A 115,343-nucleotide genomic window follows, 5' to 3' on the forward strand; every position below is an offset into this window, starting at 1 on the left:
AATGCTCCCAAGATAAACGATATCGGAAGATTGTGAAATAAGATTCCCAAAAGATACGGGGAAAGCTCATGTTCTTCATTAGCCAAAGGAATTCCTTCAATAAAAGCATGAACGAAAAGCCCGACCATTAAAGCAACAGGAAGAATATTATGATCACTGTGATGATGAACGTGGCCGTGCTCGAAACCTTTGGTTAAAGCTTCCAGGATCATTTGTAAAAGCACACCGGCAATGACGAATATTCCCAAATTGCTACTTCCTTCAACAGCATAAACTTGAGGAAATACTTCATTTAAACAAATCGTGATCAGGAAACCGGCGCTTAAAATCAATAGATTTTTCGCTAATTTTTCCTTTTTCCCGAAGTGCTTTCCAAGAAATACGCCTACAATTACACTTAAAATCAGTAAAAAAACGGTTATCATGCTTTTTTCTTAAATAAATTGATACAACGCGTTGAAACGTCTTTATTAAAATCATTCAATTGATAATCTCCCCAGATTTTCACTCTTTCAAAACCGCATTCTGTTGCGTAAGAATTGATGGCGTCCAGCGTATGAAGTTTTACTTTTTCAAAGAAGTGGAAAGGTTTTCCGTCTGCTTCAAACTGAATATCTTTAACGATATGTCTTCCTTCAATTTTCTTACAGATTTTAAAATCAATGTCACCACGAGTGATTATTGACTCAGGAACGATGTTTTTTCTTACATATTCTTCATTCAGATAATCCAAAACAAAATATCCTCCGGGTTTTAGAACATTATATACTGATTGGAATACATTTTTATCATCTTTTTCGTTATCAAAGTATCCAAAACTTGTAAATAAATTGAAAACCGCGTTCATAGGATCCGCATCGATAGGATTTCTCATATCGTGAACATCAAAAAGTAAGGTTTGATTTTCAAATTGTTTATCAAATTCTATACTCTGTCTGGAAAGATCTAATCCTAAGACATCATAGCCTAATTTATTAAGGAAAACCGAGTGTCTTCCCTTACCACAAGCCAGATCAATAATCTTCGAAGAAGGCGGTAACTGAAGCTCCGAAGTAAGCTTTGTAATGAAGTTTTCTGCCTCAGTATAATCTCTGTTACTGTAAAGCAAATGATAATAAGGTGTATCAAACCAAGATTCAAACCATTCCATAATGCAAAAATAACTAAATTTGTGGTCTTAAAAGAAATGTATTTAAACATTGAGGGATTGAAAATTTCAATAAACAGTAAAATTGAAGCCTTAATCTTTTAGTTTTTAAATCATTAAATCTTTTAATGATAAAATTATGGATATAGAAAATCTAAAGATTCAGATCAAGACATTCTTCGGTCTGGAGCCGATCTTGGCGGAAGAGATCAAAAAATTAGGTGGGCGTAATGTCGAAATTAAAAATCGTGCGGTAAATTGTGAAGGAGATTTGGGTTTCCTTTATAAAATTAATTATTCTTCGAGAACTGCTTTAAAAATTTTAGTTCCTATTTTGGAATTTAAGGCTTTTAATCAGCATCAGTTTTACGATAAATTGTTTAAAGTGGATTGGGAGCAGTTCATGGATGTTGATCAGTCTTTTGCGATCGATTCAACGGTGAATTCTGATACTTTTAAGCATTCACAGTTTGTAACCTTGAAAATGAAAGACGCAATTGTTGATTATTTTCAGGAAAAAGTTAAAAAACGTCCGAATGTGGATTCTAAAAGTCCACAAATCAAGTTTCACCTTCATATCGACAGAGAATTGGTGACAATTTCTTTGGATTCTTCTGGTGATGCTTTATTTAAAAGAGGATACAGAAAAGAGCAGGGTGAAGCACCAATTAATGAAGTTTTAGCAAGCGGAATGCTTCAATTAGCAGGTTGGGACGGAAAAGGGAACTTCCTAGACCCAATGTGTGGTTCGGGAACACTTTTGATAGAAGCGGCAATGATCGCGTTAGATCTTCCTGCGCAGATTTTCAGAAAAAGATTTGCATTCCAAAACTGGCAAAATTATGATTCTGAATTATTTGCAAGAATTAAAGAAGTAAGAATCGGTAGAATTAAAGAATTTACAGGTAAAATTGTAGGTTACGATATTGATGGAAGAATGCTTAGCGCTGCAATAACCAATATTGAAGCTGCTGAAATGGAAGATATTATTGAAGTGAAAAGACAGGATTTCTTTGAAACCAAAAAAGAACTTTTCCCTTTATTAATGGTGTTTAATCCACCTTATGACGAGAGAATTTCTATTAATGATGATGATTTTTACAAGAAAATAGGAGATACTTTCAAAACGCATTATCCGAATACATTAGCTTGGCTAATTTCTTCTGACTTAGAAGCTGTGAAGAAAGTTGGACTTCGACCTTCAAGAAAGATCAAACTTTTCAACGGAAAATTGGAAACAAGATTTTTACAGTACGAAATGTACGAGGGAACGAAAAAAGTTCATAAACTTGAAAATCAATAAAAATATTTACACAAAAACCTTCCGATTTGGAAGGTTTTTTATTTTTGAAAATTCTATTTTTGCTTACAATGTAAAACGAATGTATGTCTTGGAATATTTTTGATATTATAGGTGTTGTGCTTGATGCTTTAGATCTTTTGGGTAGCTCATCAGCTCCGAGTTGGGAGACGAAAAAAACAGCAAAACGCAAAAAATCCAAATATTTTGTAGAATGGTTCAGTACTTTTTTTACAGTGACAAGTTTAGTTTTATTATTTATAGTTTTTAAAGATCCTTTATTGGTTCAGAGCCCATTTCAGACTATATGTATTGCTATTCTAATTGGGATTGTTTTCACATTTAGTTGCTGTTTTGCATTGTATCTTTTAGAATCTTTCTACTTCAAAAGTTTCCTTTCCATGATGTTTTTCTGTACTTCGTTAATTCTATTGTCAACTGCTTCGGTATTGTATTTATATATAAGATCAGGTTTATTTTAATTGAATAATTTTCTTCGCTGTATTCTCTCCGGTGATTAAAGCTGCTTCTACAGTTCCGGTTGCATCTCCTGTATACAGGGCTTCTCCTGCAAAATATAAAGTTTGCTCAATCGGGGTATTTAAAACTGCTCTAGCTTCCTCTGAATTTATTTTATCATAAGAATATGCACACTTTGCAAAAGGATCGGCAGAAGGAACACTGATCTCCCAGTTTTCTAAATTTTCAAAAATAATATTTTCAGGAAGATCAAAAAAATGATGTAAAGTTTTCAAAGACCTATTTAAAAGTTCTTCCTTTGATGAGTTTCTCAGTTCAAAAGCTTTTGGACCTCCCAACCAACCCGTTAATAATGTGGGTTTTGTTTTATGCATCCACCAAGTCGGTATTTCTTCATCACTCAAGAGCAAATGCAGATCTTCAAGTTTAGACATTTTTGAAGTTTTAAAAAACTCAGAATTAAATTGAAAAATAAATTTTATAGCGTGACCAGAACCAATCTCATTCGCTGCTGAAATATACTCCGGAATCTGGGGCTTAAATTCAATCGATTCCTGCTGTAAAAGAGCGATTGGTAAAGTGAAAATTACTTTTTCTGCTTTGTATTCTTTATTGGATTTACTTGTAAGAAAAACTTCATTTTTTTTCCAGTTAGCGCGTGTAATTATTTCTGAAAAGTGGAAATTAACACCATTTTCCCTGCATTTTAAATATAAATATTCAGTTAAAGAAGAATAACCGCCTTCAATTGTGTACTCATCTTCTTCTTCGTTGTCAGGATTTTCTTCACGAAGAGAAAAAACGCTCATCTCATTTGGATCTGCACCATCGTAACCCTGAACAAAATTGAGAATACTTTTTCTTAACTGAGAATGTTTTTCGCCTTTAAAGTTATTTTCTAAAAATTCATAAACGCTGCAGTCTTCCGTAAGTTGGCTTAATTTTTCATGAAAAACTTCAAAATATTCTGAAAAATTGTCATCCTGATTAAAAACGCCTTCTTCATAATTCCAAATCTCACCTTCAGTTTTATAATATGGAACTTTTGCTTCATCAAGCAATTGAAGTGTTGTAGGAAGATTTCCGTGTACAAATTCGGCACCCAATTCTAAGAAATAGGGAAAAGAGTTTGTGTTTTTTGATTTAATTCGTCCTCCTATACGATCCTGAGCTTCAATTATTTCTATATTAAAACCTTGTTTGCTCAATTTGTATCCAGCCATAAGACCTGAAGCTCCTGCTCCGACGATAATAATTTTTTTCATATATCCGCAACAGCAAATTTTAAACCATCAAATAATTATTATGTAAAGAAAAGGGAACGCTTCTTTTCAAAACCGACTTCCTACGGCATAAACATCTGTTACGAAGGCTGTCTTTCTAGAAAGATCAATTCCTTTAATAACTTCATGCGCTGTTGATTATGCATTAAAACCTGAATTGATATGTTTTGTACTTGTTTCCTGAAAATTTGTCTTTCCATTTTTACATGTCTTAATTTATTGAGACAAAATTAGGAGCTAAAATAATGGTTTAGTTTCTTTAAAATGTGAATATTTTAATCCTGATGTAAAGATATTTTTATAATTAAATCATAATGTCTGGTCAAGAGTTTGCAAGTTCTTTCATGAATAATTAATTTTGAAAAATTTTCAATTTGAAACCTACAATTTCCATCGTCGTTGCTATTTTTAACCGAAAAGATGAACTTTTTGAGTTATTAAATTCTCTTACCCAACAAACAGATAAAGATTTTGAGATCATTATCGTTGATGATGGTTCTTTTGTTGATCTTAAGCCTACCATAAAGAATTTTGACGAAATATTAGAGGTTAAATATTTCCGGAAAGAGAATTCAGGCCCGGGTTTAACAAGAAATTACGGTGCAAAAAGAGCAGAAAACGAATGGCTGGTTTTTGTCGACAGTGATGTGATCGTAGAACATGATTATATTGAAAATATTAAAAAAAGTATTATTGAAATCCCATGTGACGCCTTTGGTGGTGCAGATAAAGCGCATAAAGGTTTTAATCTGATGCAGAAAGCAATTTCATATTCTATGACCTCTGTTTTTACAACCGGCGGAATCAGAGGAAGTAAAAAGGCTGTTTCAAAATTTCAGCCACGAAGCTTTAATATGGGCGTGAAGAAAGATGTTTTCGAGAAAGTGGGCGGTTTTTCTGAAATGAGAATCGGAGAAGATCCGGATTTGTCGATGACGCTTTGGGAAAAAGGTTTTACAACGGCTTTTTTCGATACTATTGCGGTGTATCATAAGCGTAGAGTAGACCTTGGAAAATTTTCAAAACAAGTTTATCAGTTTGGCTGTGCAAGACCGATTCTTAATCAAAGGCATCCGAATTATGTAAAAATTTCTTTTGCTTTTCCAACCTTATTTATGTTGGGTTATATTTTGGGCTTTATTGAATATTTTTTTCTGGGAAGAGGGATTATTCTTGGTTTTTATGGATTATACACTTTTATGGTGCTCTTCCATGCTTTAATAGTCACTAAAAATATAAGTATTGCGGGAATGGCAGTTATTTCAACGTACATTCAGATGTTTTCTTACGGATATGGCTTCTTAAAGTCTTGGGTTTTATTAAATATTTTCAGAATGAAACCGGAAGACGCTTTTCCTAAACATTTTCATAAGAAATAATCTTTAAACCAAAGAAAAAAATAAAAGCTGTCGAAAAATTTCAACAGCTTTTGTAAACATAATTAGTATATAGAGATGGTTTCATGGCTGAGAATACCTACTTTATGCATGCATTCCTTCATCTTTTCGTATGTTCGTTCGATGTCGTGATCCAATCCTATTGAGAATCTGATCAGTCCATCGGAAATTCCCATTTCAGCGCGTTCCTCTTCCGGAATTTCAGAAGAAGTTGAACTTCCTGAGCATGAGAATAATGTTTTATAGAATCCTAAACTTACGGCTAAGTAACCTAAGTTTTCCTGCTGCATCAGTTCCATTAATTCGTTGGCTTTATCTGTTGTTCCTGCGTCTAAAGTCAGTAATCCGCCGAATCCGTATTCCTCATGCATCATACTTTTCATTAATTCATGATTTCTGTGAGATTTCAGACCGGGATAAACGACTCTTAATCCGTCTTTTTCAAATCTTTCAGCCAAATACATTGCATTGTAGCTGTGCTGTTTCATTCTGATATGTAGCGTTCTTAAGTTCTTTAAAATACTTGCAGATCTGAAGCTGTCCATTGTCGGCCCAAGTAGCATACAAGCTCCGTTATTTACATTTTTTGTGTCGTTGATGAACTCCTGAGTTCCGCAATAAACACCACCCACGGTATCACTGCTTCCGTTGATGAATTTTGTTAAACTGTGAATAACAATATCAGCGCCCAATAAAGTAGGTGAAATTGAAAGAGGGGAGAACGTATTATCAACGATCAGTTTTAAATTGTGTTTTTTACAGATCTCGGAAAGTCTTCTCAGATCAGCCACTTCAAGAAGCGGATTGCTCACACTTTCACAATAAATAACTTTTGTGTTGGGTTGAATGGAAGCTTCAAGGGCTTCAAAATTATTAATATCTAAAAATGTAGTTTCAATGTGAAAAGGAGGAAGAAAATTTTTCAGGAAAGCGTAAGTTCCACCGTAAATTGTTCTGCTCGAAATAATATGATCACCACTTTTACAAACCTGCATTAAAACAGAAGTAATAGCGCCCATTCCGGAAGCGGTAACGTTGGCAGCTTCGGTATTTTCAAGTTTTGCTAATGCCTGGGCAAGATAAAGATTCATCGGTGATGAATGTCTTGAATACAAATAGCAACCTTCTGCATTTCCTTCAAATGTATCGAACATCGTTTTTGCAGAAAGAAAAGTATACGTTGAACTGTCTGAAATTGATGGATTTACTCCACCAAATTCACCAAAATATTGTAAATCCTGTATTTCATTTGCCGCGTTAAAGTCTCTCATGATGGTTTTCGATTTTGTTGGGCTAAAAATGAATTAATTACAGAATTATTACAACTAAATTTTGAAATATTAGAATATAAAACTATTAAATATGAATTAAACCGAAAAAATGTTTATTATATTTGATTAATGTAAACTTTTACCAAAAATATATCTATGACATTTGATGAAATTGATAAAAAACTGCTTCTTTTTTTACAGGAAGACTCTAAACAAACCACCAAAGAGCTTTCTTACAAGCTTGGTTTGTCGGTAACAGCTGTTTATGAACGAATTAAAAAGCTTGAAAATACAGGAGTAATTTCAAAATATGTGGCGATTCTTGACAGACATAAAATCAATAGGGATTTTATAATTTTGTGTCATGTAAAATTAAGTCAGCACAAAAAAGAATACGTCCTTCAGTTTGAACGTGAGGTGATGAATTTACAGGAAGTCACAGAATGTTTTCATGTGAGCGGAGATTATGATTACATCCTTAAAATTGGTGTTAAAGACATGGAAGATTACCGTAATTTTATGTTGACTAAATTAACCACTTTACAGCATATTGCGAGTACTCACAGTTCATTTATGATCTCTGAGGTGAAAAATACGACGGCAATTGTTCTTTAAATTTTAAACTAAAACTCCGTTTTTAGATGAAATTGGTTCAGGAAGATCTGTTTCTCCCGTCATTTGTAAAAGGTCTATCTCAATAGTTCTGCAAATAGAAAGCATTGGAACGTCAAACATCAATCCTGCAAACGGATTTTCAGAATAATCTCCCACCAATTCCATGATAATATAGATCCAGCCGATGGTGATACAGAAAGGAATTGAAGTCCAGATTCCCCAATCTCCCAATTTTGCGAATTCATTCACCAAACCCAACGGAAGCAAAAGGATAAAAAGGATATTGAAGACGAATGCCGTACTTGCAAACTGCCTTGGTGACGGAAATTTTTTAATTCTTTCAGCCTGTCCCTGAAAGTTGTAAAACTCGTTTAAAGAATTCTGTAATTGAACTTGGTTAAATTCAGAAATAACTTTATCATTTTTTAAATCATTAATCTCTTTTGCCTGTTTTGAAACTAAGAAAGTTGCGAAATTCTTATAATCAGACTGTAGTTCAAATTCTTCTTCAGAAAGGTATTTATGCAGGAAAATCGGAGTTCTTCCGTAATCGGGAAAACCTGCTTTGATCAATCTGTTACGTTTGTGATCAATATTTTTGAAACTTTCATCTTCATGGCTGATGTGTTCCCATTCTGTAGGAACCAAAAGCTGCTCACGAAAAGTGTAAAGCCATGCGATATGACGGTATACGATTCTTTTTCTTCTTTCTTCCAGATCAAAACTTCCTATTTCTTCATTTTTGATATCAAAAGCGTAGACCATTGAGGCAAATGATCTGCTAGAGTTTACAATGCCACCCCAGATTTTTCGGGCTTCCCAAAGTCTGTCGTAGGCCTGATTATTTTTAAAACCTACCAAAAAAGCTTCCGCAGTACCAATCAACGCCACCGGAACCCAGGGAATGGTCATCCATTGCCAGTTGAAAAAATAGAAAAGAACAGCGATCAATGTACACCAGACCGAGATCCAGATCAAATGATGACCGGATAAATTTAAAACCTGTTTATAATTGACGTATTTTGTAGTAATCATCTGTGCGAATTTTTAATGTGAAAGAAATAAGGTTAACAAAATAAATACCAATTTAAATGTAAGACAAGTTTTTTAATTAAAATAAATTACAGCATAAAAAAACCTCTAAAAATTTAGAGGTTCTGTTGTTATGTTTAGTTTTTTAACATTTCTTCAATTTTTGCGGTTAATTTTTCCGCGTTTGGAAGCATTTCTTTTTCCAATATTAAATTGATTGGAACTGCCGGAGTATTCAGAGATCCCATCGTTTCTACAGGAGCATCCAAATATTTGAAGCAATTTTTAGAAATACGGTGTGCAAAGGCTTCTGCGAATGAATTATTCAACTGTTCTTCCGTTAAAACGATACATTTTCCATGAGCTTTTACTCTTTCGAAAACCAATTCTTCATCTAACGGAATTAATGTTCTCAAGTCGATCACTTCAACTTTTCCATTGAAGTTTTTCGCGGCTTCTTTAGCCCAATAAACGCCCATTCCATAGGTTACAACCAATAAACTTCTGCCTTTTTCAACTTCATTTTTATCAGCTTCGATAATGATTTTTCCTTTTCCGAAAGGTAGGATATAATCTTCTGCCGGTTCGATTGTTTTTGCGTCTTCAGTTCCCGGAACTTTACTCCAATATAATCCTTTATGTTCAAGCATTACAACCGGATTCGGGTCGTAATAAGCTGCTTTTAATAAACCTTTAAAATCTGCAGCATTACTTGGATAAGCGATTTTTATTCCTTTAATATTAGCTAAAATACTTTCAACGCTTCCACTGTGGTAAGGCCCACCGCCACCATAAGCGCCGATTGGAACTCTGATAATATTGCTTACCGGAAATTTTCCGTTGCTTAAATAGTTTGATTTTGAAATTTCAGTAATTAACTGGTTGATTCCCGGATAAATATAATCTGCAAACTGAACTTCAACAATAGGTTTTAAACCAACTGCACTCATTCCCGTTGTAGAACCAATAATATAAGCTTCCTGAATAGCTGTATTGAAAACTCTTTTGCTTCCGAATTTCTTACCTAAAGTCACCGTTTCACGGAAAACTCCACCGATTCTTTCACCAACATCCTGTCCGTACAGTAAAGCTTCAGGATGCTTCCACATGATCTCTTGGATCGCATGAATAGCAGCGTCAACCATTACAATTTTTTCGCCACCTGCTGGTTCACGAGTTCCAACTTCTTCCGTAATTGGAGTCGGTGCGAAAATATGCTGCATTACCGTTTCTGGCTTCGGATCTTCGGCATTTTGAGCTCTTTGGAAAGCTTCTTCTGCTTCTAATCTTGCCTTTTTTGTAATTTGTTTTAATAATTCTTCATCAGCACCAGATTCTAGCAATTGATTTCTAAGAATCTCTCCCGGATCTTTTGCTCTGTGCTTTGTTAAATCTTCTTCGTCTCTATAGAATTCTCTTCTTACTCCTGAAGTATGGTGACCAATCAAAACTGTTTTTGCGCAAACAACTAAAGGTTTTCTTTCTGTTCTTACAAAATCAACGGCTTTTTTCATCACTTCGAAACTTTCGGTGAAATCTGTTCCGTCAACTCTCATTCTGCTTAAACCAGTAAATCCTGCTACAAAATCGTAAGCATCACAAGTTCTTGCTTCATCTTTAGTTACAGAAATTCCCCATTCATTATCCTGAACCAGAAAAATGATAGGAAGTTGGTGTAAAGCTGCAAATTGTAGAGCTTCACTTACTTCGCCTTCAGTCACAGAATTATCTCCAAGGCTACAAACAACAACAGGATTGTTTTCGAATTGCTGTAATTCAAAATCCTGAATATATTTGATTCCTTGGGCTACTCCGGTTGTCGGAATAGTTTGCATTCCTGTAGCAGAGCTTTGATGAATGATCTTTGGCATATTTTCATCCCTGCTTGAAGGGTGAGAGTAATATGATCTACCTCCAGAAAATGGATCATCAGCTTTTGCCAATAACTGCAACATCAATTGATAAGGTTCAAAGCCAATCCCAAGAAGGATACTTTCGTCTCTGTAATAAGGAGAAACCCAGTCTTCTTTTTTTAAATGATAAGCTGTTGCCAGCTGAATAGCTTCATGACCTCTTGAAGTACTGTGAACGTATTTACAGATGTTTCGGTTTTCTTCATAAATGTCGGCCATTGCCTTTGCAAGCATCATATGGTTGTAAGCCTTTAGCAAAATATCCTGAGAAACTTTTTCGTGAAGTGTATTTTCCATAGGAAGCAAATATACATAAAAAAACAAAACACTAACAAGTGTTAGTGTTTTGTAATAATCTATTTATTGTATTGATTATTCTTTGATAACTTTTTTAGAAATTACACCTTTTTCAGTCTTCACTTCAATAATGTAAATTCCTTTTGTATAAGAAGAAATATCGATAGCTTCTTTGTCGCTGTTAATTACCCCATTTTGTAATCTTTTACCAGATAAGTCATAAATAGTGAAAGTAGATTTTTTAGGAGCTTTCAATACGTTAACAATATCTTTAGTAATTGTTGGAGCTACTGCAATACCACTGTCTTTGATCGTTTCACCAGTTGCTAAAACTTGTTGAGAATATCCTGTAACGATGATAGAGTAGTTTTGAGGAGCGGCTACACCTGCGTTATTTACCAAAGTTCCTTTATTACCAATTTCAATTCTGTAGTCTCTGCCTAGAACCGGAGCGTCAATTACCACCTGTTCTACGTTATCAACGGTATTATCACCTTTTATAGCCGGAGTCATTGGGCTTAAGGCGTTTAGCTTCCAAGGTTGATAAATTGTACCTGTTACGGTATCAACAATTCTTAGATCCAAATCATTTACCAATCTTGAAGATCTGTTATTGTATGCATCCTGATAAGTTAAAGTAGCAGGAACTACATATTCAGGATCGATCCATGAGATTGTAACTTTTAATGGTTCAGTACCTGATGCAGTAACTTTTTTCAAGTTAGGCGTACCACTTGTTAATGTTTCGTTGTTAAAAATAACAGTGTTGTTAGATTTTGCAACTAATATTTCAGCACCTTTTTTAGCATCAATGAATCCCCATCCAAAATGTGGATCCGGTCCAATATTTCCAGCCTCTGCAGCTGAATGTATCATTAACGTTTTGGCTGAAGCAGCATTAAGTTCAGCATTACTGAATAATTGTTTGTTGATTTGTGTCCAAAGTCCAATTACTCCAGTTACAACTGGCGCAGAGTAAGAAGTTCCGCTACCAACAGTTAAGCTTTGACTTCCTGTTGTATTTTCAGCAGTAGAACCACTTCCTACATTTGTTCCAACAGCCGAAATATCTGGTTTGATACCTCCGTCATCTCTTGGTCCTGCACTACTGTAATCAGAATGCACAACGTCTGCTGAAGTTACATATCTACCACTATTTGCTGTAATAATGTCTGTAGCACCAACAACGATGATGTTTTTAGCCAAAGAACCAGGGCCAATACAATCATATCCTAAAGAACAGTTGTTTACAGGAACTGTATCTGTTGCAGCAAATAAAACTGGTGTTCCGGCTGAATTACGATAATATTTAGGAGCTGTATTTCCAGTTGGTCCCATATTGAAATAGTTACCGGAAGATTTTACAATAATATATGAAGGATTATTATACACGATCTGATCATAGTTTTGATCATTTGTATAATAAGTACCTTGTAGATCATAAGTTTCTCCGGCATTATAATAACCTGTCCATAGCCAAGCTCCGCTTATTGACGCATCAGACCATCCGGCATTTACACCATAAGAGTGGTTGGATATTTTTGGTTGTGCAGCTATAATTTTTTGGAAAACCGTACTGGTAGAAGTGTTACCTGGTAAAGTTGTCGTTGAGAAAGCATAAGAATCCATTGTCGAGTTCTTAGCGATTCCCTGGAAATTTATGGTTCTTGGAGTACCATTGATTGTTAATGTCTGTGTATGAGCTCTTGCACCCATAAATCCGGCTACCGAAGTTGAGTGTGCACTATAATTCATAGTACTGGCTTCCATATTTGTTATCCTGTTAGGAAGATTGTCGAAGAATGCATGTCCTCCAAATACTCTACCACCATCAAAAATAGTTAACTTAATATTTTCCCCGTTAAAAGAACCCGTTAAACCACTTACTGTTCCATTTTGAAGAAAATCAGAATTGGAGTTTTTTATTTGATCCATATCTTCTGCTTTAAGAAAATAAGGTATTCCATCTGGTGTAAATCCAGCTAAGTTACTTCTCTGATCTTCAATTTCCTTTAAAGTTTCCGGAGATTTATCTGCTCCGTAATGCTTTGAAACATAAGAGTCGAACCTTGCAGCATTCTCTTTGTTTTGTTTTTCAAACTCTCTTTTTAATCCTTCATTGTTTTGCGCACTTAATAATGTAATTGCCAAAGTGCCGACCAAAAGTAAATGTTTTTTCATAACTTTTTAGTAAATTTTTAAAAACGGTATATCTAACAAATATATATAAAATTATTTGTTTGTATTGGTTTTGTATGAATTAATTCTAAAATAATGTTGATTAGCTTTAAAAACACCTAAAATAGTATGAAATCATATTGTTTTTATAATTGGAGCTAAAATGATAGATGTTTAAAGTTTATTTATTTAACAGTAATTTGATTAATAAAATGTCATTGCCCAAATGATTTAAATTTTCAAAAAATTGAAGTAACTTTACATTCTCTTTTTTTAATAAAAGCTAGAAAAATTACATGTATTTAGTTTTTGACACAGAAACCACAGGTTTACCAAAGAATTTCAACGCACCACTCTCAGATTCAGACAACTGGCCAAGAATGGTTCAGATCGCATGGCAATTACATGACGATAATGGAGTTTTAATTGAAAACCAGGATTATATAATAAAGCCGGAAGGTTACGATATACCATTTAATGCCGCGAGAATTCACGGTATTACAACCAAAATTGCCAATGAAGAAGGTAGAGATTTACAAGAAATTTTAGAAGAATTTTCTAAGGTTTTAGATCGAGTAAGAGTAGTTTCCGGACATAATGTTGAGTTTGATTATAATATTGTCGGTGCAGAATTATTCAGAAAAAATATAAAAGACAATCTTCAGGAGAAGCCAAAAGCGGATACCATGATTTTAGGGACAAACTTTTGTCAGCTTGGTGGAGGTCGTGGAGGAAGGTTCAAACCTCCGAAATTGGAAGAACTTTACGAAAAACTTTACGGAAACAAATTCGATGAAGCTCACAATGCAGCCGCCGACGTAAATGCAACGGCTCAGGTTTTCTTTGAAATGATGAGAATCGGGATCATTCCTGCTGAGGTTCTTAAAACTTCTGAGGATCAGTTGGCGTATTTTAAAACGTTGTATCCGGATCCGATTAAACCTTTCGGAATTGTTATCAGAAGGCAGGTTGCTGATTTCAACAACAAGAAAAAGCAAAGCGATGTCGGAAGTATTGATGATATCGATCTTGGAAGATATTTCAATTTTGATAATCACAGTGTTTTCTCAACATTGATGGCAACTTCAAGCATTTCAGATTTAATTAAAAAGGCTTCTGATGATAATTTTCCTGCCGTAGGAATGGTAGATATCGGAAATATGATGGGTGCTTTCAAATTTGTCTCTGCGGTTGAAGGAGCGAATAGTGACCGGGCGAAAAAACATAAAGAATATTTAGCAAAAAAACAGGAAGCGGAAGAAAACGGAACAGAATTTAATGAAGAAGAACCTGTTTCTGAGCCTTTAATTCCTGTTGTTGGCTGCGAATTCTATATTTCAGACCGTTACGAACAGAAACAGTTTACCAAAGATGATCCCGACAGAAGAACGCAGGTTGTTCTTTTGGCAAAGGATTTTGATGGATATAAAAATTTAGCAAAACTTTCAAGTATAGGATTCTTAAAAGGATTTTATTTTGGAGTTCCGAGGATAAGCCGAGAATTGATTGCTGAGTATAAAGAAGGTTTAATTGCCCTGACTTCAGGAATTAACGGAGATATTCCCGATGCGATTTTAAATACAGGGGAACAAAAAGGGGAGGAGCTTTTCAAATGGTGGAAAGATACTTTTGAGGATGATTTTTATGTTCAGATTCAAAATCATAATCTTCCCGAGGAAGAACATTTAAATGATGTTTTACTGCATTTTGCAGATAAATATAACGTTAAAATTTTAGCTCAAAACGAGACCTATTACACCAATAAAGACGATTCTAATATTCAGGATATTGTAAGCTGTATCAAAGATGGGGAAAAGCTTACAACACCTGTAGGTAAAGGTTTTGGTAAAAGAAGAGGTCTTGCTTCCGGAGAGTATTTTATTAAAAATGCTCATGAAATAAAAGAAGCTTTCTTAAATTATCCTGATGCTTTTGATGCCTATGAAGAATTTACGGCAAAATTTAAACCTTATACCTTAAAAAGAGACGTTTTACTTCCGAAATTTGATATTCCTGAAGAATTTATTCATACAGAAGATGAGATTGATGGTGGAAAACGTGGTGAAATGGCCTATTTAACGCATCTAACTTACGAAGGAGCGCGAAAAAGATATGCCGATACGGGAATCACAGATGAAATTAAGGAACGTCTTGATTTTGAGCTTGAAGTTGTTGCCAATACAGGTTATCCCGGTTACTTTTTGATTGTACAGGATTTCTGTAACGAAGCCCGTAAAATGGGCGTTTGGGTTGGTCCGGGACGTGGTTCGGCAGCAGGATCTGCCGTTGCATATTGTACAGGAATTACCAATGTTGACCCGATTAAATACGATTTGCTATTTGAGAGATTCCTGAATCCGGAAAGGATTTCGATGCCCGATATTGATATCGATTTTGATGATGAAGGTCGAGACAAGATCATTAAATGGGTTGTTGAAAAATACGGTAAAAATCAGGTAGCACAGATTATTACTTATTCTGTTTTAGGAGGAAAATCTGCGATTAAAGATGCCGGAAGGGTTTTAGACCTTTCAATTCCTGATACGATTAATATTGCTAAACTTATCCCTTCCACACCGGGGATGAATATTGCGAAAGCGTTATCAAAATATGATAAATTAAAACCTGAAGATCAGATGCTTGTCGATGAGATGAGATATGTTCTGGATAGTCCTGAAGACCCACGTTTTGATGTGCTTGCGAGTGCTAAAAAAATGGAAGGATGTATTAGAAATACAGGTATTCACGCTTGTGGGGTGATCATTACACCTGAAGATGTGAGTAATCTGGTTCCTGTGACAATTGCGGCTAAGGATGCCGATATTTTGGTATCTCAGTTCGACAACTCGGTGGCGGAAAGTGCAGGACTGCTGAAAATGGACTTTCTGGGTCTTCGTACTTTGACGATCATCAGAGATGCTTTAAGATTGATTAAAGAAAGACATAATGTTGATATCGATCCGGATACAATTCCGCTTGATGATACAAAAACATATCAGTTATTTAAGGAAGGAAGAACGGTCGGGATTTTCCAATATGAAAGTCCCGGGATGCAAAAATACATGAGAGAGCTTAAACCAACGGTTTTTGCCGATCTTATTGCCATGAATGCCCTTTATCGTCCGGGTCCGATTAAATATATCCCAAACTTTATCAACAGAAAGCACGGTATTGAAGAAATTGTTTACGATTTACCCGAAACCGAAGAATATTTAAAGGAAACCTACGGAATTACTGTTTATCAGGAGCAGGTAATGCTTCTTTCTCAAAAACTGGCCAACTTCACAAAAGGTGAAGCCGATACGTTGAGAAAAGCGATGGGTAAGAAGCAGATTGACGTTCTTAATAAAATGTACCCGAAATTCATCGAAGGTGGTAAGAAAAACAACCTCGCAGAAGATCCCTTAAATAAAATTTGGAATGACTGGAAAGCCTTTGCAGAATACGCTTTTAACAAATCTCACTCTACCTGTTATGCCTTAATTGCGTATCATACAGCATATTTGAAAGCAAATTATCCCGCAGAATACATGGCGAGTGTAATGAGTAATAACATCAACAATACAGAATCGATTACCATGTTCATGGAAGATTGTAAAAGTATTGGTGTAGACGTTTTAGGTCCGGATGTGAATGAATCTCAATATAAATTCTCTGTAAACGAAAAAGGGCAGATCCGTTTCGGATTGGGAGCCATAAAAGGTATCGGGGAAGGTCCGAGTGAGGCGATTACAAGGGAAAAAGCAAACGGAAGATTTAAAAATATATACGATTTCTTTGAAAGAATTTTACCTTCTCAAATGAATAAAAGAGTCGCGGAAAGTTTAGTATTGGCGGGCGCTTTTGATGAATTGGATTCTTTCCACCGTGGTCAGTATTTCGATATTGATATGGCCGGGAAAACAAATTTGGAGAGATTAATAAGATACGGACAAAGCTTCCAGGAAGGTAAAAATGAGATGGAACATTCTCTTTTTGCTGATTTTGCTGATGAAGTTCAGATCGAACAGCCAAAATTAGCACCTTGTCCGGAATGGCCGAACATGCATAAGCTTAACAAAGAAAAAGAAATCATCGGTTTCTATCTTTCTGCACACCCGTTGGATGAATTTAAATATCATTATCAATTCATGCAAGGACAACTTTCTAAAAAAGCGGTTTTAGAAAAAGATGAAGAGGAAAAAGTAGTCGCAGAAGTAGTTCCGATCCTTGAAAAAGATACTGTTGATGAGGTGGCAGATCTCATAGAAATTGTTTCTGATGAATTGTCTGTCGGCGAAGAGGAAATTATAGAAGAAGTGACCAAAAAAGCAGAACCAAAAGGCAATTTTTCATTCTTAAATCTTGATGAGGTTGATGCTTACAAAGAGCAAGCCTTCGCCAATAAAGGAGAAGAATTGTTTGAGGAAAAGAAAAAAGACTGGAAAACGCTACAGAAAGAAAGAGAAAACGGCGGTGGAGGAAAAGAGTACACTGTTGCCGGTTTGATCACAGAATATGTGGTAAAAGATGGTTTCAAAAGCGGTGAAAAAGTGGCTTTTGTTACACTGGAAGATTATTCGGGATCGTATTCTTTCAGGCTAGGAGACAGAGATTATATGCGTCTGAAAGAAAAACTTGAGGTGCAGAGATTTGTGATTTTTAAAATTAAATTTGCCCAAGTGAAAGACGGACGTGTTTTCGTGAATGTAAATGATGTGATCGAGCTTCAGGAAGCCTTCGAAAGATTTGCAAAAAGTATTTCGCTGGTGATGGATGTGATGGATTTCAGACCGGAAGATCTTGATTTTTTCAGAACGGTGCTTGATAGAAATAAAGGGGATCAAAAACTGAAATTTTTCATTAAAAACCTTGAGGATGATTCTCATTTAGAATTACAATCTATGAAACATTCGGTAGATCTGAATGGTGATTTGATAAAAGAAATACAATTACTCAATAAATATGAGTTTTATCTCAATTAATTTGAATGAAATAAAGTTAAAAAAAGTGACGAAAGTCACTTTTTTTGGTTAATAATATCAACTGATTTTGTTAGTTTGAAAAACTTTAATAACCAGTAATTTTCATTTTATCTACTATTACTTGATTTAAAAATTTCACTATATTTTAAGTTAACTATTTGGTAATTAATTGTTAATAAATAATTCATTTATTGATGAAAATTTTAATTAGTTCAAATGTTTGTTTAATTATTGATAATGAATTAGTTGAATTGTTTTTATTGTTGTAAAATATTATGATATTTTTTGATATTAATTGAATTAATTTTCTACATTTACCCTCTAATTTTTATTTTACTACGCATGAAAAAACTTTTACTCACGTGCCTATTTTTTTTGATAGCCACAATCGTGAATGCTCAAATTACTTTGGGCGGTGGAACGACAACGGGAGCGTATCCCATAGCTTCCAATTGGGGGTATAACTATACTCAGCAAATTATTTCCAAAACAAGTATTAACGCTGCAGCTGCAGGTAATATTACTGGTTTAAAGTTTTATTTACCAGCCACGGCGGTACTTGATAAGTCAAATCAATGGGAGGTTTTTATAGGGCACACGACTCTTACTGCTTTTGCCGGAACAACGGCTGCTAGTTGGATTACCACATCAGCAATGACTCAGGTATTTACAGGAACTATCACTAATAATGCAGGAGTAGTTGAGATTACTTTTACAACTCCATTTGCTTATAATAATACTGATAACCTTGTTATTGCGGTACACGAGAATAAGCCAGATTTTAATTCTACATCAGACTATTTCTACACATCTGCTTCAGGTACTACCAACAGCAGTTTGTATTATAGAAATGATACTACGGATTTTAACCCGGCAGCACCTGTTGCTGCAGGTGGCCGTGCAGCTACTTTATCTAATGTTACTCTTTTAGGACTTATGCCAGCTTCAGCACCGATTTGTCCTGTAGTTTCTGCTCCTACTGCTGCTGCAACGGGCGTTTCTGTTTTGCCTACAATTACCTGGGCAGTATCAGCTTCTGCATCATCTTATAAGATCAGTATAGGTACTACTCCAGGCGGTACAAATGTTATGAATATGACAGATGTAGGAAATGTAACAACTTATACATTAACGACTGCTCTTAACTTTAATACTCAGTATTATTATACAGTTTATGCAAGTAATGCGGTAGGTAGCTCAACGGGATGTACAGAAAGAAGCTTTACAACAGCTTCATTATCTTGTCCTTCGGTTACTTCTCCAACTGCTGCACAGACTGGATTATCTGTAAAACCTACATTTACTTGGTCTAGTATAGCAGGAGCAACTGGTTATAGATTAAGTATTGGTACTTCTGCAGGTGCTACTGATATATTAAACAGTTTTGATCTTGGGAATGTATTGACATATACATTAACAACTGCTCAACAACTTACTCCAAATACTCAGTATTATTATACAATTACTGCTTATAGTGGTGCTACCGTATCTACAGGATGTACTGAAAGAAATTTTAAAACGACTACTGCAGCAATTCCTGCAAATGACGAATGTGCTAATGCTGTGGCTCTTACTGTAAATCCAGATTTGGCTTGTGGTGCTACAACAGCAGGAAATACCTTAGGGGCTACCAATTCTTTAGCTGCAGCACCATGTTCAGGAAATCCTGATGATGATGTTTGGTTTAAATTTGTAGCTACAAGTTCTTCACATGTTGTTGCGTTATCAAGTGTAGTTTCTACAGGAACAACTACAGCTAGTGATATGTATTTCCAAGTATTAAGCGGAGTATGTGGTTCACAGACAAGCTTATTGTGTTCAGATCCAAATACAGGTACTGTAAGTGGTTTAACGGCTGGTCAGACATATTATGTAAGAGTTTATACTTATTCAGGTGCAGGATATAATGCAAGTTTCAATATTTGTATCGGAACTCCACCACCGCCACCTGCAAACGACGAGTGCGTGAACGCTGTAAGTTTAACAGTTAACCCAGATTTAGCTTGTGGTGTTACAACTGCAGGTACTACGCTTAGTGCTACTAACTCTAACGTAGCGGTTACTCCTTGTACTGGGACTGCTGATGATGATGTTTGGTATTCTTTTGTGGCAACTTCAACTGCACATACTATTACTTTATCAAATGTTGTTTCTACAGGTAGCTCATCATCTACGAGTTTATATACTCAGGTGCTTAGCGGAACTTGCGGAACATTAACAAGTGTTGCTTGTGGTACTACAAATTCTACAACTGTTGCAGGATTAACACCTGGACAAAAGTATTATGTAAGAGCATATAGCAGTAATGGTTCAGGATATAGCAATAGCTTTAATATCTGTATCGGAACTCCACCACCGCCACCTGTAAATGATACTTGCTCAGGAGCAGTAGCTTTAACAGTAGGAAATAACTTTGCAGCGAGTCCTTTAACAACTTCAAATGCAGGAGCTACAACAGATGGTACAACATCATGTCAGACTAGTAGAGGAGATAATGTTTGGTTCTCAGTGGTTGTGCCTGCAAGTGGAAGCATCACAGTGGAAACTAAAGGCGTTACAGGATCAGGATTATTAGATACAGTTCTTTCTGCTCATAGCGGAACGTGTGGATCATTAACTTCAGTAGGTTGTAATGATGATAATGCTGCGGGAGGAGTTTATTCATTGTTGTCATTAACAGGACAAACGCCAGGAGCTACTTTATACATTAGCGTATGGAGATATACTGGAACTGCAGGAGGAGCAAGTACAAACGGACAATTCCAGATTTCGGCTTACGATGCATCAGTTTTAGGAACTTCAGAAGTTTCAGGAGCTAAAAATAATATTAAAGCATATCCAAATCCGTTTGTTGATGATTTAAATATTTCAGATATCTCTAAAGTGAAATCTGTTTTAGTAACTGATATTTCAGGAAGATTGGTTAAAACGATTAGCAATCCAGCTTCTATTCTTCATTTAGGAGAATTAAAATCAGGAATGTATCTGGTAACTTTAGAAATGAAAGACGGTACAAAACAAACGATAAAAACAATTAAGAAGTAAATTTCATAACCTATAATTAATTGTATAACGGCTAAATTTATTTAGCCGTTATTTTTTTTTAGTTAAATATTATATTTTACTATGCTATATGATGGTTTTATTATTAATTTAGTAAGCAAATCAGTAAAATATAATCGTTTATGACAAAACTTCTACTTTCATGTTTATTAATGATAAGCATGACGCTTAATGCCCAGATCAATTTGGGTACAGGAAGTACTGATGTTGGAGTTGCTCCAATAAGTACTTATTATGGATATTCTTACGTTCAGCAAATTTTCACGAAACAGGAAATTAATGCTAATGCGGCAGGAAATATTACAGGACTAAAGTTTTATCTTGATCCTGCCATGTCGATCGCCAGCTCTTCAGATTGGGTAGTTTATTTAGGCCAAACTACAAAAACTTCATTTGCTACGGACTCAGACTGGATTCCTGCCGGTCAGTTAACCCAGGTATTCTCTGGAACCGTTACCAATACAAATGGAGTAGTGGAAATTACTTTTGCCACACCATTTCCGTATAATAATACTAGTAATCTAGTGGTTGCAGCCGAGGAAAACTCTGCAGGTTACGATGCTAATGATTATGATGAAGCAATGTATGTTTATCCTTCAACTCCAAATTCTACCCTATATTTTAGAGATGATAACATAAATCCGGATCCTTTTGCTCCATCGGACGGAAATTTGGAACCTTATAAATCTGTGATTACTTTTAATGGATTAACGCCAAACCCTATTCCTGGTTGTCCATTGGTAACATATCCTACAAATAATTCTATGTTTATTCCATTATTACCTACAATTACGTGGAATAACTCTTCGGGTGCTACAGGATATAAAGTTTCTGTGGGAACAACACCTGGAGGAACGAATGTTGTTAATCAGCAATCAGTTGCTACAAACAGTTTTACGTTGTCAACAGCTCTTAACCCTGGTACTAATTATTATGTAAAAGTTGCAGCAGTAAGTGCAGCAGGAGAGTCTTCGGGTTGTTCTGATACGATGTTTACAACAGTGCCGCCACCACCGGCAAACGATGAATGCTCGGCTGCGACTGCATTAACAGTAAATTCTGATCTAAATTGCGGTACTGTAACTTCAGGATATACATTGGGAGCTACAGATTCAGGGTTAATTCCTGATCCTTGTTTTGGTAATCCTGATGATGATGTTTGGTTTAAATTTGTTGCTACGGCTACTTCTCATAAAGTGTCACTTACGAATATTGTTTCTGTAGGCTCTGATGACGATACAGATACCTATTTCCAGGTATTCGACGGATCTTGTGGCTCATTAACCAGTATTTTGTGTTCGGATGATACCACATCTACAGTTTCAGGACTTACTGTGGGAGGTACTTATTACGTAAGAGTTTATAGCTACTACGGTTCAGGAAGTAACCAAAGTTTTGATATCTGTATTGGAACATTTCCACCGCCACCAGCCAATGATGATTGCTCAGGAGCATTGCAGGCGACTACATTCCCTTATAATTATACACAATCAGATGCAGGAGGTGCTACCAATAACGGAGGATTTATTACCGCTTGTTCTAATGGTATGAATGACGGTACATGGTTCTCATTTATAGGGAATGGTAACGCGAATGTTATAACGGTAACAATGCCTGCAGCAAGCGATTTTGATCCTGAAATTGGTGTTTATACAGGTACTTGCGGCAATTTGGTTTGTGTAGACCGTATTGATGATAACGGACAGGGAGGTACCGAAACTATTTCAATACCAACAGTTGCCGGAACCAATTATTTTGTCAATGTAGGATATTACAGTGATTTCACAGATGAGCCTGAAGGAACATTTAGTATTAACATTACGAATGGAACATTGGGAACTTCCGAAATTGCAGGAACTAAAAACGGTATTAAAGTATACCCGAATCCTTTTACAGATGTTGTGAATATTTCAGATATTAAAGATGTAAAATCTGTTTCTGTATCCGATATTTCCGGAAGATTGGTTAAAACGATTGAAAAACCTTCTTCTACTCTTCATTTAGAAGAATTAAAATCAGGATTGTATTTAGTAACATTAAATATGAAAGATGGTTCTAAGCAAACAATCAAAGCAATTAAAAAATAATAAGAATTAACTCAAATAAAAACGAGACGGCTATTTAAGTCGTCTCGTTTTATTTATAAATTAAATTATTTGTCTGGAACAGGTTGTATATCACCTGTGTTCATATGTTCAAAAACTGTTGGGAAAAACATCACGAGTATAAAATAAATGATGATCATTAATACAATTAAAGCAAAAAGAATAATTACTAAACTGCTTGGCTTGTTTTTCTTTTGTGGTTCCATGATTTTGTGGTATTTTGGTTAATAGAATAAACTTATAAAAAGTATTAAGCTAATTTCTTGCCACACTGCTTGCAATACCTTGCATCATCATCAATATCTTCATTTCCGCACCTTTCGCATGTCTTTTCAAGATTCTGTCTTTTGTTTCTCATTTCTGCAGTTACGATCCCTGTAGGAACCGCAATAATAGAATAACCTGCCAACATCAGAATAACGGCAAAAAATTTACCCATCGGAGTAATCGGAGAAACATCGCCATAACCAACCGTTGTCACCGTAACCACAGCCCAATAAATAGATTGCGGAATAGTTTCAAATCCCGGCCTTCCGCCTTCCACCATAAACATCAAAGAACCAACGATTACTGAAAAAATAATTAAAAATAAAAGGAAAATATATATTTTTCTTGAACTGTTTTTTAATGCTCTCACAATTACAGTTCCATCATTCATAAAATCCAGAAGATTGAAAACCCTGAAAACCCTCAACATTCTCAGCATTCTGAATATCAGGAAATATTTAGTTACAGGAAAGAAAAAACTCAGATAAAACGGAACTAAAGCCAAAAAATCAATAATTCCGAAAAAACTGAAAACATATTGTTTCTTATTTTTTATAACAGCAATTCTGCTAAAATATTCCGCCGAAAAAAATATTGAAATAACCCATTCAAGAATAATAAAGGTATAATGGAATTTTTTATCAAGCTGAGGTACACTTTCCATCATTATGATGAAGGTACTTACAAGAATTAAGAATAGTAAAATAATGTCGAATAATTTTCCGAGTTTGGTATCGGAACGGTAAATAATCCGGTAAAGATACCTTTTCCAGAGCGCGTCTCCGGGAACAAGGTTGTGCTCTCTTTCCATTTTTTTAATGCTTTTTTTAAATTAACAAATAATCGTTATTTTCGTAGCAAACATACAGAATAAAATGACAATAAGTGAAGTAATTTCCAAAATAGAAACACGCATTCCGTTACAGCAGGCAGAAGATTTTGATAATGTGGGGTTGCTGTGTGGAGTTCCGACCCGCAACGTGAGCGGAATTCTGGTTTGCCACGATGCTCTGGAAAACGTTATAGATGAAGCCATTGAGAAAAATTGTAATCTAATTGTATGTTTTCACCCGATTATCTTTTCTGGGTTAAAATCTTTAACAGGAAAAAACTATGTTGAAAGAGCAGTTCTAAAAGCTATCGAAAATAAAATTGCCATTTACGCCATTCATACCGCTTGGGATAACGATTTTTTTGGAGTAAATGCAGGAATTTGCAATCATTTAGGCTTAAAAAATATAAAAATTCTTCAACCAAAGAAAAATAACTTAAAACAATTAACGGTTTTCGTTCCTAAAGATCATTCAGAACAGGTAAAAGAAGCGCTTTTCTCAGCAGGAGCTGGAAATATTGGTTTTTACGATGAATGCAGCTTTACATTGAATGGAAGTGGAACTTTCAGACCAATTGAAGGCTCAAATCCATTTTCAGGTCAACAGAATATCCGCGAAAATGCCGATGAAAACATGATTTCAGTCATTTTTGAAGATTACAAACAAGGTCAGATTATTTCAGCAATGAAATCTGCACATCCATATGAAGAAGTGGCGCATCAGATCTATAATTTAGATAATGAAAATCAACATTCAGGCTTAGGAATGTACGGAGAATTGGATGAAGAGATGGATGAAAAGGACTTTTTGAAGTTCGTAAAGGAAAAATTTAACCTTGAAATCATTAAACATTCAGATTTTAACAATAAAAAAATAAAAAGAGTAGGAGTGTTAGGTGGTTCCGGTGCCAGTGGAATAAAATCTGCACTATCTAAGAAATGCGACGCCTATCTTACCGGAGATATCAAATACCACGACTATTTTCTGGCAGAATCCAAAATGCTGATTTGCGATATAGGTCATTATGAATCAGAACAATTCGTTACTCAACAATTATTTGAAATTTTGTCACAAAAATTTACTACATTTGCAATTTCGAAATCTAACGAAAAAACAAACCCAGTAAATTATTTCCTTTAGATATGGCAACAAAGACCAACGATATTTCAGTTGAAGAGAAGTTAAGAGCTTTATACGATTTACAAATCATAGATTCAAGATTGGATGAAATCCGAAATACAAGAGGAGAATTGCCAATTGAGGTTGAAGATCTTGAAATCGAGATTGAAGGACTTGAAAAAAGAGCTGAAAAATTTCACGCTGATATCAAAGATCAGGACGATCAGATCAAAACCAAGCATGAAGTGATAAACCATGCAAAAGCTTTAATTGAAAAATACAAGTCTCAACAGGACAATGTAAGAAACAACAAAGAGTTTGAAGCATTAGGAAAAGAAATGGAATTCCAGGATCTTGAAATTCAGCTTGCTGAAAAAAGAATCAAAGAATTCGGAGTTAAAATTGCTCACAAAAACGAAACTTTAAGTGAACTGAATACAAAAATCAGTAATCTTAAAAACCACTTAAAATTCAAAAAAGAAGAATTAGATGGTCTTATTTCTGAAACTCAGAAAGAAGAAGACTATTTGATCGAGCAGTCAAAAGAATATGCAGGTAAGATCGACGAGAGATTACTGGCTTCTTATACTAGAATCAGAACAAGTTCTCCTACCGGTTTAGCGGTTGTAGGATTAGAAAGAGGTGCTCCAAAAGGATCATTCTTCACTATTCCGCCTCAAAAGCAAATGGAGATTGCTCAGAGAAAGAAAATCATTATTGATGAGCACTCAGGAAAAATCCTTGTAGATGACGAATTGGTAATAGAAGAAACTGAAAGAATGAGAACTGTAATTAAATTCTAATTATAGATTTTAATCACTTCTGAAAGTTCGATTCAGATAAAGTACAAAATTAAACTACCAAGCCGGAGCAAAGATATTTTGCTCTGGCTTTTTTTATTTCCCCAAACTGTCATTACTAGGAACGAAGTGACAAAGCAATCTCAAACATAAATCTTCTCATACCCTCCAATTCTCCCACTCTCAGACTCTCCGCCCCATTCACTTTCTAACTCAAAACTTTTCAGGAGCTTGATCCGGCTTTCCGCTGTATCTTTTGTGTGACGTCCTGGGCTTCGCTCCGGCTGCCACCCAAAAGGATGCCGCTTCAATCCGGGCTAGGGTAGTGTGCGTTTTTAACGCTTTTTCTTGTAGTAGAAAATTACTTAGAGGTAATATCAATCGATCGCTAGTCCTTTCCATGACTGCAAATCCGACCTAGGAAGTTGCAGCGTTAAGAAAATGAATTCTGAGAACGTTAAAAAAATTCTACTGTTTGAAGCGCGAGACCAATCTTGAGTCGAATAACCAATCTTGAATTCGCGCAAGTTTTAGAATTTTTAGAGAACAGGATTCATTTTTAGCTTGCAGCTTCCAGTCTTGAATTTTTGGTCCGTTTGCTTCAAGGCAAAAGGACAGCCCATTATTTATCTCTCATCCACATCCAAAACAACTATAATCACAACGACTTCCAACCTGCCGGGTTTTCAAAACCGATACGGTTTATTAGAGTATACCTTATATAGTATATTTAATAATCCAAGAAATCCTCTTCAAAGTGCTTTCAACCGTTGAAAACACCTATTCTGACACTTCTCAAAAAGACAATCGAATAGTGTGGATAACTACGGCTTACTCTATAAATAAAACTATATCAATAGCTTATAATCAAAACTTTTCCACAATACGAGTTTTGTATGAACATTATGTTAAATATATTTGGAACGGTGGGTAAGATTGGAGTACTTTTGCCCCACTGAAAACGATATGTTGGAAGTAGCGCAGAAGTAGGTAATAGAGTATGAATACTACGAAACGGATTAGAAATAAACTTTAAATTTTTAGTAAATAAAAGTTGTAAGGTTTAAAAAGATTTGTATCTTTGCAGTCCGGTAAAACGGGAGCAGAGGAGTAGAAGATTGGGATGTTGAAAGATGAGATTAGGGTGAATTAAAAAACTTTAAATTAAATCAAAAATATCTTGGTCAATTAGAAATAAATAATTACTTTTGCACACGCAAATCTATACTGAAAACGACAGAAAATTAGGTATGGTAAAAAGCGGAAGATACAAGAAGATCATTGAAAAATAGATATAACAACCAAGTAAGGAAAAGACTAGAACGTTAATAACTTTGAGTGAGTCAGACAAACATACAATGGAGAGTTTGATCCTGGCTCAGGATGAACGCTAGCGGGAGGCCTAACACATGCAAGCCGAGCGGTAGAGATCTTTCGGGATCTTGAGAGCGGCGTACGGGTGCGGAACACGTGTGCAACCTGCCTTTATCTGGGGGATAGCCTTTCGAAAGGAAGATTAATACCCCATAATATATTGAATGGCATCATTTAATATTGAAAACTCCGGTGGATAGAGATGGGCACGCGCAAGATTAGATAGTTGGTGAGGTAACGGCTCACCAAGTCAATGATCTTTAGGGGGCCTGAGAGGGTGATCCCCCACACTGGTACTGAGACACGGACCAGACTCCTACGGGAGGCAGCAGTGAGGAATATTGGACAATGGGTGAGAGCCTGATCCAGCCATCCCGCGTGAAGGACGACGGCCCTATGGGTTGTAAACTTCTTTTGTATAGGGATAAACCTTTCCACGTGTGGGAAGCTGAAGGTACTATACGAATAAGCACCGGCTAACTCCGTGCCAGCAGCCGCGGTAATACGGAGGGTGCAAGCGTTATCCGGATTTATTGGGTTTAAAGGGTCCGTAGGCGGGCTCGTAAGTCAGTGGTGAAATCTCATAGCTTAACTATGAAACTGCCATTGATACTGCGAGCCTTGAGTAAGGTAGAGGTAGCTGGAATAAGTAGTGTAGCGGTGAAATGCATAGATATTACTTAGAACACCAATTGCGAAGGCAGGTTACCATGTCTTAACTGACGCTGATGGACGAAAGCGTGGGGAGCGAACAGGATTAGATACCCTGGTAGTCCACGCCGTAAACGATGCTAACTCGTTTTTGGGTTTTCGGATTCAGAGACTAAGCGAAAGTGATAAGTTAGCCACCTGGGGAGTACGTTCGCAAGAATGAAACTCAAAGGAATTGACGGGGGCCCGCACAAGCGGTGGATTATGTGGTTTAATTCGATGATACGCGAGGAACCTTACCAAGGCTTAAATGGGAATTGACAGGTTTAGAAATAGACTTTTCTTCGGACAATTTTCAAGGTGCTGCATGGTTGTCGTCAGCTCGTGCCGTGAGGTGTTAGGTTAAGTCCTGCAACGAGCGCAACCCCTGTCACTAGTTGCTAGCATTAAGTTGAGGACTCTAGTGAGACTGCCTACGCAAGTAGAGAGGAAGGTGGGGATGACGTCAAATCATCACGGCCCTTACGCCTTGGGCCACACACGTAATACAATGGCCGGTACAGAGGGCAGCTACACAGCGATGTGATGCAAATCTCGAAAGCCGGTCTCAGTTCGGATTGGAGTCTGCAACTCGACTCTATGAAGCTGGAATCGCTAGTAATCGCGCATCAGCCATGGCGCGGTGAATACGTTCCCGGGCCTTGTACACACCGCCCGTCAAGCCATGGAAGTCTGGGGTACCTGAAGTCGGTGACCGTAACAGGAGCTGCCTAGGGTAAAACAGGTAACTAGGGCTAAGTCGTAACAAGGTAGCCGTACCGGAAGGTGCGGCTGGAACATCTCATTTTAGAGCGTCTTTAGACGTTAAACAAAATTAAGGTACTTAAGTGTACCATGTACTTACTTAAAGGACGTTTTAGTTTTTTACTCGGTTGATTTATATTAAAAAAATACAAAACCCACTAGAAATTAGTATCAGGGAGAAAGAGATTTTAGAATTAGAAATTAGAAGTTAGTCGTTAGAAATTAGTCTAACATCTAAAATCTAGCCTCTAATATCTAAATAATGAAGTCTCGTAGCTCAGCTGGTTAGAGCGCTACACTGATAATGTAGAGGTCGGCAGTTCGAGCCTGCCCGAGACTACTAATTAAAATAGAGGTTAGAAATTAGAACTTAGAAGTTAGTTTTTTACTAATATCTAATTACTAACATCTAACATCTGACTAGAGGGGGAATTAGCTCAGCTGGCTAGAGCGCCTGCCTTGCACGCAGGAGGTCAAGGGTTCGACTCCCTTATTCTCCACAGTTTTGTGAGTCTGATTTAAAAGTACGATGAATAGAGCCAAAACAAATATTCATTTATCAGACAAGCAGAAAGACATTAAAGATCATTGACATTAACGGTAAAAATATCACAAAGAGAAAACCGAGCACTTGCGAGTGCTTGAGTAATTAATAAAATAGGAAAGAAATCGTTAAGGGCGTATGGCGGATGCCTAGGCTTTCAGAGGCGAAGAAGGACGCGGTAAGCTGCGAAAAGCTGCGGGGATCGGCACACACGAATTGATCCGCAGATGTCCGAATGGGGCAACCCGGCATGTTGAAGACATGTCACTCTAAATTTATTTAGAGAGCAAACCCGGAGAACTGAAACATCTAAGTACCCGGAGGAAAAGAAATCGAAGAGATTCCGTAAGTAGTGGCGAGCGAACGCGGATTAGCCCAAAAGTCTTTATATATTTAAAAGAATGTTCTGGAAAGAACAGCCATAGAGGGTGATAGCCCCGTATTTGAAAGGTATATTTTGATGATAAATGAGTAGGGCGGGACACGTGAAATCCTGTCTGAATATGGGGGGACCATCCTCCAAGGCTAAATACTCCTGAAAGACCGATAGTGAACAAGTACTGTGAAGGAAAGGTGAAAAGCACTTCGAATAGAAGGGTGAAATAGAACCTGAAACCGTACGCCTACAAGCGGTCGGAGCCCACATGTTGGGTGACGGCGTGCCTTTTGCATAATGAGCCTACGAGTTAATGTTACTAGCGAGGTTAAGGACTTCAGGTCCGGAGCCGGAGCGAAAGCGAGTCTGAATAGGGCGCTTAGTTAGTAGTATTAGACGCGAAACCTTGTGATCTACCCATGGGCAGGTTGAAGCTTTGGTAACACAAAGTGGAGGACCGAACCGGTTGACGTTGAAAAGTCTTCGGATGACCTGTGGGTAGGGGTGAAAGGCCAATCAAACTGGGAGATAGCTCGTACTCCCCGAAATGCATTTAGGTGCAGCGTCGTGTATAAGTTTATTAGAGGTAGAGCTACTGATTGGATGCGGGGGAGTCAAATCCTACCAATTCCTGACAAACTCCGAATGCTAATAAATGTTCCACGGCAGTGAGGGCGCGGGTGCTAAGGTCCGTGTCCGAGAGGGAAAGAACCCAGACCAACAGCTAAGGTCCCCAAATCTCTATTAAGTTGAAGCAACGCGGTTGGACTGCATTGACAGCTAGGATGTTGGCTTGGAAGCAGCCATTCATTTAAAGAGTGCGTAACAGCTCACTAGTCGAGCGGTCCGGCATGGATAATAATCGGGCATAAATAGAGTACCGAAGCTATGGATTTATAACCATTGGGTTATATCTGGTAGGGGAGCATTCTGTTTGCACAGAAGCAGTGGCGTGAGCCATTGTGGAGCGTACAGAAAAGAAAATGTAGGCATAAGTAACGATAAAGCGGGCGAGAAACCCGCTCACCGAAAGACTAAGGTTTCCTCAGCCATGCTAATCAGCTGAGGGTTAGTCGGGACCTAACGCGAACCCGAAAGGGGTAGTGGATGGACAATGGGTTAATATTCCCATACTTGCTCACACTAAAAAGGGGACGGAGTGCCGTACTTACTGGAGACTGACGGAATAGTCAAGACCTAGCCTTCGGGCGAAGTTGCTGTAAGGAAAGTGCTTCCAAGAAAAGCCGAAGTGAAGCAACCCGTACCAAAACCGACACAGGTAGTCGAGGAGAGAATCCTAAGGTGCTAGAGTGAATCATGGTTAAGGAACTAGGCAAAATAGTCTCGTAACTTCGGGAGAAGAGACGCCATCAGCAATGGTGGCCGCAGTAAAAAGGCCCAGGCGACTGTTTATCAAAAACACAGGACTCTGCTAAATCGAAAGATGCTGTATAGGGTCTGACACCTGCCCGGTGCTGGAAGGTTAAGGAAGGGCGTTAGCAGTAATGCGAAGCGTTTGACTGAAGCCCCAGTAAACGGCGGCCGTAACTATAACGGTCCTAAGGTAGCGAAATTCCTTGTCGGGTAAGTTCCGACCTGCACGAATGGTGTAACGATCTGGGCACTGTCTCAACCATGAGCTCTGTGAAATTGTAGTCTCGGTGAAGATGCCGAGTACCCGCAATGGGACGAAAAGACCCTGTGAACCTTTACTATAACTTCGTATTGACTTTGAGTAAGTAATGTGTAGGATAGGTGGGAGACTTTGAAGCAGGCACGCTAGTGTTTGTGGAGTCAACGTTGAAATACCACCCTTTACTTACTTGGAGCCTAACTTCTTTTAGAAGGACATTGCGTGGTGGGTAGTTTGACTGGGGTGGTCGCCTCCAAAAGAGTAACGGAGGCTTTCAAAGGTACCCTCAGCACGCTTGGTAACCGTGCGTAGAGTGTAATGGCATAAGGGTGCTTGACTGTGAGACCTACAAGTCGATCAGGTGCGAAAGCAGGACATAGTGATCCGGTGGTTCCGTATGGAAGGGCCATCGCTCATAGGATAAAAGGTACTCCGGGGATAACAGGCTAGTCTCCCCCAAGAGCTCACATCGACGGGGAGGTTCGGCACCTCGATGTCGGCTCGTCACATCCTGGGGCTGGAGAAGGTCCCAAGGGTTGGGCTGTTCGCCCATTAAAGTGGCACGCGAGCTGGGTTCAGAACGTCGTGAGACAGTTCGGTCTCTATCTATTGCGGGCGTTAGATGTTTGAGAGGGCTTGATTCTAGTACGAGAGGACCGAATTGAACAAACCTCTGGTGTATCAGTTGTTCCGCCAGGAGCACCGCTGAGTAGCTACGTTTGGAAGAGATAAGCACTGAAAGCATATAAGTGCGAAACTCGCCTCAAGATGAGACATCTTTTAAGGGTCGTTGGAGATGACGACGTTGATAGGCTACAGGTGTAAAGTTGGTAACAGCATAGCCGAGTAGTACTAATTACCCGTAGATTTATTGCCTATTGAAGGAATAAATATAATCATCAAATGAGTAATCATTAATATTACATTAAAAACCTATCTCAAGAGACTTGCAAGTGCAAGAAAGGTTTTGTCTTTGTGAGTGTTTTTATCGATTAAAATCAGGTAGCAGATGTTAGCTGTCAGAAAGCAGGTTTTCCCTGCAATCTATAACCATCAACCTGCAACCTTATATAACGCCTTTAGGGTGGTTTTAGCGGTGGGGCTCACCTGTTCCCATTCCGAACACAGAAGTTAAGCCCACCAGCGCCGATGGTACTGCGAAAGCGGGAGAGTAGGTCGCCGCCAGTTTTTATTTAAAACTCCTTCATCAATAGATGAAGGAGTTTTTTTATGTCCATACACTAAGGGATGAGACTTTTTTTTTGTACTTACTCCAACCAAGCTCAACAAACATCAATCATCATTGATAAGTGATCCGTATTTTTGTTAGAATATAGATGATAGAAACAATCAAACCTTCCAACTCTTAACTCTCTTTGTCATCCTGGAAGGATATAAACCTCTTTTTAAATTTATTTAAAAATCTGCTTTATTCGCTTAATCTGCGAGAGATCATTCTTATCAAACATAATTCTATTTATATTTATAACCTTATATTTCCTAGGTAAGTTTATGCCTTAGTTTTAAATTCTATAATTTTCATATAAACTATCCTTAGTCTTGCTTACGATAAAAATTTTCTATTTGTAGTTGTTAAAAAGTTGGTTATTAAGCATTTTGATATCAAGAGATCTCTTTAAATTATTAATAAAGAATACAATACTTCTCTAACTTTAAAAAGAAAAATGCAATAAAAAAAACCGCTTCAGTTGAAACGGTTTTATTTTTAGTTATGATGTTCATACATTTTATTGTAGAGATCAATGAACTTTTCTTTTATTGCTTTTCTTTTTAGCTTTAAAGTTGGAGTCAGAAGTCCTGCATCAATACTCCAAACTTCAGGAGTTAATTCAATTTTCTTGATCTTTTCCCAATTTCCGAGATGTTCGTTGATTCCGTCGAGTTCTTTTTCTATTCTGGCTTTTAACTCCGGGCTTTTTGCAATTTCCTGAGGAGTCGAGCCAATATTTAAATTATTTCTCATTGCCCAGTTTTTTGCGAATTCAAAATCTGGCTGAACAAATGCACAAGGCATTTTTTCACCATCACCTACAACCATAATCTGCTCGATGAATTTTGAAGCTTTTGCTAAATTTTCAATTGTTTGAGGAGCAATATATTTTCCTCCGGATGTTTTGAACATTTCCTTTTTACGGTCAGTGATCTGTAAAAATCCTTCACTATCGATATGTCCGATGTCTCCAGTTTTGAAATATCCGTCTTCTGTGAATGCTTCTTTGGTCATTTCATCATTTTTAAAATAACCTTTAAAAATAGAAGGTCCTTTTACAGTAATTTCGCCATCTTCCTGAATTTTTACAGTCAGATTATCTAATGGCAGACCAACAGTTCCGGTTTTCATTTTATCAAAACTGTTTACAGAAATTACGGGAGAAGTTTCCGTTAAACCATAACCTTCTAAGATGGGAATTCCTGCGTTTTGGAACATTAAATTCAATCTTGTTGACAAAGCCGCAGAACCTGAAACTAAAGTGATAATTTCGCCTCCTAAGCCTTCTCTCCATTTTTTAAATACTAACTTATCCGCAATGATTTCCTGTAAACCAGACGGTCTTGAAACTTCTTTCTTTTTCTGAATTAAATTTAAAGCCCAGAAAAATATTTTTGATTTTAATCCCCCTGCAGATGAGCCTGTATTATAGATTTTATCGTAAACTTTTTCTACCAATCTAGGGACAACGCTCATGTAGTGAGGTTTTATTTCTTTCACATTTTCACCCATTTTATCAATGCTTTCGGCGAAATAAACAGAGAAACCATTATATTGAAAAAGATAAAAAAGCATCCTTTCAAAAATATGGCAGATTGGTAAGAAGCTTAACACTCGCGTGTCTTTATAGTCTAAGCTTTTTCTCTTCGGAATTCTCGGATTTGATCCCAATACATTGGAAACAATATTATGATGCGTAAGCAATACTCCTTTTGGCCTTCCTGTGGTTCCGGAAGTGTAAATTATCGTAGCGAGATCTTCAGAATTGATAGCATTAGACAAATCTTCAACCTCAATTTGGGTAGAATCATCTTCTCCAAGGTCTAAAATTTCTCTCCAGTTGGCAGCACCGCTTATGTTATCAAATGTAAAAACTCCCTGCAAGGAAGGTATATTATGTTTTACCTTCATTACTTTTCCCAAAAGATCCTTGTCGGAAACAAAACAGTACTTTATTTCGGCATTATTGAAAATAAATTCATAATCTTCGGGGGAAATACTTGGGTAAACAGGAACTGAAACTACTCCAATCTGGGAAAGTCCAAGATCCATAATTGCCCATTCTGTACGGGAATTTGTAGTGATTAAAGCGATTTTATCTCCGGGTTTTATGCCCAGTTTTAAAAGTCCTCTTGATATCTTATTTCCTTCATTAATAAACTCTTGGGTAGAAGTTTTTTTCCATTCGCCATGATACTTCGTCACAAACATATCAGCCTTAGGATATTTTTCTAAAGCAAAGTGAGGTATATCGAATAATCTTTTGATCGTCATGATTTTCTATAAATTTTATAAAGAATTCTAAATATAAGCATTTTTTTTAATTACAGAAATTAGAAACAAGAACTTATAAATTAATAAAATGTGTGGCATAATATTGAATTATTCATACTAAAACTTTATGTTCTTAAAATTTAAAAATCATTATTATGTGACAAACCTCTAATTACTAGTCGCTAATTTGCAATTCTATTTTCAGGTTTGGTTAAAAAGTGTAAATTTACGACCATCTAATTATTAAATTTTTATGGACTTTAATTTATCAGAAGAACAGCTGATGATTCAGCAGGCTGCAAGAGATTTTGCGCAAACAGAGCTTTTACCTGAAGTTATCGAGAGAGACAGAGATCAAAAGTTTCCTACAGAACAGGTAAAGAAAATGGGGGAAATGGGCCTTTTAGGAATGATGGTTGACCCTAAATACGGGGGAGCAGGGATGGATAGCGTTTCTTACGTTTTAGCAATGGAGGAAATCGCAAAAATCGATGCTTCTGCAGCTGTTGTTATGTCTGTAAACAATTCATTAGTTTGTGCAGGTCTTGAGAAATTTGCTTCTGAAGAGCAAAAAGTGAAATACCTTACTCCTTTGGCAAGCGGGCAAGTAATCGGAGCTTTTGCTTTATCTGAGCCTGAAGCAGGTTCTGACGCTACTTCTCAAAAAACGACTGCAGAAGACAAAGGAGATTATTATCTTTTAAACGGTATTAAAAACTGGATCACAAATGGAGGAACTGCATCTTACTATATTGTAATTGCACAGACGGATCCAGAGAAAAAACATAAAGGTATCAATGCATTTATCGTTGAAAGAGGTTGGGAAGGTTTTGAAATCGGACCAAAAGAAGACAAATTGGGAATCAGAGGAAGTGATACACATTCTTTGATCTTTAATAACGTAAAAGTACCGAAAGAGAACAGAATCGGGGAAGATGGTTTTGGATTCAATTTTGCTATGGCTGTATTGAACGGAGGTAGAATTGGTATTGCTTCTCAGGCTTTGGGTATTGCTTCCGGAGCTTATGAATTGGCATTAAAATATGCTAAAACAAGAAAAGCTTTCAAAACGGAAATTATCAACCACCAGGCAATTGCTTTCAAATTGGCTGATATGGCAACTCAGATCACGGCTGCAAGAATGCTTTGTTATAAAGCTGCTGTTGAAAAAGACGCTGGAAAAGATATTTCTGAAAGTGGAGCTATGGCAAAACTTTATTCTTCTCAGGTGGCAATGGATACGACTATTGAAGCAGTGCAAATTCACGGTGGATATGGTTATGTAAAAGAATATCACGTTGAAAGAATGATGCGTGATGCCAAGATCACTCAGATCTATGAAGGAACTTCTGAAATCCAAAGAATTGTGATTTCGAGAAGTATCGCAAAATAAAAATTTTTAAAAACACTATATCACTATGAAAAAATCTTTGTGGATCACCATCGGAGTAGTTTTACTGCTTTTAGGAGTATTTGTCTGGTATAAATATTTCTTCGTTTTCGGAGAGGGAGTAAAATCCGGTTATCTGAATTATGCCATCAAAAAAGGGTATGTCTTCAAAACCTATGAAGGTAAATTGATTCAGGAAGGTTTCGGAAGGGGTAAAACCGGAAGTATTACAAGTTATGAATTTGAGTTTTCTGTTTCAGATCCCGAAGTTTTTAAACAATTGGAGCTGAACAGCGGAAAATCTTTCGATCTTCATTACAAAGAGTACAACGGAGCTCTGCCATGGAGAGGAAATACAACGTATGTCGTAGATAAAATAGTGAATATGAAATAGTAAAAGGCTCTCAATTTGGGAGCCTTTTTACTTTCACGAATCACATCACTTTAATATAATATTTTATTTATTTGCTTAAATAACTATAGAATAAAGATAAAAATAAGTAGTATGTATTGCGTATAGTTTTTATTAAAATATTATTAAAATAAAAAAAACCATCACGAGGATGGATTGTAATAATTTAGTTAGAATCGTTGTTTGGAAGGTTTTTGTTTTTCTTTTTATAAAAATAATATCCAATCCCTGCGATCAAGAATATAGGCCATAAAGGAAGAATAAACAGGAAAATAGAAGTAATGACATTCCATCCGGATGATATTGCTGCTAGAGATTTCCCTCCAAAAGTGTCTGTATTTTCGCCTTTAATGTAAGCATCTTCGGTTCCGTAAAGAGTAATATCTAATTCGCACATCGTGTTTTGAGCAAAATCCTGTCCTGAAACTTCGATTGTCTTATTTTCAACTTTTCCGATATTATCTTTGCTTAATTCATCCATCAAATATTCAAACTTTTGAATCGGAACTTTTACTTTGATGTAAGCCGTTTTATTTTCGTTGTTGTTTAATGAAATGTTTTCACTTCTTATAAAACCATCGTATTTTTTTACTTCTTCTTTTACGATTTCTTTTGCAGTTTCGGCATCATTTACGGTAAGTTCCAGCGTTCCTGTTTTTACCATTTTGTTTTTAGGAACATTCAGTTCGTAATTTTCACTTTTTGGTTTGTCTTTGTATATTATTTTTGTTTCCTTAATTATTTTTGGAGCAGGAACATTTACCACAATTTTTTCAGATTTTTTATTTAAAGAATCTTTCTTTTCAATTTTTGATTCCAATTTTGTGGACGTAATTTTATCAGATAAAGAATCTACCATTTTTGAAGTAGCTTCGATCTTTTCTTTTACTCCGTTTTTGGTGTCCTCAAATTCTTTTATTTTAACATTGGCAGAATCGAAAACCGCGTTGGCTGAATTATTAACAGAATTAATAGTTTCAGAAGCAACCGTTGCCGCACTATCTGCGGAGTTTACTGCTTTCTCAAATTGAGTTTGTGCAGCTTCTCCTTTTTTACACATGATGAAAGTGCTTGATACAGCAACCAGTAAGATGAACTTTTTCATAACATTAATTTTTTTGATGAAGTAAAATTAATAGTGAAGTTGTTGTACCGCTTGTAAAAGGAGTGTATTATGTTGGTAAATCTGTAAGGATTTAAAGATCAGCTATTTATTTTTATTTTACAAAAGTTTTACAAAGGATTTTTGGTTAATTTTAAATTAATAAATAATTTTTATATTTGTGTATTATGAATAATTTAAGAAAAAGTTTTATTTTTTTAAGTTTTATATTGATTTCTGTTGTTTTATTTTCGAATTGTAAAAATGTTTCCGGAGTGATTCAAAAAAAACAAGGCTTGGAAAATATAGAATTTACCGAAGTCAGAAGACTTAATCATACGGTTAATTTGAAAGAGTATACCATTATCAATTCAACAAAAGGAATTAAAGACCTGTATGGAAAATTAAATGATTCAAAATTCTCACGATCTTCTCCAATCCCGATTTTAGAGGGAGAAAATGAATGCTTTTTAGTTTTAAAACCTAAATTGAAAAAAATAAAATACGGAGATATTCAAATAGAAAAAATTGAAGCTAAAGGTTCAATATTGATCATTAATTATAGGGAAACAGAAAGCGATGAATATGCAGAAAAAAAACAGTCAAATCCTATAGTTATCCTTAAAGTTTTTAATAGACCTAAAACGATACAATTTAACCAACTAAAATAAATTTATGAAAAGAAAATTATTATTTCTGGCGGGCTTTTTAATGTTCTCGACCACAGGATTTGCCCAGCAATGGAGCAAGACTTCCCAAAAGAACATTCGAGGTGCCAGAGAAAGTGTGATAAAAGTATCTGATTATCAATTATTAAATTTAAATATTGATGCTTTTAGACAACAACTGTCAAATGTGCCACAAAGGAATCTGGCTCAACTTGTAAAAGGAGCTATCATAAAATTCCCTAACGAGAATGGTACTTTTGATTCGTATGAAATTCTGGAAGCTTCTACAATGCATCCTGACTTACAGGCAAGATATTCTGAAATCAAAGCTTTTACAGGACACAAAGTTGGTGATCCTACTACAAAAATAAGGTTTACTTATGATCCGTATTTTGGTTTGAATGCTGTTGTAAGAAGTACAAAAGGAATGTTTTATATAGATTCCTATACTTCTGATAACAACACGTATATCGTTTATGACAGAAAAAATGCACAGTCATCTAGCAGATTTAATTGTTTATTTAAACAAGATGAAAATGCATTACAGCAAACAATTAATCAAAATTCTCAGGGAAAAACGGTTATTGATGGTCTTTTAAGAAAATACAGGCTGGCGATTTCCACAACTACAGAATATACAGCTTATATCTCTCAGCAAGCAGGAGTGGGAGCGGGAACTGATGCTCAGAAAAAAGCAGCTGTTTTGGCGGCGGTTAATTTAGCAGTAGCTCGTCTTAATGATGTTTATGAAAATGATATTTCGGTAACTTTACAATTGATAGCGAATACAGATCTTTTGTTTTTCATCAATTCAGATACTTTCAATGCGCTTGATGCTTATCAAATGATCGATGAAAATCAGACAGTTACTGATAATGCGATTGGTTCGGCAAATTATGATATCGGACACGTTTTCTTCCAGGCCACACAAGGAAATGACAACGGATTGGCTTATACGCCTGCGGTTTGCAATGTTTCTGTGAAGGCAGGTGGAGTTACGGGTTCTGCAATTCCTGTGGGAGATCCATTTGTAATTGATTATGTAGCACACGAAATAGGACATCAGTTTGGAGCGAATCATACTCAAAACAATGCTTGTAACAGAAATAATGCAACGTCTATCGAACCAGGAAGTGCCAGTTCAATTATGGGATATGCAGGGATTTGTTCTCCAGATGTGCAAAATAACAGTGATGCATACTTTCATGCAGTAAGTATCAGGGAAATGTATACCAGAATCACAGGAGCAGGAAATTGCGGAATCAACACTGCCACCGGAAACAATGAACCTACCGTGAATGCAGGCTTAGACAGAACAATTCCTATCGGTACGCCATTCGCATTGACAGGCGTGGCAACTGACCCTGACGGGAATGCTATTACGTATAACTGGGAACAAATTGATGCAGGAGCTGCGTTAATGCCTCCAAGACCTACCAATACAGTAGGGCCTATGTTTAGATCAATGTTTGCAACAACTTCTCCTACAAGATATTTTCCTAGATTATCAACCATTATTGAAGGGTATAATCCTTCTATCTTAACTGCGTCAAATTACAGATCGTGGGAAAAACTACCAACAGCTGCAAGAATGCTTAATTTCTCATTATTGGTAAGAGACAACAACCCTGTAGGCGGACAGACAGGTCGTGATGACATTCAGCTTACTGTTTCAGCTGCTGCAGGACCTTTTACAGTAAGTTCTCAGAATACAGCAGGGATTACATGGACTGCCGGTCAGCAACAAACGGTTACTTGGAATGTAGCTAACACCAATGCAGCTCCTGTAAATACTGCTAATGTAAGCATCTTGATTTCAATGGATGGTGGACTTACTTTCCCTCATACACTAGTAGCAAGTACTCCAAATAATGGTACATACACATTTGCAGTTCCTAATGGATTGGGTAATTCTTCTAACGCAAGAATTATGATTAAAGCGGTTGATAACGTATTTTTAAATGTAAATACAACCAACTTTACCATCAATTCTAATCTGTCTACAAACGAAATTGAAAAAGAAGACGGATTGAAAATTTATCCGAATCCTTCTAAAGGAATATTTATGATAGAATCTGATTCCAGAACTAATATTTCTTACACTGTATTTGCAATGGACGGAAAATTGGTAAGTCCTAAAAAAGAAGTTTCCCGTAATGGAGGAAAAATCATGGAGAAAGTAAATCTGTCATATCTTGTATCTGGAGTTTATATTATCCAAGTAGAAAAAGATGGTCAGAAAATCTCTAAGAAATTGATTATTAATAAATAAAACATTCATATTCATTAAAAACAAACGGCTCGAAAATATTTTCGAGCCGTTTTTATATATTTAAATCAAATTTAATCTTGTTTAAATTCACTGATAAAATGCAGTTTCACATTCGGAAATTTCTCCTGCGTCATATGAATGGTAAAAGAAGAATCTGCCAAAAATACCAATTGATTGTATTTATCTCTGGCCAAGAATCTTTGTTTTAATCTTGCAAATTCTTTGAATTCTTCTGATTTCTCATCCGCCTCAACCCAGCAAGCTTTATGCATGGAAAGTGGTTCGTATGTACATTTTGCACCATATTCGTGCTCCAGACGATATTGGATAACTTCATATTGAAGGGCTCCAACCGTTCCGATGATCTTTCTGTTATTCATTTCAAGCGTAAATAGCTGAGCAACACCTTCATCCATCAACTGATCGATACCTTTAGCCAATTGTTTAGCTTTTAACGGATCACTGTTGTTAATATAACGGAAATGTTCCGGAGAGAAGTTTGGAATTCCTTTAAAGCTCAGTTTTTCACCTCCTGTTAATGTATCTCCAATTCTGAAACTTCCTGTATCGTGAAGACCAACAATATCTCCAGGGAAACTTTCGTCCACAACTTCTTTTTTATCGGCGAAAAAGGCATTTGGAGAAGAAAACTTCATCTTTTTATTCTCTCTTACCAATAAATAATTTTCATTTCTTTTAAAAACTCCTGAAACAATTTTCACGAAAGCCAAACGGTCTCTGTGTTTCGGATCCATATTCGCGTGAATCTTGAAAACAAATCCTGTAAATGTACTTTCTTCAGGCTTTACGATACGGGTATCACTTTCTTTTGGCTGTGGCATTGGTGCAATTTCAATGAAAGCGTCTAATAATTCACGAACTCCAAAATTATTTAAAGCAGAACCAAAGAAAACAGGCTGAAGGTCACCATTCATGTATTCTTCACGACTAAATGGAGGGTAAACAGACTGTATTAAATCAAGTTCTTCACGTAAATTCTTTGCTGCTTTTTCTCCAATAACTTCATCGATCGTAGGATCATTAATGTCATCAAATTTGATGGCTTCGCCAACTCTTTGTTTTTTCTCTTCTAAGAATAATTGAATATTATTTTCCCAGATATTGTAAATTCCCTGAAAATCAGCTCCCATCCCAATTGGAACAGAAAGTGGAACAACTCTTAATCCTAATTTTTGCTCAACTTCATCCAATAGATCGAAGGCATCTTTACCTTCACGATCTAATTTATTAATGAAAACCAACATCGGGATGTTTCTCATTCTACAAACCTGAACCAATTTTTCAGTTTGTTCCTCGACTCCTTTTGCAACGTCAATTACAACGATTACAGAGTCAACTGCAGTTAATGTTCTGTAAGTATCTTCTGCAAAGTCTTTGTGACCAGGTGTATCAAGAATGTTGATTTTGTGACCTTTATATTCAAAAGCCAATACGGAAGTTGCCACAGAGATCCCTCTCTGTCTTTCAATTTCCATAAAGTCGGAGGTAGCTCCTTTTTTTATTTTGTTCGATTTTACCGCACCAGCTTCCTGAATGGCACCCCCGAAAAGTAGTAACTTCTCTGTAAGAGTGGTTTTTCCGGCATCGGGGTGAGAGATAATCCCGAAAGTTTTTCTTTTTTCTATTTCTTTGATTAAGTCTGACATATCGTATTTTGAAGTTGCAAAAATCGTGAATTTTGGTGAATCCTGAAAATTTGATTTTTAAAACATTTATTTAAACACAAATAATACTAGCTATTAGCACAAATAAACACAATTAGACTTGTGAAAATTTGTGAAAATATTTGTGTAATTAGTGTTTCATTTTATAAACTTGATTTTCTTTTAAGGACAAAAGCCAATCCCAGCCCCACAAAAACCATTGCAGCACTGAAAGGGAAAATATATTTCATTCCGCAAATATCGGCTACAGCACCAATTAATGGGCCTGCAATACCAAGTGAAAGATCAATGAAAAGTCCATAACCAGCCAATGCAGAACCCTGACTTGAAGGTGAAACACTTTTTATAGCAACAACACCAAGCGCAGGAAAAATTAATGAAAATCCTAAACCTGTAACTCCGGCACCAACAAGAGCGATTTGTGAAGTTGTAGCAAAAGCAATGATCAAAAGTCCTATGGTTTCGACTAAAAGACAGGCAATGGCTACTTTTATTCCACCATAATTATTGATGACATTACTGAAAACCAATCTTCCGGCAACGAATAATCCTCCAAAAACACTGAGGCATAAAGCGCCGTTATTCCAGTGAAAATAATTGTAATATAAAGTAATAAAGGTTGAAATACTTGCAAATCCCAGTCCTCCTAGAGCAAGACAAATTCCGAAAGGCGCTACTTTTCCCAACACTTTCCAGAAAGATTGTGAATCTTGATGATTGGTATTTTTCTTATTTTTTTTAGTTTTAGCGAAGAAAAATCCTACAATTCCTAAGATAATGGAAAGAATTCCTATCCCGTAAAGGCTGAATTTATGTTCAATGATGATCCCCAAAGAAGCACCGATTCCCAAAGCTCCATAGCAAGCAACGCCGTTGTAAGAAATGATTTTTGCAGTATGTTTTTCACCAAGAGCCATAATTGCCCAATTGATGGGACTTGCACCGATCATTCCTTCTGCGCAGCCTGTAAGCAAACGGGTAATAATTAAAAATGTAAGACTGATAAATGGTGAAACTCTAAAATAATAAGCGATAATTAAAAAGATCCCTGTTAAAGAAAAACTCAACATACTGAATAATACAGCAGGCTTAGGTCCTTTTCCATCAATGATTTTTCCGGAATATGCCCTTAGAAAAAATGTAGAAACATATTGTAAACTAATGACCAATCCGGCAACGACCAAGCTAAAACCTAAACTTTTACTGATAAAAATCGGAAGTACAGACAGAGATAATCCTATGATAAAATATCCTACGAACGTAAAAGATACATAACTAATCAAGGATAAATTAACATTCTCTGACCGATTTACTAAACTATCCATGTGAAAAAAAATTAAGGGGCAAAGTTACTTCATAAAAATAATTTAGTCCGAAAATTTACCTTAAAAAAGCCAAAATGTGAAAGTTGTCATATTAAAAAAGGTTCCGATAGTATAAATTTTAAACAAATATTTTTAAGATGATAAAAAGAAGAAATATCAGTATAAATGCAATAATTCCTATAATGAAAGTCTCTCTAAGAAATCCTTTTCGCTTGGTTCTGTCATATTGAAGCGTTTTTTCATCAATGCAATAATCAGAATAAACAATAGGATCAATTTTTAAGTCAGGACGGAATTTTCGTATTCCGTTTATAAAATGTACATACAGTAAATGTTTATTCTTAAGTACCAATAACTCCATATTCATGTCTATAACCATTGGTATGACGGTATTATTTTGATCTTTGGTATGTACAACTAACTTTTTAGCCAGCGTTTTTTGGTGTGCATATTCTGAATAAACATCTTTTCTAAAAGAGATTTTTTCAGCATGAGTAAGATCTGAATAAGCTATTGTTTTTATGATCTTATCATTTGAGTTATAATGCAAAATTCCTTTTTCGTTCACTATTATTTTACAGGTTCTTAGATGTTTGTTTTTAAGAGAAATTTTAATAAGTGCATAAAAACCTGAAATTATCACAATTTCAATAACTATAAGGATGATAAACTTGTCTGTTCTATATTTCAATTGATATAAAATTCCTTTTTGAAGAATATCATATATAGGAAATACTACAATGGTTAATAAAATGGTTAATAAAAAAATAAGAATAGCAACTCTTGCCGCAAAAGTAAGAGGCTTGTTAATTTCAGATGCTAAAGTTGATAATTTTTCCTCCATATTAATCTTTTGAGAATAAAAATATAAGCCAAATAGTTAAAGCTGTTAAAATTATAATGAATCCTATAATTAAGATCCAGGATATTTTACCTTTTTGATTAATCTCCCAACTGTCTTTGTTTATAAAATAGTTATGAAATATAATAGGATCAATTGTTAGATCAGGTCTGAAGATAGAAATTCCTTTTAGAAAATGAGCATATAATTCGTATCTGTTTTTCACAACATATAGTGGGAGATTCATATCGAGACGCTTCATTACATTTTCATTAGTTTCTGATTGAATATAAATTTCAAGAAGAGGGATAAGTCCTGTTGTCGTTGTATTTATTGTCCGAATATCAAAATTTTCGTTTGATGTAGTGAGTTCGGAGTACAATATTTTTTCAGTAATTTCTTTCTCAGAATTATAATAAAAAAGACCTTTGTCGGTAACTGTGATTTCTCGGGCAAGGAGCTTTCTTTTAAAAAAGTAATATCTAATGGAAGGAATTAGAATACCAAAAGAAATCGCAAAACAGATAATAGCGGGGAAAAGCATGACTTCAATTCCTCTTTTGTAAATACCATATATCGGAAACAGAAAAAATAAAACGAAACTGAAAAGTAGCAATCCGAATAATGTAATTTGGATTATTAATGTTCCAAATAGATTAATTTCAGATTTTATACTTGGAAATGATGTTTCCGAGTTCATTTTTTAAAGTGATTTTGGTGACTGGGCGAAAATAAGAATTTTTATTTTTAGTTGCCTAAAGCTTTCAAAAAAATTACCTTTGTTTTAATAAATTATTACAATAAAAAGCATGGAAAACAGCAAATATCCAAAGTTTACGTTCACATGGTTCGGAGGAGTTGTTCTATTGGGCGGACTGTTCGCAGGAACAATGCTTATTTCCTTTTTTAATGTTTTCTGGATGTTCACTTTTAAAGAAAATCTGCAGTATAAAGATTGGTTCTTTATGGCTTCCAATGCCATCGGATTCCTTACAGCAATTGCTTTTTTTGATTTTTTCATTGTAAAGCCAACGACGAAAAAGAAACTTAATTTCAATTTTTCGCCCACTAATTTTTATACCTATTTATTGATTTTTCCTTTAATGATTGGGATGATGTTTATTGCAGAATTTATCGCAGCACAAATTCCAACAACGGGACCTTTCTTCGGAAAATATTATGAATTTTTCTCTGATTTAATGAATCAATTAACGGATGATCCTGTTGTCATGATCATCACAGCCGTAATTATGGCTCCGATTTTCGAGGAAATTATTTTCCGTGGAATTATTCAAAAAGGATTGATGAATAAAGGCGTAGAACCTTGGAAAGCTATTTTGTTTTCTTCCATTATTTTTGGAATAGTTCATGCGAATCCGTGGCAGTTTGTCGGTGCGGTTTTATTGGGCTGCGTGCTTGGTTTGGTATATTATAAAACCAAATCTTTATTGTTGCCAATGTTATTGCATGGTTTTAATAATTTATGCTCATCATTATTAATAACTTATACTAAAAACGAAAGTTTTGCAGAAGCTTTTAAAGTTTCTGAATGGATCATATTAGTTATCGGAATTGTACTTTTTTCTTTGTTTTACTATTTATTTATGAAGAAATATAAAGTGCATTATTCTGAAATTTAGATCTAAACATAAATATTCTTCACGAATAACACTATACCCATTTGTGAAATTAGTGCTTAAAAATTAGTGCCATTTGTGTTTAAACAAAAAATTAGAATTAAAAAAATGAAATTGAATATGGAATTACTGGTAGCCACCCACAACGAACATAAAAAAGAAGAAATTCAGCAGATCTTAGGAAACGAGTTTATCGTTAAAAGTCTGACTGATTATAATATTCACGAGGAAATTGTTGAAGATGGCGATTCTTTCAATGCCAATGCTTTAATTAAAGCGAAATACTGCTTCGAAAAAACAGGAATTCCAAGTTTAGGAGATGACAGCGGTTTGGTTGTAGAATCTTTAGACGGTAGACCGGGAATTTTCTCAGCTCGTTATGCAGGAGATCATGATTTTGCTAAAAACATTAAAAAAGTGTTGAGCGAAATGGAAGGACTGGAAAACAGAAAAGCATATTTCATCACAGTTTTATGTTATTATGATGAAAACGGAGCAAAATACTTCGACGGCCGAGCACACGGAAATTTATTGACAGAAAATAAAGGTTTCAAAGGTTTTGGGTATGATCCCATCTTCGTTCCTCAAGGTTACGACAAAACTTTCGCAGAAATGAATCCGGAAGATAAAAACAAGATCAGCCACCGTAAACAGGCACTTGATCTGTTCTTAGATTTTTTGAAAGTGACGGATTAATTTTTTTAACCAAAAAAGTTTTACAGTAAGTTTGTCATTCTGACGAAGGAAGAATCTCTACACATTAAATAGATTCTTCATTTCACTTTGTTACATTCAGAATGACAGCGGCTAAGTTAAAAATCTGTCGTACATTTGTCGGCATAATAAACTATTGTTTTGAGTACTTATTTAACGATATTAGGCTTTAATTCAGCGATTCCCACAGTGAATACATCACCTACATCTCAGCTTTTAGAAATGGAAGAAAGATGTTTCCTGATAGATTGTGGAGAAGGAACGCAGGTACAATTAAGGAAAGCAAAAGCGAGATTTTCAAAGATCAATCATATTTTTATTTCGCATCTTCACGGGGATCATTGTTTTGGTCTTCCGGGGTTGATCGCGTCTTTCAGATTGTTGGGACGTGACACTCCTTTGCATGTTTATGGTCCGAAAGGAATTAAAAATATGCTTGAAACGATCTTTACTATTACAGAAACCCACCGCGGATTTGAAGTAGTTTATCATGAATTAGATAAAAATTATTCAGAAAAGATCTACGAAGACGCTAGGGTAGAGGTTTATACAATTCCTTTAGATCACAGAATTTACTGTAACGGTTATCTTTTTAAAGAAAAACCGAAAGACAGGCATCTTAATATGAAAGAAATCGCAAAGTATGACGAAATAGAAACATGTGATTACCATAACATAAAAGCAGGAAAAGATTTTGTGTTGAGTGATGGGTATGTTCTTAAAAATGAAGTATTGACAGTTGATCCCACTCCGTGTGTTTCTTACGCATTTTGCAGTGATACGAGATATCTTGAAAGTGTAATTCCGATTATTAAAAATGTAACGGTTTTGTATCACGAATCTACCTTTTTACATGATTTAAAAGAAATGGCAGATTATACAGGACATTCAACGGCTTTGGAAGCGGCGACAATTGCCCAGAAAGCTGAAGTTGGAAAGCTTATTTTAGGACATTTTTCTAACAGATATGGCGATTTAACAGTATTCACCGACGAAGCCAGAACTATTTTTACCAATACATTTTTACCAAAAGCTTTGGAAAGTGTAAAAATTTAAAATGAAGATGTTGAATTTTGAAGAGCTAAAAAGCTTTTTAGACGAAAAAGCCGATCAATACAATAATCCGGATTTTATTGAAAATGATCCGATACAGATTCCGCATCGTTTTGCTTTGAAACAGGATATTGAAATTGCGGGATTTTTATCGGCAACAATTTCCTGGGGAAACAGAAAAGCGATCATTAAATCAGCGGAAAAAATGCTCGATATCATGGGGAATTCTCCTTATGATTTTGTGATGAATTATTCTGAAAAAGACTTAGAATCTATTCAGGATAAAAGTATTCACAGAACATTCAATGGTCATGATTTCACTTATTTTATCAAGCAATTCAACAGAATTTATAAAGAAAATGGAAGTTTGGAGGATTTATTTTTAATTAAAAATTCCGAAACCAATTTTTCTCATTCCATTGAAAGATTCAGAACGCAATTTCTTGGAATTGAAAAACACAGAATACACAAACATGTAAGTTCACCTTATAAAAATTCTTCCACCAAGAGGATCATTATGTTTTTACGTTGGATGGTTCGTCAGGACAAACGTGGTGTGGATTTTGGTATTTGGGAGAGTATTGATCAAAAATACCTATCGATTCCTTTGGATGTTCATACAGGAAATATTTCCAGAAAATTGGGATTAATTTCCAGAACTCAAAACGATTGGAAAACGGTAGAAGAACTTGATGTGATAATCAGAAAATTTGATGAAACAGATCCTGCAAAATATGATTTTGCATTGTTTGGATTAGGCGTTACGAAAGAGTTAATATAAATAAACACGATGAAAAAAGACGAAGAAAAAATAGATGTATTAGAGAAAATCGCCAATGGAATTACCTGGTGGATCGGTTCGATTCCGTCACTTATTGCGCATACGATATTTTTTATCACTTCTTTTTTGCTGCCTTTATTGAAGATTGTAGAATTTGACAAAATGCTTTTGATCCTTACCACGGTAGTGTCTTTGGAAGCGATTTATCTTGCAATTTTTATCCAGATGTCAGTGAATAAGAGTCATGAAAAAATTGAAGACATTCAGGAAGATATTGAAGATATTCAGGAAGATATTGAAGAGATCAGTGAGGATATCGAAGAAATTAGTGAAGACATTGAAGAAATTAACGAAGATATTGAGGACATTCAGGAAGATATCGAAGAGATCAATGAAGATGAGGAAGATGAAGATCACAATGAACGGGCTAAAAATGTAATGCTTAAAAGCCATGTTAATTCTAATAAAAATGAAATAAAATCATTGAAAGATCAGATTTCCGAGCTTCAGAATATGATAGATCAATTAAAAAAGGATTAAATTTATCAATAGGTGTAAATTTTTTCGTATAATTTTATAAAAAGGTTAATAATTTATTGACCTTTTTTTGTTTTTTATAATTTAATTTAAAATGAATTAATATTTAATGTTAATTCAATTATTGTTGTTAATAATTTAATGCAGATTGATATTTAATCAAAAAAAATAGTATTTTTGGACAAACAACAACAAAATGTTAAATTATAGACTAAAAAACTACCTTTTTCTCTTAGTGCTTTTGTTTATCTCAACTTCTGTTTTGTCACAGAGGAAAGCCCCTAAACCCATAATAACATCGGTCAATAAAAAAGCCGGAGTTTTTATAGATGTAAACGCAACGGGTTATGCACCTTCTACGTACAGTGCAGAGCAACTTGTGAAGGATATTCTTATTAATGGAGGATCAACCTGTTCAGTACCTAACGTATCAAATGTAACGGTAGCTCCTAACCAGCCACTAACCAATAATGATAGGTTCTGGGGATATTTCCACAGAGGAACTACAAATTTCCCCTTTAAAGATGGAATTGTTTTAACGACAGGTCGTGCCAGAGAGGCAGGAAATGTAGCGCAAACTCCTAGTACGTCTGTAACAGGCGCAGGAATGAATGATCCTGATTTAGTAGCGGCAGTTCCTATTACCAGCCCTACTGATAATTATAACGATAATGTCATGCTGGAGTTTGATTTTGTGCCCAACTCTAATCAGGTAAAGTTTAACTATCTTTTTGCTTCTGAAGAATATACAGGTAGTTTTCCATGCCAATATTCAGATGCATTTGCTTTATTGATCAAACCTGTTTCAGGTGGTCCTTATGTAAATGTAGCTGTTTTACCGGGAGCTGCCGGCCCTGTAAGCATGACCAATATACATCCTGTAGTACCTGGAACGCCTCCTTTTGGCTGTCCTGCTATCAATGAAATGTATTTTGCTGGTTATAACTCGTCACCTAAAGTGGTAACTAATTATAACGGTAGAACAGTTCCGTTGACGGCAATAGCAGATGTAACTCCAGGAGTTGCTTACCATTTTAAAATGGTCTTGTCGGATTATAGAGATTCTAGTTACGATTCTGCTGTATTTATTGAAGGTGGATCTTTTGATATAGGTATTAAACTTGTTGACAATACCGGAGCTGTATTACCTGCATCTTTAAATGTGTGCGATAATGCTCCTCAGACTCTAGTGGCTCAGGTTTCAGGTATAACGGGAGCTACATACCAATGGTATTTCAATAATGGTACAACTACAGTAGCAATACCGGGAGCAACAACTTCAACGTATGTTGCAACTGCACCGGGTATTTATACTATTAAGGTTAGCGTTCCGGGAAATACATGTCCGGCCGAAGCAAAAATAACTATAGTTGGAGGTACAACTCCGGTGGCACAGAATGCTACATTAAAACTTTGTACAACTCCTACAAATAGTACATTTGATTTAAATACAGCTAAACCATTAATAAGTACAACTACAGGTGCTGTCTTTCGTTTCTACCCAACTCAGGCAGGAGCGCAGGCTCAAGACAATACTTTTATTCCTAATGCTGGTTTAGCCAGTTATAACGGAACGGATGGACAGGTTTTATATGTCGTTGTTTCCAATGGAGCTTTCTGTAGTAAAACAGTTACTTTAACTTTAAGAAAAGAAGCTACTCCAATAGCTGTACTTGGTGCTTCAAAAGTTAAAATATGTAATGGAGAATCTGTAACTTTAACGGCTTCCGGAGGTGTAACTTATCAATGGAATACTATTTCAGGTACAGGAGCAGTGCAAACTGTTAGTCCAAGCCAGACTACAACATACACCGTATATGCAATAGGAGCACAGGGATGTAAATCTTTACAGCCTGCTACGATAACAGTAGAGGTAGTACCTGCTATTACATCAAATGTTAAAGGAGGAATTATCTGTATAGGAGATAAAATTACTTTAGACGCGGGAGTAGGTCCTAATTACAGTTATATTTGGAGTAATGCTGCAACTACACAAACTATTACGGTAGGTACACCGGGAATTTATACGGTGACAATCACGAATGGTGTTTGTACTAAAATATTTACTGCAGAAGTAATTCAGGCTACAGTTCCGGAGATCAAAAATATTAATTACAATGATAACGGAACAATGATCATTACAGCAGCAGCTACAAATGGTCAGATGGAATATTCTGTAGACAACGGAGTAACCTGGCAGGATTCTAATATGTTTACCAATGTTCCTAAAAACTCAGTAATTTCTATTAGAGTAAGAGTGAAGAAAACAAGTTGTGAGACATTTTTAGAATATTTCACATTTGTAATGCAAAACGTAATTACACCAAACGGAGATAATCTGAATGATAAAATTGATTTCCGTGGAGTGAGCAGTTATAAAGATTTCAAAGCAAGTGTATTCGACCGTTATGGACGTGAAGTATATAAAGCTGAAAAAATCAGACCATATTGGGACGGTTTCTTCCAAGGTAAACGTTTACCAACTTCATCTTATTGGTATCAGATTACTTTTGAAGATCCTGCAAGCAAGCAGCTGACTCTAAAAACTGGCTGGATACTGTTGAAAAACATTGAATAATTAATAAATATAAAGAAAGACTAACAATGCGTTAGTCTTTTTTATTAAAGTGAAATTAATATTTGATAATGAATAAAATTGTATTCATAGTAATGTAAATTATTCAGAATTGAATTTCAATCAAAAAAAATAGTATTTTTGTTTAAAATAATATAAAATGTTAAATTGGAGGACAAGAAGTTTATTTTTTGCTTTACTTTTAATACTTATTGGCAATTCCGCTTTCTCTCAGAATAAAAGAATAGAAAAAGCGAAAAATCCTACATCGGTATCAATGAAGGCAGGGGCATTTATAGATATAAATGCTGCAGGGTATCCTGAGACAAACTTTAGTGTTGAGCAACTTGTAAAAAATGTTTTAATAGCAGGAGGATCCACGTGCTCTACAGCAAATGTTAGCAATGTTGTAGTTTCTCCAAATTTATCCGTCAGTGATCTGAACAGAAGCTGGGGATATTTCAACAAAGGAACTACCAATTTCCCATTTGAAAAAGGTATTGTTCTTACGACCGGTTTTGCGAGAAGAGCCGGAAATGATTTTCAGGGAACATTAAGTGATCATTTAACAACTGGAGGAGATGTAGATCTTGCGAATGCATTAGGCGTACCAAATTCACAATTGAATGATGCTACTTTTATAGAATTTGATTTCGTTCCGACTTCTACTGAAGTTAAATTCAGATACATCTTTGCTTCAAAAGAATATTTTGACAATTTTACATGTAATATTTCGGATGGTTTTGCTTTATTATTAAAAAAATCAACCGATCCTAATTATACCAACCTTGCACTTCTTCCGAACGGAACTCCTGTAAGTGTTACGAATATTATTCCGTCAAGCTTACCTTGCGGACCAAAAAATGAACAGTATTTTGGTGGTTTAAATAATCCTCAGATACAAACCAACTTTAATGGGCGTACCGTTCCGTTAACTGCTACTGCAACGGTAATTCCGGGGCAGACGTATCATTTTAAAATGGTATTGGCAGATTATCAGGATAGAAATTTTGATTCTGGAGTTTTCTTGGAAGCCGGATCTTTTGATATTGGAGTTAAAATTTTAGATCCTGCAGGCGTTGCGCTTCCTGGATCTATCAATGTTTGTGATAATACACCAACGGTTCTTACAGCATCTGCAAATATTCCGGGGGCTACTTATGTATGGCTATTAGGAACTACACCTATTCCTGGAGCTACATCTATAAGTTATACGGCAACTCAGCCGGGAATTTATACTGTTCAGGTTTTTATACCGGGAAATTCATGTCCGGGAACAGCAAGTGTAACAATTGTGGGAGGAACTTCTCCTACAGTTCAGAATGCAACATTAACAGCATGTTATGCGCCGGGAAATGCAATATTTAATTTAACCTCAGCTCAAGCATCAATTAGTACAACGCCGGGAGCTACATTTGCCTATTATACAACGTTAGCTGATGCCAATGCCGGAAATGCAAATACAATTCCTACTCCTACAGCTTATCCAAGTGCGGGAGGTACAGTATATGTTCAGGTGAAAACAGGTTTCTGTGCAAAAGTGGCAGAATTACAGTTGGTAAAAGCACCTCAGATGACGGCAACTATTGCTCCGCCAACAGTTTTAACTTGTACAAATTCACAAATAACATTAAACGCTTCTACATCGGTATATCCTACAGGTTCTACATTCAACTGGACAACCGTAGGAGGAAATATTGTTTCTGGTGGAAATACATTAACACCGGTTATTAATAACGCCGGAACCTACACTTTAACAATTACAAAAAATTATCAGCCCGGAAACCTTAATTGTACAGCGACAGCAACAGTGACAGTAACGGGGGACAGTGCGCCGCCAGCAACGGGATTAACTGCAACTAAAGTTTTAATCTGCGCCGGAGAATCTGTTACTTTAACAGCTACAGGAGGAGCTACATATAACTGGCAGGGCGGTTTACCAGGTAACGGAAATACACAGGTTGTAACGCCTGCTACCACAACAACCTATACAGTAACAGCTGTTGGTGCTAATGGCTGTGTATCTCAAAATCCTGCAACGATTACGATTGTGGTTTCTCAACCGATTACTGTGCAAAATGCGACATTATTAAAATGTTATCAGCCAGGAAATATCATTTATGATTTAACCTCAGCGCAACCACAAATAACGTCTGCCGGTACAGCAACTTTTGCTTATTATTTACTTCAGGCAGATGCTAATGCAGGAAACGCAAATACAATTCCTACACCTACTGCATATCCAAGTGCTGCCAATCAGACAATTTATGTATTGGTTAAAAATGGAGGGTGTAGCTATGTTGTGACATTACAATTAGTAAGAACAGCAGAAACAACATTAACAATAGCGACTCCGCAAACAATAACGTGTACAACAAATCAGGTTACCATAAATGCCGGAGCATCTGTAATTCCTGCAGGTTCTACCATTGCATGGACAACCGTAGGAGGAAATATCGTTTCTGGAGCTAATACTTTAACACCTGCCGTAAATGCAGGAGGCACTTATACTTTAACGGTTTCAAATGTAACACAACCCGGAAACTTAACATGTACCTACACTGCAACAGTTACAGTTATTGAAAATAAAACAATTCCAGTAGCGGGGCTTACCTCTTCTGTGGCTCAGATTTGTGTCGGAGAATCGGTTACTTTAACAGCTACGGGCGGAGCTACTTATAATTGGGGAACTCTTCCGGGTAGTGGAAATACTCAGGTTGTTTCGCCTACGACGACGACTGTATATACCGTTTTTGCGATAGGAGCAAATGGATGTATCTCTGCAACTCCTGCAACGGTTACAGTTATAGTTGGTCCTCCAACAGCGGGAGTTTCAGCTAATAAATCGAAGATTTGTGTCGGAGAATCTGTTACTTTAACAGCTACAGGAGGTATTACTTATAACTGGGTTGGATTAACCGGAAACGGGAATACTCAGATTGTTTCTCCTACAGTTACTACAGAATATTCTGTGTATGCATTAGGTGGGAATGGGTGTAGCTCAGTACTTCCTGCAAAAATTACTATTGAGGTTGTTCCGGCGATTGTTTCTACATTGCAAGATGTGTTTGTCTGTGTTGGAGATAAAGGTATTTTAGATGCCGGAGCTGGTCCTAACTATACTTATTTATGGAGTAATGGTGCTACTACGCAAACGATATCTACAGATGTTGTGGGAACTTATTCAGTGACGATAAGTAATGGAGTTTGTTCTAAAGTTTTCACTGCACAATTGTTAAACCCAGTATTGCCTCAGTTTACCAACGTTACCTTTGAAAATCATGTTCTTACGCTTACCTCTAGCAATCCTACGGGAGGAGTTTTAGAATTTTCTATTGACGGAGGAGTAACATGGCAGAATTCTAATATATTCTATAATGTTTTAAATAACAGCAATTATACCTTGATGGTTAGGGTTAAAGATGCGAAATGTAGTACTACATTAGAATTTTACACATTCTTAATCAGTAATGCGATTACACCAAACTCGGATGGTAAGAATGACGTTATAGATTTCTCAGGAATCAGTAAGTATAATAATTTTGCCGCTTCTATTTTCAACAGATATGGCCAGGAGTTATTTAAAGCGACTAGGTCTGATGCTATTTGGAGAGGAACAATAAAGGATCTTAATGTACCTACCGCTACTTATTGGTATAGAGTTCAATGGGATAATCCTGCAAGTAAAAAGCTTGAATTAAGAACAGGCTGGATCTTATTAAAGAATAGAAATTAACAATAAAATCAAAATAATTTTGAAAACCTCCTATTTTGGAGGTTTTTATTTTTAATAATAAAAAAGTTAAATATATATACGATATATTTAAAAAAAAATTAAATTTGTTGAAACAAAAAGTATTATGAAGAGATATCTACCGTTTTTTTTCTTTTTTTTATTCAGTTCGACATCATTATTCTCGCAAAATGCACCACCTAGAAAACCTCAAATAAAAAAGCTTTCGGCTTCAACTGCCAAAGCGGGGGCTCTTATTGATGTAAATGCTCCTGGATATAATGAATCAAATTTTACGATGGAGCAATTGGTGAAGGATGTATTGATATCATCAGGAACCAATTCGTGTATTACACCCAGCGTTTCCAACGTTGTTGTAACTCCAAATTTACCGGCCAGTAATGCAAATAGAGCTTGGGGTTATTTTCATAAATCAACAAGTAATTTTCCTTTTAAAGATGGGATTGTTTTAGTGACAGGAAAAGCTAACCGTACAGGAAATACACCCGACACAGGTCTTAGTGATGTAGTGGGGACAGGTAGTGACCCAGACTTAGTCGCGGCAACCAATCCAAGTAAACCTTTGAACGATGCGGTAATCTTAGAATTTGATTTCGTTCCGACGTCATCTCAGGTTAAATTTAATTACATAATGGCTTCTGAAGAATATACAGGCAGTTATCCTTGTAGTTTTGCAGATTCATTTGCTTTATTAATTAAACCCACTTCAGGAGGACCATATGTTAACATGGCTGTATTGCCGAATGCCGGGGGTCCTGTAAGTATTACAAATATTCACCCTGCGATTACAGGTTTTGGAGGATGTGCTGCCGTAAATGAACAATATTTTGCAGGTTATAACCCTCCAATTGGTGATACCAACCTTAATGGTAGAACAGTTCCTCTTACTGCTACAGCAACTGTAGTAGCAGGACAGCAATATCATTTTAAAATGGTAATTGCTGATGCAGGAGATACAGCTTTTGATTCAGCGGTATTTTTAGAAGGAGGATCTTTTAAGATTGGGGTAGATTTATTAGACCCTTCGGGAGCTACTTTACCTTCAGATATTAATGTTTGTGATAATGTACCGCAAGTAATCACAGCATCTGTGAGTGATCCTAATTTATTATATCAGTGGTTCCTTAACGGTGTGGCTATTAATGGTGCTACAACAAATACAATTACGGCTACTCAGCCGGGAAGTTATACTATTGAAGTAAGCGTTCCGGGGAATCCTTGTCCTGGAAAAGCATCAATTCAAATTCATGGAGGAACGACGCCGACTGCTCAGGATGCAAGTTTGCTTTTGTGCACCACTCCTGATATTACAACGTTCGACTTATCGACTGCTATGCCGTTAATAAGTACAACCCCAGGTGCAATATTCCGTTTTTATCAAAATCAGGCAGATGCAATCGCTCAAAACAACAATTTTATTACCACTCCATTAAACTATAATGGAAATGACGGCCAGATTCTATATGTAGTTGTTTCAAATGGAGGATTCTGTAGTAAGATGATTGAGTTGAAATTATCAAAAGAAGTAACACCTAAAGCGACTTTGGTTTCTTCCAGAATTAAAATATGCCCGGGAGAATCAGTAAATTTAACAGCTACAGGAGGCAATACTTACTTATGGAATAACTTTTTAGGTACAGGACCAACTCAAACTGTTACTTTATTTAATACAACAACATTTACAGTGTATGCTATCGGAGCTAAAGGGTGTAAATCTTTACAGCCGGCAACAATAACGGTGGAAGTGGTTCCGGAAATTGTAACTCCATTGAAAGATGTAGAAATGTGTCTTGGAGACAGAGTAATCTTGGATGCAGGAGCAGGTCCTAATTACAAGTATTTATGGAATACTGGCGCTACAACGCAGACTATTTCAGTAGATGAATGGGGAATTTACACAGTTGAAATTGATAACGGAATTTGTAAGAAAATCTTCACTGTAAAAGTAATGGGAGCACCTTCACCTTTTGTTTCTAATATCAATTATGGAAACGGTACTTTAACAATTACGGCCGAAAACCCGCCAATCAATAATATTCAGGGAGTTCTAGAGTATTCTGTTGATGGAGGTATTACTTGGCAGCAATCGAATGTATTTACAGGATTGCAGAGTAATACGACATACAATATTCAGGTGAGGGTAGTAGGTACACATTGTATGGGAGCGCTTGAGTTCTTTACACTGCAGATTTCAAACATTATTACACCTAACCAAGATGGCGTAAATGATGTGCTGGATCTTACATCACTTGGAGAGTTCAAAAACTTCACAGGTTCTATCTACGACAGATACGGAGTTGAGATGTTCAGATTCTCAAAACAAAATCCTATCTGGAATGGTACGGTAGCAGGTAAGAGATTGCCGACGGCTACTTATTGGTACAAATTCAACTTTGATTATCCAAAATCAAAAGCTCAGATGAACTGGTCTGGTTGGATCTTATTAAAGAATAGAGAATAATAAATAGATAATGCAACTATCAAAAAAGCCTTTCAAATTTAATTGAAAGGCTTTTTTATTTTTAAGATTTTATCGGTTTTCTTTCCAGAGTTTGGTGAAATTGATAAAGTCGCTAACACTTAATTCTTCAGCTCTTTTATCCATGAACTCATGTGTTTTTAATTCTTCAGGAATTTCCAATACTTTTAAAGAGTTGGATAATTTTTTTCTCCTTTGATTAAAACCGGCCTTTACGATTTGTTTGAAAAGCACTTCATTTCCTGCCAACCCTTCTTTTGGGTTTCGGGTTAATTTAATAACTCCCGATTTTACCTTTGGAGGGGGATTGAACACGTTTTCATGCACCGTAAACAGATAAGTTACATCATAGTATGCCTGAACCAAAACAGATAGAATTCCGTACTCTTTTGTTCTTGGGACAGATGCTGTTCTTTCTGCCACTTCTTTTTGGAACATTCCTACCATTTCCGGGATCAATTCATAGTGATCTATAATTTTGAACAAGATCTGTGAAGAAATATTATAAGGGAAGTTTCCAATAATAGCAATTTGATCGTTATTAATAAAATTGAAATCCTGTTTCAGGAAATCTCCTACAAAGATCTCTTCTGTAATCTTAGAATAGGTATTTTTCAGGTAGTCTATAGATTCGGTATCTATTTCTGCAAGATAAAGATTTTGCTCTTTTTCGAGAAGGTATTTGGTAAGAACTCCCGTTCCCGGGCCTATTTCCATAATATTATTATAGTTCTCAAAACTAAGACCTTCTACGATTTTTCTTGCGATATTTTCATCTGTCAAAAAGTGTTGACCAAGATGCTTTTTTGCTTTTACACTCAAGTTTTTTTATGATTTTATTAACAATGATTTTCTCTATTTCGTCCCAAATTTCGGAAGTTTTTTTCTAATTTAGCCAAAAATTTTAATATTAATGGCTAAATCTGTAGATGAATTTAATAAAAAGAGACTTCGATCGAGCAATATTACAGTCGTAATAAGTATTGCCTTAGTGTTATTTTTGTTAGGATTAATGGGACTTATTTTGATCAATGCCCAGAAATATTCCGACTATATCAAGGAACAATTGGTTGTCAACGCCTACTTTGATGAAAACTATGACGCGAAAGACTCTGTAAAAATTGCAAAATTTGAAGAAGAAACTTTAAAGAAAGTACAGACTTTGGCACCTGTAAAAAAGGCGACCTACATTTCTAGAGCTGCCGCTGCAATTGAAGCGAAAAAAAGTATGGGAATTGATAGCGATGCGCTTTTCGAGGAAAATATTTTCCCTTCTTCTATAGAAATTGCTCTGAAACCTGAATATGTAGACCCTGCAAAAATTGATGCAGCGATAAAGATCATTAAATCCGTTCCGGGAGTTGTAGACGTTAAGAACGACAGTACCTTAATGGTAGATGTATACAACAACCTGAGTAGAATTTTAAAATGGATTTTTGGTTTTTCTCTTTTATTTTTGGTGTTAGCGGTAGTTTTAATTAATAACTCTATCCGTCTGAAAATATTTTCAAAAAGATTTATTATCAAAACCATGCAGTTGGTAGGGGCGAAAAGAAGATTTATCTTAAAGCCTTTTATCATTGAAGCTGTTATTTTAGGAGCTATCGGTTCTTTTATCGGGCTTGCTGCTTTATGTGGTGTTTGGTATTATTTCACGAGTCAGATCGGTTCATCATTCGTACAGGATAATCAGCAGTATTTTTGGTTGATCTTACTTGTATTGGGAGTTGGAGTTTTAATCACGGTTCTAAGTACAATCATCGCAACATGGAGATTCCTCAAATCTAACGTTGACGATTTATATTATTCTTAAAAATGAGCAAAAAAACAAATAAATTTTCTGCTGCTGATTTCGGTAAAGAAACTGAAGTTACACAGGAAAACACGTTCTATTTCGGACAGCAAAATTTTAAATGGATGCTTATTGGTTTAGCATTTATCGTTGTCGGATTCTTATTAATGATGGGACATGACGCTAATACTGTTGACGGAAAATTTGATCCTAATTCTTGGAATGAAGATATCTTTTCTATCAGAAGAATCAGAATTGCACCTCTGTTCATTGTAATAGGGTTTGTGATTGAAGGGTACGCGATTTTAAAAAGAAAATAATTAATTTTTATTTTAAAGATTAAGAAATAGCGAGATTTAGAAAGTTCTAGATTTCAATATCTCTTAATCTTTAAATTTTTATATATACTATGGATTTAATCAAAGCAATCGTTATTGCAATTATTGAAGGGCTTACAGAATATCTGCCAATTTCCTCTACTGCACACATGGGTTTTGCTGCTAATTTAATGGGCATGCAGGAAGATGAATTTTTAAAAATGTTTCAGGTTTCCATTCAGTTTGGAGCGATCTTGTCTGTTGTGGTGGCATATTGGAAAAAATTCTTTGATTTCAATAATATCAAGTTTTATTTTAAGTTGGCTTATGCAGTTGTTCCTGCTTTGGCTTTAGGATATTTGTTTGATGATAAAATTGAAGCCATTCTTGGAAATCAGATTGCAATTTCATCCGTTTTAGTACTTGGTGGAGTTGTTTTATTATTTGCAGATAAATGGTTTAAAAATCCAACCATCGATGATGAAAAAGGAATTACCGTAAAAAAAGCAATAACAATCGGCTTCTGGCAGTGTCTTGCGATGATGCCCGGAACGAGTAGAAGTGCTGCTTCTATCATCGGAGGTATGACGCAGGGATTAACGAGAAAAGCTGCGGCAGAATTTTCATTCTTTTTGGCGGTTCCTACGATGTTGGCGGTTACGGTTTATTCTGTTTTTGTTAAAACTTGGGGTAAAGAAACCGGTAATCCTCAAAAAGGATACGAAATGATCATTGCATCAAACGACCACATAATGATCTTTGTGATTGGAAATGTTGTTGCATTTATTGTCGCATTAATTGCCATTAAAGCTTTTATCGGAGTTTTAAATAAATATGGTTTCAAACCTTGGGGATGGTACCGTATTTTTGTTGGATTGGCTTTATTGATTTATTTTTACTTTTTTAAATAATCAGGTTAAAAAATTACTGATTACCAATTATATATTACTCATCATTCATGACAGCTGAAGAACTGCAATCAGGACACGTATTTTTATTAGACAAACCTCTGGATTGGACTTCTTTTCAGGCAGTTAATAAAATGAAATATAAACTCAAAAGAGAGTTTAATCTTCCTAAGAAATTTAAAATTGGTCATGCCGGAACATTAGATCCGAGAGCAACCGGACTGCTTATCGTATGTTGTGGGAAATTCACCAAGAAAATCCCTGAAATACAGGATGCGCCAAAAGAATATTGGACGGAAATTAAAATTGGCGTACAAACAGAATCTTACGACACCGAAAAACCTGAGATCCTTCAACAGGATTATTCGCATATTTCAGAAGAGCAGATAAATGAAACTGTAATGAAATTTTTGGGTGAAATAGATCAGACGCCACCTGTTTTTTCAGCAATAAAAATTGACGGAAAGAGAGCCTATAATCTGGCTAGAGCAGGAGAGGAAGTAGAAATGAAATCCAGAAAAACAACGATTCTTTATATTGAAGATATCAAAATCAATCTTCCTTTGGTAAGCTTTACAGTAGGCTGCTCTAAAGGAACTTATATCCGAAGTCTGGCTCATGATATAGGGCAGGAATTGGGTGTTGGTGCTTATTTAACACAATTAAGACGTACAAAAATTGGGGACTATAAAATTGAAGAGGCAACGACTCAGTTTTTAGATAATGATTTTAGATTTGATAATAATTAAAAACTAACCTATGCAGGAGAAAACACGTATCAATAAATATTTATCTGAAGCCGGCTACTGCTCGCGAAGAGCAGCAGATAAGCTTTTGGAAGAAGGCAGAATTACGATCAACGGTAAGGTTCCTGAAATGGGAACTAAAGTTTCTGATGAAGATATCGTGGAAGTTGATGGTAAACCAATACGTGAATCTGAGGATGAGCCTATTTACATTGCTTTCAATAAACCTGTAGGCATCGTGTGTACAACAGATACCAAGCGCGAAATAGATAATATCATAGAATATATCAACCATCCGAAAAGAATTTTCCCGATCGGAAGATTAGATAAACCAAGTGAAGGGTTGATTCTTTTAACTAATGATGGAGATATCGTTAATAAAATTCTAAGAGCAAGAAACAATCACGAAAAAGAATATTTGGTACGCGTGGATAAGCCAATCAATCCAAAATTCTTAGATAAAATGAGAAACGGAGTTCCTATTTTAGATACGGTCACAAAAAAATGTGAAGTTGAAAAAATAGATGATATGACTTTCAGAATTGTTCTTACCCAAGGCTTAAACAGACAGATTCGTAGAATGTGCGAATATCTTGGCTACGAAGTAAAGAAGCTTAAAAGAATCCGTATCATGAATATAAAACTGGATCTTCCCGTTGGAAAATGGAGAGATTTGACGGATACCGAACTTTCTACTTTAAATGATTTGCTTGGAGATTCTAGCAAAACTATAGACTAGCTGGAATTTTTGGTTTACAATAAATATACAGATGCTTCGACTCCGCTCAGTATGACATTTCTAATACTAATCGTACTATTTTAAAAGTAAATTTTTAGTGATGTCATGCTGAGCGGAGTCGAAGCATTTCAAGGAAATAGGAATAATTCAAAACACATTACTATTTCAAATACAGTTTCATTCTCGTCTCATATTCCGGTTTTACTTTCAATAATTTCCAGATTTTCTTTTCGTCACGTTCGCTTATTCTGTAGAAAATAATTTTATCAGCAGAATATTTAAAATAAGGATGATTTTTCAGCCATTCTTCCGGTGCATCGACTAACGTATATTTTGGAACATTTGAAGTATTTAACGGAGAAATTGCAAGCAGTTTTTGAGTTAAATCTTTATCAATATTATAAGTTGTCAGAATTTGGTCTTTATTCACAAAACCTCCTAGTTTTTTTCTAAATCCTATTATTGAACCCGCAGCTCTTTCATCCATTCCAAACTCTAAAAGTTGTTTAAAAGTAATTGAATTGAGATCGACTTTTGAAAAATCAGTTTTTTCTTGCTTGATCTCCAATTTCTTTTCGTCAGCCTTTGCTAAATTTGATGGATTAAGTTTAATATAAGGTCTTAATTCTTCAAACTTTTCAGCTGAAATCACAAAACATTTTTGAATATCTTCTAAACTTTTAAAACTACCTCTTAAGTTTCGATCACGGTAATTAACAATTGTATTGGCCTGTTTTTCTGAAAATCCAAAAGCTTTCCAACCATCAATATTCAAAGTATTCGGATCAAAAGAGCGATATTGAATTTTAGTTTTTCCAGTAGAAAAGTTTTTAGTAAAATTTTTAAAATTTTCAGGCGTTTTTGCAGGAAGTATCAAATAAGGTTCAAGTTTCTCATAATTTTCATCATTAATGATAAAACATTCTTTAAACTTTTCTTTGCTGACAAAGCTTCCGCCCAAATAACTTTTATATTTTAAAATAGCTTCTGATTGTCTTTCACTAAAGCCCATTTTCACCCAATCATTCACAGAATAATGATCCGGATTGAATTTCCCAGAAATACTGATGCTCTTTTTCTCAAAGCTTTTAAAATGAGTAGATTTAGCTTCTTTATTGGTTTCAGGAAGCAAAATATAGAATTCCAACTCTGCAAATTTCTCAGGAGAGATAGCATAACATTTTTTGAATTGTTCTTTTGACGTAAACCTTCCTCCAACAATTTTTTTATAGTTTAAAATCGTTGCAATTTGTTTTTCTGTAAAACCCAGATTTTGCCATTGTTTTTCGTCAAGATCATTCGGTTCAAATTCGGATAAGTTTAAAGGAACTGTACTTTCAGAAATGAATTTTACATCAGAAAAATCTTCTTTTTCCGTACTCGTATATTTTTGAAATGCAAATACAAGAATCAGAAGTATTCCTAAGCATGCAACTTTTTGGTAATAGTTTTTTCTCATCATTCAGTAAACTTAATGATAATAGTAATCATCAAGCAATGACTAAGTTGGAAATACTATTGTTTGTGATATAATCTGCTTATCAAGCTTATGAATTTAAATCTTAAAAGAGATTTATGTAAATTTTTTAAAGAAAACTATTCCGGATTATCGGCCAATGACTCTTTAAGTTTCAATAATTCTGCTTTTACAAACTCTAATCGGTCAATAATCGTAACGGTTTCAGAGATTTTAGCATTGGTTGTCAAAGCAATTCTGGCTCCGTCAAGCGTGTAGCCTTTTTCTTTTACCAAATGGTAGATGATCTGTAAGTTTTTAATGTCTTCAGGAGTGAAATATCTGTTTCCTTTTTTGTTTTTTTTAGGTTTAATGATGGGGAATTCCTGCTCCCAATAACGTATCAATGAAGTGTTTACATCAAAAGCTTTTGCAACTTCTCCTATAGAATAATACAGTTTGTCTGCTAAATTTATCTTCATTTTACAAATCCTAAAACTCAAAGATAAATATTTTTTGAAGCTTGTTACAAATACGTAACACAAAATGTTTGTTTTTGTTGTATAAATCATGTTTAAAGTCATTCTAGACCTTTGAATTTTTTCTTTATTTTTGATATCAAATAAAATTAGGATGAATTCTATCTCAGTCTTGCATATCGATCTTTTTCAGTCTGGGAAGAATACTTCGGATTTTTATTTTAATACGATGAAAGATCATTTGGTTTCCAGTCATAAACATATTGAGAAACCGCATCGTCACGATTTTTATGTTACCGTACTTTTTACCAAAGGAAAAGGAATTCACGAGATCGATTTTCAGAAGTATGAAGTTTCTGAGGGAAGTATTTTCTTTTTGTCGCCCGGGCAGGTTCACAGTTGGGAGCTTTCAGAGGATACGGATGGTTATATTTTCTTCTGCTCTCAGGAATATTATGATATGCATTATGTGAACAGGAAATTAAGAAGTTTTCCTTTTTTCAGTTCATCAACTTTTCCTAGAAAGTTTCAGTTTGAATCTGAGGAATTATTGAAAATAATTAATCTATTCCAGGAAATAGAAGAAGAATACATTGCTCAGAATATGATGAAAGATGATCTTATTCTTTCATTGATGTCTCAAATTTATATTAATACAACGAGACAGTTTTCTAAAAATTTAGATGAAATAAGTTCACCGACAAGCATTTCTTATTTTAACCATTATCAGGATTTTGAGAATTTGGTTGAACAATATTTTACAACTCAAAAATCAATTGCGCATTATGCTTCTGTGATGGAAATTTCACCAAAACATTTAAACAGAATTATACAGACTGTAGTTCAAAAAACAGCAACAGAAGTCATCACCGAAAGGGTAATTTTAGAGGCAAAAAGAATGCTGATGTATCTTGATGAAAGTTTGGTGGAAATTGCTTTTCGTCTCGGTTATGAAGAATATTCTTATTTTGTGAGAGTTTTCCGAAAAGGCTCCGGAATGACTCCCACGCAATTTATAAAGAAATATAAGGCTTAAATTTGGTTGTTGGTTTCTGGTTGATAGTTTTTAGTTTAAATAAAATACAAGATTATTTATTTAAAAATTCTCAAGTTGCAAAACTCTAAAAACCTAAGACTCTAAGCCCCTCCAACCCAATATCTACAGTAAAAGTTTAAAGGGACCTTCAAAATTAGTATCAAAAGAGTCGAGCATTTCTCCGCTCTCATCGAAGACCCCGATGGTCATGTTTTGTTTTGAAAATTTAATATCTTCTTCCGGAAAAGTAATGTTGATATTTCCTTTTAAAATTTCATCCCCCTTTAAGATGATTTTTTCTGAACCAAAGAATGTTATTTCTGCATTTTTAGGATTCATTACTTTTATGGTTAACGTCTTTTTCTCATTGGTTTTGTTGAGAAGAGTGTAGATAAAAGTATTCGTTATTTTTCCGTTTTTAATGAAAAATGTTGATCCTGCAGGTTTAATGAATTTGGCTTCCATAGAACCTCGGTCATACATTAGAAACCCAAGGAAACCGATCAGTATAGCGAGAAATGCAGTCGTAACTTTCATTCTTGAAGTAAATTTAAACTTCTCCTGATTTTCAATTTCAGCTTCGGTCGCATATCGTACTAATCCTTTGGGAAGTCCAACTTTTTCCATGACCTCATCACAAGCATCGATGCATGCTGTACAATTGATACATTCTAACTGTTGTCCGTTTCTAATGTCAATCCCTGTTGGACACACAACTACACATTGCTGACAATCAATACAGTCTCCTTTGTTTTCAGCTTTTCGATCTTCTCCATTTCTCCATTTTGAGCGGTTTTCGCCTCTTTTGAAATCATAATAAACATTCACAGTCTGTTTGTCGATCAATACGCCCTGAAGTCTTCCATATGGGCAAACTAAAGTACAAACCTGCTCCCGAAGCCATGCGAAAACAAAATAAAAAGTCATCGCAAAGCCAATCATTCCTATGAATTTTAATGAATGTTCAATTGGACCTTCTTTCATGATCTTAATAACCTCTTCATAACCCACGATATACATGAACATGAAATGTGAAATAATAACGGAGATCAATATGAAAATAGACCATTTCGTTACTCTTTTTCTGATCTTTTCAGCGTCCCATTCCTGTCTGTCGAGCTTCATTTGTTTGTTTCTGTCGCCTTCGATCCAATAGTCGATTTTTCTGAAAACACTTTCCATAAAAATGGTTTGCGGACAAAGCCAGCCACAGAATATTCTTCCAAAAACGACGGTGAAAAGCATGACGAAAATTACGGAAGTAACAGCTCCTAAAGCCAGAATAAAGAAGTCCTGAAGATAGAATGGTTGCCCAAAAATGAAAAACCTTCTGTCGATAACATTAATTAATAAAAAAGGATTATTGTTGATCTTTACAAAAGGTAACCCGAAAAATAAGGTAAGCAGAAAATAACTTACATAATTTCTATAGTTTGTATATTTTCCTTTTGGCTTTCGCGGAAAAACCCATTTTCGGTTTCCGGTTTCATCCATCGTACCAACCGAATTTCTAAAAGCTTCATTTTCAATGTCTGAAGTTTTAATGTCGCCGGATTGTATGTTCATCGCTTAGATTGTTTTAATTTTAAAGGTCATGTAAAACTTGATTTTTTTCTCATTCACGTGTTGGGTAATGAAGAGGATGTCTTTTGATTACACTATTGCAAAGCTTTGAATTAAACCAATTAATAACTAATACCATCTACTTATAAAATAGTACAATTGGGACATTTTGTATTTGTGTTTTTAATAAATCAAAATGAGAAAATAAACTTTGAATCTTATCCCTGATATCGTAAATTGTAGCCATTAAAAAATGGAGAATGAAAAATATCTTTAAAATAAGCCTGATTGGTTTGGTTTTCGCATTAGTAAATTGTAAATCAGTAAATTATAGCAAAATGTTTTATGATGGTGTAAAGCCGGAAAGGGTTTCCGATAAATTCAGTTTTACGGAAGGCCCGTCTTCGGATAAAGAGGGGAATGTATATTTTACAGACCAACCCAATGATAAGATCTATTATTGGGACTGGAAAACCAACCAGGTAATCGTATTTTTGGATAAATCGGGGAGAGCCAACGGAACGCATTTCGATAAGGATGATAATTTAATCACTTGTTCGGATGACAATGGCGAGATCTGGAAAATTTCAAAAGACAAAAAAGTTCAGGTTCTATTAAAAGGTTTTGAAGGGAAAAGATTGAACGGACCAAACGATGTCTGGAACGACGAATTTGGCGGAATGTACTTCACAGATCCTTTGTATAAAAGAGATTATTGGGTAAATTTCAAGCAAGAAACTCCTAATAAAAGTTTATATTACAGAAATAAGGATGGAAAAATTGTCAAGCTAGATACTTTCACCCAACCTAATGGAATTGTAGGAAGCGAAAAGTATAAAAAACTATACGTTTCAGATATCGATGCCGGAAAAACGTATGTTTACGATATTCTTGGCGAAGGAAAATTATCTGAGAAAAGATTATTCTGTGAAATGGGTTCGGACGGAATGACGCTCGACAAGCACGGAAATCTTTATTTAACAGGTAAAGGAGTAACCATTTTTAATCGCGATGGAAGAAAGATCTATCAAATTCCAATTGATGAAGAATGGACTTCAAATGTGACATTCGGAGGAAAGAATAATGAAATTTTATTCATCACAGCTTCAAAATCAGTGTATACTTTACCGACAAAAGTGAAGGGTGTTAGATAATATTATAAAAAATTGTCATTGCGAGGAATGAAATGACGAAGCAATCTCTTAATTTCAAGTTGAGATTGCTTCACCTTCGATTCGCAATGACAATTTTTTGTTGATTAATGGTTCAAAAATATTAATAAGCAACCTCCATTTTCACCTTCTTACCTTTCAGTTTTTCAGCACTCAATGTATCCAATAATGTTTTGACTTTATTTCTTGAAACGGCAACGTAAGAAGTCGTATCTTTTACTTCAATCAAGCCAATATCTTCTTTTCTAAGTTGTCCTTTTTTAATTAAATATCCAACGATATCCACTTTATTGACCTTATCTTTTTTTCCGGCGCTTATGTAAACCGTTTGAAAAGGAGTTTTTTCAGGAAATGTATTGAATCCTTCAACGCTTTCTTCAGGAGTATCATTTTTAATGAATGGGAAATTTTCTTCCGCAGTCATGATCAGATAAGCAAAACCTTTAGCGTTCATTCTCGCGGTACGACCGTTTCTGTGAATAAAAGCATCTTCTTTATAAGGTAATTGATAATGAACAATTGATTCAACTTCGGGAACGTCTAAACCTCTTGAAGCTAAGTCGGTTGTAATTAAAATTCTTGCAGAATCATTTCGGAATTTCAGTAAAGCTCGCTCTCTTTCGTCCTGTTCCATTCCGCCGTGGAAAGTTTCTCTGTCGATTCCTTTTTCAGCCAAAAGGTCAGAAATACGGTCTACAGCCTCACGGTGATTACAGAAAATCAACGTTCTTTTATTCCCGATTTTACAGATCAAATTAAACAAAGTATCTAATTTTTCCTCAGAAATAGTCATTACTTTTCGTAACTGAATATCCGGTTTTGCATCGCCTAATTTCAAGAAATCGATGATCTTCTCATTTTTCAACCCTGTGAACTCCGGAATTTCATCCATCGCTGTAGCAGAAGTTAAAATTCTTTGCGAAAGACCTCTCAGAGAATTGGAAATGAACTCCATATCTTCGTGAAAACCTAATTCCAACGCTTTATCAAACTCATCCAACACCAAAGTTTTAATCGTTTTTGGATCGAAATTGTTATTTCTTAAATGATAAGTAATCCTTCCCGGAGTTCCGATCAAAACTGCCGGAGCTTCAATTAAATTATTGACCTCAATTTTTTTATCATGACCTCCATAGCAAACAGAAACTTTAAAATCCGTTCCCATAGATTTAAAAACCTGCTCAATCTGCAACGCCAATTCTCTCGCCGGAACCAAAATTAAAGCCTGAATTCCGGAAACATCTTTTTTCAGATTTCGAAGAACGGGAAACAAAAAAGCAAGCGTTTTCCCTGAACCTGTAGGAGAAAGCAAAACAACATCAGTATTGTTTTCAGTGGTCTTGTATGTAGATTTCTGCATCTGATTCATATCCTGAATCTGCAGTTTTTGATATATTGATTCTAATTCCATTTTGCAAAGATAATAAATTAGGATAGGAATTAGGATTTAGAGCTTAGTTTGTACGCGTATCATTCTGAATGGGGTGAAGAATACATCATTACTCCAATTACTCATTAATTATATTTTAGGAGCAATTTCCCGCTTTCCATTACAATCTTTTTTTTCAAAAAAGGATTTTCTTTGCAATCGGGGCTAGAGTATTTGTCGTTACTTCAACGGGCAAGACATAGCCGCCCACTTTGCTATTGATTACCTCGAATCTTCTATTTTTACAGTTATATAGACTCATATTGTAGAGGTTGAATTGTAAAATTATTGTATGTCAGCTATTTTGGCAACCTGCTCAGCATCTCTTTTCCCCTTAACAAAGTGACTGGATAGGCTTCAGTGGGATTGGAAATAGATTTTTTGTACAAATCTTTTGCTGTGGCAGTGTTCCCCTGAGCGAAATTGATAAAACCTGATATTTCGTACATGAAATTACGCAGCTTGAGATCTTTTTCTTCTTTGGTAGAGAGATATTTTAAAAGTTTTTCAGCGGAAGTCAGGCGGGGATCTTTGTATGGTGTGATGTCATATCCGTTGGGTTTGCTGAACCAGTAATCCCACATGGCGCCGTTATTGTGTTCATTCCATGAATATTTAATCAACTGTAAAGCTACTTCCAGCAAAGCAGGATCCAAATTTTTATTTTGGGGATCCGATTTTTCACTTTCTGCAATATATCGGTCGATTGTGGTTTCTATTCCTTTATTCATCATTTCCTGAAAAATAGATTCTTTAAGGTATAAAGAATGATTTTTGGAGAAATTTTCATAAGCAAATGAAGCAGGAAAATGATCTGCCAGATTTTCTATATGGTAGCCTTTTTTGAGCTCGGATTTTAAGTCAATTTTATATACTGTATTGTAGTCGTGAAAAAGATAGACGTAGATAATTCCCCTTTTAAGATCGCAGATGGTAGAATATAAAGTATTCAATTCTCCTTCCTGATGGGTTTTATCTAAAATGGTTTTCAAAAACCCAATATTATTTTTATTGGAGGCAGCAAGCATTTCATTGGCTAAGTCTGGTCGTCTGCATGACAGTTTTCCATTGATCATATTGCAGTTTGAATTCACCTGAAAATCACCCATCTTTTCTATGATTCCTCCAGGAGTGATTACAATAGAATTTCCTTCCTTATCGGCTAATAAAGCCTTGGCAGATATTGCATAGTCATATTTTTTCAACAAAACCATGGCTTCTTTTACATTTTTGCATTTTCCTAATATTTCCCACATCAAATCTCCTTTGTAAGGGTTTTTCAGGTTCAGTTTACTGAGGTCGTAATTGGCTGCTGCAAAATCATAGAACAGTCCGTATTCATTCATAGCTGCGGCGGCCTGCATATCCGGAGCTCCGAAACTTATGGATCCGTAGCGGTCTTTAGTGGCAGGATTATACCAGATTCTTGTAAAAGGAGTCATGTCATCTTCATTAGCCGCAACGAATGTTTCTCCACCTCTTGAACAGGAAAATATAGTACAGGCTTTTACCGAATTCATCCCCGATGAAATGATGGTGATGAAAATTAAAAGGAAATGTTTATACATGATATAGTTTTTATAAATATTGATGTTTTGATTACAAAAAAGTGATTTTGTTAAAGTTTTTTTGAAAAATATATTTTTATTTAAAACTTAGTTAATACAGGGTTATGAAGGTTATCACCAATTCCTATATTTCCAAACGGAAAGGAAATAAAATCATTGTCAATATTAAAATAAATTCTGTATCTTTGCACCACTTTTTGTGGATAAGGTTTGAAAAGGTAAATTATTATAAATTAATTACTTCCGTATTTTTTAAATCCACATTTATTCAAACCATTAAAAAAGAAGGAATACAAATTTTATTAGAAAATGTCAAAAGAGACAAATTCAGCAGAGGTTATTTTAAACCAAAACGTAGCACCAGAACAATTTGATTGGGATTCTTTCGAATCAGGTCTTGATGCAGATGCGAGAAAAGAAAAAAGCGATTTAGAGGAAATCTACAACGGATCTTTAAGCAGTTTAAACGATAACGACGTTATCACTGGTAAAGTTGTAAGATTAACTGATAAAGAAGCTATCGTAGACATCGACTTCAAATCAGAAGGTGTTATTTCTCTTAACGAATTCCGTTACAACCCAGGCCTAAAAGTAGGTGACGATGTGGAAGTAATGGTAGACAGAAGAGAAGACAAAACAGGACAGTTACAGTTATCTCACAGAAAAGCTAGAACGCTTAAAGCTTGGGATAGAGTAAACGAACTTCACGAAACTGGAGAAATCGTTAACGGTTTTGTTAAGTCTAGAACTAAAGGAGGTATGATCGTTGACGTACACGGAATCGAAGCATTCTTACCAGGTTCTCAAATTGATGTTAAGCCAATTAAAGATTACGATCAGTTCGTAGGTAAAACTATGGAGTTCAAAGTTGTGAAAATCAACCCTGAGTTCAAAAACGTAGTTGTATCTCACAAAGCATTGATCGAAGCAGATATCGAAGGTCAGAAAAAAGAAATCATCGCTCAGCTTGAAAAAGGTCAGGTTCTTGAAGGTACTGTTAAGAATATTACTTCTTACGGTGTATTCATTGACTTAGGAGGTGTTGATGGATTGATCCACATTACAGACCTTTCTTGGTCTAGAGTGAACCACCCATCTGAAATCCTTGAGGACGGACAGACTGTAAAAGTTGTTATCCTTGATTTTGATGACGAAAAAACAAGAATCCAATTAGGTATGAAGCAATTAGAAGCTCATCCTTGGGATGCTCTTTCTGCTGACATGAAAGTTGGAGATAAAGTAAAAGGAAAAGTAGTAGTTCTTGCTGACTATGGTGCATTCGTAGAAATCGCTCCAGGTGTAGAAGGATTAATCCACGTTTCTGAAATGTCTTGGTCTACTCACTTAAGATCTGCAGGAGATTTCGTGAAAGTAGGTGATGAAGTTGAAGCTGAAGTATTAACTTTAGATAGAGAAGACAGAAAAATCTCTCTTGGTATCAAGCAATTGTCTAAAGATCCATGGGAAAACATTGAAGCTAAGTATCCAGTTGCATCTAAGCATGTAGGAACTGTAAGAAACTTTACTAACTTCGGAGTATTCGTTGAGTTAGAAGAAGGTATTGACGGTTTAATCTATATCTCTGATCTTTCTTGGACTAAGAAAATCAAGCACCCATCTGAGTTCTGTGCAGTAGGTGATAAATTAGATGTTGTAGTTCTAGAATTAGACATCCAAGCTAGAAGATTATCTCTAGGTCACAAACAATTAACAGATAACCCTTGGGATGCATTCGAAACTAAATATGCTGAAGGAACTATCCACGCTGGTAAAGCGGTAGAAGTACACGATAAAGGTGCTTCTGTACAGTTCGAAGATGCTGAGGTTGAAGCTTTCTGCCCTTCAAGATTATTAGAGAAAGAAGATGGATCTAAAATCAAAAAAGGTGAAGATGCTCAATTCAAAGTAATCGAATTCAACAAAGAATTCAAGAGAGTAGTAGTATCTCATACTGGTATTTTTAGAGACGAGGAGAAGAAAAACGTAAGAGAATCTTCTAACAACAACAGATCTAATAATACATCATCTTCTTCAAATAACGAAGAAAGATCAACTCTTGGTGATATCGATGCATTAGCAGAATTGAAAAGAAAAATGGAAGAAGGTAAATAATCCTTAACCCATTTCTGAATATGAAGCCACTCGTAAGAGTGGCTTTTTTTATGGTTATTATTTTGAAATTTCACATTGATAATGAATTATTTTTGTAATATTTCACTATATGTAGAAAAAATTGATTAAGAAATAATTATGATAAAATAATTGAAAAAGAGACTGCTTTTTGGTGGTCTTTTTTTATTAAATATGTCTATTGAAGGGTTTTTAAAAGGTTTTTAGTTTGAAATAAATAATAATATCATTTTTATATTGTAAAAAATACAGATAAAATATTTTCTGATTACGAATTATTTGTAAATTAGCGCCTTTATTAGTGTATATGAAAAAGATAACTCTACCTCTTTTATTTGCTGCATTCGCAGTACTTCCTTCTACTTTATTCGGACAAGATAATGAGAAGTTGATTAAAGATTATATTTCTCAAAATAAGATTAGAGAATATAAAAAATCTGACCTTACTAATTTCATTATTGATAATGTTGATAATTCCAAATCCTTAAACGGAAATGTTGTAAAGTTTCAACAAACCTATAATGGGTTTCCGGTATACAGTTCTGTTGGAACAGTATTAATTAAAGACAATAAAGTAGTGTACTACACAGATAATTTTGTGAAGAATTACTTTGTTTCTACACCTAATACTGCTGTAATAAGTGAAACTACAGCACTTCAGAAAATTGCTGAAGATCTTCAAAATCAAGAAATTAATAACTTAACTATTCTGAATCACTCTGAAAAGAGTACAAACAAGGCTGCATTGGCGATCCAAAGATTGGTTTATGCTAACGACGGAAACGAAAATCTACGTTTAGCATATGAATACAGTTTTACTGAGCCTAAATCTGTAAATTATTGGAATATTTTAGTAGATGCAAATAATGGTAAAATTATTGAAAAAAATAATTTAACATTATCGTGTAATTTTACACATGATCCTTATTCTTCAGATTTTACACATGATCATTTTGCGGATAATACACATCAGTTAATCGGTGCAGAAAATAAAGTTCAACAGAATTTTCCTTTCTTTCTTCCGGATAATGCTTCCTATAATGTGTTTCCTTTGCCTATTGAGTCTGCCTCTTTTGGATCTAGATCAGTTATTTCAAATCCTTGGATACTTAATGCATCCCCAGAAGGATGGCATTCGAATGGTACAACTCATTATACAGTAACTAGAGGAAATAATGTTTTTGCTTATGAAGACGTTGCGGGAACAGCTTTAACGATACCTCCAGATTATTTGCCAGGAACACCAGCAGATGGAGGGGCAACAAGGAATTTCAATTTTCCTTTTAATATTGATGGACTACCTGCACCTAATAGAAATGCTGCTATTACAAATTTGTTTTATTTAAATAATAGAATTCATGATGTTTTTTATCAATTCGGATTTACAGAATCAGCGAGGAATTTTCAAGATAATAACTTTGGAAAAGGAGGTGTAGACGATGACTACGTGTACGCCGAAGCACAAGATGGAAGTGGTTTGAATAATGCCAATTTTGGAACCCCACAGGATGGTTTTAATCCTAGAATGCAGATGTACTTATGGTTAGGGTCGAATCGTAAACTATTTTATAATGCACCATCTGATGCGGTAGCAAGAGTTGTTAATGCTGGTGTTGCACAATTTGGACCTGCTTTAAGTGCTGCCGGAATAACCGGTGATGTAAAGCTTGCAAGTAATATAGACGGGTGTACTGCCTTGCCTGCAGGTGAAATGACAGGTAAGATTGGACTTATTGAGAGAGGAGGAGGCACTAACTGCGGTTTTGCTGTAAAAGTAAAAAATGCACAAAATGCAGGGGCTATTGGTACAATCATTTATAATAATACAGCAAATGGTTCTACTATTGGAAACATGGGAGGTACAGATGCTACGATCACAATCCCATCTATATTAATTACAAACATTGAAGGAGAATTTATTAAAACAAAACTATCTGCAAATAATGTTGTGAATGTTGATCTAAGAGTAGATGCAAAATATGATGGAAGTTTTGATAACGGTATTGTAACTCACGAATATGGTCATGGAATTTCTAACAGATTAACAGGAGATGGTTACAGTTGTTTAAATGCTTTACCAAATCAAACAAACACTACCTATTCTAAAGAACAAATGGGTGAAGGTTGGTCCGATTTTTTTGCTTTAATGTTAACAAATAAAGCGGGAGATAATGCATCAGTTCCAAGAGGTATGGGGACTTATGTAATAGGACAGGGAAATACAGGAGATGGTATAAGACCTGCTAAATATTCTCCTAATTTTACAATAAACGGTTTCACTTATGGTGATACTAACGGAATGGAATACAATAACGGAAGTGCTATTGTTCCGGATGTACATTCTATTGGTTTCGTTTGGGCAACAATGCTTTGGGATCTACACTGGAAGTATGTTGAGAAATATGGTTACTCTTCTGATGTAACTGCTAATACTACGAATGGTAGTTCAAAGGTTTTACAGTTAATTACTGATGCATTAAAACTTCAAGCTTGTGATCCTTCGTTTATTGAGGGAAGAAATGCAATCTTAGCTGCTGAATTAGCTACAACAGCTGGGGTAGACAAGTGTATGATTTGGAATGTTTTTGCAAAAAGAGGTTTAGGAGTGAATGCTTCTGCAGGAGCTAAAATGGATATCAATGATCAGGTAGAAGATTTTACGGTACCTGCTGAATGTAATGTGCTAGCAACGAACGAAGTGAAAGCTGTTAAAAATACAATTTCTATCTATCCGAATCCTGCTAAAAATGAATTCTTCATCAACTTCCCAAGCAATACTCTTGGTAAAGTAAGTGTTGAAATTTATGATATGTCCGGAAAATTAGTTTCTTCAGAAGATAAAATTTCTCCGGATGCTAAAAAAGCAATTTCTACAGATAAATTGGTAAACGGAACTTATATGGTGAAGATTAAAGGCCTTGGTTTTGATGCTTCTTCTAAAGTTATTGTTAAAAAATAATATCTAAAAGACTAAATTATATATCGCCTCAAGCTTGCTTGAGGCGATTTTATTTATCTATGATACTAATCACCTTCTGACAAATTTGATTATTATATCGTAACTTTGCCGGCTGTTTAAAAAAGATTATGAAGAAGAAAAATATACTAAAAGGAGTTTTATTTGTCGGGATTGGAGCCAGTATATATGGTATGTTAGCAACATTTGTTAAAATGGCTTATCATGACGGATATACAACTTCGGAAGTTACAACGTCGCAGTTTGTATTGGGATTGGTGGGATTGTTGATTTTGAATTGTATCCAAACAATAACATCCAAACAAAAACTACCAACACCAAGTGGGAAAGAAATAAAAATGCTGATGTTGGCTGGTACTTCTTTAGGTTGTACAAGTTTGTTTTACTATATCGCGGTTCAGTACATCGCGGTTTCTATTGCGATTGTATTGTTGATGCAGTCTGTTTGGTTCAGTGTCGTGGTCGAAAGTTTTTTAACTAAAAAATTACCAAACGCTAGGAAAATAGTATCAGTTATTATCGTTTTATTAGGAACTGTTTTAGCTACAAACCTTATCAATATGGAAATTGAGCTAGACTGGCATGGTATCTTCTGGGGATTATTGGCAGCAGCTTCTTATACGCTGACAATGTTTACATCTAATACCTTGGCTACCCATTTACCTGTTTTAAGGAAAAGTATTGTTATGCTTACGGGTGGTTCCATTGTAATATTTGCATTCTTATTTTTTGCTCAGATCGGACCCATGTATTCTGATGGTTTAAAATCTTTTTATTTAAATTTCACAGAAAATACACAACATATCCATTCTTTTAATTATTCAATTTTATGGACGTATGGTTTTGTATTGGCACTTTTTGGAACCGTTATTCCGCCGATTTTATTCAATATAGGTTTCCCAAATGCGGGATTAGGTTTGGGAAGCATTGTTTCGTCATTGGAACTTCCGGTTTCAGTAACAATGGCTTTTGTTTTGTTGGGCGAAAAAGTAGAATTGATTCAATGGCTGGGAATTATATTGATTCTTTTTGCTATCGTTTTAATGAATCTGCCTTCCAAAAAAGAACTAAAGGTTGTAGAAGTATCATAAAAAGTTATAATTAAACTAAAAATAATAAGTATAAACCGTTTCTTTTGAAGCGGTTTTTTTACTTTTATACTTAAATAAGATTTCATGAAATATTTTAAAAATGCTGTTGCTGTTATAATGCTATCGATTGCGCCAACTTTACTTTTTTCTCAGGTAAAACCATTGGATGCAGATCTTACGAATTACCAATATCCTTATGAAGTTCATTTTCTTGATTTAAAATCACAAAATAATGATTTGAAAATGGCTTACATGGATGTAAAGCCAAAAACTTCAAACGGAAAAACAATAATGCTTCTTCACGGTAAAAATTTCAACGGAGCGTATTGGGATAAAACGGCAAAGGATCTTTCAGATAAAGGTTTCAGGGTAATTATCCCCGACCAGATCGGATTTGGAAAGTCTTCGAAACCTCAAAGTTATCAGTTCTCATTTTCTCAATTGGCAGAAAATACAAAAGCGATTTTGGATGAATTAAAGATTGATAAAACTATAGTTTTAGGTCATTCAATGGGCGGGATGGTTGCTACAAGATTTACATTGCTATATCCTGAAAAAGTTCAGAAATTAATTCTCGAAAACCCGATTGGGCTTGAAGATTATAAAACTTTTGCAGGTTACCAGACGATAGATCAGGCGTATCAGTCAGAGTTAAAAAATACGGCAGAAACGTATAAAAACTATCAGTTAAAATTCTACTATGATAATAAATGGAAAACAGAATATCAACCGTGGCTTGATTTAATCGCAGGCTGGACTTTACATTCCGATTATCCAAAAGTAGCTTGGGATGCAGCTTTGACATCAGATATGATTTATAATCAGCCCGTTTGCTATGAGTTTAAAAATATTAAAACGCCTACTTTATTAATTATCGGAACAAGAGACAGAACAGCGATAGGAAAGGATAGAGCTCCTAAAGAATTGCAACCAAAAATGGGGCAATATCAGGAATTAGGAAAAAAGACTCAACAACAAATTGCAGGATCAAAATTAGTTGAAATTGAAAATGTAGGGCATCTTCCGCACATTGAAGTATATGATAAATTCTGGAATGCTTTGTATGATTTTATTAAGTAAAGAAGGGAGCTGGAAGAGGAAACTGGTAAGTTTACAGAATTGATAATAATGGATTTTTCATTTTGCTTTGACTCGTCATCCACAATGTTTGTCATTCCGGAGGAATCTAGGCTCATTTTGTAGAGATCGAATTGTAAAATCTTTACTTAGATTCCTCCGGAATGACAAACTTTGTTCTTAGCTTAATTGTGACGTTATATTTAGAAAGAACGACAAAAATTCCCTGGTGGCTTCGGGAACCTCAGCCACCATCCCTAAAATTCTAGCCCCGATTGCAGTGAAAATCCTTTTTTGAAAAAAAAGATTGTAACGGAAAGCGGGAAATAGCTCCTAAAAATAAATGATAAGTAATCGATAATGAGTAATAGATGGTTTGAGATTGCTTCGTCACTTCGCTCCTCGCAATGGCGAAAATAAAAAGAGACTGCTCAAATATGAACAGCCTCTTTTTGTATGTGTTGTTGTCTGAATTATTTCTTCTTGTAAGAAGCATCTTTAATTCTAGCTTTCTTACCTCTAAGATCTCTGAAGTAATAGATTCTAGATCTTCTAACTTTACCTTTTCTGTCAAGTTCAATTTTTTGAAGAGCAGGCATGTTGATAGGGAATACTCTTTCTACACCTACATCACCAGACATTTTTCTGATTGTGAAAGTTTTTGTAGAACCAGTACCTCTTAATTGGATAACTGTTCCTTTGAAGAACTGAGTTCTTGTTTTTTGTCCTTCCTTAATTTCGTAATAAACAGTGATTGTATCACCAGCTTTGAATTCAGGAAATTCTTTTTTTGTAATGTACTTGTCTTGTACGTACTTTAATAAATCCATTTTTAATAAAATAAAATGTTAAGGCTAAGCAACTTACACGTTTTTCGTCAGAGGTTGAATAACAGGTTGCAAATATACAAATTACTTTTTGAATTTGCCAAATAATTTTTTGTTATTAAACTATATATTTTCAGAGTTTTTGGCTTCAAAAATTAACATATCCTTTACGCAGACGGCAGATTCAGTTTATATGGGAATTCTACTTTTGCCCGATATAAAAAGAAGGTAATTTATTCCTCAAATCATTGACACACAATTTAAAACTCTATACACTACTTAATTATGAAACACTACTTATTTTTTTTCTTTTTTGTCGTCCAGATGACATTTGGACAGGCTTTGTATCCGTATTTACAAAATCCGACATCAAATTCTATGATCGTTAATTGGAAGACTTCTTCTAATAATGAAACTACCGTTATTTACGGAAATTCTCCGACAAGCTTGAATGTTACCGTTACAGGAACGACCAACATTTTTTCCGATACAGGATATAATAACAATTATTATTATCACACGGCGAAAATCACCAACTTATTGCCGAACACAAAATATTACTATAAAATAAAAACAGGAACTAGCGAATCTGCAGTTTATAATTTCAGAACACTGCCTTTGCCGGGACAGCCTGTAACAGCGAACGGAAAAATTCGTTTCCTGATTATGGGAGACAACCAGATCAAAGCTGAACCAAGATATGATACGTTGACTTTAAATGCTTTTAAGAAATTAAAGCAAAAATTCGGAGCAACTTCAGATCCTTCCGATAATGTAGCTTTGACCTTTATGGTTGGAGATCAGGTAGATGTGGGAACTTTGGATCATTACGAAAATGTACATTTTAAAAAGAATATTAATTTGTCACCTTATCTTCCGATTCAAACTACCGTTGGAAACCATGAAACTTACGGAACAATGGGGATGAATTCTTATTACGCCCATTTCTATATTGATGAAATTAAATATAAAAACATCAGCTCAGGAAATGAGAATTATTATGCTCAACAAGCTGGAAATGTTTTGTTTATCAGTTTAAGTTCAGAACATACGGGTTCAGCTCAGCAAACTTGGCTTCAACAGATTTTAAATGAAGCAAATAATGATCCTACAGTAGATTGGATCATCTCATTAAGTCACAGACCTTACCAGGCTGAGCAATATGTAGGAGATATTTCGACTTGGGTTAGAAATAATGCCGTTCCGCTTTTAACAACATCTAATAAATATTTGATGCATGTTGGGGCTCACCACCATTTGTATCACAGAGGACAGTTGAAAGATTCACCAAATTATCAACTGATTTCCGGTGGAGTGGCTTGGGATCAATATTGGGGAATGTCTACCGAGCAGGATTTTGATGATGTTCAGAAAACATTGACAGACTGGACATATCAAATCGTAGAAGTTGATGTTACCAATGGAAAAGTTGATGTTGAATGCTACTCAATCGGTGGGGTTTACAATAAAAAGAATAATGAATTAATTGATACATTCCACAGGTATAAAAATCAGCCAAAACCTGCGAAACCATCAATTACGAATACTTTTTCAGCGCCAATAACGTTGCCTTTGACATTAAACGGAAGTACATTTTCATCATCAAGCAACGAATTATTAAATACAACTCAGTTTTTAATAAGTAAAGCTGCTGATTTTTCTGTTATTGAAAAAGAATTCTACAGAGATTACGAAAACTGGTTTGGGAAAGACGGAAACGGAACGCCTGATAAAACTAAAAACTTAAATGCCGGAGTTGACATCACTAAAGCTACTATTGGAACCAATTCTATTTCAAACGGAACTTATTATGTAAAAACCCGTTACAGAGACAGAAACTTAGAGTGGAGCGACTGGAGTGATGTGAAACAGTTTGAAGTTATTGGAAGTGTGGTTTCTAATCCAACATTTGTTTTAGATAAAACCGAATATACACAAAACTCACCTATCACAGCTACTTACACAGGTGGCCCAGGAAATCAGCAGGATTGGGTTGGAATTTATAAAAAAGGACAAAGCCCTGCAGGAGTAACATCTCAAGGTTTTATTTATACTAACGGACAAACTGCCGGAACAGCTCTTTTCATAAATGGTTTGCCTAATAAAGGTCAATATTACGCAGGATTTTTTGCCAATAACGGTTACACAGAAATTACGCCAAGAAAAAATTTCTATGTAGGGCCAAAAGTAGTACTACAGGCAACTGCAGATACGTATCCTGTGGGCGGAACAGTAACTATTAATTTCAGTAATGGTCCAAATTTAGTAAAAGACTGGATCGGAATTTACAAAATGGGACAAACTCCCGGAACAAATACTTCGATCAAATGGGATTATGTAACGACAGCAGCAGGAACGCTTAATTTTACAGGACTTCCGAAAGGATATTATTATGCTACCTATTTGCTTGAAGACGGATATACATCAATTGGAGAGAAAATTTTCTTTAAAGTGGGAGACATTGTTACCGAACTTTGGACGAATAAACCGGTTTATACTTTAGGTGAAAGTATCACGGCTTCTTGGACGGATTCTCCGGGAATCATCAAAGACTGGTTGGGAATTTACCCTCAAAATATCCAGACTACGGATGATAATTTTGTTTCTTACACGTATTTTGATGGCGTAACGCAGGGAACAAAAACAATTCAGGGGACAGCAATTCCTGCCACACCTGGGAATTATTATATGGTAATGTTTACCAACGATTCTTATACAGAGGTTTCAAACAGAGTGCAGTTTCAGGTTTCAGGACCAACGTTAGGAACGGATGAAGTTCATAACAGTACAACTAAAAACGTAGTTTTATATCCAAATCCTACAAAACCGGGTGAACCGACATTTATCAAAAGTGATTATCCGATTGATAAAATTGAATTACTTTCTGCCAATGGAGATCTATTGTATGAATCTAAAAACATCAATAATCAAAGATTTTCTTTGGTGAATGAAAACCTTCCAAAAGGAGTATATTTTGTGAAAGTTCATACAAGAAAATTATTTACGTTGAAATTGATTATTCAGTAGGTATTTAGCTGGAGTTTCCAGTCTTGAACTTTTGTTTCTATTATTTCAGTATAAAAGACATGTAACTAATTTAAATTAAAAAAAGCAGGAATTAATTTTCCTGCTTTTATGTTATATATAAGGATCGGCTTTTTTTCGTTTAATAAATCTGTCAACACCGAAAGCTTTGTAACCATACAATGAAAATAATCCTAAGATCATAATGTATAAAACCTGCGGAAGATAGAAGAAATAACTAAGCCAGGTAAAACTATCCATTGAACGATTCCCAACTTTAGGATCGATCGGAATTAATTCTGTCGGAATAGAATGAATATCTTTCGTAAAAAGAGCGACAAGTATCACAATAATTAAAGCAAATGAGCTGAATCTTGTCAGTAATCCTAAAAGCAATAATAATCCCCAGAACATTTCGTTGAAAGCAACAAAATTGGCCATAAACTGCGGGTTTGAAAAGCCCAGACTTGTAATGGTTTTCAACATATAACCTTGAAAAACAGGATGAAATAGCTTGTTGAAACCCGTAATTAAGAAAAATAAACCGATGCTTATTCTGCAGATTACATAAAATACGTCTCCAACTTTAATTAGATTTTCTTTTTCCATTTTGTATTTATTTTTGATTAAAAATTTTATGTTTTAGAGGGAATTTAACATAATGTATGATTGCCAAATGTATAAAAAGTTAAATGAAAATTCAAATAAATTCCTTGATACTGTAGTTATGAGAAAAATTATTAAATTTAGCCAACAGAAAAATCTAATATTTCATGATAGATAAAAGAGTAAAAAATTCAAAGGAAGCCATCGACGGAATTAATGATGGAATGACTTTAATGTTGGGTGGTTTTGGACTTTGCGGGATTCCTGAAAACTCAATTAATGCTTTGGTAGAGAGCGATGTGAAGGATTTAACATGTATTTCAAATAATGCAGGCGTTGATGATTTCGGATTGGGATTATTGCTTCATAAAAGACAAATTAAGAAGATGATTTCTTCTTATGTAGGAGAAAATGCAGAGTTTGAAAGACAAATGCTTTCAGGAGAATTAGACGTTGAATTAACTCCACAGGGAACTCTTGCTGAAAAATGCAGAGCCGCACAAGCCGGAATTCCTGCTTTTTACACCCCTGCAGGTTTCGGAACAGAAGTGGCAGAAGGTAAAGAAGTAAAACATTTTAAGGGAAAACCTCATATTTTAGAACACGCTTACGAAGCAGATTTTTCTATCGTTAAAGCTTGGAAAGGCGATCATGCAGGAAACCTTATTTTCAAAGGATCAGCAAGAAATTTTAACCATCCAATGGCTGGTGCCGCGAAGATTACCATTGCAGAAGTGGAAGAATTGGTAGCACCGGGAGAATTAGATCCTAACCAGATTCACATTCCGGGAATTATGATTCAGAGAATTTTCCAAGGTGAAAAATTTGAAAAAAGAATTGAACAGAGAACGGTTAGAAAAAAAGACTAACTTTTTCGGGAAATATTTAAGATAAAAATAAAAGCGCTGAAATAATTCAGCGCTTTATTTATGTTATGCTTCTGGCGAAATAAGCATTTTTCTTTCTCCGATTTGTTGTCGCCACATGGCGTAGTATAATCCTTTTTCAGCAATCAAATTATCATGAGAGCCCATTTCTATGACTTGTCCGCGTTCCAATACATAAATTCGGTCTGCATGCATGATTGTGCTTAAACGATGGGCAATAAGAACGGTGATTTGCTCCTTTTCTTTGGAAATATCCTTTATTGTAGAGGTTATTTCTTCTTCGGTAATACTGTCCAGAGCTGAAGTTGCTTCATCAAAAATCAATAAATGTGGCTTTCTTAAAAGTGCTCTTGCGATGGCGATTCTTTGTTTTTCTCCGCCGCTTAATTTCAATCCGCCTTCGCCGATAACAGTTTCAATACCTTTTTCTGCTCTTTCCAGCAATGCGGTACAGCTTGATTTCTGTAAAGCAATTTCCAGATCAACTTCTGTAGCATTAGGATTTACAAAAAGAAGATTTTCTTTGATCGTTCCTGCAAAAAGCTGGGTGTCTTGGGTTACAAAACCAATCTGATTTCTCAGTTCGTCAAAATCAAACTCTTTTCCATTAATAGAATTGTAGAAAATATTTCCCTCCTGAGGTCTGTATAATCCAACCAGCAACTTTACCAACGTACTTTTCCCTGAGCCGCTTGGTCCTACAAAAGCAATGGTTTCCCCGTTTTTAACATCAAAAGAAATATTGTTTAAAGCTTTATATTGAGCAGATTGGTGTTTGAAAGAAACATGTTTAAATTCTAATTCTTCAATAGCACCAATTTGTTTTGGCTGAAGAGGTTTTTCTTCCACATCTTTTTTCATTAAATTATCAAAATTAAAAAGGGAAGCTTCTGCTTCACGGTAAGAAATGATAATATTCCCGATTTCCTGCATCGGGCCAAAAATGAAGAATCCATAAAACATTAAAGACAAATATTGTCCGGGAGTTACAATGTTTTTAAAAATTAATAATAATAAGGTCATGGTAATCATCTGTTGAAGAAAATTCACCATTGTTCCCTGAATAAAACTTAAAGAACGGATACTTTTCACCTTCCTAAGTTCAAGTCCAAGAATCTTGTACGTATTATTATTCAGACGGATCACTTCCTGATTGGTTAATCCTAAACTTTTAACAATTTCAATATTTCTTAAACTTTCCGTTGTACTTCCCGCCAAAGCAGTAGTTTCCGAAACAATATTTTTTTGAATGCTTTTTATTCTTTTGCTTAATAGATTGGTGATAAATGCAATCAGGAAAATTCCGCAAATGTATACAGGCATGATCGACCAGTGCAGACGAATAGCATAAATAGAAACGAAAATAATACTCACCAAAATTCCGAAGAAAATATTAATAAAACTGGTAATAAATTTTACAGTATCTTCCCTTACTTTAGTTAAAATCGACAAGGTTTCACCACTTCTTTGGTCTTCAAATTCCTGATAAGGCAATGCCATTGAATGTTTTAAACCGTCTGTGAAGATTTTCGCACCAAATTTTTGAGTAATCACACTTACTGCATAATCCTGAAAAGCTTTAGCAATTCGGCTTATCATCGCCGTTCCGATAAGTAATCCTAAAAAGTAAAAGACGCCATGATAAATTCCTTCTCCATATAAATATTGGTCCATATTTCTTGGAAGGAGCTTTTCTTTATCAAAAAAATTGGGATGCGTAACCAGTTTATCAAGGATATTACCTGTAATGGCTGGCGCAAATAAAGAGAAAACCTGATTAATGGTGGCCAAAAATAAAGAAAAGGCGATCAACCATTTATAAGGCTTTAAGTATTTTAAAAGTATTTTCATTTCTAATAAATAATTGTACAAAATTAACAATATTATTTTGACTAACGGTGTTAATAATTTTGTGATGATTTGTCATTCTGTATAATTGAAGAAATCTTTGCGTTATAAGCATTTGCTTAAAGACATTATTAAAAAGAAACTTTATCCCAAACTCAGGTGATAGTAATTAATAAAGAGCTTTTGTATTCAAGTGAAAATATTTAAATTGCAGTCTAAGTTTTTAATATGCTCACAAAAGAACAAATTGCTCAAAGAATTTCAAAAGAACTCAAAGACCGTTACTATGTAAACCTTGGAATAGGAATCCCTACTTTGGTTGCTAACTACGTTCCAGACGGTATTTCCGTAGAATTTCAAAGTGAAAACGGAGTGTTGGGAATGGGACCTTTCCCTTTTGAAGGCGAAGAAGATGCGGATGTCATCAACGCCGGAAAACAAACGATCACTATTCTGGAAGGTGGTTCATTTTTCGACTCTGCATTCAGTTTCGGGATGATCAGAGGTCAGAAAGTAGATCTTACGATTCTTGGAGCAATGGAAGTTTCTGAAAATGGAGACATTGCCAACTGGAAAATCCCTGGAAAGATGGTAAAAGGAATGGGTGGTGCCATGGATTTGGTAGCTTCTGCTGAAAATATTATCGTTGCGATGATGCACGTTAATAAAGCTGGAGAAAGCAAAATCTTAAAAAAATGTACACTTCCTTTAACCGGTGTAAATTGTGTGAAAAGAGTAGTGACAGAATTAGCTGTTCTAGACGTTACTCCGGCTGGTTTCAAATTGGTTGAAAGAGCACCGGGCATTTCAGTAGAACACATTATAAAATCTACAGAAGCAGATCTGATCATTGAAGGTGAAATTCCTGAAATGCAATTCTAAATAAAATAAAAACCTTGTCATCGACAAGGTTTTTTTAGCTATATATTGTAATTAAGCAAGATCAATTATTCTGATATTTTCACCATTACCCTTTCATGGCTATGTTTAAAGTCTTTTATTGGAATTACCCTTAGTTTAAAATCTGAATTCGAGCTATAAAGTTTACAGCTTTCATCTACAAATGATGATGGTGAATTTTTAAAATCAGTAATATATTTTACAGCCTCTTCTTCTATAGTAGGAATTATTAAGCAGTGATACATAGTTTGCATAAAATTACTAGAATTGGTAATGAATTTTTTCTTACTTCGTAAAGCTTCATTGAATGTCATATTATTAGTTTGTGCAAAAATAAAAAATAAAACAAAGAAAACTTATATAATTTCCGGTTTTTATTATTGATTTACTGATTGTTAACTTATAAATGATAATGTATTTTATTCAATAAAAAATAAATAATTTAACATTAAATAATGAAAGTATTCTATCAGTTTAAATAAATGCTTGAAAAATATTCAATATTATGTGATTTATTTTTAAGTTAAAGTTTGTTAAAAGCCTTTCAATAGAACGTTTTTTTAGTGGCCAATTGTGTATTATGGTTATTTTTATGAAATGAAATTTAAAAAAATAAAATAACTCTGCCGATATCAGCAGAGTTTATATTTTTAAAATGTTATTTAAGGTAGACAAGAGATTTATTTTCCATCCTGTGCTCCAAAAACCTTCTGTAAAATAGAAGTTGTTCTCATAGCAGGAGTATCTCTGATTCCGCTTTCTTTTTGGGCTACCATTTTAAAAACTCCGTTGATGGTTTCTGTAGTAACATATTCATTAATATCCGTCGTTACAGCTTGTCCTGTGAATGTATTATATTTTGTAATAATACTTTTCCAAACGCTGTCAGCACCCACTTTTCCCAATGAAGCTTTCACTTTTGGTTGAAAAGCAGTAAACAATTGACTTTGTGTTTTGGATTGTAAATAGCTTGTAGCCGCATTATCAGAGCCTAAAAGGATATTTTTTGCATCTGTAATGGTCATTGAAGTAATCGCTTTGGTAAAAATTGGAGTTGCCTCAGTTACCGCATCTTCAGCAGCTCTGTTAAGCAGTTTTACACCTTGATCTGCCAAACTTCCCAATCCAACGGCACGAAGCGTAGTGTCAATTTTTCTAAGCTTTTCAGGCATTAAAATTTTTACGGCTTCATTTTTAAAAAAACCGTCTGTAACAGCTAATTTTTTCACGCCTTCAGTTACTCCAAGATTTAAAGCTTCCTTTAGCCCGGAGGAAATTTGGGTTGAAGTTAGGCTACCTAAATTGATAGGAGATGTAGAAGTCGATTTTGTGGGAGTTGTAGTTGTATTGGAGGTTGATGTGCTTGTTTTTACAGGAGTATTAAGGTCAACTCCTGTTTTATCTTTCACGGTAGATTTTATAATATCTAAAATTTGCGCCTGTGCAGAAACTGAAAATAATAGTACGCCGGCTAATAAAATTGTTTTTCTCATCATTTATTTTTCTGCAAAATTAGATGATTTATTTTTTAATAAGTTAAAAAGGTTGTTGAAGTTTTCAGAAAATAATTATATTAGCTAAAACCTTAATCAAATCCAATGATACGAGCTTTTTTACTGTTTTTTACATTAGTTTCAACTGCAATTTTTTCTCAAAAAAAACTGAATTTAATTCCTTATCCTCAAAAAGTTCAAATAAATGAGGGAAAATTTGCTATTCCAGACATTATTATGTTAAATAGTGATTTGCCGAAAGAAGAAACAGAATACTTTAAAAAGAAGGAAGGCTCAAATCTGAAATTTCGAAATTCCGATAAAGCAGAAGCACATTTGGTATATTCTCAGTTACCAAAATCGGGAAATTCCAAGCAAAATGATGAGTTTTACACTCTTGAGATTACTCCAAAACAGATTCTCATAAAATCTTATACAAAACAAGGATATTTTTTAGCACTTCAAACATTGATTCAATTATTTGAAGAATTTAAAAATGATAAACAAATTCCAGCGTTAAAAATTGAAGATCAACCCAAATTCGCATGGCGAGGAATGCATTTGGATGTTTGCCGTCATTTCTTCACAGTGGAAGAGGTAAAACAGTACATCGATTATTTAGCAATGTATAAATTGAATACATTTCATTGGCATTTAACAGACGATCAGGGTTGGAGAATTGAAATTAAAAAATATCCGAAATTAACACAAATCGGTTCAAAACGTAAAGAATCCATGATCGGAGCTTATGTTGACAATACCTTCGACGGAAAGCCTTACGGAACTTATTTTTATACCCAGGATCAAATAAAAGATGTTGTAAAATATGCTCAGGATAGACACATCACAGTTGTTCCGGAAATTGAAATGCCCGGTCACGCATTGGCTGCATTAGCGGCTTATCCTGAATTGGCTTGTACAAAAGGACCTTTCGAGCCCGCGACAAAATGGGGTGTTTTTGATGATGTTTTTTGTCCGAAAGATGAAACTTTCAAATTTTTAGAAAATGTTTTAGATGAGGTTATTACGCTTTTCTCATCACAATATATCCACATCGGAGGTGATGAATGCCCGAAAACAAGATGGAAGGAATGCGCTCATTGTCAGGAATTAATCAAGAAAAATAATTTGAAGGATGAACACGGTTTACAAAGTTATTTCATCCACAGAATTGAAAAATATGTTAATTCTAAAGGCAGAAAAATCATTGGCTGGGACGAGATTTTGGAAGGCGGATTAGCGCCAAACGCTGCCGTAATGAGTTGGACAGGCGTAAACGGTGGAATTGAAGCTGCAAAATCAAAACATTTTGCCGTAATGACTCCAGGATCTTTTTGTTATTTTGATCATTATCAAGGAGATCCGCAATCTGAGCCCAACGCCTTTGGTGGATTTACTCCTTTAGATAAAGTTTATTCTTATAACCCGATTCCGAATGAATTGAATGCTGAACAGGCAAAATATATTTTGGGAGTTCAGGCGAATTTATGGACAGAATATATTGAAGATTTTAAACAGGTTCAATACATGATTTTCCCAAGATTGATGGCGCTTTCAGAAGTTGGTTGGGGAACTTCAGATCCTAAAAATTATAAAGAATTTGAAGGAAGAGTTATCAACGAGTTCAAAGTGTTGGATAACATGGATGTGAATTATGCAAAAAGCATTTACAACGTTTCAGGAAAGGTAATTCCAAATAATAATGGAGTGGTTTACGAACTTTCAACTTCACAAAACCCAAGCGGAATCCGATATACATTAGACGGAACAGATCCGACTACAAATTCTCAGGCTTACCAAAATCCAATTCCTGTTTCAAAATCAATGACGATAAAATCAGCTTATTTTGAAAACGGACAACTGAAAAGTGCAATTTCCGCTCAACAATTTACAACGTCAAAGACTACAGGAAAAAATATTACGTTAGAACAACAGCCAAGCGAAAATTATTCTTTCGGTGGAGCCTTCACCTTAATTGACGGAATTATTGGAAACCAAAGACAGCTAGGAAAGACATGGCTAGGTTTTCAAGGAAAAGATGTTGTGGCAACGATTGATTTAGGAAATAAAACTCAATTTTCGGAAGTATCTTTTAATACCTTAGAAAATAAAGGAAGCTGGATTCACATGGCAAAATCAGCACAGATTTTTGTTTCTGATGATAATAAAAATTTTAAAATGATTAAAGAAATCGGGAAAGACGAGATCCAGAATACAAAAGGAAAAATTAAATTAAATATAGGAAATCAAAACTCAAAATATATTAAACTCAAAATAGAAAACGCAGGAATTATTCCGGCTGGAAATCCCGGAGCAGACTCAAAAGCTTGGCTTTTTGTTGATGAAATTGGTGCAAACTAATGTACAATTCTTAAATACTAATACCTATTAAAAAACAATGAACTCACGCAGAAAATTTCTAAAAAATACAGCACTCGCATCTTCAGCATTACTGTTGAATCCATTGGATTTAATTGCTAAAGATCTCCCTGAAACTCATAATAAAGTTATAAACAAACCGATCGTCATTTCCACATGGAATTTTGGGTTAAAAGCCAATGAAGAAGCTTGGACGATACTAAGTAAAGGCGGAAGAGCTTTGGATGCGGTAGAAAAAGGCGTTCGTTTGGTAGAAGATGATCCGACAGAAAGAAGTGTAGGTTACGGCGGACGTCCTGACAGAGACGGAAGAGTGACGTTGGATGCCTGTATTATGGATGAAAATTACAATATCGGTTCAGTTGCTTGTATAGAAAATATTAAAAATCCAATTTCTGTAGCGAGAGCTGTAATGGAAAAAACGCCGCACGTGATGTTGGTGGGTGATGGTGCTTTACAATTTGCAGTTTCTCAAGGTTTTAAAAAAGAAAATATTTTAACTCCAGAATCCGAAAAAGAATGGAAAGAATGGTTAAAAGACAGTAAGTATCAACCAATCGTAAACATTGAAAATCACGATACAATTGGAATGATTGCTTTGGATGCGCAAGGAAATCTTTCCGGAGCTTGTACTACGAGTGGCATGGCCTTTAAAATGCACGGCAGAGTAGGAGATTCACCAATTATTGGAGCGGGTTTATTTGTTGATAATGAGGTAGGTGCAGCAACGGCGACAGGCCATGGGGAAGAAGTAATCAGAATGGTTGGAACTCATTTGGTGGTTGAATTGATGCGACAAGGTAAAAACCCTCAACAAGCTTGTAAAGAAGCTGTTGAAAGAATTGTACAAATTACTAAAAAAAGAAATAAGAATTTAAAAGATATTCAGGTTGGTTTTATTGCTTTGAATAAAAAGGGAGAATATGGTTCGTATTGTATTCAGGACGGTTTTAATTATGCCGTTTATGATCAAAAAGGAAACCGTTTGGAAAAACCTGAATTTGCTTTAAAATAGATTAAGAAATTAGAAATTAGAAATTAGAAATTAGAAATTAATTTTGCTAAACCCTAAACCCTAAACCCTAAACCCTAAACCCTAAACCCTAAATGTCAAAAATAGAAATAGCCTGCTTCAATCCCGAATCGGCAATCATTGCTTTCGAAAACGGAGCCGACAGAATAGAATTATGCGACGGGCTAAGTGAAGGTGGAACAACGCCAAACTTTGAAACAGCAAAACAACTTAGAGAAAAAATAAATATTCCGATTTTTGTAATGATTCGTCCTCGTGGTGGAGATTTTACCTACTCTGATGCCGAATTTGAGCAGATGAAAGAGGAATTAATTCAATTAAAATCATTAAACGTTGACGGTTTTGTTTTCGGAATTTTAGATGAAAATGAAGAGATTAATATCGAACAGAATAAAGAATTGGTTGAACTGGCAAAACCTTATCAATGCACTTTTCACCGTGCTTTCGACAGAGCAAAAGATTTAGAAAATTCTTTAGAAAAAGTAATTGAATGCGGTTTTAAAACAATTCTTACTTCAGGTCAAAAACCAAATGTTTCTGAAGGGAAAGAAAACCTGAAAAAGTTAGTTGAATTGTCCAACGGAAGAATTGAGATTCTTATCGGTGGTGGACTTCGTTCAACAAATATTGAAGAAATCAGAGAAGTTACAAAAGCTCAATATTTTCATTCTTCTGCGATTACTGATGGTGGAGCTTTTGCGAATGCTAATGAGGTTGTAGCTTTGAAGAATAAATAACTCTACATTATCATTATGCTGAACGTTTGTCATTCTGAACGGAACGGGGTGAAGTGAAGAATCTCAACAATTAAATAGAGATTCTTCCTTCGTCAGAATGACAAGCTGGACTTGTAATTTGTCAAAATTTAATCAATTTATTAATGAACAAAACTATCCTTCTTACATTCCTTTTCATTCAAAATATACTATTCGCACAATTCTCAGAACGAAATTTATCTTCTGAAAAATGGCAATTCAAAAATGCAAAAGAAACTTCTTGGATGACTGCCACAGTCCCGGGAACAGTTCATTTGGACTTGATGGATAATAAGATCATTCCCGATCCTTACAAAGATGAAAATGAAAAGAAAGTTCAATGGATAGAAAATGAAGATTGGGATTATCAGACTTCATTTTCAATTTCATCAAAAGAAATTGAAAATCAGAATATTGATTTGGTTTTTAATGGCTTGGATACTTTTTCTGAAATTTATCTGAATGGAAAATTGTTAAAAAAAACAGATAATATGTTCAGGAAATGGGAAATTTCGGTGAAACAAAATTTAAAAATTGGAGATAATTTATTGCAAATCAAATTCAAATCTGCGGTAAATGTCGGAAAAGAATTAGCAAAAAAAGTTCCTTTTAAGATGCCGGAATCACCAAGAAGCTTTGTGAGAAAAGCACAATATCAATTTGGATGGGATTGGGGACCGAGATTGGTTACAGCCGGAATCTGGAAAGATGTAAAACTTAATTTCTGGAATAATGCCAAACTTGAAAATATAAAAATTGAGCAAAAAAGTGTTACAAAACAAAAAGCAGAATTAAATATTAAGACAGAAATTTTTGCCAAGAAAAAAGGAAAATATTCTGTTTTAATTAACAATCAATCAAACAATTTTCAGTTTAAAAAAGGAAAAAATACAATTCATATTCCTTTTATCATTCATAATCCCAAACTTTGGCAACCAAATGGTTGGGGCGATCCGAATTTATATGATATAAAAATTTCTCTACAAAAAGATTCGGAAAATTTAGATGATAAAATTGAAAGAATTGGATTAAGAACGATTGAATTGATTCAGGAAAAAGATGCAAAAGGTAAATCATTTTACTTTAAAATCAACGGAAATCCAATGTATGCAAAAGGTACAAACTGGATTCCAGCCGATAGCTTTTCACCAAGGATTACCAAAGAAAAATATCAAAAACTCATCAAAGATTCCAAAGAAGCCAATATGAATATGATTCGTGTTTGGGGCGGCGGAATTTATGAAGACGATGAATTTTACAAAGCCTGCGACGAAAACGGAATTTTGGTTTGGCAGGATTTTATGTTTGCGGGAAGTTTTTATCCGTCTGATGAAGAATTTTTAAATAATGTAAAAGAAGAAATAAAAGATCAGGTCAACCGACTTCAAAATCATGCGTCAATTGCTTTGTGGTGCGGAAATAATGAAATTGATGAAGCGATTATCAATTGGGGATATCAAAAGCAATTCAAATATTCAAAAGCAGATTCTTTACAGGTTTGGAAAGATTATAAAAAGGTTTTCCATGAATTGATTCCCAACACGTTGAAAGAAAATTTGACGACTGATAAAAATATGTATTGGCCAAGTTCACCATCAATCGGCTGGGGGCATAAAGAAAGCTTAACAGAAGGAGATTCCCATTATTGGGGTGTTTGGTGGGGCGAGCAACCGTTTGAGATTTTCAATGAAAAAGTTCCAAGATTTGCTTCAGAGTACGGCTTTCAGGGAATGCAGACGTTGGAAACAACAAAATCAATGTTTTCAGGAAACCCAGATTTAAGCTTAGAAAACGGAACCATCAAAGCTCACGAAAAGCACGCAAGAGGTTGGGAAATTATCAATTCATATATGAAACGTGATTATAATGTTCCGACAGATTTTGTGAAATATAATTACGTTTCTCAATTACTTCAAGCCCGAGGAATGCAGATCGCTATTGAAGCCCATCGTCGTGCAAAACCTTACAATATGGGAACTTTATATTGGCAGTTGAACGATTGCTGGCCAGTAGTTTCATGGTCTTCGATCGATTATCTGGGAAATTGGAAAGCATTACATTATCAGATTAAAAGAAGCTTTGAAAATCAAGTGATTTTGACAGAAGAAAAGGATGGAATTTTGAATTTTTATGCTATTAATGATGAATTGAAGAAATTTAATAATGTAAATCTGGAAATTCAGGTTGTAAAATTTAATGGTGAAATTTTGAATAAAAAAACAATTTCAAATGGAAAAACTTTGGAAGAAATTTTAAAATTCGAACCAATTGAAATTAAAAATTTACTTTCCAATTCCAATAAAGATGAAGTCTTTCTACGATTAATTTTAAAAGATGGGAACGAGAAAATCATCACTCAAAACAATTATTTCTTCTCCAAACCGAAAGATTTAAAACTAACAAAACCCAATATCAAAATCAAGAAAATTTCTCCGACAGAAATTGAGATTTGTACCGATGTTTTAGCAAAAGATGTTTATTTAATGGGAGATACAAATTTTAGCGACAATTTCTTTGATTTACTTCCGAAAACATCAAAAAAAATTACACTTTCAAAAGCTTTAGAAAAAATTGAAGTAATGAGTTTGTGGGAAACAAAAAATTAATAATATTTTTAATTGAAAAAGTCTTCGACTCCGCTCAGACTTACAATGGCTGATCTTTATATTTAATTTAAAAAGTTAGTATTAGAATTGTCAGTCTGAGCGGAGTCGAAGACTTTTCCGTGTTTAGATAATTTCTTCGTCTAAAACAACAAAAACTATGTGAAAAATATCAATTTTCATTCTCAACTAAAAAATCAACTGTAAATTTGCCTCATATTTCTCACGTATGGTAAATTTTGTTCTGATAGCGGTTTGCATTTTGGCGGGAATGATCTTCAAGGCAACAAAATCTATCCATCCTGATGCCCACAAGGGTATCAATACATGGATTCTTTATCTTGCACTTCCGGCGGTTTCGTTTAAATATTTACCAAAAGTTCATTGGACAACAGAAATGCTTTTCCCGATTGCCGCGACTTTTCTGATTGCTGTTTTTTGCTTCTTTTTTATGCTGTTTTATAGCAAAAGCAAAGGTTATTCGAGACGGTCGAGAAGTACGATGGAGTTGGTGAGCGGCTACAGTAATACTTCATTTATTGGATTTCCTTTGATCTCAGCTTTTTATGGAGAAAGCCTATTGAGTATTGCGGTCATTTGTGATCAGACTATGTTTTTTTCACTTTCAACATTGGGAATTATCGCAGCAGTGAGATGTGGAAGCAAATCAGGTAAGATAAGTGCTATGTTTATTTTAAAAAGGCTGGTCACTTTTCCGCCGCTCGTAGGTTGCATTGCGGCCCTTATTTTATCTCAGTTTATTGATTTTACGTTTGCCGAACCGCTTTTTGATAAATTGGCAGCAACCGTAAGTCCGTTGGCATTATTTTCTGTAGGATTGCAGTTAAAATTCAATGGCTGGAAAAAATTAATTCCTCAAATGTCAGTTTCAATGTTGTATAAATTAATTTTGGCTCCGGCGATCATTTTAGGTATAACCTTATTATTAGGAATAAAAGGAAACATTGCAAAAATCACCGTTTTTGAGGCTGCAATGCCAACAGTTGTTACAGCAAGCATCATTGTAGAACAATTTAGATTAAATACTAAACTGGCGAATTTAATTATCGGGTTCAGTATAATTGTAGGATTTTTTACAACGGCGATTTGGTATCATATTATTGAATATTTTTTCTAAAAATTCTTTTTTGAAGCAATTTGACTACGTCGAATTGCAGTTTTATTTTTTTTGAAGCAATTTCCCGCTTTCCACTGTATCTTTTTTGTTGCGGCCGGAGCGAAGCGCAGGCCGCAACAAAAAAGGATGTCGTTTCAATCGGGGCTAGGGTGTTTGTCGTCTTTTCAATTATTCCCGTCATTGCGAGGAGCGAAGCAATCTCTCAATAATCTTAACAACTTAAATAAATCTTAATGTTTCAATTATTAAGATTTAAAAAAAAAATTAAACATTGTTTCTTAGTCTAGATTGCTTCGTCGCTTCGCTCCTCGCAATGACTTAAACAAAAAATTGCAGTTCTCTAAAGAAACATTTAATTTTACACTTTAAATATTTCCCTTGCGATACGCCCAAATTGTTTTACCGTTAAATTTAAAAGGTTCTTTTACGTACAAAGTCCCTGAAGAGCTCATGTCTGTCATTCACACCGGAATGCGCGTGCTGGTTCCTTTTGGCGGAAAGAAAATTTATACAGGAATTGTTTTTGAACTTCATGACAACGAGCCGGAAAACTTTGTTGCAAAAGAAGTGATCAGCCTTCTGGATGAATCACCAATTTTAGCGAAAGAGCAGATTAACTTCTGGAACTGGCTTGCCGATTATTATTTGTGCGGTTTGGGAGAAATTTACCGCTTCGCATTTCCTTCTTCTTTGAAATTGGAAAGTGAAACTTATTTAAAATTAAAACCCAATGCAATTATTGATTTCGAGATTCTTGATGTCAATGAAATGTATATGATTCAGGCTCTGGAAGTTCGTCAGTTGATTAATTTGACTGATATTGAGGCTTTTATCCCGAAAAAAGATATTATCAAAACCATCAATTCTCTGATCGACCTTCAATACATCGAAATTGATGAAAAAATAACGGAAAAATATAAGGCGAAGGAAGTTGCTTATGTAAGGATTAATCAATCGGTTTTAAGTAATCGAAATCTTACAGAAATCCTTTCAAAACTGAACAAAGCTCCGAAACAGAAAGATCTTTTTCTTATTATTCTGGAGAAACAGACCGAAGATCCTTCAGGTTTTATAAAGAAATCAGACTTGTTTGCAGATGGAAATTTCGGAAGTTCGCATTTCAAATCTTTAGCAGATAAAAATCTGATTGAAGAATATTACATGCAGAAAGATCGAATCGAAAGCTATGAAGGTGAAATTGAAGAGATTGAAGAACTTTCTGAACTGCAGAAAATAGCAAAAGCAGAAGTTGATGAAGCATTTGAAGCAAAAGAAAATGTGTTGCTTCATGGCGTTACTTCTTCCGGAAAGACCCATATTTATTTAGATAAAATTGAAGAATGCATCAATGAAGGAAAAAATGTATTGTTCTTACTTCCTGAGATCTCTTTAACCAAACAAATTACCCAAAGATTAGAAAAAAAATACGGTCGACAAATTGGTTTTTATCATCAGAAACTAACTGATTTTGAGCGTGTAGAAGTCTGGAGAAGAATAAAACAAAACGATATCCGAATTCTTATCGGAACACGAAATTCTTTGTTTTTACCATTCCAAAATTTAGGTTTAATTGTTGTTGATGAAGAACATGATTCTGCGTACAAACAGTTTACGCCTTATTTTAATGGAAAAGATTCGGCGTTGGTTTTGGCTAGTTTTTATGATGCAAGAGTAATTTTAGGATCCGCAACGCCTTCTGTTGAAAGTTATTATCGCGCAAGAAAAGGAAAAATGAAGTATGTTTTCCTTACAGAACGTTTCGGAAATGTCAACTTACCTGAATTTGAGTTAATTAATTTTAAAGAAGCTCAGGATTCTAAAAAAGTAACAGGAAATTTTTCTTTGCGATTAATTGAAGAACTCCAGAGAACACTTGACGATAAAAATCAAGCTATTATTCTTCACAACCGCCGTGGTTATGCTAATGTTATCGAATGTGAAAGTTGTGGCTACGTTAATTACTGCTCCAATTGTGACGTTGTCATGACGTATCACAAGGCTGCCAATGAAATGAAATGCCATTACTGCGGCCAGAGAGCATCAAAGCCCAAAGCCTGTCCGAAATGTCATTCCGAAAAGCTGAATGAAAAAGGAGTTGGGGTAGAACAGATTCATGAAGAGATTTCTAAAATTTTCCCTGAAAATGAAGTAGATCGAATGGATGTGGATTCTATGCGAAAGAAATTCGCCTACGAAAAATTATACGAAAAAATTGAAGACCGGGAAACGGATATTGTAGTTGGTACTCAAATGATTTCCAAAGGATTGGATTTTGATCATATAGAATTGGTAGGTATTCCAAAAGCAGATTCCTTATTATATGTACAGGATTTCAGAGCGGAGGAAAGAGCATACCAGTTAATCACTCAGGTTTCCGGACGAGCGGGAAGGGTTTCAGGAAAAGGTAAGATTTTAATTCAAACCTATAATCCGGATCATTCTGTTTTTCAGTTGATTAAAATGAATAATACGGCTAAAATCTATAAATATTTCCTCACAGAACGTCAGAAATTCCATTATCCGCCTTTCACAAAGTTGATCATGATCGAGATGAAACACAGGAAAGAAGATAAAGTAGATCGTGCTTCACAGTTTTTAGGCTCTATTTTGAGGAAATATCTTCCGGAAGACTGTGTTTTAGGACCAGAAAGAGCACAGATTGCGAGGTTGAATAATCTCTATCAGTTTCAAATTATGCTAAAACTTCCAAGAGGGAAAAACTATGAAAAATTTAAGGCAATGGTTTTATTAAGTTTGACGGAATTTGACGAAATCACTGCTTACCAAAGCATTAAAAAAGACGTTTTAGTGGACTTTTAACAATTTTTAACATAATTTAGAGTCTTTTATCACCATAAAAAGCCCAACCTATTACAATAATATCTACTTTTGGACGTTGATTAAATGTTTGAGTCTTATATTGAATGATTTTTAACAAATCGTTTTTATAGGAATCAAACTAGAAAACAAAAACAAAATAGATGGTAAATTTCAGAAAATATGTTTCAAGTGCAGCAGTATTGGCTTCTGGTTTATTCCTCGCTCAATCTACTGTTTCTACCGTTCTTTATTCTCAGGCTTACGACAATCAAAAGAGTAGTTTAAACTTGCCTTCTCCCATCACTTCGGCTGTGGAGAAAACGATTTTGTCGGCTAAAGAGCTGGTAGATATTAATGTAAACACAATGATGGCAGATCCTGTGCTGAAAAATGCAACTTGGGGATTTGTAGTGTATGACCCGAAAACTAAGAAAGTAATTTCTTCGTACAACGAAAACACTCCTCTGGTTCCGGCTTCTACAACGAAATTATTAACCACTGAGACAGCTTTAAATCTGTTAGGTGAAAATTATCGTTGGATGACTCAGCTGGAATACTCAGGAAGTGTAGACGAAAATGGAGTTTTGAACGGAAATCTGTATGTTGTAGGTAGCGGTGACCCGTCTTTAGGGACGAATAAAGCCGGAGCTTATTCTTACAGAGATATTATTTCAGACTTCATCAGTGGGATGTCTCGTGAGGGAATCAAAAAGGTAAATGGTGATATTATTATTCAGACAGCGCTTTTCAAAGGTAACATTTCGAGACTTCCGGAAAATGTTGTTTGGTTAGAAAACAATAATTACTACCTGCCGGTTGGTACAACTCGTGAAATAAATCCTGCCAACGAAAAACTGATCGTAAAAAAAGGAAACAGTTTCTCAGGAGAGAAGAAATATTTCTATGTTTCTCCTTACAACAGCCAAATGGTTTTTGCCGACAAATACGAAGGTGACGGAATTTTAACAACAAAATTACCCGATGCTCCAGCTTATTTAGCAAATACTTTAAGAGCTACATTAGTAAAAAGCGGAATAGGCGTTACCGGAAAAGTAACTCCTAAAATGACGGATGCCACTCCTGAAAGCAGAAAATTGGTTTCAGCGTATAAATCTCCAACTTTAGGTGATATTGTTTATTATACGAATCAGCACAGTGATAATTCTTTGGCTGAAGCTTTATTGAAAACAGTAGGTTTCCAAAGCAAAGGTGATCAGACTTCAGAATCTGGTAGAATAGTTGTAACGAATCATTTGAAAGAAGAAGGGTTTGATATGATGGGATTAAATTATATCGATGGTAGCGGACTTTCAAGAAACAATAATGTTACGCCGATCTCTCAGGTTAAATATTTAACATCTTTAATGGATGAAAAATATTACAAAACGTATTTAACTTCATTGCCGATTGGCGGACAATCTGGAACGTTAAAAAGAATGTTCATAGGAACCGGAAACGGACAAATCTTTGCTAAAACAGGAACTTTAAATAAAGTAAAAGCTCTAGCTGGATATATGAAAACAAATTCCGGGAAGACTTTAGTTTTTTCACTATTAGTTAATAATTATTCAGGATCTGTAGATATGGTGAAGAAAAGAATGGAAAAAATTCTAGAACCGGCTTTAGATCTTTAAAAATATTTTTATTTTAAATAATATAAGAACCTTTTAATCAATGATTAGAAGGTTTTTTTTATCTTTGATACTGTAACAAACTGAATATGAGAAAATTTTATCTGTTAGTTTTATCTATTTTATCCTTTCAGCAATTCTATAGCCAGAATCAGGATCAAAACATAGAAATGAAAGGTCTGATCGCAAAGGAAGCTAAATCTTTTGCCAAAAAAATGACTGCTTATAACATCAATCCCAATACTTTAAATTACGATTTGCAGTATCAGAGAATGGATGTTACACTAAATCCAACAGTGTATAATATTTCGGGTTCGGTAACTTCTCATTTTAAGCCGACTCAAAGCATGAGCAGTATCTATTTTGACCTTGCAAATACTTTAACGGTTTCTCAGGTTCAGTATCACGGAACAAATCTTGTCTTTCAACAACTTCCTACAAAGGAACTGAAAATTGATTTTCAGTCTTCTCTTCCTGCTAATGTCCTAGATTCTTTAACAATACAGTATGCAGGACCTCCGCCAACAACTAATAATGCCTTTGCAACTGGTACTCAAAACGGAACGCCTATTCTTTCAACATTAAATGAACCTTACGGCGCACAGGACTGGTTTCCGACTAAGCAAAGTATGAATGATAAGATCGACAGGTTTGATTTTAAAATTAAAACCCCTTCTCAATATAATGTAGCGGCCAACGGAAAATTAATGTCAGAAACAGCGGTTTCGGGTGGTCAGAAACTTACATTTTGGAGAACAATGTATCCCACATCAGCTTATTTGATTGCACTTTCTATCACGAATTTTATTAAATTGAATGATACCATGGGAAATCCGCCATTTCCTTTTGTGAATTATTTATATCCGACTTCCGCCAGTAATCCGTCTATTATGGCTGATATTGACTGGACGAAGCAAATCATGAATACCTTTGAAACCTATTTTGGATTATATCCTTTCAGAAATGAAAAGTACGGACACATGGAATTTCAGTACGGAGGTGTTTGTATGGAGCATCAAACGATGTCTTCTATGAGTGGATGGAGTAAAACTGTGATCGCACACGAGTTGGCTCATCAATGGTTTGGAGATAAAGTAACCTGTGGTGCATGGAATGACATTTGGCTGAATGAAGGTTTCGCAACATTCGGGGAACATTTGGCTAATGAAAAATTATTAATGATAAATGCCCAGTTTATGAATTATTTGTCTGGTCAGAAAGATTATATTACCAGCGCAACAGGAGGAAGTACATATGTTCCGGATTCAAAGCTGGGAAATATTGGTGATATTTTCAGTGGTAGATTGTCCTATGCAAAAGGTGGATATATTGTAAGAATGATCAAATGGATTTTAGGGGATACCGCTTTTTATCAGGCCTTGAAAGATTATCATGCAAGACCGAATTTAGCGTATAATTATGCAAAAACACAAGATTTGAGCGCTTCTTTATTACTGTCTACAGGAAGAAATTTTACAGAATTTTTTAATGATTGGGTGTATGGAGAAGGATATCCTACGTATAATATCAAATGGAGACAGGTCGGAAATCAAGTGACATTTAGAGCCTCACAAACACAAAGTAGCCCTACAGTAAGCTTTTTTGAAATGCCACTTCCAATAAAAGTGACTGGAACAGGAGGAGAAATAGCTTATTTTGCTTTAAATAATACAACGAACAATCAATATTTTACGGAATCTGTTACTTTTCCGATAGCAAGTGTTCAGTTTAATTATGAATACCAGATGTTAGAGAGAAACTCGACTGTTAGTCAGGATAACACATTGTCTACGGCAGATCTAGCTATTGATAAATTCTCATTATATCCAAATCCTGCGAAGAATGAATTGTATTTAAAAGGTATTGATAAACCAACAGATTTCACAATCCATTTTGTAGATGGAAAATTAGTCAGAAAAGATATTTATCAGCCTAATAAACCGATTAATATTTCAGAATTGGTTCCCGGAACTTATGTTTTCACAATAAAAGAAAAGAATATTAAATTTATTAAGCATTAATATAAAATTTATTTTCCGAATCTATAAATAACAAAGCTGTTTCATAATAATGAAATGGCTTTTTTTCTTAAATTAGCGCATCTAAAAAATTACTAAAAATGATTTCTGAAAAATATCTTCAAAATTTACAGAACGAACTTAAGAATATCGAGAACGACGGGCTTTTCAAAAGAGAAAGAATTATTACTTCTCAGCAAAGTGCGGAAATAGAAGCCAACGGAAAAAAACTCCTGAACTTCTGTGCCAACAATTATTTGGGATTATCAAACAATCCTGAAGTGATGAAAGCTTCTCAGGACATGATCGAATCTCATGGTTACGGAATGTCTTCTGTACGTTTCATCTGTGGAACTCAGGATATTCACAAGCAGTTGGAAGAAAAAATTGCTCAATTCTTAGGTCTTGAGGATACTATTTTATACGCTGCATGCTTTGATGCGAATGGAGGTGTTTTCGAACCTTTATTCACAGAAGAAGATGCGATTATTTCGGATGAATTAAACCACGCTTCAATCATCGACGGAGTTCGTCTTTGTAAAGCGGCAAGATATCGTTACAAAAACAATAATATGGCAGATTTGGAAGCTCAGTTGATCGTTGCTTCTGAAAAAAATCACCGTTTCAAAATTATTGTGACAGACGGAGTTTTCTCAATGGACGGAATCGTTGCCGACTTGAAGGGAGTTTGCGATCTAGCCGATAAATACGATGCTTTGGTAATGGTTGATGACTCTCACGCAACTGGTTTCATCGGAAAAACTGGTCGTGGAACTCACGAAGCCAACGAAGTGATGGGTAGAGTAGACATCATTACTTCTACGCTAGGAAAAGCTTTGGGTGGTGCTTTGGGAGGATTTACTTCAGGTAAAAAAGAGATTATCGATATGTTGAGACAGCGTTCTCGTCCTTACTTATTCTCTAATTCATTGGCTCCCGGAATCGTGGGTGCAGCTTTGAAGGTGTTGGAAATGATCTCAGACGATACTTCTCTTCGTGATCAGGTAATGGAAAACGCTGAATATTTCAGAGCGGAAATGAAAGCTAAAGGTTTTGATATTCCTGATGGTGACGCTGCGATTGTTCCGGTAATGTTGTACGATGCACCATTAGCTCAGAAAATGGCCGAAAAATTAATGGATGAAGGAATTTACGTAATCGGATTCTTCTATCCAGTTGTACCGAAAGGAAAAGCGAGAATCAGAGTTCAGCTTTCTGCAGCGCATACAAGAGCACATTTGGATAAGGCAATCGTTGCTTTTGAAAAAGTAGGAAAGGAACTAGGAGTAATTTCTTAATAATTATTCGCAATTTGACTTAATGGAAAAAAGTCTCTCTGAACTTTGCTGAGTAGAACGCCTTTGCGAACTTAAAATCAACGTAATTATTTGCAAAAAAACTTTGCTAGCTTTGCGTTAAAAAATATGAGTATTGAAGACAGACACTCAAAAATTTATTAATTATAAAAATTTAAAAAGCTGGTTATGAAAAAAATAATACTGATTATTGGTTTTGTTTGTTTTCAAAGCTTCTTTGCACAAAATATTATGGATCTTGATCTTAAAAATGTTGAACTGCAAGGCATGAGACCTGCTAAAATAAATAAAGAAATGAAAGACATCGGGATCACTCAGATCCCTTTTGTGACGGATAATCCTGATGTTATTTCTAAAATTGAGGAGAAGGAAGTTGGTTCTTCGATCAAAAAGTTATATGCCTTCATTTATAATAATGGAGAAAGAGGTGATGGTGGAGTTATTATAAATGAATTTAAAACGAAAGGCAATCTTGATGATTATCTCGCCAAGACTTTCGAGCAGTCGAATTACAGAATTTTAGTTAAAGATTTGTTTTTTATTCGCATTTGGAGTGATTACAGTTTGCATGTAGAAGGCAAAGAAACAAGCGAAGATCACTTAAATAAATTGGAAAAATATTACACCAAGTTAGGTGCGAAAAGAATTCAATTAAAACCTGATGAATCTATCATTACTGAAGTTGCTGATTCTGTAGCTAAATAATTATATGAAAATAAGGTTTTTGATTTTAATAGGTTGTTTCGTTTTAGTTTCATGTAAAACTAAATTGAATCAATATGTAAAAGATCAGAATAATGTCAATAAGAGAGATGGAAAATGGAGAGAAGAATATTCTGCAGATGAAGGAACTCTTATTGCGGTAGGAAAATATAAACTAGGAGAGAAGGTCGGAACTTGGAAGACATTTCTTGATAAAAAGATATATCAGAAAGATAAAGTCAGAAAAGATATCACAAAGACCAAAAAATATTATTCCAATGGAAATATCATGGAAAAAGGACAGTCAAAATTAGATATTTCTAAAACTGAACGTCATTGGTATTACTTTGGAGAATGGAAATATTACAACAATCAAGGAAAACCGTTGTATATGAAAATATATGAACAGGGTAAAAAAGCTGATAGTATTTCCTTTATAAAATAGAAAGTTTAGAATGCTTTACACAATAATAAAAGCTTTACATATCATTTTTATGGTAAGTTATTTTGCGGGAATTTTTTATCTCGTAAGAATTTTCGTTTACTATAAAGATACCGATGAATTTGCCGAAGAAAAAAAGAAGATTTTAAGAGAACAATATACTTTCATGGCTCGAAGATTATGGAATATTATTACCGTTCCTGCCGGAATTATTATGACGGTATGCGGATTGGTGATGATCTTTTTGAATCCGGGTTTAATGAAAATGTCCTGGTTTCATTTAAAACTAACTTTTCTGATTGGTTTGGCGATTTATCATTACTGGTGCTGGAAAAAAGTACTTCAACTAAAAGAATTAAACGGGAATACCTTAGAAATAGCCAATATAAAATTAAGACAAGCGAATGAAATCGCAACGTTTATTTTGTTTCTGGTGGTTTTCACAGTCATATTAAAATCAATGGCGATTGAATATTGGTGGCAATTAATTGCCGGATTTTTCGTCTTGGTATTTTTAATCATGATGACCGTTAAATTGGTAAATAAAAACAAGAAAAAATAATAAAAGCTTTAGGCTAAAGGCAGTAAGCGATAAGCTTTTCTGCTTACTGCTTATAGCATATTGTTTACTGCAAATTAAAAAAAACTATGATTGCAATTTTTAAGAAAGAACTTTGGAGTTACTTTGGGAATTGGAGCGCGTGGATCATCATTGCAACTTTCAGTTTGATAGCGACTCTTTTTCTGTTTTTTTTCGATAACGATTTTAATATTTTCGACATCGGAATGGCTTCTTTACAAAGCTATTTTGTGTTGGTTCCGTGGTTGTTGATGTTTATCATTCCGGCATTGTCTATGAAAACTTTTGCGGAAGAACAGCAGACCGGGACATTAAACTGGTTGTTTTCTCAGCCATTGAAAATTTCAGATTTAGTTCTTGGGAAATTTCTTTCCGTTTGGGTAGTTGGGATATTATGTTTGATTCCTTCATTGATTTACCTTTACACAGTCTATGTTTTGGGAGTTCCTGCCGGAAATATCGACCTTGGAATGACCTTCGGAAGTTATATCGGAATGATCATTTTGATCGCCGCATTTTCAGGTGTTGGAATTTTAGCTTCTTCGCTTTCTCAAAATCAGATCATGGCTTATCTGTTGGGCGTTTTCATGTGTTTCATCATGTATTTCGGGATCGAACAGTTGGCTAGTTATAAATTATTGGGCGGAGCAGATTTTATTTTGCAGAATGTTGGTTTTTATCAACACTTTTTAGGTTTCACAAGAGGTCTTATCGATTTCAAGGATGTAGCCTATTTTGTTTTTATCATTGGTCTTACGCTCGCTTTGTCTAATCATTTTATCAATAAAAAGAAGTAGAATTATGAAGAAGATACAATTTAAATCTCCATTAGGAATTTTACTTTTCGTTGTTTTACCATTGGTCATTATTCTGGCTGTTTCAGGGGTCAGATTAGATTTAACAAAAGAAAAAAGATATACCCTTTCTGAGAATACCATCAAAGTATTAAAATCGGTTAAGAAACCATTGACCGTTGATGTATACTTGGAAGGCGATTTTCCTGCAAGTTTCAAACAGCTTCAGGGCGAAACGAAATTTATGCTGGAAGAATTCAGAAAGATCAATTCAAACATAGATTTTAAATTCATTGATCCTATTAAAACCAAAATGTCTCAGGACACATTGATGGCAATGGGAATGCAGCCTTCGGTACTTCCTGATATTAAAGATGGAAAGGTTTCACAAATCATGCTTTTCCCGTATGCTGTGGTGAAGTACGATAAAAAGGGAGTTTCAATTCCTTTGGTTGTACAGCAGGCGAACATCAATGCAGACGAACAACTGACAAAATCAATTGAAAATCTTGAATACAATCTTGTTTCAAACATCAAAAATATTGCAGCCGATAAAAGAAAAAAGATCGGAATTTTGGTGAATCAGGATGAATTAAATCCACGTGAATTTCATGGTTTTATGGAATTAGCTTCTGAAAGTTACGATGCAGGACCTGTTATTCCTAAAAATCAGGTTGAACTGACTGTTGCTGATGTTCCTTTATTGAAACAGATGAGCGCCTTGGTGATTGCAAAACCTAGAAAAGCATTTACAGATGGCGAAAAAGTAATTCTTGACCAATACATCATGAACGGCGGAAAAACTTTATGGATGATCGATGCCGTGAACGCCGAAATGGATACGCTGATGAGGTCTCAAAAAGTAATGCCTTTTCCTGTAGATGTCAATATGACGGATTTCTTTTTCAATTATGGACTGAGAATCAATCCGGCCTTGGTGAAAGATTTGAAGAAATTTGCTTTGCTGAAATTGGTAACAGGAGAAGTAAGCGGAAATGCACAATATACAAGTCTTCCGTGGCCATATTATCCTCTTGGAATTGCTGAACACAATAATCCGATCACTAAAAATATCAACCCTGTAAAATTTGAATTCCCGACATCAATCGATACGTTAGGAAGAAAAAATATTAAGACCAATATTCTTTTTGAATCGAGTGAGAGAACGCTTTTAAAGCAGGTTCCAAACTATGTTGATCTGAAAGAAATTGCAAGTGTAGACAGTCTCGGACAAATGGAAAAGCCAAGTACTCCGAAGATTTATGCCGTTGCCTTGGAAGGGAAATTTACTTCTGCTTACGGATCTAGAATTGAAAGAAAATCGTATCCCGGATTTAAGGCTCAAAGCCCTGAAAACAAAATGATCGTCATTGCAGACGGTGATATAGGAAGAAATAAAGTGATCAAAGACGAACCTTTACCTTTAGGTGTTGACCTGATGACGAATGAGCAATTCGGAAACGAACAGTTTTTAAGAAATGCTTTAGATTATCTCTTAGACGACAGTAATTTAATGGATTTAAGAAACAGAAACATCGAAGAAAGACTTCTTGACCGACAAAGAATAACCGAAGAGAAAGGCAATTGGCAGTGGCTGAATTTACTGCTTCCTTTAGCAATTATCGGATTGTTAGGAGGATTGTTCTTCTGGTTGAGGAAGAAGAAGTTTGGATAGAATATAAATAGAAAAGAGAAACTAAATAGAAAAGAGAAACTTTGAGGTTTCTCTTTTTTACATTTTTTCTAAAAACTTTACATCAAATTTCATTTCATATTCACATAAGCTTACATTTGGTGTCATTTCTACGGCATATTTTATTTTTTCATCCATTTTATTAGCTACAATTATTCCGAATACATTTTTATCCTTTGCCAAATTTATTTTAACCCACCCCATATATCTTAAAAGTTGTCCAAGTGCTTTGTCCATTCCTTTTGATAACTTTGTTTCGAATACATAAAAATTATCATATTCATCAGTTGTTAAAATATCAATTAGACCTACTTCGGTAGGAAACTCTTTTCCACGTCTTTCACCATCATCATATAATTTAAGTTTATGTTTTTTTATGGTTGAAAGATTTCGAATTAAAAAATCTTGTAAATGCTCTTCAAGAGCAAATAAATAAGATTCTGTTTTTTCTTCTATTTCAATTAATGGAGTTAATGATAAAGTTGGATTAGATATTTTTCCAAGTTTTTCTTCATAGATTCGAAACTCAATATATCTTTTAAAAGCATTAGAATCTTGTGTTCTATTCTTCAAATCTCTTTCTCGAAATTCTGGAATTGTAAACCAGTTATTATAAATTATTGTTAAATCATTTGAGTTTTTAATTTCGTATAATGATCTTGTATGAATCATTGATTTTGCAACAAGATCTTTTGAAAGTTTATCAATTTTTGAAGAATATGACTTAATGGTTCCTGTAGACCATTTATCGTTCATCCAAATTTTAAAATTTTCTTTTTCAGTCATTTATAATTTTAGTTATTAATTTACAATTATCAATTAATATTAGCTTGCAATGAAGTTTTAAAATCACAGCCTGTATTTAATTATCAGTAATTATAATATCAAATATATAAAATCGATAACATATAAAAAAGAGAAACCCAAAAGTCTCTCTTTACTCATTAGTTATAAAATAGATACTACCACGGGCTTATCCCAATTTCATCCTCAATATCATTACTGTAAAACTGTCCTGTTGGTGCATTTTCATCCGTAAGCGTGTGTTTAACGATAAAAGTAGCAGCACTTTCAACAGAACCCGGACCATTATGGTTGTTAAAATCTGTTGCCGTATAGCCGGGATCGATAACATTTACTTTAAAAGGAAGATCCTTCAATTCATAGGCTAAAACAATCGTGTAAGCATTCAATGCAGACTTTGAAGGTCCGTAAGCAGCAGCTTTTACATTGTAATATTTCCAAGTCGGATCGCTGTGAAGGGTTAATGAACCCAACCCGGAAGTAATGTTAGTTATTCTCGGGCTTTCCGATTTTTTTAGCAGTTCTAAAAATGCCTGTGTCACACTGATCACTCCAAAAAAGTTGGTATCAAATACGGTTTGAATATCTTTGATCGATGTTTCTGCTGCAGTTTGAGGATTTACGCCTAAAATTCCTGCGTTGTTGATTAGAATATCCAGTTTTCCCTGTTCTTTTTCGACCAAATTTTTAGCTGCTGAAATAGAATCGGGATTGGTAACATCTATTTCGATGGCTTTGATATTTTGAAAACCTTTTTCGGTTAATTCTTTGACGATAGCTTCTCCTTTTTCAAGATCACGGCTTCCTAAATAAACGAATAATCCTTTTTCTGAAAGTTGTTTTGCGGTTTCAAGGCCAATACTTCTGTTGGCTCCTGTAATTAATACTGAATTCATTTTCTTTGTTTTTAATTGATGATGTAAAAGTCCGCCAATTAAATAAGATAACATTTGCCAAATGACAAAAAGCGATGATGAGTTGGAAGTTGATTAATTCAATGAAGAGAATACATACTGACTTTGTCATTCCGTAGGAATCTAAACACACCTATATAAAATACTGTTTTCAATGCTTGGTTGAGATTCCTACGGAATGACAAAGTCACTGTAAACAATAAAATCCATTTTTAAAGGCAAAGTTTTAATATCAAAAATAGATTAATTTTAGAGAGCAAAGAGGTGCGATAAAGTCGCTGATGAAGGTTGCTTCTTAAGAATCAATTATATTGATTCAATTCTTTGCCCCTTTAAATAGGCAAAATTAGAAATAAATCTTTGCGTTAAAAAAACTTTCGTTTAATAAGCCAATTAAAACTTTTTTTATAAAGTTAAAAATCTAAACTTTACCAATATTCTTCCTAATCCTACTCAAAGAAGACTGCGTCACTCCCAAATAAGAAGCAATATACGAAAGCGGAATACGGTTGACAACAGTAGGGTAGATCTCCAAAAATTTAAGATAGCGTGTTGTAGCATCTTCTGAAACAAGAGGACTTCTTCTTTCCACTTTCTGAATCAATGCTCTGGAAATAATTTTATGAACAATAGCTTCCCAACCAACAATGGTTTGTAGTAATTCTAACCAGTCTTTTCTTGAAAAAACGATCATTTTACAGTCGGTGACCGCCTGAACATAGGCACTTGAACAAATTTGATTATCAAAACTTTCCAGATCTACAACCAGATTATTTTCTTCAATGAAGTATTTGGTGATTTCTTCGCCTTTATTATTGTAATAGCAAACGCGCAAAATTCCATCTACAATGAAACCGACTTGTTTTGCTATTTTCCCTGCTTCTGAAAAATATTCTTCTTTCGAAAAATTGATTTCAACGGCTTTGCTTGAAATAAAATCGATCTGTTGCTGATTAAGATTTCCAAATCTTAAAATAAAATCAAATAATTGTTTCATGAATGCAAGTTAGGTAAACTTAGTTTTCCGCGATTTGTCATTTGACAAAAAGTGATGATTTATATTTTTTAATTAAACAATTTCCGAAACTCCAAGGGTGACTGATTCGTTTTTTGTTTAAACAATTTACTGAAAGACTGCGGATGCTCAAATCCCAATTCATAAGCAATTTCACTCACAGACAGAGTTGTTGTACTCAAACGTTCTTTTGCTGTGTTAATGATTTTATTTTGAATATGTTGCTGTGTGTTTTGTTGGGTATGGATTCTTAATAAAGTTCCCAGGTAATTGGGGGAAATATTCATTTGTTCGGCAATAGTTTTGACGGAAGGAATACCATTTTCAATTAAATTTCCATTATCAAAATATTGGGATAGTACTTGTTCAAATCTTTCCAGCAATTCGTGACTTGATTTCTTTCTTGTAAAAAACTGACGTTCATAAAAACGTTCTGCATAAATCAGAAATAATTCCAATTGAGCAACAATGAGTTCTTGGGTGAATTTGTCAATATTGGTCTGATATTCTTTTTCAATATTTTTAAATAAGTCAACAATAATTTTTTCTTCTTTATCGGATAGGAAAAGTGCTTCATTAATTTGATAAGTGAAAAAATCGTAAGATTTTATTTTCTTGATCAAAGAGGTTCCCCAAAGAAAATCGGGATGAATCAGTAATAAATATCCTGTCGGTTCCACTTCAACATCCGGTTTCATTTCAAGGCTTAAAAACTGAAGCGGAGAAACAAAACACAACACTCCGGAATCAAAATCATATTTCTGCTGACCGTAATTGAACTTAGCATTAACATTCCGTTTCAAGCCGATTGAATAAAAATTCTGGATCCATTTCAGCTCATTATCGTCCGTAGGATAATTGACCTTACTATAATCTATCAGGCTGATCAAAGGATGTTCAGGATTCGGAAGATTACAGAAAGCATGAAATTCCGAGATTGAATTAAAACGAAATGTCTGTTTCATAATGCTAAGGTATTTAATTATTTTGAAATTGATTTTATTTGTTTTTAATCATTAAGATTTTGATTTTAAGATCCTTCGACAGGCTCAGGATGACACTGTGAAAACTTTGCGTATTAATTAAAACGGTTAGTATTAGCGATGTCATCCTGAGCGGAGTCGAGGGATCTATAAGTTTTTAATAAATTAAATCACAGTCGATAAAGTCAAACTTTCCCACTTTTCCGCATCTCCTTTAATTGCAGCAATTTTATTATCCAAAAACTCAGAAGCACCGCTACCCAATAAGAAATGTACTGGTGGATTTTGTTCTTCACTGATTGCGATCAAAGCTTCTGCTCCTTTTTCAGGATCATTAGGCTGATTTCCATTAATTTCATCAAGATGAGATTGTTCCGAATTTCTTGCTGTTTCATATTCCGGAATAGCATTCTCAGGCGTTTTTACAGAGTCTTTACTTAAGAAATCTGTTCTGAAATATCCCGGATACACAACGGTTGCTTTCACTCCAAAATCTCTAATTTCCTCGGCTAATGATTCTGTAAGTCCGGCCACTGCAAATTTTGTAGCACAGTAAATTCCCCAACCCGGAAAGTTTCCGGAGTATCCTCCAATGGAAGAAATGTTGAAAATATGTCCTGATTTTTGCTGACGAAGATAAGGCATTGCATTTCTGATTACATTCAGCGTTCCGAATACATTGATGTCGAAATTGTCTCTTGCTTCTTTGTCGGAAAGTTCTTCCAAAGTTCCAATCAATCCGTAGCCTGCGTTATTGACAATTACATCAAGCTGTCCAAAATAATCAACACTTTTTGCGATGGCTGATTGGACATCTTCATTATCTACTAAATTAACTTCAAGTGGTAAAAATTGTTCAGAAGCTTCTCCGATTTCGGAAATCAATGACTGAGCATTTCTGGTGGTTGCAACAACACGATAATTCTTTTCTAATAATTTTTTAACTAAGGCTAATCCCAAACCTTTTGAGGCTCCTGTAATGAGCCATACTTTTTTTGTTTCCATTTTTTTATTTGTTTTAAATGATGGTACAAAGATGGAAAGATGTGGAATGGGAAAAGTAGCTCAATCAATGAATGATGTAACCGAATCGTGAATTTGGAATAGAGGAGTAAAAAAAGAGAAACCCGGAAGTCTCTCTTTAATTATAATATACCTTAAATATTAAGGCTTTATTTTCACAATTTTATTTTCTCGTATAATCACGACCTCACTGTTGCTTTTTCTTTTGAAGTCGAGCATTTTTTCATAGGCTTGTTCAAGACCTTTTAAAATTTTAGTTCTTCTTTCGTCCTTAGCTTCTTTTGTCATCATAATTTTTTAGTTCATTAAATTTTTCCTCGTGATAAATGATAATTTCTTCATTGATATTTTTTTCCGCGATCAAAATATGGTTTCCTTCGGAATTATCAAAAATCAAAATCTGATCCACAATTGAAAGATAAATATTAAAAAGATTTATAATTCCATTATGATATCTTCTTTCGATAACATCTGTAGGAATATTATGACCACCTTCCTGAACTCTTGTTCTTACACGTTCTTTTGCAAGTTCCGGATTCTTTAGCCAGAAGAAAAGAAGAGTAGTATTATATCCTTTTTCTTTAGCTTTTAAAATTTTATCTTTGTAAGATTTTGTTGCTAAAGTTGTTTCAAAGGCGAAGTTTTCATTGCTTTTAAATAATTCATCAATTCTCGCTAGCATGATTCTTCCTGCCTCAAAAGAAACTTTTTCCGGTTGAAAAGGAGATAAACCTTTTGCAATTTCATCAGCATTCACAAATTCTTTACAATTTAATATTTCTGGTAGGATCGTGAAAGAAGCTGTAGTTTTCCCAGCTCCATTGCAACCTTAAATTATGTAAAGATTTTTTTCTTCCATCATTACAAATTTAAGTTATTTTTCTTTCAATTAAAACAAAAAAGAGAAACCCTAAAGTCTCTCTTTATCTATTTAGTTTTCTAAAGCAGGAATCAAATGTTCCCAATTCAGTTGTTTGGCATAATCAAGGGCTGTTTTTCCGTTGTTGGATTGTAGATTTCGATCGGCTCCGGCTTCCAAAATCACTTCGACAGAACTTAAATTTCCGGCAATGGTTTCTTTATGAAGAAGTGTCAATCCGTTTTCATCTATATTCGTTAATTCATTAGGATATTGTTGTAAAAACTTCACGAAATCTTCCTTCATATTTCTGCTCATGGGATGTTCAACAAGATTTTCAGGCTTTTCTTTTTGTTCGTGAACGAGCTCAATATCATTAAAATCTCCAAAATCAAGCTGCCATGCATCGTCGTGCTCTTGTCGTTCCGTTTCGTCCATGTCGGCACGCATTTTATGTATGGTGAAGCCACCATAAGCTTTAGGTAAAGGAGTGGAGGAGGAAGAAAATAATTTAGAGAATTTTGATTTTTTCTCGGTTGGGGTAATAGCAAAAAGCCAGTCACTGATTTCATTTAAAGGGATTTCAAAATAATCTCCCGGCTGTATGTTGGTGATGTCATTAGGTTCATTCATCAAATAGCCTTTTACATGATCTCCATCAAAATCAATATCACTAATCCACATGTGCTCTACGATATTTTTCCCTGTTTCCGGATCTTCCTGCGAGAAAGCGGCTTTTACACAAGCCAGATTAAGCCCAGGGATAATTCTTCTGTATTCCCAAGATTGCTCTCGCCAGAAATATTTAAAGGTTTCCTGCGCTTTTTTATAAGCTTCAATCATCTTGGGGTCGGTTCCGTCTGTGAAAATAAACGAATTGTTTTCCATTATATTTAAAATTTTTGTGATTTGAGTTTGAAAAAAGTAGTGAAAAGGATATATGAATTAAGCTTGAAAGCATTATGAATATTCACAAAACTGATACTTTTACTATTCAACTAAAATACGAAAAATTTTAAACGGAAGTTTGAATTTATAGTTAAATTTTATTTAAAAATGAATGAAAAGAACTGCGATACTTTTCTGGACACAAAACGTATTATCCCAGAAAAACTTTCTTGAATAAGTATTTCAACAAAAATATAAAATATTCCGGCTAATAATCTTAGTAATAATTCAACTATAATAGTCATCCATTAACTCTAAACATCTTTTATAAAATCCTCATATTCATAATAAAACCTTTCAAAGCCATCCATTTTTTCTACAAAAAATTCAAAGATTTCCTGCCAGGTATTTTTATTGAAAACTGAAACGTTATGTTTTTCAACCCAGATTCTAGCAATTACTTTTCCATTATCTAATGTAAAATATTCTTCTTTTTGAAAATCTCCAATAAAATCTTTCAGAATGTCTTCCAAAGACCAAATTTTGTTATAATAGGCATTTCTAAAATCTTCATCTTTCATTTCTATATCTAAAGAAACTTCTGCTTTTCTAGTTTCTGCATTGAATTTGAATGAAAAATCCTTAACCTTGGTATTATACAACAGCCATTTTCTTGGAAATGATTTCCCAAAAGCCGTCCAAAAGTCTTTTT

At 34.9% G+C, this 115,343-nt stretch carries 83 protein-coding genes, 2 tRNA genes, 3 rRNA genes and 1 pseudogene (2 of these 89 cut by a window edge); 54 read left to right on the forward strand and 35 right to left on the reverse strand.

What is annotated here, in order from left to right:
- Positions 1-422 carry the 5' portion of a ZIP family metal transporter gene (locus tag EG348_RS14610; protein WP_123985089.1) on the reverse strand. It extends 304 nt beyond the left edge of the window, so the window shows 422 of its 726 coding nt (coding positions 1-422); its start codon is at positions 420-422; the stop codon falls past the left edge of the window.
- Positions 422-1,150, reverse strand: coding sequence for a class I SAM-dependent DNA methyltransferase (locus tag EG348_RS14615; protein WP_123983740.1), 729 nt, complete (start codon positions 1,148-1,150; stop codon positions 422-424). Before EG348_RS14615 ends, EG348_RS14610 begins: the two co-directional genes overlap by 1 nt.
- A gap of 136 nt (positions 1,151-1,286) precedes the next feature.
- Here EG348_RS14615 and EG348_RS14620 point away from each other — a divergent pair, with 136 nt between their 5' ends.
- Both EG348_RS14620 and EG348_RS14625 read left to right on the forward strand, forming a co-directional pair.
- A complete protein-coding gene (locus EG348_RS14620) occupies positions 1,287-2,450 on the forward strand; it encodes a class I SAM-dependent RNA methyltransferase (protein WP_072411937.1) in 1,164 nt (387 codons plus the stop codon).
- An 83-nt stretch (positions 2,451-2,533) separates the two neighbouring features.
- Positions 2,534-2,929: a branched-chain amino acid ABC transporter substrate-binding protein gene (locus EG348_RS14625; protein WP_123983741.1), complete on the forward strand. Its 396-nt coding sequence runs from the start codon at positions 2,534-2,536 to the stop codon at positions 2,927-2,929.
- On the opposite strand, the gene EG348_RS14630 is transcribed toward EG348_RS14625, so the two are convergent.
- Positions 2,921-4,192 carry a flavin monoamine oxidase family protein gene (locus EG348_RS14630; RefSeq protein WP_123983742.1) on the reverse strand — a complete coding sequence of 424 codons (1,272 nt, stop codon included), beginning with the start codon at positions 4,190-4,192 and terminating at the stop codon, positions 2,921-2,923. The two genes, EG348_RS14625 and EG348_RS14630, sit on opposite strands and share 9 nt — an antisense overlap.
- A 392-nt stretch (positions 4,193-4,584) precedes the next feature.
- On the opposite strand from EG348_RS14630, the gene EG348_RS14635 reads away from it, so the two are divergent.
- Positions 4,585-5,589, forward strand: coding sequence for a glycosyltransferase (locus EG348_RS14635; protein ID WP_123983743.1), 1,005 nt, complete (start codon positions 4,585-4,587; stop codon positions 5,587-5,589).
- A 62-nt stretch (positions 5,590-5,651) separates the two neighbouring features.
- Here the strand turns inward: EG348_RS14635 and EG348_RS14640 are convergent, their stop codons facing one another.
- Entirely contained in the window at positions 5,652-6,878 is a 1,227-nt protein-coding gene (locus EG348_RS14640) for an aminotransferase class I/II-fold pyridoxal phosphate-dependent enzyme (RefSeq protein WP_123983744.1), read from the reverse strand.
- 156 nt (positions 6,879-7,034) lie between these two features.
- On the opposite strand from EG348_RS14640, the gene EG348_RS14645 reads away from it, so the two are divergent.
- Positions 7,035-7,493, forward strand: coding sequence for an Lrp/AsnC family transcriptional regulator (locus EG348_RS14645; RefSeq protein ID WP_123983745.1), 459 nt, complete (start codon positions 7,035-7,037; stop codon positions 7,491-7,493).
- Positions 7,494-7,496: 3 nt separating this feature from the next.
- On the opposite strand, the gene EG348_RS14650 is transcribed toward EG348_RS14645, so the two are convergent.
- The 3 genes from EG348_RS14650 to EG348_RS14660 form a co-directional block, all read right to left on the reverse strand.
- Entirely contained in the window at positions 7,497-8,528 is a 1,032-nt protein-coding gene (locus tag EG348_RS14650; protein ID WP_123983746.1) for a bestrophin family protein, read from the reverse strand.
- A gap of 134 nt (positions 8,529-8,662) precedes the next feature.
- Positions 8,663-10,735 (reverse strand): thiamine pyrophosphate-dependent enzyme, encoded by a 2,073-nt coding sequence (locus tag EG348_RS14655; protein ID WP_123983747.1) that lies wholly within the window; start codon positions 10,733-10,735, stop codon positions 8,663-8,665.
- Positions 10,736-10,810: 75 nt separating this feature from the next.
- On the reverse strand, positions 10,811-12,916 hold the full coding sequence (locus tag EG348_RS14660; RefSeq protein WP_123983748.1) for a S8 family peptidase: 2,106 nt from the start codon (positions 12,914-12,916) through the stop codon (positions 10,811-10,813).
- A gap of 293 nt (positions 12,917-13,209) precedes the next feature.
- Here EG348_RS14660 and dnaE point away from each other — a divergent pair, with 293 nt between their 5' ends.
- The 3 genes from dnaE (at position 13,210) to EG348_RS14675 (ending at position 23,027) form a co-directional block, all read left to right on the forward strand.
- Positions 13,210-17,877: a DNA polymerase III subunit alpha gene (gene dnaE / locus EG348_RS14665; RefSeq protein WP_123983749.1), complete on the forward strand. Its 4,668-nt coding sequence runs from the start codon at positions 13,210-13,212 to the stop codon at positions 17,875-17,877.
- A 390-nt stretch (positions 17,878-18,267) separates the two neighbouring features.
- On the forward strand, positions 18,268-20,922 hold the full coding sequence (locus tag EG348_RS14670) for a T9SS type A sorting domain-containing protein (protein ID WP_164463306.1): 2,655 nt from the start codon (positions 18,268-18,270) through the stop codon (positions 20,920-20,922).
- Between the two features lie 140 nt (positions 20,923-21,062).
- A complete protein-coding gene (locus tag EG348_RS14675) occupies positions 21,063-23,027 on the forward strand; it encodes a T9SS type A sorting domain-containing protein (RefSeq protein WP_123983751.1) in 1,965 nt (654 codons plus the stop codon).
- A 65-nt stretch (positions 23,028-23,092) separates the two neighbouring features.
- Here the strand turns inward: EG348_RS14675 and EG348_RS21755 are convergent, their stop codons facing one another.
- Positions 23,093-23,251, reverse strand: a complete 159-nt coding sequence (locus tag EG348_RS21755) for a hypothetical protein (RefSeq protein WP_157885932.1) — start codon at positions 23,249-23,251, stop codon at positions 23,093-23,095.
- 44 nt (positions 23,252-23,295) lie between these two features.
- On the reverse strand, positions 23,296-24,123 hold the full coding sequence (locus EG348_RS14680) for an ion transporter (RefSeq protein WP_123983752.1): 828 nt from the start codon (positions 24,121-24,123) through the stop codon (positions 23,296-23,298).
- A 64-nt stretch (positions 24,124-24,187) separates the two neighbouring features.
- On the opposite strand from EG348_RS14680, the gene EG348_RS14685 reads away from it, so the two are divergent.
- The 7 genes from EG348_RS14685 to rrf all read left to right on the forward strand — a co-directional run bounded on the left by EG348_RS14685 (position 24,188) and on the right by rrf (position 32,634).
- Positions 24,188-25,285 carry a Nif3-like dinuclear metal center hexameric protein gene (locus EG348_RS14685; protein ID WP_123983753.1) on the forward strand — a complete coding sequence of 366 codons (1,098 nt, stop codon included), beginning with the start codon at positions 24,188-24,190 and terminating at the stop codon, positions 25,283-25,285.
- Positions 25,286-25,287: 2 nt separating this feature from the next.
- Positions 25,288-26,067 (forward strand): zinc ribbon domain-containing protein, encoded by a 780-nt coding sequence (locus EG348_RS14690; protein WP_123983754.1) that lies wholly within the window; start codon positions 25,288-25,290, stop codon positions 26,065-26,067.
- 1,352 nt (positions 26,068-27,419) lie between these two features.
- Positions 27,420-28,936: ribosomal RNA gene (locus EG348_RS14695) — 16S ribosomal RNA — on the forward strand.
- 223 nt (positions 28,937-29,159) lie between these two features.
- A tRNA-Ile gene (locus EG348_RS14700) sits at positions 29,160-29,233 on the forward strand.
- A gap of 86 nt (positions 29,234-29,319) precedes the next feature.
- Positions 29,320-29,393: transfer RNA gene (locus tag EG348_RS14705), tRNA-Ala, on the forward strand.
- A gap of 162 nt (positions 29,394-29,555) precedes the next feature.
- Positions 29,556-32,322: ribosomal RNA gene (locus tag EG348_RS14710) — 23S ribosomal RNA — on the forward strand.
- Positions 32,323-32,526: 204 nt separating this feature from the next.
- Positions 32,527-32,634: ribosomal RNA gene (rrf, locus tag EG348_RS14715) — 5S ribosomal RNA — on the forward strand.
- Together the 16S, 23S and 5S rRNA genes with 2 tRNA genes alongside form the textbook arrangement of a ribosomal RNA operon.
- Positions 32,635-33,172: 538 nt before the next feature.
- Here the strand turns inward: rrf and EG348_RS14720 are convergent.
- On the reverse strand, positions 33,173-34,951 hold the full coding sequence (locus EG348_RS14720) for an AMP-dependent synthetase/ligase (protein WP_123983755.1): 1,779 nt from the start codon (positions 34,949-34,951) through the stop codon (positions 33,173-33,175).
- Between the two features lie 253 nt (positions 34,952-35,204).
- On the opposite strand from EG348_RS14720, the gene EG348_RS14725 reads away from it, so the two are divergent.
- Both EG348_RS14725 and EG348_RS14730 read left to right on the forward strand, forming a co-directional pair.
- Positions 35,205-36,344: an acyl-CoA dehydrogenase gene (locus EG348_RS14725; protein ID WP_123983756.1), complete on the forward strand. Its 1,140-nt coding sequence runs from the start codon at positions 35,205-35,207 to the stop codon at positions 36,342-36,344.
- 25 nt (positions 36,345-36,369) lie between these two features.
- On the forward strand, positions 36,370-36,735 hold the full coding sequence (locus EG348_RS14730; RefSeq protein ID WP_072412748.1) for a hypothetical protein: 366 nt from the start codon (positions 36,370-36,372) through the stop codon (positions 36,733-36,735).
- A 184-nt stretch (positions 36,736-36,919) separates the two neighbouring features.
- Here EG348_RS14730 and EG348_RS14735 read toward each other — a convergent pair whose 3' ends face one another.
- Positions 36,920-37,858 carry a DUF4349 domain-containing protein gene (locus EG348_RS14735; protein WP_123983757.1) on the reverse strand — a complete coding sequence of 313 codons (939 nt, stop codon included), beginning with the start codon at positions 37,856-37,858 and terminating at the stop codon, positions 36,920-36,922.
- A gap of 293 nt (positions 37,859-38,151) precedes the next feature.
- On the opposite strand from EG348_RS14735, the gene EG348_RS14740 reads away from it, so the two are divergent.
- Positions 38,152-38,526, forward strand: a complete 375-nt coding sequence (locus tag EG348_RS14740) for a hypothetical protein (RefSeq protein ID WP_123983758.1) — start codon at positions 38,152-38,154, stop codon at positions 38,524-38,526.
- Positions 38,527-38,530: 4 nt separating this feature from the next.
- Positions 38,531-40,795 carry a reprolysin-like metallopeptidase gene (locus tag EG348_RS14745; RefSeq protein ID WP_123983759.1) on the forward strand — a complete coding sequence of 755 codons (2,265 nt, stop codon included), beginning with the start codon at positions 38,531-38,533 and terminating at the stop codon, positions 40,793-40,795.
- Between the two features lie 71 nt (positions 40,796-40,866).
- Here EG348_RS14745 and EG348_RS14750 read toward each other — a convergent pair whose 3' ends face one another.
- The 4 genes from EG348_RS14750 to EG348_RS14765 all read right to left on the reverse strand — a co-directional run bounded on the left by EG348_RS14750 (position 40,867) and on the right by EG348_RS14765 (position 45,346).
- Positions 40,867-42,462 carry a peptide chain release factor 3 gene (locus EG348_RS14750; protein ID WP_123983760.1) on the reverse strand — a complete coding sequence of 532 codons (1,596 nt, stop codon included), beginning with the start codon at positions 42,460-42,462 and terminating at the stop codon, positions 40,867-40,869.
- Positions 42,463-42,623: 161 nt separating this feature from the next.
- On the reverse strand, positions 42,624-43,805 hold the full coding sequence (locus EG348_RS14755) for an MFS transporter (protein ID WP_123983761.1): 1,182 nt from the start codon (positions 43,803-43,805) through the stop codon (positions 42,624-42,626).
- A gap of 118 nt (positions 43,806-43,923) precedes the next feature.
- Positions 43,924-44,649, reverse strand: a complete 726-nt coding sequence (locus EG348_RS14760) for a hypothetical protein (RefSeq protein WP_123983762.1) — start codon at positions 44,647-44,649, stop codon at positions 43,924-43,926.
- A gap of 1 nt (position 44,650) precedes the next feature.
- Positions 44,651-45,346, reverse strand: a complete 696-nt coding sequence (locus EG348_RS14765) for a hypothetical protein (protein WP_123983763.1) — start codon at positions 45,344-45,346, stop codon at positions 44,651-44,653.
- A gap of 109 nt (positions 45,347-45,455) precedes the next feature.
- On the opposite strand from EG348_RS14765, the gene EG348_RS14770 reads away from it, so the two are divergent.
- From EG348_RS14770 to EG348_RS14805, 8 genes are all read left to right on the forward strand, one after another.
- Positions 45,456-46,286 (forward strand): CPBP family intramembrane glutamic endopeptidase, encoded by an 831-nt coding sequence (locus EG348_RS14770; RefSeq protein WP_123983764.1) that lies wholly within the window; start codon positions 45,456-45,458, stop codon positions 46,284-46,286.
- A gap of 117 nt (positions 46,287-46,403) precedes the next feature.
- On the forward strand, positions 46,404-46,979 hold the full coding sequence (gene rdgB, locus EG348_RS14775; RefSeq protein ID WP_410494129.1) for an RdgB/HAM1 family non-canonical purine NTP pyrophosphatase: 576 nt from the start codon (positions 46,404-46,406) through the stop codon (positions 46,977-46,979).
- A 159-nt stretch (positions 46,980-47,138) separates the two neighbouring features.
- Positions 47,139-48,053: a ribonuclease Z gene (locus EG348_RS14780; RefSeq protein WP_123983765.1), complete on the forward strand. Its 915-nt coding sequence runs from the start codon at positions 47,139-47,141 to the stop codon at positions 48,051-48,053.
- Between the two features lie 7 nt (positions 48,054-48,060).
- Entirely contained in the window at positions 48,061-48,831 is a 771-nt protein-coding gene (locus tag EG348_RS14785; protein WP_164463342.1) for a TIGR02757 family protein, read from the forward strand.
- A 9-nt stretch (positions 48,832-48,840) separates the two neighbouring features.
- On the forward strand, positions 48,841-49,371 hold the full coding sequence (locus tag EG348_RS14790) for a DUF1003 domain-containing protein (RefSeq protein ID WP_185145480.1): 531 nt from the start codon (positions 48,841-48,843) through the stop codon (positions 49,369-49,371).
- 259 nt (positions 49,372-49,630) lie between these two features.
- Entirely contained in the window at positions 49,631-51,946 is a 2,316-nt protein-coding gene (locus EG348_RS14795) for a choice-of-anchor L domain-containing protein (protein ID WP_228414754.1), read from the forward strand.
- Between the two features lie 157 nt (positions 51,947-52,103).
- Complete coding sequence (locus EG348_RS14800; protein ID WP_123983768.1) at positions 52,104-55,679, forward strand: choice-of-anchor L domain-containing protein; 3,576 nt, start codon at positions 52,104-52,106, stop codon at positions 55,677-55,679.
- A gap of 124 nt (positions 55,680-55,803) precedes the next feature.
- A complete protein-coding gene (locus EG348_RS14805; protein WP_123983769.1) occupies positions 55,804-58,158 on the forward strand; it encodes a choice-of-anchor L domain-containing protein in 2,355 nt (784 codons plus the stop codon).
- Positions 58,159-58,227: 69 nt separating this feature from the next.
- Here the strand turns inward: EG348_RS14805 and rsmA are convergent, their stop codons facing one another.
- Positions 58,228-58,998 carry a 16S rRNA (adenine(1518)-N(6)/adenine(1519)-N(6))-dimethyltransferase RsmA gene (gene rsmA, locus EG348_RS14810; RefSeq protein ID WP_123983770.1) on the reverse strand — a complete coding sequence of 257 codons (771 nt, stop codon included), beginning with the start codon at positions 58,996-58,998 and terminating at the stop codon, positions 58,228-58,230.
- A gap of 91 nt (positions 58,999-59,089) precedes the next feature.
- On the opposite strand from rsmA, the gene EG348_RS14815 reads away from it, so the two are divergent.
- The 5 genes from EG348_RS14815 to rluF all read left to right on the forward strand — a co-directional run bounded on the left by EG348_RS14815 (position 59,090) and on the right by rluF (position 62,678).
- Positions 59,090-59,989: a cell division protein FtsX gene (locus EG348_RS14815; RefSeq protein WP_123983771.1), complete on the forward strand. Its 900-nt coding sequence runs from the start codon at positions 59,090-59,092 to the stop codon at positions 59,987-59,989.
- 2 nt (positions 59,990-59,991) lie between these two features.
- Positions 59,992-60,288, forward strand: coding sequence for a DUF3098 domain-containing protein (locus EG348_RS14820; RefSeq protein ID WP_123983772.1), 297 nt, complete (start codon positions 59,992-59,994; stop codon positions 60,286-60,288).
- An 89-nt stretch (positions 60,289-60,377) separates the two neighbouring features.
- Positions 60,378-61,196 (forward strand): undecaprenyl-diphosphate phosphatase, encoded by an 819-nt coding sequence (locus EG348_RS14825; RefSeq protein ID WP_123983773.1) that lies wholly within the window; start codon positions 60,378-60,380, stop codon positions 61,194-61,196.
- Positions 61,197-61,243: 47 nt separating this feature from the next.
- The gene (truB, locus tag EG348_RS14830; RefSeq protein ID WP_123983774.1) at positions 61,244-61,942 is read left to right on the forward strand and encodes a tRNA pseudouridine(55) synthase TruB; all 699 of its coding nucleotides are present in this window, start codon (positions 61,244-61,246) and stop codon (positions 61,940-61,942) included.
- Positions 61,943-61,952: 10 nt separating this feature from the next.
- Positions 61,953-62,678 (forward strand): 23S rRNA pseudouridine(2604) synthase RluF, encoded by a 726-nt coding sequence (rluF, locus tag EG348_RS14835; protein ID WP_123983775.1) that lies wholly within the window; start codon positions 61,953-61,955, stop codon positions 62,676-62,678.
- Between the two features lie 160 nt (positions 62,679-62,838).
- On the opposite strand, the gene EG348_RS14840 is transcribed toward rluF, so the two are convergent.
- Together EG348_RS14840 and EG348_RS14845 are read right to left on the reverse strand one after the other, a co-directional pair.
- A complete protein-coding gene (locus EG348_RS14840; RefSeq protein WP_317126975.1) occupies positions 62,839-64,140 on the reverse strand; it encodes a helix-hairpin-helix domain-containing protein in 1,302 nt (433 codons plus the stop codon).
- A 134-nt stretch (positions 64,141-64,274) separates the two neighbouring features.
- Positions 64,275-64,616, reverse strand: coding sequence for a MerR family transcriptional regulator (locus EG348_RS14845; RefSeq protein ID WP_123983776.1), 342 nt, complete (start codon positions 64,614-64,616; stop codon positions 64,275-64,277).
- A gap of 151 nt (positions 64,617-64,767) precedes the next feature.
- On the opposite strand from EG348_RS14845, the gene EG348_RS14850 reads away from it, so the two are divergent.
- Positions 64,768-65,649, forward strand: a complete 882-nt coding sequence (locus EG348_RS14850) for an AraC family transcriptional regulator (RefSeq protein WP_123983777.1) — start codon at positions 64,768-64,770, stop codon at positions 65,647-65,649.
- A gap of 123 nt (positions 65,650-65,772) precedes the next feature.
- On the opposite strand, the gene ccoG is transcribed toward EG348_RS14850, so the two are convergent.
- Entirely contained in the window at positions 65,773-67,215 is a 1,443-nt protein-coding gene (ccoG, locus tag EG348_RS14855; protein ID WP_123983778.1) for a cytochrome c oxidase accessory protein CcoG, read from the reverse strand.
- Between the two features lie 257 nt (positions 67,216-67,472).
- On the opposite strand from ccoG, the gene EG348_RS14860 reads away from it, so the two are divergent.
- Positions 67,473-68,366 (forward strand): SMP-30/gluconolactonase/LRE family protein, encoded by an 894-nt coding sequence (locus EG348_RS14860; protein ID WP_123983779.1) that lies wholly within the window; start codon positions 67,473-67,475, stop codon positions 68,364-68,366.
- 121 nt (positions 68,367-68,487) lie between these two features.
- On the opposite strand, the gene EG348_RS14865 is transcribed toward EG348_RS14860, so the two are convergent.
- Complete coding sequence (locus tag EG348_RS14865) at positions 68,488-69,795, reverse strand: DEAD/DEAH box helicase (protein WP_123983780.1); 1,308 nt, start codon at positions 69,793-69,795, stop codon at positions 68,488-68,490.
- Positions 69,796-70,112: 317 nt separating this feature from the next.
- Entirely contained in the window at positions 70,113-71,381 is a 1,269-nt protein-coding gene (locus EG348_RS14870; RefSeq protein WP_123983781.1) for a hypothetical protein, read from the reverse strand.
- A gap of 309 nt (positions 71,382-71,690) precedes the next feature.
- Between EG348_RS14870 and rpsA the strand changes: the two genes are divergently transcribed.
- The 4 genes from rpsA (at position 71,691) to EG348_RS14890 (ending at position 78,659) form a co-directional block, all read left to right on the forward strand.
- Positions 71,691-73,493: a 30S ribosomal protein S1 gene (rpsA, locus tag EG348_RS14875; protein WP_123983782.1), complete on the forward strand. Its 1,803-nt coding sequence runs from the start codon at positions 71,691-71,693 to the stop codon at positions 73,491-73,493.
- A gap of 325 nt (positions 73,494-73,818) precedes the next feature.
- Positions 73,819-76,470: a T9SS-dependent M36 family metallopeptidase gene (locus EG348_RS14880; RefSeq protein WP_123983783.1), complete on the forward strand. Its 2,652-nt coding sequence runs from the start codon at positions 73,819-73,821 to the stop codon at positions 76,468-76,470.
- Positions 76,471-76,598: 128 nt separating this feature from the next.
- Positions 76,599-77,579 carry an EamA family transporter gene (locus tag EG348_RS14885; RefSeq protein ID WP_123983784.1) on the forward strand — a complete coding sequence of 327 codons (981 nt, stop codon included), beginning with the start codon at positions 76,599-76,601 and terminating at the stop codon, positions 77,577-77,579.
- A gap of 84 nt (positions 77,580-77,663) precedes the next feature.
- Positions 77,664-78,659, forward strand: a complete 996-nt coding sequence (locus EG348_RS14890) for an alpha/beta fold hydrolase (RefSeq protein WP_123983785.1) — start codon at positions 77,664-77,666, stop codon at positions 78,657-78,659.
- Between the two features lie 470 nt (positions 78,660-79,129).
- Here EG348_RS14890 and rplS read toward each other — a convergent pair whose 3' ends face one another.
- Positions 79,130-79,486: a 50S ribosomal protein L19 gene (gene rplS / locus EG348_RS14895; RefSeq protein ID WP_047398112.1), complete on the reverse strand. Its 357-nt coding sequence runs from the start codon at positions 79,484-79,486 to the stop codon at positions 79,130-79,132.
- Between the two features lie 282 nt (positions 79,487-79,768).
- On the opposite strand from rplS, the gene EG348_RS14900 reads away from it, so the two are divergent.
- Complete coding sequence (locus EG348_RS14900) at positions 79,769-82,510, forward strand: fibronectin type III domain-containing protein (RefSeq protein ID WP_123983786.1); 2,742 nt, start codon at positions 79,769-79,771, stop codon at positions 82,508-82,510.
- A 111-nt stretch (positions 82,511-82,621) separates the two neighbouring features.
- Here EG348_RS14900 and EG348_RS14905 read toward each other — a convergent pair whose 3' ends face one another.
- Complete coding sequence (locus EG348_RS14905) at positions 82,622-83,116, reverse strand: DoxX family protein (protein ID WP_123983787.1); 495 nt, start codon at positions 83,114-83,116, stop codon at positions 82,622-82,624.
- 164 nt (positions 83,117-83,280) lie between these two features.
- Between EG348_RS14905 and EG348_RS14910 the strand changes: the two genes are divergently transcribed.
- Positions 83,281-83,982 carry a CoA transferase subunit A gene (locus EG348_RS14910; protein WP_123983788.1) on the forward strand — a complete coding sequence of 234 codons (702 nt, stop codon included), beginning with the start codon at positions 83,281-83,283 and terminating at the stop codon, positions 83,980-83,982.
- A 63-nt stretch (positions 83,983-84,045) separates the two neighbouring features.
- Here EG348_RS14910 and EG348_RS14915 read toward each other — a convergent pair whose 3' ends face one another.
- A complete protein-coding gene (locus EG348_RS14915) occupies positions 84,046-85,851 on the reverse strand; it encodes an ABC transporter ATP-binding protein (RefSeq protein ID WP_123983789.1) in 1,806 nt (601 codons plus the stop codon).
- Between the two features lie 225 nt (positions 85,852-86,076).
- Between EG348_RS14915 and EG348_RS14920 the strand changes: the two genes are divergently transcribed.
- On the forward strand, positions 86,077-86,730 hold the full coding sequence (locus tag EG348_RS14920; RefSeq protein ID WP_123983790.1) for a CoA transferase subunit B: 654 nt from the start codon (positions 86,077-86,079) through the stop codon (positions 86,728-86,730).
- Between the two features lie 65 nt (positions 86,731-86,795).
- On the opposite strand, the gene EG348_RS14925 is transcribed toward EG348_RS14920, so the two are convergent.
- Positions 86,796-87,062 (reverse strand): hypothetical protein, encoded by a 267-nt coding sequence (locus tag EG348_RS14925; RefSeq protein ID WP_123983791.1) that lies wholly within the window; start codon positions 87,060-87,062, stop codon positions 86,796-86,798.
- Positions 87,063-87,428: 366 nt separating this feature from the next.
- The gene (locus EG348_RS14930) at positions 87,429-88,244 is read right to left on the reverse strand and encodes a DUF4197 domain-containing protein (protein ID WP_228414755.1); all 816 of its coding nucleotides are present in this window, start codon (positions 88,242-88,244) and stop codon (positions 87,429-87,431) included.
- A gap of 102 nt (positions 88,245-88,346) precedes the next feature.
- Here EG348_RS14930 and EG348_RS14935 point away from each other — a divergent pair, with 102 nt between their 5' ends.
- The 14 genes from EG348_RS14935 to gldG all read left to right on the forward strand — a co-directional run bounded on the left by EG348_RS14935 (position 88,347) and on the right by gldG (position 108,127).
- Entirely contained in the window at positions 88,347-90,602 is a 2,256-nt protein-coding gene (locus tag EG348_RS14935; RefSeq protein ID WP_123983792.1) for a family 20 glycosylhydrolase, read from the forward strand.
- A 37-nt stretch (positions 90,603-90,639) separates the two neighbouring features.
- Positions 90,640-91,635: an isoaspartyl peptidase/L-asparaginase family protein gene (locus tag EG348_RS14940; protein WP_123983793.1), complete on the forward strand. Its 996-nt coding sequence runs from the start codon at positions 90,640-90,642 to the stop codon at positions 91,633-91,635.
- A gap of 92 nt (positions 91,636-91,727) precedes the next feature.
- The gene (locus EG348_RS14945) at positions 91,728-92,390 is read left to right on the forward strand and encodes a copper homeostasis protein CutC (protein ID WP_123983794.1); all 663 of its coding nucleotides are present in this window, start codon (positions 91,728-91,730) and stop codon (positions 92,388-92,390) included.
- A gap of 143 nt (positions 92,391-92,533) precedes the next feature.
- Entirely contained in the window at positions 92,534-95,014 is a 2,481-nt protein-coding gene (locus tag EG348_RS14950; protein WP_123983795.1) for a beta-mannosidase, read from the forward strand.
- Positions 95,015-95,240: 226 nt separating this feature from the next.
- Positions 95,241-96,149 (forward strand): AEC family transporter, encoded by a 909-nt coding sequence (locus tag EG348_RS14955; RefSeq protein ID WP_123983796.1) that lies wholly within the window; start codon positions 95,241-95,243, stop codon positions 96,147-96,149.
- Positions 96,150-96,527: 378 nt separating this feature from the next.
- On the forward strand, positions 96,528-98,969 hold the full coding sequence (gene priA / locus EG348_RS14960) for a primosomal protein N' (RefSeq protein WP_123983797.1): 2,442 nt from the start codon (positions 96,528-96,530) through the stop codon (positions 98,967-98,969).
- A 161-nt stretch (positions 98,970-99,130) separates the two neighbouring features.
- Positions 99,131-100,603 (forward strand): D-alanyl-D-alanine carboxypeptidase/D-alanyl-D-alanine-endopeptidase, encoded by a 1,473-nt coding sequence (gene dacB, locus EG348_RS14965; protein WP_123983798.1) that lies wholly within the window; start codon positions 99,131-99,133, stop codon positions 100,601-100,603.
- A gap of 86 nt (positions 100,604-100,689) precedes the next feature.
- Positions 100,690-102,621 (forward strand): M1 family aminopeptidase, encoded by a 1,932-nt coding sequence (locus EG348_RS14970; RefSeq protein WP_123983799.1) that lies wholly within the window; start codon positions 100,690-100,692, stop codon positions 102,619-102,621.
- A gap of 98 nt (positions 102,622-102,719) precedes the next feature.
- Positions 102,720-103,916 carry a glycine C-acetyltransferase gene (kbl, locus tag EG348_RS14975; RefSeq protein WP_123983800.1) on the forward strand — a complete coding sequence of 399 codons (1,197 nt, stop codon included), beginning with the start codon at positions 102,720-102,722 and terminating at the stop codon, positions 103,914-103,916.
- A gap of 186 nt (positions 103,917-104,102) precedes the next feature.
- Positions 104,103-104,639, forward strand: a complete 537-nt coding sequence (locus EG348_RS14980; protein WP_123983801.1) for a hypothetical protein — start codon at positions 104,103-104,105, stop codon at positions 104,637-104,639.
- A 4-nt stretch (positions 104,640-104,643) separates the two neighbouring features.
- On the forward strand, positions 104,644-105,081 hold the full coding sequence (locus EG348_RS14985) for a hypothetical protein (protein WP_123983802.1): 438 nt from the start codon (positions 104,644-104,646) through the stop codon (positions 105,079-105,081).
- 10 nt (positions 105,082-105,091) lie between these two features.
- The gene (locus EG348_RS14990) at positions 105,092-105,640 is read left to right on the forward strand and encodes a CopD family protein (protein WP_123983803.1); all 549 of its coding nucleotides are present in this window, start codon (positions 105,092-105,094) and stop codon (positions 105,638-105,640) included.
- Positions 105,641-105,726: 86 nt separating this feature from the next.
- A complete protein-coding gene (locus tag EG348_RS14995; RefSeq protein ID WP_123983804.1) occupies positions 105,727-106,455 on the forward strand; it encodes an ABC transporter permease in 729 nt (242 codons plus the stop codon).
- 4 nt (positions 106,456-106,459) lie between these two features.
- Positions 106,460-108,127 (forward strand): gliding motility-associated ABC transporter substrate-binding protein GldG, encoded by a 1,668-nt coding sequence (gldG, locus tag EG348_RS15000; RefSeq protein WP_123983805.1) that lies wholly within the window; start codon positions 106,460-106,462, stop codon positions 108,125-108,127.
- A 57-nt stretch (positions 108,128-108,184) separates the two neighbouring features.
- Here the strand turns inward: gldG and EG348_RS15005 are convergent, their stop codons facing one another.
- From EG348_RS15005 to EG348_RS15040, 9 genes and pseudogenes are all read right to left on the reverse strand, one after another.
- Positions 108,185-108,931: an endonuclease NucS domain-containing protein gene (locus EG348_RS15005; protein WP_123983806.1), complete on the reverse strand. Its 747-nt coding sequence runs from the start codon at positions 108,929-108,931 to the stop codon at positions 108,185-108,187.
- 176 nt (positions 108,932-109,107) lie between these two features.
- Positions 109,108-109,845, reverse strand: a complete 738-nt coding sequence (locus tag EG348_RS15010; protein ID WP_123983807.1) for an SDR family oxidoreductase — start codon at positions 109,843-109,845, stop codon at positions 109,108-109,110.
- A 439-nt stretch (positions 109,846-110,284) separates the two neighbouring features.
- On the reverse strand, positions 110,285-110,860 hold the full coding sequence (locus tag EG348_RS15015; RefSeq protein ID WP_123983808.1) for a Crp/Fnr family transcriptional regulator: 576 nt from the start codon (positions 110,858-110,860) through the stop codon (positions 110,285-110,287).
- Positions 110,861-110,928: 68 nt separating this feature from the next.
- On the reverse strand, positions 110,929-111,843 hold the full coding sequence (locus tag EG348_RS15020) for a helix-turn-helix domain-containing protein (RefSeq protein WP_123983809.1): 915 nt from the start codon (positions 111,841-111,843) through the stop codon (positions 110,929-110,931).
- 183 nt (positions 111,844-112,026) lie between these two features.
- Entirely contained in the window at positions 112,027-112,866 is an 840-nt protein-coding gene (locus tag EG348_RS15025) for an SDR family NAD(P)-dependent oxidoreductase (protein WP_123983810.1), read from the reverse strand.
- Between the two features lie 159 nt (positions 112,867-113,025).
- Positions 113,026-113,175: a hypothetical protein gene (locus EG348_RS21760; RefSeq protein WP_164463232.1), complete on the reverse strand. Its 150-nt coding sequence runs from the start codon at positions 113,173-113,175 to the stop codon at positions 113,026-113,028.
- Positions 113,156-113,743 (reverse strand): annotated as a pseudogene (locus EG348_RS15030) (zeta toxin family protein). The gene EG348_RS21760 and the pseudogene EG348_RS15030 overlap by 20 nt, the downstream one beginning before the upstream one ends.
- A gap of 72 nt (positions 113,744-113,815) precedes the next feature.
- Positions 113,816-114,631, reverse strand: a complete 816-nt coding sequence (locus EG348_RS15035; RefSeq protein WP_123983811.1) for a DUF2314 domain-containing protein — start codon at positions 114,629-114,631, stop codon at positions 113,816-113,818.
- Positions 114,632-114,945: 314 nt separating this feature from the next.
- A protein-coding gene (locus EG348_RS15040) for a DUF4268 domain-containing protein (protein WP_123983812.1) crosses the window boundary here: on the reverse strand, positions 114,946-115,343 show its 3' portion. The gene runs 31 nt beyond the window's last position; only the last 398 of its 429 coding nucleotides appear in the window; its start codon lies off the right edge, out of view — the gene reads right to left on this strand; the stop codon is at positions 114,946-114,948.

The organism is Chryseobacterium sp. G0201, assembly GCF_003815655.1.
Taxonomy (GTDB): Bacteria; Bacteroidota; Bacteroidia; order Flavobacteriales; family Weeksellaceae; genus Chryseobacterium.

Bases quoted from the DNA above. Each gene is read 5' to 3' on its own strand.
- EG348_RS14615 (WP_123983740.1), bottom strand. From the start codon at position 1,150: ATGGAATGGTTTGAATCTTGGTTTGATACACCTTATTATCATTTGCTT.
- EG348_RS14620 (WP_072411937.1), top strand. From the start codon at position 1,287: ATGGATATAGAAAATCTAAAGATTCAGATCAAGACATTCTTCGGTCTG.
- EG348_RS14625 (WP_123983741.1), top strand. From the start codon at position 2,534: ATGTCTTGGAATATTTTTGATATTATAGGTGTTGTGCTTGATGCTTTA.
- EG348_RS14630 (WP_123983742.1), bottom strand. From the start codon at position 4,192: ATGAAAAAAATTATTATCGTCGGAGCAGGAGCTTCAGGTCTTATGGCT.
- EG348_RS14640 (WP_123983744.1), bottom strand. From the start codon at position 6,878: ATGAGAGACTTTAACGCGGCAAATGAAATACAGGATTTACAATATTTT.
- EG348_RS14645 (WP_123983745.1), top strand. From the start codon at position 7,035: ATGACATTTGATGAAATTGATAAAAAACTGCTTCTTTTTTTACAGGAA.
- EG348_RS14650 (WP_123983746.1), bottom strand. From the start codon at position 8,528: ATGATTACTACAAAATACGTCAATTATAAACAGGTTTTAAATTTATCC.
- EG348_RS14655 (WP_123983747.1), bottom strand. From the start codon at position 10,735: ATGGAAAATACACTTCACGAAAAAGTTTCTCAGGATATTTTGCTAAAG.
- EG348_RS14660 (WP_123983748.1), bottom strand. From the start codon at position 12,916: ATGAAAAAACATTTACTTTTGGTCGGCACTTTGGCAATTACATTATTA.
- dnaE (WP_123983749.1), top strand. From the start codon at position 13,210: ATGTATTTAGTTTTTGACACAGAAACCACAGGTTTACCAAAGAATTTC.
- EG348_RS14675 (WP_123983751.1), top strand. From the start codon at position 21,063: ATGACAAAACTTCTACTTTCATGTTTATTAATGATAAGCATGACGCTT.
- EG348_RS21755 (WP_157885932.1), bottom strand. From the start codon at position 23,251: ATGGAACCACAAAAGAAAAACAAGCCAAGCAGTTTAGTAATTATTCTT.
- EG348_RS14680 (WP_123983752.1), bottom strand. From the start codon at position 24,123: ATGGAAAGAGAGCACAACCTTGTTCCCGGAGACGCGCTCTGGAAAAGG.
- EG348_RS14685 (WP_123983753.1), top strand. From the start codon at position 24,188: ATGACAATAAGTGAAGTAATTTCCAAAATAGAAACACGCATTCCGTTA.
- EG348_RS14690 (WP_123983754.1), top strand. From the start codon at position 25,288: ATGGCAACAAAGACCAACGATATTTCAGTTGAAGAGAAGTTAAGAGCT.
- EG348_RS14720 (WP_123983755.1), bottom strand. From the start codon at position 34,951: ATGACGATCAAAAGATTATTCGATATACCTCACTTTGCTTTAGAAAAA.
- EG348_RS14725 (WP_123983756.1), top strand. From the start codon at position 35,205: ATGGACTTTAATTTATCAGAAGAACAGCTGATGATTCAGCAGGCTGCA.
- EG348_RS14730 (WP_072412748.1), top strand. From the start codon at position 36,370: ATGAAAAAATCTTTGTGGATCACCATCGGAGTAGTTTTACTGCTTTTA.
- EG348_RS14735 (WP_123983757.1), bottom strand. From the start codon at position 37,858: ATGAAAAAGTTCATCTTACTGGTTGCTGTATCAAGCACTTTCATCATG.
- EG348_RS14745 (WP_123983759.1), top strand. From the start codon at position 38,531: ATGAAAAGAAAATTATTATTTCTGGCGGGCTTTTTAATGTTCTCGACC.
- EG348_RS14750 (WP_123983760.1), bottom strand. From the start codon at position 42,462: ATGTCAGACTTAATCAAAGAAATAGAAAAAAGAAAAACTTTCGGGATT.
- EG348_RS14755 (WP_123983761.1), bottom strand. From the start codon at position 43,805: ATGGATAGTTTAGTAAATCGGTCAGAGAATGTTAATTTATCCTTGATT.
- EG348_RS14760 (WP_123983762.1), bottom strand. From the start codon at position 44,649: ATGGAGGAAAAATTATCAACTTTAGCATCTGAAATTAACAAGCCTCTT.
- EG348_RS14765 (WP_123983763.1), bottom strand. From the start codon at position 45,346: ATGAACTCGGAAACATCATTTCCAAGTATAAAATCTGAAATTAATCTA.
- EG348_RS14770 (WP_123983764.1), top strand. From the start codon at position 45,456: ATGGAAAACAGCAAATATCCAAAGTTTACGTTCACATGGTTCGGAGGA.
- rdgB (WP_410494129.1), top strand. From the start codon at position 46,404: ATGGAATTACTGGTAGCCACCCACAACGAACATAAAAAAGAAGAAATT.
- EG348_RS14785 (WP_164463342.1), top strand. From the start codon at position 48,061: ATGTTGAATTTTGAAGAGCTAAAAAGCTTTTTAGACGAAAAAGCCGAT.
- EG348_RS14790 (WP_185145480.1), top strand. From the start codon at position 48,841: ATGAAAAAAGACGAAGAAAAAATAGATGTATTAGAGAAAATCGCCAAT.
- EG348_RS14800 (WP_123983768.1), top strand. From the start codon at position 52,104: ATGTTAAATTGGAGGACAAGAAGTTTATTTTTTGCTTTACTTTTAATA.
- EG348_RS14805 (WP_123983769.1), top strand. From the start codon at position 55,804: ATGAAGAGATATCTACCGTTTTTTTTCTTTTTTTTATTCAGTTCGACA.
- EG348_RS14815 (WP_123983771.1), top strand. From the start codon at position 59,090: ATGGCTAAATCTGTAGATGAATTTAATAAAAAGAGACTTCGATCGAGC.
- EG348_RS14820 (WP_123983772.1), top strand. From the start codon at position 59,992: ATGAGCAAAAAAACAAATAAATTTTCTGCTGCTGATTTCGGTAAAGAA.
- EG348_RS14825 (WP_123983773.1), top strand. From the start codon at position 60,378: ATGGATTTAATCAAAGCAATCGTTATTGCAATTATTGAAGGGCTTACA.
- truB (WP_123983774.1), top strand. From the start codon at position 61,244: ATGACAGCTGAAGAACTGCAATCAGGACACGTATTTTTATTAGACAAA.
- rluF (WP_123983775.1), top strand. From the start codon at position 61,953: ATGCAGGAGAAAACACGTATCAATAAATATTTATCTGAAGCCGGCTAC.
- EG348_RS14840 (WP_317126975.1), bottom strand. From the start codon at position 64,140: ATGATGAGAAAAAACTATTACCAAAAAGTTGCATGCTTAGGAATACTT.
- EG348_RS14845 (WP_123983776.1), bottom strand. From the start codon at position 64,616: ATGAAGATAAATTTAGCAGACAAACTGTATTATTCTATAGGAGAAGTT.
- EG348_RS14850 (WP_123983777.1), top strand. From the start codon at position 64,768: ATGAATTCTATCTCAGTCTTGCATATCGATCTTTTTCAGTCTGGGAAG.
- ccoG (WP_123983778.1), bottom strand. From the start codon at position 67,215: ATGAACATACAATCCGGCGACATTAAAACTTCAGACATTGAAAATGAA.
- EG348_RS14860 (WP_123983779.1), top strand. From the start codon at position 67,473: ATGAAAAATATCTTTAAAATAAGCCTGATTGGTTTGGTTTTCGCATTA.
- EG348_RS14865 (WP_123983780.1), bottom strand. From the start codon at position 69,795: ATGGAATTAGAATCAATATATCAAAAACTGCAGATTCAGGATATGAAT.
- EG348_RS14870 (WP_123983781.1), bottom strand. From the start codon at position 71,381: ATGTATAAACATTTCCTTTTAATTTTCATCACCATCATTTCATCGGGG.
- rpsA (WP_123983782.1), top strand. From the start codon at position 71,691: ATGTCAAAAGAGACAAATTCAGCAGAGGTTATTTTAAACCAAAACGTA.
- EG348_RS14880 (WP_123983783.1), top strand. From the start codon at position 73,819: ATGAAAAAGATAACTCTACCTCTTTTATTTGCTGCATTCGCAGTACTT.
- EG348_RS14885 (WP_123983784.1), top strand. From the start codon at position 76,599: ATGAAGAAGAAAAATATACTAAAAGGAGTTTTATTTGTCGGGATTGGA.
- EG348_RS14890 (WP_123983785.1), top strand. From the start codon at position 77,664: ATGAAATATTTTAAAAATGCTGTTGCTGTTATAATGCTATCGATTGCG.
- rplS (WP_047398112.1), bottom strand. From the start codon at position 79,486: ATGGATTTATTAAAGTACGTACAAGACAAGTACATTACAAAAAAAGAA.
- EG348_RS14900 (WP_123983786.1), top strand. From the start codon at position 79,769: ATGAAACACTACTTATTTTTTTTCTTTTTTGTCGTCCAGATGACATTT.
- EG348_RS14905 (WP_123983787.1), bottom strand. From the start codon at position 83,116: ATGGAAAAAGAAAATCTAATTAAAGTTGGAGACGTATTTTATGTAATC.
- EG348_RS14910 (WP_123983788.1), top strand. From the start codon at position 83,281: ATGATAGATAAAAGAGTAAAAAATTCAAAGGAAGCCATCGACGGAATT.
- EG348_RS14915 (WP_123983789.1), bottom strand. From the start codon at position 85,851: ATGAAAATACTTTTAAAATACTTAAAGCCTTATAAATGGTTGATCGCC.
- EG348_RS14920 (WP_123983790.1), top strand. From the start codon at position 86,077: ATGCTCACAAAAGAACAAATTGCTCAAAGAATTTCAAAAGAACTCAAA.
- EG348_RS14925 (WP_123983791.1), bottom strand. From the start codon at position 87,062: ATGACATTCAATGAAGCTTTACGAAGTAAGAAAAAATTCATTACCAAT.
- EG348_RS14930 (WP_228414755.1), bottom strand. From the start codon at position 88,244: ATGATGAGAAAAACAATTTTATTAGCCGGCGTACTATTATTTTCAGTT.
- EG348_RS14935 (WP_123983792.1), top strand. From the start codon at position 88,347: ATGATACGAGCTTTTTTACTGTTTTTTACATTAGTTTCAACTGCAATT.
- EG348_RS14940 (WP_123983793.1), top strand. From the start codon at position 90,640: ATGAACTCACGCAGAAAATTTCTAAAAAATACAGCACTCGCATCTTCA.
- EG348_RS14945 (WP_123983794.1), top strand. From the start codon at position 91,728: ATGTCAAAAATAGAAATAGCCTGCTTCAATCCCGAATCGGCAATCATT.
- EG348_RS14950 (WP_123983795.1), top strand. From the start codon at position 92,534: ATGAACAAAACTATCCTTCTTACATTCCTTTTCATTCAAAATATACTA.
- EG348_RS14955 (WP_123983796.1), top strand. From the start codon at position 95,241: ATGGTAAATTTTGTTCTGATAGCGGTTTGCATTTTGGCGGGAATGATC.
- dacB (WP_123983798.1), top strand. From the start codon at position 99,131: ATGGTAAATTTCAGAAAATATGTTTCAAGTGCAGCAGTATTGGCTTCT.
- EG348_RS14970 (WP_123983799.1), top strand. From the start codon at position 100,690: ATGAGAAAATTTTATCTGTTAGTTTTATCTATTTTATCCTTTCAGCAA.
- kbl (WP_123983800.1), top strand. From the start codon at position 102,720: ATGATTTCTGAAAAATATCTTCAAAATTTACAGAACGAACTTAAGAAT.
- EG348_RS14980 (WP_123983801.1), top strand. From the start codon at position 104,103: ATGAAAAAAATAATACTGATTATTGGTTTTGTTTGTTTTCAAAGCTTC.
- EG348_RS14985 (WP_123983802.1), top strand. From the start codon at position 104,644: ATGAAAATAAGGTTTTTGATTTTAATAGGTTGTTTCGTTTTAGTTTCA.
- EG348_RS14990 (WP_123983803.1), top strand. From the start codon at position 105,092: ATGCTTTACACAATAATAAAAGCTTTACATATCATTTTTATGGTAAGT.
- EG348_RS14995 (WP_123983804.1), top strand. From the start codon at position 105,727: ATGATTGCAATTTTTAAGAAAGAACTTTGGAGTTACTTTGGGAATTGG.
- gldG (WP_123983805.1), top strand. From the start codon at position 106,460: ATGAAGAAGATACAATTTAAATCTCCATTAGGAATTTTACTTTTCGTT.
- EG348_RS15005 (WP_123983806.1), bottom strand. From the start codon at position 108,931: ATGACTGAAAAAGAAAATTTTAAAATTTGGATGAACGATAAATGGTCT.
- EG348_RS15010 (WP_123983807.1), bottom strand. From the start codon at position 109,845: ATGAATTCAGTATTAATTACAGGAGCCAACAGAAGTATTGGCCTTGAA.
- EG348_RS15015 (WP_123983808.1), bottom strand. From the start codon at position 110,860: ATGAAACAATTATTTGATTTTATTTTAAGATTTGGAAATCTTAATCAG.
- EG348_RS15020 (WP_123983809.1), bottom strand. From the start codon at position 111,843: ATGAAACAGACATTTCGTTTTAATTCAATCTCGGAATTTCATGCTTTC.
- EG348_RS15025 (WP_123983810.1), bottom strand. From the start codon at position 112,866: ATGGAAACAAAAAAAGTATGGCTCATTACAGGAGCCTCAAAAGGTTTG.
- EG348_RS21760 (WP_164463232.1), bottom strand. From the start codon at position 113,175: ATGATGACAAAAGAAGCTAAGGACGAAAGAAGAACTAAAATTTTAAAA.
- EG348_RS15035 (WP_123983811.1), bottom strand. From the start codon at position 114,631: ATGGAAAACAATTCGTTTATTTTCACAGACGGAACCGACCCCAAGATG.